The sequence below is a fragment of the Pseudomonas qingdaonensis genome, assembly GCF_018398475.1.
Classification (GTDB): domain Bacteria; phylum Pseudomonadota; class Gammaproteobacteria; order Pseudomonadales; family Pseudomonadaceae; genus Aquipseudomonas; species Aquipseudomonas palmensis.
The window spans coordinates 4,731,645-4,846,586 of record NZ_CP074676.1; the positions used below are offsets into that span (position 1 = coordinate 4,731,645).

Sequence of the window (114,942 nt, forward strand, 5' to 3'; positions counted from 1 at the left end):
AACTTCCTGCTGGTGATCGGCCTGGTGTCCGAAGACGGCAGCATGACCAAGGACGACCTGTCGAACTACATCGTCTCCAACATGCAGGACCCGATCTCGCGTACCGCCGGTGTGGGTGACTTCCAGGTGTTCGGTGCCCAGTACGCCATGCGTATCTGGCTCGATCCGGCCAAGCTGAACAAGTTCCAGCTGACCCCGGTGGACGTCAAGACCGCCGTGGCCGCGCAGAACGTGCAGGTGTCCTCCGGTCAGCTGGGCGGCCTGCCTGCCCTGCCCGGCACGCAGCTCAACGCCACCATCATCGGCAAGACCCGCCTGCAGACCGCCGAGCAGTTCGAGAAGATCCTGCTCAAGGTCAACCGTGACGGCTCCCAGGTCCGCCTGGGCGATGTCGCCGACGTCAGCCTGGGGGGCGAGAACTACAGCGTCAGCGCACAGTTCAATGGCAAGCCGGCCTCCGGCCTTGCGATCAAGCTGGCAACCGGGGCCAACGCCCTGGACACCGCCAAGGCACTGCGCAACACCATCGCCGAGCTGGAGCCGTTCTTCCCGCCTGGCATGAAGGCGGTGTTCCCGTATGACACCACGCCTGTGGTCACCGAATCGATCAGTGGGGTGATCCACACCCTGATCGAGGCGATCGTGCTGGTGTTCCTGGTGATGTACCTGTTCCTGCAGAACTTCCGCGCCACCGTGATCACCACCATGACCGTACCGGTGGTATTGCTCGGCACCTTCGGCATCCTTGCCGCGGCAGGCTTCAGCATCAACACCCTGACCATGTTCGCCATGGTCCTGGCCATCGGCCTGCTGGTGGACGACGCCATCGTGGTGGTGGAAAACGTCGAGCGGGTGATGTCCGAAGAGGGGTTGTCACCCAAGGAGGCGACCAAGAAGTCCATGGGCCAGATCCAGGGCGCCCTGGTCGGTATCGCCCTGGTACTGTCGGCGGTACTGCTGCCGATGGCGTTCTTCGGCGGCTCCACGGGCGTGATCTACCGGCAGTTCTCGATCACCATCGTGTCGGCCATGGGCCTGTCGGTGCTGGTCGCGCTGATCTTCACCCCGGCGCTGTGCGCCACCATGCTCAAGCCGGTCAAGAAAGGCGAGCACCATACCGCCAAGCGTGGCTTCTTCGGCTGGTTCAACCGCAACTTCGACCGCAGCGTGCAGAGCTACGAGCGCGGCGTGGGCAACATCCTGCGTCACAAGGCCCCGTACTTCCTGGCCTACATCCTGATCGTGGTGGGCATGGTGTGGCTGTTCATGCGCATCCCTACCGCGTTCCTGCCCGAGGAAGACCAGGGCGTACTGTTCGCCCAGGTGCAGACCCCGGCCGGTTCCAGTGCCGAGCGCACCCAGGCGGTGGTCGACGAAATGCGCGCCTACCTGCTGGACAAGGAGTCCGACACAGTGGCCTCGGTGTTCACCGTGAACGGCTTCAACTTCGCCGGCCGCGGCCAGAGCTCGGGCATGGCCTTCATCATGCTCAAGCCGTGGGGTGAACGTTCTGCCGAAAACAGCGTGTTCAACCTGGCAACCCGTGCCCAACAGCACTTCTTCAGCTTCCGCGACGCGATGGTGTTCGCCTTCGCCCCTCCGGCCGTACTGGAGCTGGGTAACGCCACCGGTTTCGACGTGTTCCTGCAGGACCGCGCCGGCGTCGGCCACGACAAGCTGATGGAAGCGCGCAACCAGTTCCTGGGCATGGCCGCGCAGAGCAAGATCCTCACCCAGGTACGTCCGAACGGCCTGAACGATGAGCCGCAATACCAGCTGACCATCGACGACGAACGCGCCAGCGCCCTGGGCGTGACCATCGCCGATATCAACAACACCCTGTCGATCGCCCTGGGTGCCAGCTATGTGAACGACTTCATCGACCGTGGTCGGGTCAAGAAGGTCTACCTGCAAGGCACTGCCGATTCGCGCATGAGCCCTGAAGACCTGCAGAAGTGGTACGTGCGCAACGCCGCCGGCGAGATGGTGCCGTTCTCTTCCTTCGCCAGCGGCGAGTGGAGCTACGGTGCACCCAAGCTGTCGCGTTACAACGGTGTCGAGGCAATGGAAGTACTCGGTGCGCCAGCCCCTGGCTACAGTACCGGTGAGGCCATGGCCGAGGTCGAGCGCCTGGCGGCGCAATTGCCAGCCGGTGTCGGCTTCGCCTGGACCGGCATGTCGTACGAAGAGAAGCTGTCGGGCTCGCAGATGCCGGCACTGTTCGCGCTGTCGCTGCTGATGGTGTTCCTGTGCCTGGCGGCACTGTACGAGAGCTGGTCGATCCCGATCGCGGTGGTGCTGGTGGTGCCGCTGGGTATCATCGGTGCGCTGATGGCGGCCAGCATGCGCGGGCTGTCCAACGACGTGTACTTCCTGGTGGGGCTGCTGACCACCATCGGCCTGGCGGCGAAGAACGCGATCCTGATCGTCGAGTTCGCCAAGGAACTGCACGAGCAGGGCCGCAGCCTGGTCGATGCGGCGATCGAGGCGTGCCGCATGCGTCTGCGTCCGATCATCATGACCTCGCTGGCGTTCATCCTGGGCGTGGTGCCGCTGACCATCGCCACCGGCGCAGGCTCCGGCAGCCAGCACGCCATCGGTACCGGTGTGATCGGCGGCATGATCACCGCAACGGTACTGGCGATCTTCTGGGTACCACTGTTCTTCGTAAGCGTGTCGTCGCTGTTCGGTAGCAAGAAGCCCGAAGAAGAGGACGCCAAACCTGAAACCCCACGCTATGAGGCCGGGCAATGAGTAAGTCCCTGTTGTCCCTGGCAGTCACCGCCTTCATTCTCGGTGGCTGCTCGCTGATCCCTGATTACCAGACCCCCGAGTCACCGGTGGCGGCCCAGTGGCCGCAAGGGCCGGCCTACTCGCCGACCCAGTCGGCCGACGTGGCTGCGGCCGAACAGGGCTGGCGCCAGTTCTTCCATGACCCGGCGCTGCAGCAACTGATCCAGACCTCGCTGGTCAACAACCGCGACCTGCGGGTCGCCGCGCTGAACATCGATGCCTACCGGGCGCAGTACCGCATCCAGCGGGCCGACCTGTTCCCGGCGGTCTCGGCCACCGGCAGCGGCAGCCGCCAGCGGGTGCCGGCCAACGTTTCGCAGACCGGCGAGTCGAGCATCAACAGCCAGTACTCGGCCACCCTGGGCGTGAGTGCCTACGAACTCGACCTGTTCGGTCGGGTGCGCAGCCTCAGCGAGCAGGCCCTGGAAACCTACCTGTCGAGTGAACAGGCGCGTCGTTCCACGCAGATCAGCCTGGTGGCCAGCGTGGCCAACGCCTACTTCACCTGGCAGGCCGACAAGGAGCTGCTGACGCTCACCGAAGACACGCTCAAGACCTACGAGCAGAGCTATGCCCTGACCCGTCGCAGCAGCGAAGTCGGCGTGGCCTCGGCCCTGGACCTGAGCCAGGCGCGTACCTCGGTCGAGGGCGCACGGGTCAAGCTGGCCCAGTACCAGCGCCTGGTGGCGCAGGACCTGAACAGCCTGGCCGTGCTGGTCGGCACCGGCGTGCCGGCGAACCTGCCCAACGGCATGAAACTCGACAGCGACCTGCTGGCCGACGTGCCGGCCGGCCTGCCGTCGGACGTGCTGCAGCGTCGTCCCGACATCCAGGAGGCCGAGCACCTGCTCAAGGCCGCCAACGCCAACATCGGCGCGGCGCGCGCAGCGTTCTTCCCGAGCATCAGCCTGACCGCCAACGCCGGGACCCTGAGCCCCGACATGGGCGGGCTGTTCAAGGGCGGCTCGGGCACCTGGCTGTTCCAGCCGCAGATCAACCTGCCGATCTTCAACGCCGGCAGCCTGCGTGCAAGCCTGGACTACTCGAAGATCCAGAAGGACATCAACGTCGCCAAGTACGAAAAGACCATCCAGACTGCCTTCCAGGAAGTCTCCGATGGGCTGGCGGCGCGTCAGACCTTCAACGAGCAGTTGCAGGCCCAGCGTGATCTGGTCGAAGCCAACCAGGACTACTACCGCCTGGCCGAGCGTCGCTACCGTATCGGTATCGACAGCAACCTGACGTTCCTGGATGCCCAGCGCAACCTGTTCAGTGCCCAACAGGCCCTGATCAGCGACCGGCTGTCGCAGCTGGTCAGCGAGGTCAACCTGTACAAGGCCCTGGGTGGCGGCTGGTACGAGCGCACCGGTGATGCCCGCCAGCAAGCGTCGATCGAGTCGCCCAAGGGTTGATTCGATAGCGTGGCGACACAACAGCCCACCCTTCGCGGTGGGCTTTTTTGTGCCTGCAAGCCTGCCCCTACCAAAAGTAACCAGACAGTTAGTGTTCGGTTACCGCCCAATTCCGCCTGTAACGAATTGATTCCCCCCTGCCCGCCACAGCACCATCCATCCGCCATCGCCCCAACATAAAAACAAGAGACGCCCTAACGATGAACACTTTCCAGCCCGCACGTCACCTGTTCCCCGGCCTGCTTGCCATGAGCTGCGCCCTGCCCGCCCTGGCCGACGAAGGGGGCTTTGTCGAAGACGCCAAGGTTGGCCTCAACCTGCGCAACTTCTACATCAACCGCAATTTCGTCGACCCGGCCAACCCCCAGGGCAAGGGCGAGGAATGGACCCAGAGTTTCATCCTCGACGCCAAGTCCGGCTTCACCCAGGGCACCGTGGGCTTCGGCGTCGACGTGCTGGGCCTGTACTCGGTCAAGCTCGACGGCGGCAAGGGTACCGCCGGCACGCACCTGTTGCCGGTGCACGATGACGGCCGCCCGGCCGATGACTTCGGACGCCTGGGCGTGGCGCTCAAGGCCAAGGTCTCGAAGACCGAGCTGAAGGTCGGCGAATGGATGCCGGTACTGCCGATCCTGCGTTCGGACGACGGCCGCTCGCTGCCGCAGACCTTTCGCGGCGGCCAGCTGACCTCCCAGGAAATCGACGGCCTGACCCTGTATGCCGGGCAATTTCGCGGCAACAGCCCGCGCAACGACGCGAGCATGGACGACATGTCCATGAACGGCCGCGCCGGTATCACCTCCGACCGCTTCAACTTTGCCGGTGGCGAGTACACCTTCAATAACAAGCGCACCCTGGTCGGGGTGTGGAACGCCCAGCTCAAGGACATCTACAACCAGCAATACATCAACCTGGTGCACAGCCAGCCGCTGGGCGACTGGACCCTGGGCGCCAACCTGGGCTACTTCATCGGCAAGGAAGACGGCGCCGAGCGTGCCGGCAAGCTCGACAACCGCACCGCCTCGGCGCTGCTTTCGGCACGCTATGGCAGCAACACCTTCTACGTGGGGCTGCAGAAGGTCAGCGGCGACGACCTGTGGATGCGGGTCAACGGCACCAGTGGCGGCACCCTGGCCAACGACAGCTACAACGCCAGCTTCGACAATGCCAAGGAGCGCTCCTGGCAGCTGCGTCACGACTTCAACTTCGCCGGGCTTGGCGTGCCGGGGCTGACCCTGATGAACCGCTACATCAAGGGCGACAACGTGCACACCGCCGTGGTCAGCGACGGCAAGGAATGGGCGCGGGAATCGGAGCTGGCGTACGTGATCCAGTCCGGCAGCCTGAAGAACCTGTCGTTCAAATGGCGCAACTCGACCATGCGCCGCGACTTCAGCACCAACGCATTCGACGAGAACCGCCTGATCGTCAGCTATCCGATCAGCTTTCTCTGAACCCCTTCGCCGGCAAGGCCGGCTCCTACAGGCCCGCGCTACCCTTGTAGGAGCCGGCCTTGCCGGCGAATAGGTATGTTCAGACACTACAAACTCATTACCCCTTCAGCGTGCGGCTACGCTGCCCCTGCACCCCCACCGGCACATCCCCCTGCAGCGTCACCCGGCGCACCACGCGCCCCTGGGTACCGTAGTCATCCACCGCATAATGCTGGGTCGCGCGGTTGTCCCAGATCGCCACGTCCCCGGCCTGCCAGCGCCAGCGCACGGTGTTCTCCAGGCGCGTCACATGGCTCTGCAGCAGGTTGAACAGGTGATCCGAATCGGACTTCGAATAGCCCTTGATGCGCTTCACGAAATGCCCCAGCAGCAGGTGCTTCTCACCGCTCACCGGGTGCACCCGCACCACCGGATGCTCGGTCTCGTACACCGTCGAGGTGAACACCTTGCGGTAGTTCTCCAACTGCTCGAGGCTCACGTTCGGCTTGGTCGCGGCATAGTCGTACTCGTTGCTGTGCACCGCCCACAACTGCTCGGCCAGCGCCTGCAAGGCCGGTGACAGGTCATCGTACGCGCTGGCGGTATTGGCCCACACCGTATCGCCCCCCGACGCCGGCGCCACCACCGAACGCAGGATCGACGCCTTGGGGTACGCCTCGACGAAGGTCACGTCGGTGTGCCAGGAGTTGGCCCGACGCCCTTGCCCGCCATCGAGTTCCAGCAGGTAGCGGGTGCCATCGCGCACCGGCACGGTCGGGTGCGCGATAGGCTCGCCCAGCAGGTGCGCAAAGGCCTCCTGGGTCTGGTCGTCCAGCTGCGTCTGGCCCCTGAAGAAGATCACCTTGTGCTGCACCAGCGCGGCCTGGATCGCCTCCACCACCGCCGGGGCCAGGTCGGCGCCCAGTGTCACCCCACGAATTTCGGCACCGATGCGCCCGGCCACCGGATGAATCTCCAGCGCATGGCTGACAGGTGCTGCGGCAAATGCGGCGTTGCTCATGGTTCGTCCCTCATCGGTTGCGTCACGGTAAGTGCCGATGAAACTCTGGCGCTATCTATATGCAAATAAGCTCTAACAGATATGCAAGTGCTTCATTGACGGAATAAGAGCTTGCATTTAAAACCCAGACTCCCGTGGCGGCAAATACCTTCGCCCTATTTTTGGAATGCCGGAAAAGCATATGGATCTTCGCCAACTGCGCTACTTCATCGCCCTCACCGAACACCGCAGTTTCGTGCGCGCCGCCGACGCCATGGGCATCACCCAGCCCGCCTTCAGCCGCAGTATCCAGGGCCTGGAGCAGGAGTTCGGCTGTGTGCTGGTGGACCGCGCCAACAAGGATCTGCGCCCCACGTCCGAAGGCCAGGTGGTGCTGCAGCACGCCCTGCGCCTGGTGCAGGGCGCGGCGCAGCTGAGCAGCGAGGTGCAGCAGATGACCAAGCTCGATGCCGGCGAGCTGCGCTTTGGCTGCGGCCCCGCACCAGCGGTGAACCTGGTGCCGCAGGCGGTGGCGCAGTTCATCAACGCCCACCCCAAGGTGCGCACGCATTTCGAGGTCTCAAACTGGGAAAAGCTCAGCAGGGCGCTGAGCCGCGAAGAGATCGAGTTCTTCGTCGCCGACATCCGCCACTTCGAAGCCGACCCCAACTTCCAGACCCTGGCCCTGACCCCGCGCCGCGGCCTGTTCTTCTGCCGCCCCGGGCACCCGCTGCTGGCCAAGGACAGCCTCTCGACCAACGACATGTTCGACTACCCGCTGGCCTGTTCGCTGATTCCGCCGGGGGTGCGCAAGCTGCTGGCCAACCTCAGCGGCAAGACCGACTTTTCGCCGCAGATCCAGAGCGAGCATCAACCCACCCTGCTCAAGATCGTGCTCGGCACCAATGCCATCGGCATCGGCAGCGAAGAGGCCTACGGCGCGGCGGTGCAGGCCGGCGAACTGGTGCGCCTGCACTGGCGCAACCTGCCGGCCAACCTCGACAGCTTCAATGCCCGCTGCGGCATCGTCAGCCGCAGCGGCTACCGCCTGTCCCCTGCGGCGCGGGCGATGATCGAGACCCTGATCAACCTTGACCGCCAGCCTGCGCCACAGGCGCTGGTCGGGTAGCCTGCGGCGCCAGCCACTGGTCGACCTTGAACGGTTTGCGAATCAGGCGCTGCTGCGCGGCGAGGTCCACCGAGGCTTGCAGGCGGGCGAGAAAGTCGGGGTCCAGGGTCGAGTCGAACACCGCGCTCAGGCGCTCCTGGCTGAGGTCACGCTGCAGGATCGCCGGCGGGTAGCTGGCACGCTCCGACACCAGCTGGATATAGGCGTCCTTGTTGGCATCGTCGGTCAGCCATTGCACCGCCGGCTGCTGCGCGGCGACGAACTTCTCGACCACTGCCGGGTACGCATCGACGAAGGCACCGGCGGCCACCAGCACCGCCTGCACATTGCCCGCCCCGCCCAGATCGCGGGTATTGAGCGGCAGTTCGGCCAGGCCGCGATCGGCCAGCGCACTGATGCCGGTGGAGCCCCAGGTGGCGTCGATCTGCCTGGCCGCCAGGGCGGCGATAGCCGCGCTGAAATCCAGGTTGATGACCTTGAGGTCCTTCTCGCTCAGGCCCTGGCTGGCCAGCGCGGCATCGAACGAAAGCTGCGTGGCGGTGCCACGGAACACCGCCACGCGCTTGCCCTTGAGGTCCTGCAGGGTCTTGATGCCGCTGCCCGGCACCACCCCAAGGTAGTGTTTGACCCCGCGCGCGGTGGCGGCCACCAGGCGGGTGTCGACGCCATTGGCCTTGCCGATGATCGCCGCCAGGTCGCCCAGGTAGGCGAAGTCCACCTGGCCATTGGCGAACGCCTCGTTGATGACCGGCCCCGCACCCTTGAAGTAGTTCCACTGGATGCTGATGCCGTCGGCGGCGAAGGCTTTCTCCAGCAGCTGTTGCTGTTGCAGCACGTCGGTGATGCCACCGCCCGAATGCTGGGTGCCGGCACTCAGGTCGGGCACCGCGATGCGGATCTGCTTGAGCTCGGCGCCCTGCGCCAGTGTCGGCATCCAGCCGATCACGGCGGCCAGTGCGGGGGTGGCGAACAGGCTGAAAACACGATTGATCGACAGGTTCATGGCACACAGCTCCTTGTAATGGTGCGGCCACGCTACCCATAGCGGATGCCAATCTTTAAATACTATTAAATTACATTTTAATAACCAGATTACATATAAGCCCTGTCAGGCCCGGCCCTGCGGGGTATGCATTGCACACAACCAAAATATGCTTCGAATGCATTGGCTGCGCGGCGAGTCAGCGGCTTTAAATGCAGTTCTTATCGCTCAATCGAATGTAATTTCTTCTGCATATACCCATAAGAAATATACAAATAGCGAGGCCTGCATGACCCGTACCGCCCTTTCCTCACTGGCCCCCGCCCCTGGCCTGCCGCGTCTGCGCAGCCTGCCCAGGCAGCGCCTGCAAGCCTGGTATCTGCCCGTGCTGCTGGCGGCGGTGTGGTGGCTGGCCAGCCGCAACCACTGGATGAGCGAGCAAATACTGCCACCGCCTGCGCTGGTATGGGACAGCGCCGTGGAACTGGGTCGCGGCGAGGTGTGGGCGCACCTGGCCATCAGCCTGCAACGCCTGCTGCTGGGGCTGGTGGCCGGGGTCGGGGCCGGCGCGGTGCTCGGCGCCTGGCTGGGCTTCAGCCAGCGCGCCGAACGCCTGGTACTGCCGACTTTCAACGCCCTGGCGCAGATCCCCACGCTGGCCTGGGTGCCGCTGTTCATGGTGCTGTTCGGCATCGGCGAAGTGCTCAAGCTGGTGGTGCTGGTCAAGGCGGTGATCGTGCCGGTGACCCTGCACACCCTGGTGGGCGTGCGCGATGCCCAACCGCGCCTGCGCGAAGCGGCGGCGGTACTGCGCCTGCCCACGCACCTGCTGGTTCGCCGGCTGATCCTGCCCGCTGCGCTGCCGGCGTTTCTGGCCGGTGTGCGCCTGGCCCTGGCGGCCGGCTGGACCTCGCTGCTGGCGGTCGAGCTGCTGGCCTCCAGCGAAGGCCTGGGCTACCTGATGGTGTGGGCACGGCAACTGTTCATGCTCGACATCGTGTTCGTGTGCATCGCCGTGATCGGCGTGCTCGGGCTGCTGATGGACCGCGGCCTGGGCTGGCTCGACCGGCGCCTGCTGCACTGGCCGCACCCGGCCACCGCACAACTGCGGGTGCGCCCGCTGCGTGGCTGGCAGCGCCTGCATGCCCTGGGCCTGCCGCTGGCGCTGCTGGTGCTGTGGCAACTGGCAAGCCAGTACGGTTGGGTCGATGCGAACATTCTGGTGGCGCCGCTGGAGGTGGTGCACAGCACCTGGGCCGGCGTGCTCGACGGCACCTTGAGCGGCGCGCTGGCCGTCAGCGTCGGGCGAGCGCTGGGCGGCCTGCTGCTGGGCGGCAGCCTGGGCTTTGCCTTCGGCCTGCTGCTGGGCCTGTCGCGCCGCGCCGAGCGCCTGCTGGGCCCGAGCCTGGCCGGGCTGCGCCAGATCGCGATCTTCGCCTGGGTGCCGCTGCTGACCGCCTGGTTCGGCCTGGGCGAACTGGCCAAATGGGTATTCGTCGGCCTGGCGGCATTCTTCCCGCTGTTCATCGCCACCCAGCGCGCGGTTGCCAGCCTGCCTGCACAGCTCGACGAAGCCGCCCGCGTGCTGCGCCTGAGCGGTGCCCAGCGCCTGCGCAGGCTGGTGCTACCGGGCGCCGCGCCGGGCATCTTCGCCGGGTTGCGGGTCGGCCTGATCTACGCCTGGCTGGGCACCATCGGCGCCGAGTACTTCATGCCCTCCGGCGGTGGCATCGGCAGCCTGATGATCGGCGCCCAGCAACTGCTGCGCATGGACCTGATCATGGCCGGCATGCTGCTGGTCGGCCTCACCGGCGCCCTGCTCGGCGCCGTCGGACAACACATCGAACTGCGCGCCACGCGCTGGAGACGGGCATGAACGCACTCGCTCACCCACGGGTCAGCTTCAACCAGGTCGGCAAGCGCTTCAGCGTGGCCGACGGCGAACTGGAAGCGATCCGCGATTTCAACCTGCAGATCGCCGACGGCGAATTCGTCGCCATCGTCGGCGCCAGCGGCTGCGGCAAGTCCACCCTGCTGCGCCTGCTGGTGGGCCTGGACGCCGAGTACCAGGGGCAGATCCTGATCGACGGCCAGCCGGTGCACGGCATCGGCAGCGAGCGCGGCATCGTGTTCCAGGAGCACCGCCTGTTCCCCTGGCTGACAGTGGCCGAGAACATCGACCTGGGCCTGGTCAACGAGGGCCTGGAGCGCACCCGGCGCGGCCGGCGGGTGGCCGACTTCATCAGCCTGGTGGGCCTCGAAGACTTTGCCCAGGCCTACCCGCACCAGCTCTCGGGCGGCATGGCCCAGCGCGTGGCGATTGCCCGCGGGCTGGTGGCCAGCCCGCGCATACTGCTGCTGGACGAACCCTTCGGCGCCCTCGACGCCCTTACCCGCCAGCAGATGCAGGACGAACTGCTGGCCATTCGAGAACGGGCGCGCATCACCACCCTGCTGGTGACCCACGATGTCGAGGAAGCGATATTCCTGGCCGACCGCGTGGTGGTGCTCGAACCGCGCCCGGGGCGGATCAAGCGCATCGTCGAGGTCGACCTGCCGCACCCACGCCAGCGCGCCAGCCTGGCGTTCCACCGCCTGCGCGAAACCCTGCTGCACGAACTGACCCACGACGAGCGCTACCTGCCGCCCGCCGTGGAGCAGATCCGCGACCTGCCCCTGACCTACCTTGCCTGCTGAGTGCCGACCATGAGCCAACGCCCCAACTTCCTGATCATCGTTGCCGACGACCTGGGCTTTTCCGACCTGGGTGCCTTCGGCGGCGAAATCGCCACGCCGCACCTGGACGCCCTGGCCACTGCCGGCCTGCGCCTGACCGACTTCCACACCGCGCCCACCTGCTCGCCGACCCGCTCGATGCTGCTGACCGGCACCGACCACCACATCGCCGGCATCGGCACCATGGCCGAGGCGCTGACCCCGGAGCTGATCGGCAAGCCGGGCTACGAGGGTTACCTCAATGACCGCGTGGTGGCGCTGCCCGAGCTGCTGCGCGAGGCCGGCTACCAGACACTGATGAGCGGCAAGTGGCACCTGGGCCTGAAGGCCGAGCTGGCGCCACATGCGCGAGGCTTCGAACGTTCGTTCGCGCTGCTGCCGGGCGCGGCCAACCACTATGGCTTCGAACCCACCTACGACGAACACACCCCCGGCCTGCTCAAATCGACCCCGGCGCTGTACATCGAGGACGACACCTTCGTCGAAGCGCTACCCGAAGGCTTCTATTCCTCCGACGCCTTCGGCGACAAGTTGCTGCAGTACCTCAAGGAGCGCGACCAGAGCCGGCCGTTCTTCGCCTACCTGCCGTTCTCCGCGCCGCACTGGCCGTTGCAGGCGCCGGCCGAGGTGGTGGCGCGCTACAAGGGGCGCTACGACGCCGGGCCCGAGGTGCTGCGCCAGGAGCGCCTGGAAAAACTGCGCGCCCTGGGCCTGATCGGCGCCGAGGTGCAGGCGCACCCGGTGGATGAACAATGGCAGGCGCTGAGCGACGAACAGCGCCAGCGCTCGGCACGCGCCATGGAGGTGTACGCGGCGATGGTCGAGCGCATGGACTGGAACATCGGCCGGGTGCTCGGCTACCTGCGCAACCAGGGCCTGCTGGACAACACCCTGGTGCTGTTCATGTCCGACAACGGTGCCGAGGGCGCGCTGCTCGAAGCCTTCCCCAAGTTCGGCCCGCACCTGGCCAGCTACCTGGACCAGCACTACGACAACAGCCTGGACAACATCGGCCGCGCCAACTCCTACGTGTGGTACGGCCCGCACTGGGCCCAGGCGGCCACCGCACCGTCGCGGCTGTTCAAGGCCTTCACCACCGAAGGCGGCATTCGCGTGCCGGCCCTGCTGCACTACCCGGCACTGGCGCGCCAGGGGCAGGTCAGCCATCAGTTCAGCACCGTGATGGACATCACCCCGACCCTGCTGGACCTGGCCGGCATCCGCCACCCGGGCAAACGCTGGCGCGGGCGCGACGTGGCGCCGCTGCGCGGCAAGTCGTGGCTGGGCTACCTGTCGGGCGAGACCGAGCAGGTACACGACGAGCACACCGTCACCGGCTGGGAGCTGTTCGGGCGCCGGGCTATTCGCCAGGGGCACTGGAAGGCGGTGTACATTCCAGGCCCGGTGGGGCCGGCCACCTGGCAGCTGTACGACCTGAGCATCGACCCCGGCGAGGTCCACGACCTGGCGCAGGCGCAGCCGGCAAAACTGCAGGCCCTGCTCGGCGAATGGCAGAAGTACGTCGAGGAAACCGGGGTGATCCTCAGCCAGTCGCCGTTCCAGCCGGATTAGCCATCAGTGCCAGGCGCGCGGGGTCGAGAATCTCGATCTCGCCGTAGCTCAGGCGCAGCACGCCATCCTGCTCCAGCGCCTTGAGAATCTGGTTGGTGGTCTGGCGCGACAGCGCGAGCATCAGCGCCAGTTGCTCCTGGGACAATTGCAACACCCTCCTGGCCCCCTCCACTTCGCCGTAACCGGCGGCGATCTGCAGCAGCCGGTAGGCCACCCGCGGCGCGGCACTCATCAGGCTCTGCTGCTCCAGCGCGACAAAGGCCAGGCGCAGCTTGTGGCTCATCAGCAAGGCGAATTCACGCCAGTAACGCGGTTGCGCATCCAGCAATTTCACCAGCGCGCCCTGGGGCACCCGCAGCAGGTGGGTGGCACCTTCGGCATAGGCGTCGTGGGTACGTGGCTGGTCGTCGAACAGGCAGATCTCGCCGAACCAGTGCGGGGCCTCGATCAGGGTCAGCACCGCCTCCTTGCCCTGGGCGCTGACCGCACCGATGCGGATGGCGCCATCGAGCACCGCGTACAGTCCGCAAGGCGGGTCGCCGCGCTGGAACAGGCAGGCGCCGGCCTCCAGGCTCACGGGCCGGGCCAGGTGCAGCAGGCTATCCTGCAGGGTAGCGGGCAACTGTTTGAACCAGTGACCCTGGCGCAAGGTTGAAGCGTTCATCGGGGGCCTCGTGGTGACACTGTCGGCTAGCCGACAGACGACGGTGCCTGCGCAGGGCAAGCTCGGGCAATCCTACAGGAGGAACAACAATGAAAAGCCTCGTCGAGCACCTGAGTCAATACGCGGCCTACCACCGCGACCCACGCAACATCGCCACGCACTTCGTGGGTATCCCGCTGATCGTGGTGGCGGTCACGGTGCTGCTGTCGCGTCCGGGCATGGCATTGGGCGGGGTGTGGCTGTCGCCTGCATTGCTGGTGGCGCTGTGGTCGGCGTGGTTCTACCTGCGCCTGGACACCCGCTTCGGGTTGCTGATGAGCGTGTTGCTGGGCTTGTGCCTGTGGGCCGGGCAGGTACTGGCGGTTCAGAGCACGCTGGTGTGGCTGGGTGCGGGGCTGGGGCTGTTCGTGGTGGGCTGGGTGATCCAGTTCGTCGGCCACTATTACGAGGGGCGCAAGCCGGCGTTTGTGGACGACATCAGCGGCCTGATCGTGGGGCCGTTGTTCGTGGTGGCGGAGATGGCGTTTGTGCTGGGGTTGCGCGGGGAGTTGAAGCGGTCGATCGAGGCGAATGCGGGGCCGGTGGGTAGTCGCTCGAAAAAGGCGGCGATCTGAAGGCCCGTTCGCCGGCAAGGCCGGCTCCTACAACGACACGCACACACTGTAGGAGCCAGCCTTGCTGGCGAAGAGGCCCTGAAGATCAGGCGCGGGATTCGACGCCCAGTTCATCCCACACCGACTCCGCCAGGTGGAACGTGGCATTGGCCGCCGGGATCCCGCAATAGATCGCGCTCTGCATCAGCACTTCCTTGATCTCTTCGCGGGTCACGCCGTTGTTCGCCGCCGCCCGCAAGTGCAGCTTCAGCTCTTCATTGCGGTTCATGCCGATCAGCATCGCGATGGTGATCAGGCTGCGGGTATGGCGTGGCAACCCCGGCCGCGTCCAGATATCGCCCCACGCGTGCCGGGTGATCATTTCCTGGAACTCGCCGTTGAACTCGGTGAGGTTGCTCAGGCTGCGGTCCACATGGGCATCGCCCAGTACCGCACGCCGCACCTGCATGCCGGCCTCGTAACGTTCTTTTTCGTCCACAACCTACTCCTCAGCGGGCCAGCAGAAAATCGATCACGCGGCGGCTGAACGGCGCGCCGACTTCAACGTTGGACAGGTGCGCCGCCTGGAACTCGGCATACTCGGCACCCACCACATGTTCCTGGATGAAGCGCCCGCCAGCCGGCGGCGTGACCGCATCGGCACTGCCGGAAATCACCAGCAGCGGCACCTTGATCTCACCCAGCTGGCCCCGGAAGTCCGCATCGCGCACCGCGCCGCAGTTGGCCGCATAGCCATCGGGCGAAGTACCCGCCAGCATGTCGGTGATGCGCTTGGCCTGGTCCGGGTTGGCCTGCGCATAGGCCTTGGTGAACCAGCGCTCGATGGAGGCGTCGCGCAGCCCCACCATCGCCGCCTCGCGGTCGCGCAGCACCATGTCGATGCGCGGGTTCCACACCTCGTCGTTGCCGATCTTGGCTGCGGTGTTGCACACGATCAGGCGGTTCAGGCGCTCGCCGGCATGGATGCCCAGCCACTGCCCGATCAGCCCGCCCATGGACAGGCCGCAGAAATGCGCCCGCTCGATCTTCAGCGCGTCCAGCAGTGCCAGCACGTCACGCCCCAGTTGCTCGATGCTGTACGGCCCCTCGGTCACCAGCGACTGGCCATGCCCGCGGGTGTCGTAGCGCAGTACCCGAAAATGCGCGGCAAATGCCGGCAGTTGCGGGTCCCACATGGTGTGGTCGGTGCCCAGCGAGTTGGACAGCACCAGCACCGGTGCGCCCTCGGGCCCGTCGAGCCGGTAGTTCAGTACGCCATCAGCGAGTTGTACGCTAGCCACAACGGCCTCCTTCAACGCTTGAATTGTTGGTGTTCAGCCACCGCCCGCGCCACCCACACGCGGGCCTGGCCCAGGTAATGAGCAGGGTCGAGCAGGCGGTCGAGTTCGTCCGCCGACAGCTCGGCAGTCACCTGCGGATCGTCGCCCAGCACGTCGCGCAGCTGACGCTGTTCGGCCACCGCACGCTTGCAGCAGGTTTCCAGCAGGTGGTGTGCGGTGTCCCGGCCCAGTCGCTGGGCCAGCACGATGCTGACCGCCTCGGCCAGCACCAGGCCCTGGGTCAGGTCGAGGTTGCGGCGCATGCGCGCAGCATCCACCTCCAGGCCCTCGGCAATCACCTGGGCCTGGCGCAGGGCGCCGGACACCAGGCAGCAGATCTCGGGCAGGGTTTCCCATTCGGCATGCCACAGGCCCAGGCTGCGCTCGTGCTCCTGGGGCATGGCCGCGAACAGCGTGGACACCAGCCCCGGTACACGGGTAGCGGCGCCGATCAGCACCGCCGCGCCCACCGGGTTGCGCTTGTGCGGCATGGTCGACGAGCCGCCCTTGCCCGGCGCAGCAGGCTCGAACACCTCCGCCGCCTCGGTCTGCATCAGCAGGCTCACATCGCGTCCCAGCTTGCCCAGGCTGCCGGCGATCATGCCCAGCACCGAGGCGAACTCCACCAGGCGGTCACGCTGGGTATGCCAGGGCTGCTCGGGCAGGCTCAGCCTGAGCTGCCCGGCCAGCGCCTCGGCCACCGGCAATGCCTTGTTGCCCAGCGCCGCCAGGGTGCCGGAGGCGCCGCCGAACTGCAGGCTCAGCAGGCGCGGCTTGAGCTCCTGCAGGCGCTGACGGTGACGGGTGAGTGCACCGAGCCAGCCGGCGATCTTCATGCCCAGGGTCACGGGCGTTGCATGTTGCAGCCAGGTGCGCCCGGCCAGCGGCGTGTCGGCATGCTGCAGCGCCTGGTGCGCCAGGCTGTCGGCCAGGCGCGCCAGGTCGGCTTCGATCAGGCCCAGGGCATCGCGCAATTGCAGCACCAGCCCGGTGTCCATCGCATCCTGGCTGGTAGCGCCCAGGTGCACGAAGCGCTCGGCTTCGGGCACGCCGCTGGCAATCACCTTGCCCAGCGCCTTGACCAGCGGGATGGCCGAGTTGCCGGCCACCGCGATGGCCTCGGCCAGGGCCGCGAAGTCATAGCGCTCGGCCTGGCAGGCCGCTTCGATCGGTGCCACCGCCACCTGCGGGATCAGCCCCACCGCCGCCTCGGCGCGGGCCAGCGCGGCTTCGAAATCGAGCATGCCCTGCACTCGGCCACGGTCGGAAAACACGGCGCGCATGGCCGGCGCGGTGAAGTAGGCATCGAACAGCTGATTGCCCGGACGTTGGTTCATCGGTGGTCCTTCTCAATGATCGTGGTGCAGGTACGCCGCCTGCTTGGGCAGGCGCAGGCTGAACAGGAAGGCAATCGCCATCATCACCGTAACGTACCAGTAAAAGGCGTTTTCCATGTTCAGCGACTTGAGCCCCAGTGCCACATATTCGGCCGAGCCGCCGAAGATCGCGTTGGCCACCGCGTAGGCCAGGCCCACGCCCAGCGCACGTACCTGCGGCGGGAACATCTCGGCTTTGACCAGCCCGCTGATCGAGGTGTAGAAGCTCACGATGGCCAGCGCCAGGGTGATCAGCACAAAGGCCAGGAACGGGCTGGTGACGGTTTTCAGGGTAAGCAGGATCGGCACCGTGCACAGGGTGCCCAGGGCGCCGAACCAGAGCATCGAGGTGCGCCGGCCGATGCGGTCCGAGAGCATGCCGAACAGCGGCTGCATGCACATGTACAGGAACAGTGCGCCGGTCATGATGAAGCTGGCGGTCTTGGCGCTCATGCCTGCAGTGTTCACCAGGTACTTCTGCATGTAGGTGGTGAAGGTGTAGAAGATCAGCGAGCCGCCGGCGGTGTAGCCAAGCACGGTGATGAACGCCGCCTTGTGGTTGCGGAACAGGCCGCCGAGGCTGCCGGCATCCTTGTCGTTGCGGGTTTCGGCGCTGCTGGTCTCTTCCAGCGAGCGACGCAGGAACAGCGAGATCACCGCCGCGATGGCACCCACCACGAACGGGATGCGCCAGCCCCAGGCGCGCAGCTCATCTTCGGTGAGCAGTTGCTGCAGGATCACCACCACCAGCACCGCCAGCAGTTGGCCGCCGATCAGGGTCACGTACTGGAACGAAGCAAAGAAACCGCGCTGACCGCGCAGGGCCACCTCGCTCATGTAGGTGGCGGTGGTGCCGTATTCGCCGCCCACCGACAGGCCCTGGAACAGCCGCGCCAGCAACAGCAGCGCCGGTGCCCAGGCACCGATGCTGGCGTAGGTCGGCAGGCAGGCGATCACCAGCGAGCCGGCGCACATCATCAGCACCGAGATCATCATCGAATTCTTGCGCCCGTGGCGGTCGGCCACACGGCCGAACAGCCAGCCGCCGATGGGCCGCATCAGGAACCCGGCGGCGAACACGCCGGCGGTGTTGAGCAGCTGCACCGTCGGGTCGTCGGAGGGGAAGAAAGCCGGGGCAAAGTAGATCGCGCAGAAGGCATAGACGTAGAAGTCGAACCATTCCACGAGGTTGCCCGAGGAGGCACCGACGATGGCGAAAATGCGTTTGCTGCGTTCTTCGCCGGTGTAATGGATTGAAGTCATGGCAATTCACTCTGGGAGGATGTCTGAAGTCTAGACACACTCGGTAACACTCACGTTCCACAGAACAATCACCCCGCTGCCCCGACCTTGCGTGGAGGTCGCAGCAGCGAGGTCATTGATTTACACGCGCTCGATGGCCAGGGCCAGGCCCTGCCCGACACCCACGCACATGGTCGCCAGGCCTTTGCGCCCGCCGGATTTCTCCAGCTGGTGCAGCGCTGTCAGCACCAGGCGTGCGCCGCTCATGCCCAACGGGTGACCCAGGGCAATGGCGCCGCCGTTGGGGTTGACCTGCGGCGCGTCGTCGGCAATGCCGAGTTCGCGCAGCACGGCCAGGCCTTGGCTGGCGAACGCTTCGTTGAGCTCGATCACGTCGAAATCGGTGACCGCCACGCCCAGGCGCTCGATCAGCTTGCGCACCGCCGGCACCGGGCCGATGCCCATTACCCGGGGGGCAACGCCGGCACTGGCCATGCCGAGCACGCGCGCGCGCGGGGTCAGGCCATGCTTTTGCACCGCCTCGGCCGACGCCAGTATCAGCGCCGCGGCGCCGTCGTTGACGCCCGAGGCGTTGCCGGCGGTGACCGTCTTGTCCGCGCCGTTGACCGGCTTGAGCCTGGCCAGGGCTTCGAGGGTGGTGTCGGCGCGCGGGTGTTCGTCGTGCTCGACCACGGTCTCGCCCTTCTTGTGCGCGATGCGCACCGGCACGATCTCTTCGGCGAAGTAGCCGGCGGCCTGGGCCTTGGCGGTGCGCTGCTGGCTGCGCAGGGCGAAGGCATCCTGGTCGGCGCGCGATACCTGATAGTCGTCGGCCACGTTGTCGGCGGTCTGCGGCATCGCGTCCACGCCGTACTGGGCCTTCATCAGCGGGTTGATGAAGCGCCAGCCGATGGTGGTGTCTTCCAGCTTCATGTTGCGCGAGTAGGCGCTTTCGGCCTTGCCCATCACGAACGGTGCACGGGACATCGACTCGACGCCGCCGGCAATCGCCAGCTCCATCTCGCCGCTGGCAATGGCGCGAAACGCCGTGCCGATGGCGTCCATGCCCGAGGCGCACAGGCGGTTGAGGGTCACACCCGGCACGCTGTCGGGCAGCCCGGCCAGCAGCAGGGCCATGCGCGCTACGTTGCGGTTGTCTTCACCGGCCTGGTTGGCGCAGCCGAAGAACACTTCGTCGAGCTGGTCCCATTGCACGGTGGGGTTGCGCTCGATCAGGGCCTTGAGCGGTACCGCCGCCAGGTCGTCGGCGCGCACGCCGGCCAGGGCGCCGCCGAAGCGGCCGATGGGGGTGCGAATCGCGTCGCAGATGAATACGTCACGCATCAGGCTTCTCCCGGCGCTTGGCCGTGGGCGGCCGCCGTGCGCGCTTCGAGGTCGCGCAGCGCAGTCAGCTCGACTTCGCTCGGCGCCACGGTGGTTTCGACGCTGTCGGCAAAGCGGATCGCCCAGCCGGTGGCGGCGACGATCTGCTCGCGGGTCACACCCGGGTGAATCGAGGTGACCACGAATTCGTTGCTGCCGGCTTCAGGTTCCATGATGCACAGGTCGGTGATGATGCCCACCGGGCCGGCACCGGGCAGGCCCAGGCGTTTGCGCGAGTCACCGCCTTCGCCGTGGCCGACCGAGGTGATGAAGTCGAGCTTGTCGACGAAGGCGCGCGAGGACTGCTTGAGGATGATCAGCACGGTCTTGGCGGAGCCGGCGATTTCCGGTGCGCCACCGGCACCCGGCAGGCGTACCTTGGGCTGGTGGTAGTCGCCGACCACGGTGGTGTTGATGTTGCCGAAACGGTCGACCTGGGCGGCGCCCAGAAAGCCCACGTCGATGCGCCCGCCCTGCAGCCAGTAGCGGAAGATCTCGCCGGTGGGCACCACGGTATCGGCGGTTTCGGCCAACTCGCCGTCACCGATGGACAGCGGTAGTACCGTTGGCTTGGCGCCGATAGGGCCCGATTCGTAGATCAGCACCACGTCGGGCGAAGAGGTCAGGCGTGCCAGGTTGGCGGCCTTGGACGGCAGGCCGATGCCGACGAAGCACACAGCGCCGTTGCGCAGGCGGCGGGCAGCGGCAACGGTCATCATTTCATTGGTGGAGTAGCTCATTGTGCAGCCTCCGAAGCGCTGGCCAGTTTTGCCTTGAAGGCAGGGAAGTCGGCGGTGCCGCGAATGTATTCGTCGATCCAGGCGGTGAAGGTCTCACGGCTGCGGGCAATCGGGTCCCAGGCCTGGTAGAAGCGGTTGTCACGCTCGGAGTAGCCGTGCGCGTAGGACGGGTGCGCCCCGCCCGGTACCAGGCACACTGCCGACAGTGCCCAGGTGGGCAGCACGCAGGCATTCATTGGCGCGTTGAGGTCGTCGACGATCTCTTCCACGGTGACGATGCAGCGCTTGGCGGCCAGGGCGGCCTCCTTCTGCACACCCAGGATGCCCCACAGCAGCACGTTGCCCTTGCGGTCGGCCTTATGCGCGTGGATCACGGTGACATCCGGGCGAACCGACGGCACGGCGGCCAGCACCTCACCGGTGAACGGGCAGGTCACGCTCTTGATCAGCGGGTTGACCTTGGGCAGGTCGGAGCCGGCGTAGGCGCGCAGCACCGCGAACGGCAGGCCCGAGGCACCGGCAACGTAGGCGTTGGCGAGGTCGGCGTGGCTGTGTTCTTCGATTTCCATGGCGTGCGGCCACTGCTTCTCGACCGCGTCACGCAGGCGGTGCAGCGACCCGACACCCGGGTTGCCGCCCCACGAGAAGATCAGCTTGCGGGCGCAGCCGGCGCCGATCAGCTGGTCGTAGATCAGGTCTGGGGTCATGCGCACCAGGGTCAGATCCTTCTTGCCCTGACGAATGATTTCGTGCCCGGCGGCGGTCGGGATCAAATGCGTGAAGCCTTCAAGGGCGACGCTGTCGCCGTCGTTGACGAACTGCTTCACGGCGTCGTGGAGCGAGAGGATTTCAGCCATTGCAGACTCCTGGAGAGCGGTTTCAGAGGTGCCTCTGGGCGGCACCGGCATGAGCTCAGATTAAGGCGGCGCATTGGGCCGTACAATCCGATAATCGCCATAGCGTTCGATTATCGAACGTATTGTTGTTGTGCTAAGGATCCACAAACCATCGCGGGTCAAGCCCGCTCCCACAGGTACGGTGGAGATCCATGTGGGAGCGGGCTTGACCCGCGATAGGGGCGCTACTGCCAGCCGGTCAGGTCGCGTCAGCGTGGCTCACCACACCCTTGATCACCACCGCCACCGTCGCGATCGCGGCCGGGATCACCAGGGCCGTCAGCACCTGTTCGAAGTTCCAGCCCAGGCCCAGCAACGTGGCGCCCATCCAGGCCCCGAGAATCGCGCCAAACCGGCCGATGCCCAGCATCCACGACACGCCGGTGGCACGGCCCTGGGTGGGGTAGAAGCGCGCCGCCAGCGACGGCATCGCCGACTGCGCCCCGTTCACGCACATGCCGGCAATCAGCACCAGGGTCGCCAGCAGCGTGATGTTGCCCAGGCTCTGGCCCACCGCGTAGGCGAACACCCCGGCCAGCAGGTAGAAGGTGCCGATAACCTTGTGCGGGTTGTAGCGGTCCATCGCCCAGCCTACCGCCACCGCGCTGAGCACGCCGCCGAACTGGAACAGCGCACCGATGAACGCCGCCTGCTCCATGCTCGCGCCGCTGTCACGCATCAGCGTGGGCAGCCAGCTGGTCAGCAGGTAGACGATCACCAGGCCCATGAAATAGGTCAGCCACAACAGCAGCGTGCCGACGCTGTAGGTGCCCGAGAAGATCACCGCGAACACGTTGCGCGCCTTGACCGTCTTCTGTTCCGGCACGCTGAAGCTCGCAGCCTGGTTGACGATGCCCGGCTCGATCGGCGCCAATGTGCGGCGTACCCGGTCGGTGCCCTTGTTGCGCACCACCAGGTAACGCGCCGACTCCGGCAACCACACCATCAGCACCACCACCAACAGCAGCGGCAGGATGCCGCCGATCAGCAGCAGGCTGTGCCAGCCGAACATCGGGATCAGCTTGGCGGAAATGAACCCGCCACCGGCCATGCCCAGGTTGAAGCCGCAGAACATGCTGGTGACCAGCAACGACTTGTGCCGCTCGGGGGTGTATTCGGACAGCAGCGTGGTGGCGTTCGGCATGCCGGCGCCCAGGCCCAGGCCGGTCAGAAAGCGCAGCACCAGCAACTGGTCGACGTTGGTGGCATAGGCCGAGGCCAGGCTGAACGCGCCGAACAGCAACACCGCGCCCACCAGCACCACCTTGCGCCCGAAACGGTCGGCCAGCGGCCCCGAGCCCAGCGCACCGAACACCATGCCGATCAGCGCGGCGCTCATCACCGGGCCCAGGCTGGCGCGGTCGATGCCCCAGTCCTGGGACAGTGCCGGGGCAATGAAGCCCATTGCGGCGGTGTCCAGGCCGTCGAGGAACACGATCAGAAAGCACAGGATGACCACCCGCCATTGGTAACGCGACAACGGCTGGGCATTGATGAACGACTGCACATCCAGGCAGTTTCCAACAGCAGCTTGGGGACTATTCATTGTTTTTATCCAGAAGATGCGCGCGAGTGTGCGGGTGCGCGCGTGAACGGCACAGACGGTCGGGTACGGGTCTTTTGGAAAGGGTCAGTTACCGTGCAGCCGGCAGGCGGGCAGGTACAGGCTGAAGCAGGACAGGGTGCAGGTCATGGGGTGTTCTCTCGCTCATTATTATTGGAGGCCGTCAGGGGCCACTTGATGCGAGGGACATTAATAAGGCGCGCGACGCGGCGCAATTCGATAAACGCAAGACTGTGCGTTTATCGAACAGGAACCGCTCGACGCATTCAACTGAACAGCTGGGTACTCAGGTCGCGGCTGGCCGCCACCATGATCGGCAGGAACTTCTGCTCCAGCTCGCTGCGACTCACCCGCCCGGCGTGGGTGCTGATGTTCAGCGCCGCCAGCACCTGGCCGGAGGCGTCGTACACCGGCACCGCGATCGAACGCAGGCCCTGCTCCAGCTCCTGGTCGACCACGCACCAGCCCTGCTCGCGCACCTGCTGGAGGATTTCCAGCAAGGCTGCCGGGTCGTGCACGGTACGGCTTGTCTTGGCCTGCAGGTCGGCGTGCTCCAGGTATTCGTGCAGGGTGGCGTCGTCCAGCGCCGCCAGCAGGATGCGCCCCATCGAGGTGCAATAGGCCGGCAGGCGCCCGCCCACCGACAGGTCCACCGAAATAAGGCGCTGCACCGTCGCCGAGCGGGCGATGTAGAGAATGTCGTCACCTTCGAGGGTGGCCATGTTGCAGGCCTCGTGCAACTGGTCGCTCATGCGGTCCAGGTACGGCTGCGCCGATACCGCCAATGGCGTCGAGGACAGGTAGGCATGACCCAGGGTCAGCACCTTGGGCAGCAATGAATAGGTGCGCCCGTCGGTGGTGGCATAGCCGAGCTTGATCAGCGTGTGCAGGCAACGGCGAACCGCCGCGCGCGGGATCTCGGTGCGGTGGCTGATCTGGGCGATGGTCAGGTGCCGCTTGCGCTCCTGGAACGCCTGCACCACCGCCAGGCCCCGCGCCAGCGACGTCATGAAATCCGGGTCGCCGGTGAACGCCTGGATGCGCTTGGCCGGCGAGGCCACGATGGGCGGCGCCAACGAAGCGAAAGAGCTGCGCACGTTGTCGTTCAGGCCTGGGCCCTTGCCCCCTGTTTCTTCACTCATGACTCACCTCGGCAAACTTCACTTGGGCGATTATCGAACCATCGGCCGATAATCGCAATTGACCGATGCCTACAATTGCTTATACCTTTCGCCTGCCACATGTGGCTTCTTGGAGAGACTGGTCAGGTACCCACCGTAGAAGTCCCAGGCACGGCCTTGCCCACCAGCAAGGCCGTTTTTGCTTCTGCCGGGCTGACAGGCCCCGACAGAAGGTGTAAAACAGCCATTCAACTGCAATCACCCTCGTCTTATATAGACGCTCGACACAATGGCCTGCGCCGCTGTCGTCGGGTTAAACGTGCTTGTGTTGAAATCGGCATCAACTCCAACTTCAGGAAACACTGTGACGAAAGATGAACTGCGCGCTGAACTCGAGCGCCAGGAACAACGTTACAAGGACGTTTATGGCGGAGAAGTCACCACATACGCCGCCCAACCAGACCCCGAACGCAAACCCTGGCGCAAACGTGCCAGCCTGCTGGACCAGGCATTTGCCGTGGAACTGCAAAAGATCGAAAAGGAGCTCAGCCCACAGGAGCCCTGACCCTCAGACAAAGCGCCCGCCCCTGGGCACGGCACCGGCACGAAGACGGTGCCTTGGGCGACCCTTGCGGCGTCGAAGATGAAACCGTTACGTAATCTCACAAATTTAATACGGTCGTTTGAATTATTCAGCCGTGGAAAACATCGGTTTTTTCTTGACCGTTCGCGTTATTTTTTCTGATTTTTGCCGATCTTTCTCGATTACCCTCCCCTCCTGCAGTGCCCTGCCCCCCCGCAAAAGCGCCCCGACCGGTCAGCACCTAGTGCATCGATTACCCAGGATTTCTGGCATAATCGCGCCCCCTTATGACCGGGTCAGAATTCCTTCATGATCGATTTATTCAGCGGACTTGATGCCTGGGTACTGGTGAGCCTGTTGCTCGCCTTGACCTTCGTGCTCGCCTTCGAGTTCATCAATGGCTTTCATGACACCGCCAATGCGGTAGCGACTGTCATCTATACCAAAGCCATGCCGCCGCACCTGGCCGTGTTCTTTTCCGGCGTGTTCAATTTCCTTGGCGTCCTGCTGGGCGGAGTCGGGGTGGCGTATGCCATCGTGCACCTGCTGCCGGTGGAGCTGCTGATCAATGTGAACACCGGGCATGGCCTGGCCATGGTCTTCTCGCTGCTGGCCGCGGCCATCGCGTGGAACCTGGGTACCTGGTACTTCGGCATCCCGGCGTCCAGCTCGCACACCCTGATCGGCTCGATCCTGGGCGTGGGCCTGGCCAACGCGCTGCTCAACGACATTCCACTGGGTGACGGGGTCAACTGGCAGAAGGCAATCGACATCGGCATGTCGCTGGTGCTCTCGCCCATGGCCGGCTTTGCCGTGGCCGCGCTGGTGCTGATCGGCCTGAAGTGGTGGCGCCCGCTGTCGAAGATGCACAAAACGCCTGAACAGCGCCGCAAGCTCGATGACAAGAAGCACCCGCCGTTCTGGAACCGCCTGGTACTGGTCATTTCGGCCATGGCCGTCAGCTTCGTACACGGTTCCAACGATGGTCAGAAAGGTATCGGCCTGATCATGCTGGTGCTGATCGGCATCGTACCGGCGCAGTTCGTGCTGGACCTGAACAGCACTACCTACCAGATCGAACGTACCCGTGACGCGACCCTGCACCTGAGCCAGTTCTACCAGCGCAACAGCGAAACCCTGGGCGAATTCCTGGCACTGGGCAAGGCCAAGGCCGGTGACCTGCCGGAGCAGTTCAGCTGCAATCCGCAACAGACCGAGCCGACCATCACCGCGCTGCAGCAGTCGCTCAACGGCGTGGCGGACTACCATTCGCTGACTGCCGAGAAGCGCGTGGAAGTGCGGCGTTACCTGCTGTGCCTGGATGACACGGCGAAAAAGGTCAGCAAGTTGCCAGGCCTGGAAGCACGTGAAAAGGCCGACCTGGACAAACTGCGTCGTGACCTGACCGCGACCACCGAGTACGCGCCGTTCTGGGTGATCCTGGCGGTGGCCCTGGCCCTGGGCCTGGGGACCATGGTGGGCTGGAAGCGTGTGGTACTGACCATTGGCGAAAAGATCGGCAAGCAGGGCATGACCTATGCCCAGGGCATGTCGGCGCAGATCACCGCAGCCTGCGCGATTGGCGCGGCCAACATCTTCAGCCTGCCGGTGTCGACCACCCACGTGCTGTCGTCGGGTGTGGCCGGGACCATGGTGGCGAACAAGAGCGGCCTGCAAGGCGGCACCGTGCGCACCATTCTGCTGGCCTGGGTGCTGACCCTGCCAGCGACCATCGCCTTGTCGGCGGGGTTGTTCTGGTTGGCGTCCAAAGCCATCGGTTGAAATAACGCAGTACCGCAGAAGGGTCAGCCATTCAGTTGGCTGGCCCTTTTTTCATGGCCCTGCGCAAACGCACTGTCATTTATGCCAGTAGACGATGGGCCACCTGCAGCGCACCCTCCTTTTCACGCCGACAAGGAGAATGCACATGTCGAAGGACGACCCTATCCACGCTTGCGCTGGCGCCATGCACATCGCCCGGGCCCTGCACAGCGCCATGCGTTTGCCCAATGGCGATGTGCTGGTTGCCGGCGGCATCACCAATGGCGGGCTTGCCACCGACAGCGTGGAGCGCTTCAGCCTTGACCAGCGCGAATGGAAGCAACAACCCCCCAAGCAGAAGGCGGCATTCTCGCAACTCACGGTCATTCTGGACGACGGGTCCTTTCTGCTGGTGGGCGGCTCGCAAACCGGAGAAGCCAGCGACCACGTCGAGCGTTTCGACACCATCCGCTCATGCTGGACAACGCTGTGCAGCCTCCAGGTTGCCCGCTTCAGCCACACCGCTACGTCACTGTGGGGCGGCACGAACAAGGTGCTTGTCATCGGCGGCAACCACCTCAAGGGCGACACCGGTAAAGTGCTCGACATCGTCGAGCTGTACGACGTCGCCAGCGACGAGTGGCATCAGCTCGGTGAGCGCAGTCAGGCACGCATGACCCACAGCGCCACGTTGCTCGACTCCGGCAAGGTGCTGATTATCGGCGGCTATGCCCCCGACCAGGCACTGGCCCACTGCGAACTCTTCGACCCGCAGACCGGGCGGTTCGAGCCGACCACGCCACTGCCTGCCCCCCGCATGCAGCATACGGCCACGCTGCTGAACAATGGCCAGGTGATGGTGGCGGGCGGCACCTGCATTCCGTTTGGTGAAAGTGCACTGGAATCGTTTCTGTACGATCCGCTAGCCGATACCTGGCGAAGTGGTCCGCCCATGCAGCGTGGACACCAGGGGCACACCGCCACGCTGCTGCCCGATGGTCGGCTGCTGCTGGCCGGCCATACCAGACTGCCCTACCGCCCCAGCACCGAGCTGTACGACCCACGCAAGGATGCATGGGTGCTGGGCAGCGAGCTGAACGAACCGCGTTTCTCCCACAGCGCCACGCTGCTGCCCGGCGATCAGGGCGTGCTGCTGTGCGCAGGCCAACTGCTCACACCCGACACGGCCTATACACGAAGCTGCGAGCACTGCTGCGGCCCCTTGGCACAACCTGCCGAGCCTGCGCAGGGCACCGGCTCGATGCCTTCGGGCCCGCTTGAGAACTTGCCGGCGAACCGGCAACTCCACTGCCTCGACGCCTTGTCAGCGGCGCTTGCTGCCCCCCAGCAGTGAGCCCATCAAGCCCCGCACCAGTTGCCGTCCGAACTGATTGGCCGCCTGGCGCACCGCCGATTTGATCGCCTGCCCCGCCGCGCTCTGCAAGAACTCCCCGGCCTTGTCGGCCAGGCTTTCCTCGGCCGGCGCCTGCTGCGCCGATGGCACCTGCCCCTTGCGCGCCATCAATATCTCGTACGCCGACTCCCGATCGATCGGCTTGTCATAGCGCCCCTGCAACGGCGACGCCGCAATCAGCGCCGCCCGCTCGGCCTCGCTCAACGGCCCGATGCGCGATTGCGGCGGCGCGATCAGTACCCGCTCGACCATGCCCGGCGTGCCCTTGTCCTGCAGGGTGCCCACCAACGCCTCGCCAATGCCAAGCTCGGTCAGCACCGCCAGGGTGTCGAACGCCGGGTTCGGCCGAAACCCATCGGCCACCGCCCGCAGCGACTTCTGCTCCTTGGCCGTGAACGCACGCAAGCCATGCTGGATGCGCAGGCCGAGCTGGGCGAGCACATCGTCCGGCAGGTCGCCCGGCGACTGAGTCACGAAATACACCCCCACCCCCTTGGAACGAATCAACCGCACCACCTGTTCCAGACGATCCTGCAAGGCCTTGGGCGTGCCGCTGAACAACAGGTGAGCCTCATCGAAAAACAGCGCCAGCAGAGGCTTGTCCGCATCGCCACGCTCGGGCAACTGCTCGAACAGCTCCGCCAGCAACCACAGCAGGAAGGTCGCATACACCTTCGGCGCCTCGTGCACCAGGCGGCTGGCATCGAGCAGGTGGATGCGCCCGCGCCCGTCGGCAGCAGGCTGCAGCAGGTCTGGCAACTGCAACGCCGGCTCACCGAACAGAGCCTCGGCCCCTTGCTGCTCCAGGGTCGCCAGGCGCCGCAACAGGGCCTGGCTGGAACCGCTGGTCATCAGCGCACTGTCTTCGCCGAGCACCTGCGGGTTGTCCTTGAGGTGGCCGAGCAGCGCCTTGAGGTCCTTGATGTCCAGCAGCAACAGGCCCTCGCGATCGGCCACCTTGAACGCCGCATACAGCGCCGCCTGCTGGCTGTCGTTGAGTTCGAGCAGGTTGCCCAGCAGCAACGGGCCCATTTCGCTCAAGGTCGTGCGCAACGGGTGCCCGGACTTGCCGTGCACATCCCACAGGGTCACCGGATACGCCTGCGGCCGATGCTCGAGCCAGGGCATGCCGGCAATCCGCTCGGCCACCTTGCCCTGCGGGCTGCCCACCGCACCCAGGCCGCACAGGTCGCCTTTGACGTCGGCAGCGAACACCGCCACGCCGGCATCGCTGAAGGCCTCGGCCAGGTGCTGCAAGGTCACGGTCTTGCCGGTGCCGGTGGCCCCGGCAACCAGTCCGTGACGGTTGGCCAGGCGCATGGCCTGGCACACCGGCTGCCCCGCCAGGTCCGCACCGAGAATGAACTGCGAAGAGTCAGGCATGTTTTTTCACCCTCTGTTCAAGCTTTAGTAGTACTCGGCCGATACCAAGTGTTGATGTTTCACCCAGAAAGTCAGGAAAAGCCCGACAAGGACATGGGAACTGCACTGCTTTCAAGATGCCTTTGTGCGAATGACCCGGATATAAAGACCTTAGCGGACCCAATACGCCATGAATAAAAGCTTCCGTTTCAGCCATAAGATCTTGCTGGCTGCTTCCCTGATCGTCCTTGTGGCCTTCACCCTCTTTACTCTCTACAACGATTACCTGCAGCGTAATGCGATTCACGAAGATCTGGAAAACTATGTCGGCGAAATGGGCGATGCCGCCTCGACCAACATCAAGAACCTCTTCGAAGGACGCCTGCTGCTGGTAGAGAACCTGGCACAGAACATCGCGGCAGCTCCCGGCAACCTCGATTCGCTGCTGGACCAGAAGGTGCTGGCGTCGAGCTTCATCACGGTGTACATGGGCAAGACCGACGGCGGCTTCACCGTACGCCCGGTGATCCAGATGCCTGACGGCTACGATCCGCGCATCCGCGACTGGTACAAGGACAGCATGGCGGCCAACGGCCCGACCCTGACCGAACCCTACCTGGACATCAGTACCGGCAAGATGGTGATCGGCATGAACGCCACAGTGTCGCGCGAACTGGGCGTGGTCGGTGGCGACATGGAGCTGGACGCCCTGGTCAAGATCATCAACTCCCTGAATTTCGGCGGCATGGGTTACGCGTTTCTGGTGAACGACCAAGGCAAGATCCTGGTGCACCCGGACAAGGACCTGGTGATGAAGTCGCTGTCGGACCTGTACCCGAACAACACCCCGCGCCTGACCAAGGAACTGACCGAGGTCGAGAACAACGGCCAGACCCGTATCCTCAGTTTCGCACCGGTCAAAGGCCTGCCATCGGCCAACTGGCACATCGGTCTCTCGATCGATAAAGAAAAAGCCTACGCGATGCTGAGCAAGTTCCGCACCTCGGCGGTGATCGTCACCGTGATTGCGGTGGCCATCATCATCGCCCTGCTCGGCATGCTCATCCGCGTGCTGCTGCAACCGCTGCACATCATGACCCGCGCCATGGAAGACATCGCCCAGGGCGAAGGCGACCTGACCAAGCGTCTGAGCATCCACAGCAACGACGAGTTCGGCACACTGGGCCGCGCCTTCAACCACTTCGTCGAGCGTATCCACAGCTCGATCCGCGAAGTGTCCTCGGCCACCCAGCAGGTCAACGAAGTGGCACTGCGCGTGGTCAGCGCCTCCAACTCCTCGATGGTCAACTCCGACGAGCAGGCCAACCGCACCAACAGCGTGGCCGCCGCCATCAACGAGCTGGGCGCCGCTGCCCAGGAAATCGCCCATAACGCCGCGCAAGCCTCGCAGCAGGCCAGCTCTGCACGCCACCTGGCCGAAGAGGGCCAGCAGGTGGTAGACCGCAGCATCCAGGCGATGAACCGTCTGTCGGACCTTATCTCCACCTCCAGCTCGCACATCGAGACGCTCAACAGCAAGACCGTGAACATCGGTCAGATTCTCGAAGTGATCACCAGCATCTCGCAACAGACCAACCTGCTGGCCCTCAACGCGGCCATCGAGGCGGCCCGTGCCGGTGAAGCCGGGCGCGGGTTTGCCGTGGTGGCCGATGAAGTGCGCAACCTGGCCCACCGTACCCAGGAGTCGGCACAACAGGTGCAGAGCATGATCGAAGAGCTGCAGGTCGGCGCCCGCGAGTCGGTCGACACCATGAGCCAGAGCCAGCGCCACAGCCAGGACAGCGTCTCGATCGCCAACCAGGCCGGCGAACGCCTGGGCAGCGTCACCCTGCGTATCGGCGAGATCGACGGCATGAACCAGTCGGTGGCCACCGCCACCGAAGAGCAGACCTCGGTGGTCGAGTCGATCAACATGGACATCAACGAAATCAACATGCTCAACCAGGAAGGCGTGGAGAACCTGCAGGCCACCCTGCGTGCCTGTTCCGACCTGGAACAGCAGGCCGGCCGTCTCAAGCACCTGGTCGGTACCTTCCGCATCTGACCGCGCGCGCCCGGCGGCTTGCTCGCCGGGCGCGCAACATGATCGAACAAACTATCCTTCACTGAGGTCCACCCTAGGGCGCGTCATCCACCGCATATCCATGCGCGATGACAACCTGAAGACGGTCTCGGAGGGATGCTGATCGTGCACATCGCTGACATCACCATGTTCTACGCCCCCGCCAGTGGCGGTGTGCGTACCTATCTTGATGCCAAACACCGCCGCCTGGGCCTGAACCCCGGCGTTCGCCACAGCCTGCTGATCCCCGGCGCCAGCGCCAGCCATGCCAATGGCATCTATCAGGTGCCTGCCCCCGCCCTGCCCTTCGGCAACGGCTACCGCTTCCCGCTGCGTCTGGCGCCCTGGCGCAACGTGCTGCATGACCTGCAACCGGACCTGATCGAAGTGGGCGACCCCTACCTCACCGCCTGGGCCGCGCTCGATGCACGGCGCCAGCTCGATGTGCCGGTGATCGGGTTCTATCATTCCGACCTGCCGCTGCTGGTCGGCAACCGCATGGGCCACTGGTTCACGCCCAATGTCGAAGCCTATGTCAGCAAGCTGTACGGCAACTTCGACCGGGTGCTGGCGCCCAGCCAGGTGATGGCTGACAAGCTGCGCGGGCTGGGCATCGGCAATGTGCATGTACAGCGCCTCGGGGTGGACCTGCAGACCTTCCACCCCGATCATCGCGACCCCGGCCTGCGCGCCGAACTGGGGCTGGCCGACACCACGCGCCTGCTGGTGTTCGCCGGGCGCGGCTCCCGGGAGAAGAACCTGCCCGTGCTGCTGGACTGCATGAAACGCCTGGGCAAGCACTATCACCTGCTGCTGGTGGGTTCGCACATGCCCAGCAACGTGCCGGCCAACGTCACCATCATCAACCACTTCTGCCCGGCCACCCAGGTCGCCCGCCTGTTGGCCAGTGCCGATGCGCTGCTGCACGCCGGCGACCAGGAGACCTTCGGGCTGGTGATACTCGAGGCCATGGCCAGCGGCATCCCGGTGGTGGCGGTAGCGGCCGGGGCCTTTACCGAAATCGTCGAACCGGGCTACGGCCGGCTGTGCACGCCCAACGACGGCCAGGCGATGGCCGCCGCCGTGCGCGAGCTGTTCGAGGCCGGTGCACCGCAACTGGGGCAGCAGGCACGCCGGCATGCCGAACAGCACTACGCCTGGGACACGGTGGTCGGCGGCCTGCTCGAACACTATCGGGCCGTGCTGGGCCATCACGAGCAACCGGTGCGCGCCCATGCCTGAACAGAACCAGCACCCCAGCGTGCTGCTGGTGCTGCACGACGTGGCCCCGGAAACCTGGCCCGACTACCAGCCCTTCGTCGAAGCCGTCGACGCCCTGGGCGACATCCCCATGACCCTGCTGGTGGTACCCGACTTCCACCGGCGCAACCCTGTGCAGCAGGCCCCGGCCTTTCGCCAGGTGCTGGAGCGGCGACTGAGCCGGGGCGACGAACTGGCCCTGCATGGCTACTACCATGCCGACGACGGCCCGCCGCCACGTTCGCCGCGCGAGTACTTCATGCGCCGCATCTATACCTGGGAGGGTGAGTTCTACGCCCTGGGCCAGGCCCAGGCGCTGCATCGCCTGAATGCCGGGATCGAGCTGTTCCAGGCCTGCGATTGGCCGCTGACCGGCTTCGTTGCCCCGGCCTGGCTGATGAGCGAAGGCACTCGCCAGGCCCTGCGCGAAACCCCGCTGCACTACACCAGCGACCCGCAGCACCTGTTCCGCCTGCCCGACTTCAGCCGCATCGACGCCCCGGGGCTGGTGTGGAGCGCCCGCAGTGCCTGGCGCCGCGGGCTGTCGAAAGTGCTCAGCGAGGCGCGCCGGGCACGCCTGCAGCAGGCGGCCACGATCCGCCTCGGGCTGCACCCGGTGGACATGCGCCATGCCTATTCGCGCCGCTACTGGCTCGACACCCTGCAGCAACTGCTGCAGCAGGGCCGAACCCCCATGACCAAGATGGCCTGGCTGGCCAGCAGGCCCGGCCCATGACTCGCCTGGGCTGGCTCACGCTGGCCCTGCTGCTGGCGCTGCTGGTACCGACGCTGCTGGGCGGCAGCGACCTGCTGCCGCGCCTGCAGCGGTTCCCGCTGGCGCTGCTGATGGGGTTGTTCGGCATGATCGTGCTGTGCTGGTGTATCAACGCCCTGCGCCTGCGTCTGCTGCTCGGCACCCAGGGGGCGGCGCTGGGGCGGGTGCGCAGCCTGGGGGTGATCATGGCCACCGAGTTCGCCATCTGCTCCACCCCCGGCGGCAGCGGCGGGCCACTGGCGCTGGTGGCCCTGCTGGCCAGGCACCGGGTGCGCCCGGCCCAGAGCAGCGCGGTGTTCGCCATGGACCAGCTCAATGACCTGGTGTTCTTCCTGTGCGCGATGTTTGGGATTGTCATCTACATGCTGTTCCACCGCTTCAGCGCAAGCATGCAGGGCATGCTGCTGGCCAGTGCGCTGATGATGTTCGCCGGCCTGCTGGCGGGGCTAGCGATACTGCGCTGGCGCCGCGGGTTGATGCGTGCGATGGGCCGGCTGCTGCGGCGGTTGAAGGTACGTGACGCCACGTGCCGACGCTGGGCGCGCAAGGTGCTGCACTTCTTTCGCGCGTTTGCCGCCACCTGGCGCCTGCCCAAGCGGGTACTGGCGCTGGTGTTCGGGCTCACCTGCCTGCACTGGGCGCTGCGCTACAGCGTGCTGTACCTGGTGTTGCGCGGGCTGGGGACAGACCTGCAGTGGGTGTCGAGCTTTCTGGTGCAGATGCTCGCCCTGAGTGCCGGCCAGTTCAGCCTGTTGCCCGGCGGGGCTGGCGCGGCGGAGTTGACCTCGGCGACGCTGCTGACGCCCATGGTGGGCAAGTCGACCGCGGCAGCGGCGATTCTGATATGGCGGGTGGTGACGTACTACTTCTATCTGGTGGTGGGCGGCCCGGTGTTCGTCTGCCTGCTGGGCAAGCCGCTGCTGGAGCGGTTGCGCCTGGCACGGCGGTAGACACGCGTTGTGCCCTTCGCCAGCAACGCTGGCGAAAGGCCGGTGCGGTCCTAGAACACCACCGTCTTGTTGCCGTGCACCAGCACGCGGTCTTCCAGGTGATAGCGCAGGCCGCGGGCCAGCACCATCTTCTCGACGTCGCGACCGAAACGCACCATGTCCTCGATGCTGTCGCTGTGGCTCACACGCACCACGTCCTGCTCGATGATCGGGCCGGCATCCAGCTCTTCGGTCACGTAGTGGCAGGTGGCGCCGATCAGCTTCACGCCACGCATCGACGCCTGGTGATACGGCTTGGCCCCCACGAACGACGGCAGGAAGCTGTGGTGAATGTTGATCACCTGCTGGGCGTATTCCTGGCACAGCTGTGGCGGCAGGATCTGCATGTAGCGCGCCAGCACCACCACGTCGGCGGCATGCTCCTTGACCAGGCGCGACACCTCGGCAAATGCCGGCTGCTTGTTCTGCGGGTCGACCGGTACGTGGTAGAACGGAATGCCGTGCCACTCGACCATGCTACGCAGGTCGTTGTGGTTGGAGATCACGCACGGGATATCGCAGTCCAGCTCGTTGCTGTGCCAGCGGTGCAGCAGGTCGGCCAGGCAATGGGACTCGCGGCTGGCCATCAGCACCACGCGTTTCTTCTGGTCGGTGTCGGTAATGCGCCACACCATCGAAAACTCTTCGGCAATCGGCGCGAACGCTTCGCGCAGCGCCTCGATGCCGAAAGGCAGGGTATCGGCACGGATTTCGTGACGCATGAAGAACCAGCCGCTCAGGTCATCGGAATGATGGCTCGCTTCGGTGATCCAGCCGTTATGGGACGCCAGAAAATTACTGACTTTGGCGACGATGCCGACACGGTCGGGGCAAGCGATCACCAGCCGATAGGTGCGCATGAGAGGGGCTCCAGAGTTCGCAAAGGCGCGTATTCTAACGACTGCCCGGAAAAACTGCAGTAGTGATTGCATACCGTGTATCACAACCTCACACCGCAGCCAGCCTGGGCTTGCACCTCGTCAAGGGCACATTAAAGTTATTTAACAATTGAAGCGGATAATTGGGAGTATCTCGTCACAATACCCTTTCAATTATGAAGGTATTCCGCAATGACGGCGGTTTAATGTTTACTTGTATTAAGTGTCTGACTATTATTGCTGCACCGCTGTCCTGCGTCCCTTCCCTCCAAGGAATACCTCATGTCCCTGATCAACGAATACCGCGCTACCGAAGAAGCCATCAAAGAACTGCAAGCCCGCCTGAAGAACCTGTCCGAAGACAACAAGCTGAAAACCGAGCTGGAGTTTGAAGCCAAACTGCGCGAGCTGATGGGCGAGTACTCCAAGTCGCTGCGCGACATTATTGCTCTGCTGGACCCTGAGGCCAAACTGAACAAGGCCCCTCGCGGCCCGGTTAAAACCACCGGCACCAAGCGTGCACGCAAGGTCAAGCAATACAAGAACCCGCACAATGGCGAAGTCATCGAAACCAAAGGTGGCAACCACAAGACACTCAAAGAGTGGAAAGCCAAGTGGGGTGGTGACGTAGTAGAAGGCTGGGCGACCCTGCTCGGTTAATCGCTGGACACTGTAACCCGGTTACAGGTCAGCCCAAAACGCCAGCATGCTGGCGTTTTTTATTGCCTGCAATTACTGCAGGGCAAACCGTTCGCGCAAGTTCATGGCATGGGCTCGCCATTGCGCCAGCAACTCGCGCTGCGTGGCATCGGCATCCAGCCAGGCGCTCTGCAATGCCTGCTCGAAGCCTTCAAGGGTATTCGGAGCGCCCATTGCCGGGTCGCTCAGGCGCTGCTGGCAGAACCCGAGCCAACGCTGGCGCTCCTGCGCATCCAAGGTCTGCGGAAAATTGCGCGCACGGTAGCGAAACAGCAACTCCGGCAATCGTGCATCGTCGAACATCCACTGACCCGTGGCTAATTGCTCTGGCTCCACGGTTCTTACTTGTTCACACAGGCGTCGGTCGCGATCACCGATAAATCCGTCATACAGCTGTTGCTCGGGGTCTTCGCTCGGGGCGAATTCCTGACTGTCATAAATAGCGCTCAACTTGTTCTGCCACACGGCCTGGGCGGCACTCAACTGCTCGGCACGCTGTTGATACAACGTCATATCCAGGCCAAGGCGTTGCTGATCTTCACCGCGCAATACACTCAAGGGCGCGACCACCGGGCAGCGATTGATCTGAATTAATTTCAACGGTACCGGCAATTGTCCCTCGGACATTTCCTCGCGTCGGGTGTACAGACGCTGACGCAACACTTCGGCATCTTCCGTCAGCAATGGGGCGATATCCTGATGCAAGTCGCACACAATCAGCGCATTGCGATTGCGTGGATGCCAGGCCAGGGGCAGCACCACGCCAAGATAATTACGTGCCGCAGAAAAGCGTCCGGAAATATGCACAAGCGGTTGCAACAAACGCACTTGATCGAGGACTTTCTGCTTGCTGCGCAACTGGAACAACCATGCATAAAGCCTGGGTTGCTTCTCGCGAATCAAGCGCGCCATTGCCAACGTGGCACGCACATCCGCAAGCGCCTCGTGCGCCTGCCCGTGATCGATGCCATTGGCCGCCGTCAGCAGCTCCAGCTTCAGGCTCACCTGGCCGTCGCGCTGCGGCCACTGGATGCCATCGGGGCGCAAGGCGTAGGCAGTGCGCACCACATCGATAAGGTCCCAGCGGCTGTTGCCGCCCTGCCACTCGCGGGCATAGGGGTCGAAAAAGTTGCGATACAGGCTGTAACGCGTCACTTCGTCGTCGAAACGCAGCGAGTTGTAGCCAGCCCCGCAAGTACCCGGGCGCGCCAGCTCGGCGTGCACCCGGGTCATGAACTCGGCTTCGCACAGGCCCTGGGTGGCCAGCTGCGCCGGGGTAATGCCGGTTATCAGGCACGCCGCAGGGTGCGGCAGAATATCGTCGGCGGGTTGGCAGAAGAGGTTGACCGGCGGCTCGATCTCGTTGAGGTCCAGATCGGTGCGCACCCCTGCCACCTGCAGGGGCCGGTCGCTGCGCGGGTTGATACCGGTGGTTTCATAGTCGTGCCAGAAAATGCTGGAGCTCACGGCGTCGTCCTGAACAGAAAATCTGCCGGGAGTCTACCTCAGGCCGACGCACTCAACGGGTGGAAGCTGAAATAGTTGCGCAGCGACGACACCAGCTCGTCGTATTCGCGAGGAGCCTGCAGCAGCATGAAGCCGGAATCGTAGTGCCCCGGGTTCTCGTCTTCGTGGCACCACAGGCAGCTGGCGGTGAGGTTGATCACGTGCAGCGCACCGGCGCGCCCGGGCACCTTGAGCTGCAGTTCGAAATCGGGGCCCACCAGCAGTGGCAGGTCGCTGATCAGCATCAGGCCGTCTTCGGACACATTGCCCAGATAACCGATGGGCAACCCGGTAAACCGGTTGAAGACCTTGAGGTAATACGGGAGCAGGTGACGCTCGATTCGACGTTCGGTAAACATGATAGGAGTCGCTGTCGAAGACCCTTGAGCAGGGTCGCGCTGGATCGTTCTGGTGTACCGCATGTACCTCACAAGCCTAGCGCAACCTGACTGCCCCGTCACATTCGGACCCGCGCACTTTAGTATTAACGTCAGTATCGACGTCGTTGCGCGGCCATCAACGCCAGGGGGTGCTGCTGGCCGGACGGGCGATGGCCGGCTCGCCATTGGGGCGATAGTGGCCAAGCTGCTCGAGGGTCTGCAGGCGGGCGCGGGCACGGTAGGCGTACTCGTTGCGCGGGTACTGGGTGATGATGTACTGGTAGGTCTGCGCCGCATCCACATAGAGCTTCTGGCGCTCCAGGCACTGACCGCGCAGCATCGACGCCTCGGGGTGGATGAACGGGCGCGCACGGCTGGTGCGGTCGACCTGCGACAGCTCGAGCATGACCTGCTCGCAGTTGCCGCGATCATAGGCGCGGTAGGCATTGTTCAGGTGATGGTCCATCGACCAGCGGGTGCAACCGACGACACTGGTCGCCAGGGCTAAAACGATCAAGGCTCGCATGGGGGGTCTCCTCTACTGAGCAGTGTATCGGCGCTTTCCTTGAAAGCTATAGGAGGAACAGCGGCAAGCGGACTGCATTGCGCTTGCCGCTTGCCACTCGTTCAACCGCCCCTCCTCCTCCCACCAAGGTAGTGCAAAGGAACAATGACTACAGCGATTTTCCGGAGTAGCCTTTCGCTGCGCTTCACTACAGGAGTCTGTGCATGACCATCCGCCGCACCAAAATTGTCGCCACCCTTGGCCCCGCCAGCAACTCGCCGGAAGTTATCGAGCAACTGATCCTTGCGGGTCTGGACGTCGCTCGCTTGAACTTCTCGCACGGCACCCCGGACGAGCACAAGGCTCGCGCCCGCATGATCCGTGACATCGCTGCCAAGCATGGCCGCCACGTCGCGCTGCTGGGCGACCTGCAAGGGCCGAAGATCCGCATTGCCAAGTTTGCCAACAAGCGAATCGAACTCAAGGTCGGCGACCGCTTCACCTTCTCCACGGCTCACCCGCTCACCGAAGGCACCCAGGATATCGTCGGCATCGACTACCCGGACCTGGTCAAGGACTGCGGCGTGGGTGACGAACTGCTGCTCGACGACGGCCGCGTGGTCATGCGCGTCGAAACCGCCAGCGCCGACGCCCTGCACTGCGTGGTGCTGATCGGCGGCCCGCTGTCGGACCACAAGGGCATCAACCGTCGCGGCGGCGGCCTGACCGCCCCGGCCCTGACCGAGAAAGACAAGGCCGACATCAAGCTGGCGGCCGAGATGGACCTGGACTACCTGGCCGTGTCGTTCCCGCGTGATGCCAGCGACATGGAATACGCCCGCCGCCTGCGTGACGAGTCCGGTGGTACGGCCTGGCTGGTGGCCAAGATCGAACGTGCCGAAGCCGTGGCCGACGACGAGACCCTCGACGGCCTGATTCGCGCCAGTGATGCAGTGATGGTGGCCCGTGGTGACCTGGGTGTGGAAATCGGCGACGCCGAGCTGGTGGGCATCCAGAAGAAGATCATTCTGCATGCACGCCGCCACAACAAGGCGGTGATCACCGCGACCCAGATGATGGAGTCGATGATCCAGAACCCGATGCCGACCCGTGCCGAAGTGTCCGACGTGGCCAACGCCGTGCTCGACTACACCGACGCGGTAATGCTGTCGGCCGAGAGTGCTGCCGGTGCCTACCCGCTCGAGGCGGTACAGGCCATGGCGCGGATCTGCCTGGGCGCCGAGAAGCACCCTACCAGCAAGACCTCCAGCCACCGCATGGGCACGCAGTTCAGCCGTTGCGACGAGAGCATCGCGCTGGCGGCCATGTACACCGCCAACCACTTCCCGGGTGTGAAGGCGATCATTGCCTTGACCGAGAGTGGCTACACCCCGCTGATCATGTCGCGTATTCGTTCGTCGATCCCGATCTTCGCCTTCTCGCCGCACCGCGAAACCCAGGCGCGGGTTGCGATGTTCCGTGGCGTGTACACCGTACCGTTCGACCCTGCGGCGCTGGCGCCGGAGCAAGTCAGCCAGGCGGCGGTGGACGAGCTGCTCAAGCGTGGCGTGGTCGAGCAAGGTGACTGGGTCATCCTGACCAAGGGTGACAGCTACCACACCATCGGTGGCACCAATGGCATGAAGATTCTGCATGTCGGTGATCCGTTGGTCTGAAGCTGACCGGTTGTCACTAGAGCCCCGCCTTGATGGCGGGGCTTTTTTATGGGTGCGATACGCCAGTGCCGGTGATCTTGAGCTGGCTTTGATCTGCCGGCCCTTCAGAAGGCCGAGTGGAGTCGCCATCCAGGCTGGATAATCTCTCAACTCTGGATCAGTGGTTCCAATGACAGCGAGCATATCCAACATGAATACAGACGCCGAGGGCCCCTTCCGCTCTTACAGCGGCTTACTTTTTTCTTGGAAAAAGTAAGCAAAACCGCTCCGTCCATCATCAGGCCCTACGCTTCGCTACGGGTCCCCTCCCTCCGGCGCCGCTCCGGGGGCACGCGACCCGAGTTGCAAGCAACTCTAACAGTCGCTCGCTTCGGCTAACGCCGAAGGGGCTTCGCCCCGCCCCCCTGCACGACACCTCCACTCGGCCTTCTGGGGGACGGAAGATCAAAATCAAAAGCAGATCAAGATCAAGAGCCAGAGCCAGAGCCAGAGCCAAGGCCAGCGCAAACGCCGCAGGAGCCTGCAGTACCTCCTTATGGGAACAGGAGCTCAGGCATGCCCCACGAATACATCCGCAAACAGCTGATTACGCGGCAACCCCGCCAGAAACATCCCACGCGCAAACCGCTCCACACTCGACGCAGAGCCACAAGCCAGCGCAATCGTCTGACGCGATGCCAGACGCATCGGCCCCAACGCCCCCGGCGTCAGCAACTGCACCTCCACCTGCGGGTACCGCCGCGCCAGTTCATCCAGCTCCCGCTGCAGGTAATGCCCACCCGCCTCGCTCGCCACATGCACCACCCTGATCGCCCCCTGATGCTCCTGACGCAGCGCCTCGCGCACAATCCCCCACAGTGGCGCCAGCCCGGAACCCGCCGCCAGCAGCCACAACGGCCGGGCCTGCCAGTCCGGATCGTAATGCAGCGCGCCACCGCGCAACTCCCCCAGGCGCACCAGGTCGCCCACCTGCAACCCCCGCGCCGCGCTGCAGAACGCCCCGGCATGCCGGCAATCCAGGTGAAATTCGAGCCATTCATCCTCGCCCGGCACGCTGGCCAGCGAATACGGTCGCGCAACACCTTGCACGCTCCACAGCACCAGATGCTGCCCCGCCTGATACCGCAACGGCCTGTCCGGTTGCAGGCGCAGCCGCAGCACCTGCGCGCCCAGCCAGTCCAGCGCGACGACCCGCGCCGGCGCCCCATCGCGCACCGGGTCGAACACCGCTACCTGCAGGTCACTCTCGACCCGACACTGGCAGGCCAGCCGCCAGCCCTCCAGGCGCTTGCCTTCACTCAGCGCATCGGGCCTGGCATCACCCGGCACACCCGCCAGACAACGCACCAGGCAAGCATGGCAGCTCCCCGCCCGGCAGCTGTAGGGCACGCCCACGCCAGCCTCGTTCAGCGCATCCAGCAGGTTGCTGCCCTCGGCCACCTGCCAACTGCGCTCACCTACGCACAACTCAGGCATCCACCACCTCCCAGGCCGGCACACAGCGATTTCGGCCGCTGCGCTTGGCGCGGTACAGCGCCTGGTCGGCACGGTGCAATGCATTGTCCAGGTCATCCTCGGCTGTCAGCAGGGTCATGCCGACCGACAGGCTCAAGGGCCCCACCTGCCCCTGCATCGCCGCCGAGGGCAACGCACCAAAGGCCTGACGCAGACGCTCGCAGCAATGTTCCAGGGCCTGGGCCGTGCAATCGGGCAACAACAGCACGAACTCCTCGCCGCCATAGCGGGCCAGCACCGCAGCGTCGCACAGGTGCTCGCTGGCAACCTGGGCAAAAGCCTGCAGTACCCGGTCGCCGACCGCATGCCCGTGGGCGTCGTTGATGCGCTTGAAATGGTCCAGGTCGATCAGCGCCAGGCCATGCCGGCTCCCCATGGGCATGCTGGCCAGGGCATCGCTGGCCAGGCGCAGAAAATGCCGGCGGTTGAACAGGCCGGTCAACTCGTCGGTGGCCACCAGTTCCTCCAGTTGCCCCATCATGCCGCGCAGGGTGTCCTGGTGCGCCTGCAGGGCGATGCGGCGCTGGCGCATGCGCTGGCGCGAGGCCTGCACGTAGCGGGCATACAGGCACAACCAGCACAGCACCACGAACAGCGTGCATACCTGCAACGCCGCCAGCGCCGGGTCCGACAGGCGCCCGTTGCCCCACTCCCACAGGTTCAGGCCGAGAAAGCTGCACAGCACCACCAGCGCGCAGCGGGTGAACGAACGGCCGTTGAGGTGGAACAGGCCGAACATCAGGATCAACGGGTACAGCACCAGGAAGGTGCCACGGGCCTGGTCCAGGTTGGCCAGCAGCCAGGTTTGCCAGGCCGCTGCCAGCAGCACCTGGAACTCCGTGAGACTGGGGTCGCGCCAGCGCAGGTTGACGCCACTGGCAAACACCCAGCCCAGCCACGCCAGGTTGAGCACCAGCAGCACACTGCTCGCGCCGATGACCGGCACCGGCGCCTGCACATGCCCGCCCAGCACGGCGACCCAGGCCAGCAGCAGCACCAGCAGGTAACTGCCGGCAGCCAGCAGGAAACGCTTGAGAAGAAGCTTTTGCAGAGCGGTTTCGGTCACGGGTGACTCACCAGGCAGCCGAGCGGCAGCGGTTGTGACGGGGGGCAGTCGGTACTGTAGGACGTGTTCGAAATAATTGCCACGCAAAAACAGTGCCTGGCAGCAGGCGACCATGGTTGGCCGCACTGGCGCGTGTACCGGCAGGCGATGCGCGCTATACTGCCGCGCCTTTTTGCGTCGGCCACTGCGTGTCGGCGCGCCTTGAAAGGTCATTGCGACGCCTCGGCCCGTGAACGTCGCGATACCTTAATGAATGTTCCCGTCTTTAAGAGGAGCGCGCTGCATGACCGTGATCAAGCAAGACGACCTGATTCAGAGCGTTGCCGACGCCCTGCAGTTCATTTCGTACTACCACCCCGTCGATTTCATCCAGGCCATGCACGAGGCCTACCTGCGTGAAGAGTCGCCGGCTGCGCGCGACTCCATCGCGCAGATCCTGATCAACTCGCGCATGTGCGCCACCGGCCACCGGCCGATCTGCCAGGACACCGGTATCGTCACCGTGTTCGTGCGCGTCGGCATGGACGTGCGCTGGGATGGCGCGACCATGAGCCTGGACGACATGATCAACGAAGGCGTGCGTCGCGCCTACAACCTGCCCGAGAACGTGCTGCGCGCCTCGATCCTGGCCGACCCGGCAGGTGCCCGCAAGAACACCAAGGACAACACCCCGGCCGTGATCCACTACTCGATCGTCCCTGGCGACAAGGTCGAGGTGGATGTCGCGGCCAAGGGCGGCGGTTCGGAAAACAAGTCGAAGATGGCCATGCTCAACCCGTCCGACTCGATCGTCGACTGGGTGCTCAAGACCGTTCCGACCATGGGCGCCGGCTGGTGCCCGCCGGGCATGCTCGGCATCGGTATCGGCGGTACTGCCGAGAAGGCCGCGGTGATGGCCAAGGAAGTGTTGATGGAGTCCATCGACATCCACGAGCTCAAGGCCCGTGGCCCGCAGAACCGCATCGAAGAGATCCGCCTGGAACTGTTCGAGAAGGTCAACCAGCTGGGCATCGGCGCCCAGGGCCTGGGCGGCCTGACCACCGTGCTCGACGTCAAGATCATGGACTACCCGACCCACGCGGCCTCGTTGCCGGTGTGCATGATCCCCAACTGCGCAGCCACCCGTCACGCGCACTTCGTGCTCGATGGTTCCGGCCCTGCAGAGCTGGAAGCACCGTCGCTGGACGCCTACCCGGAAATCGTCTGGGAAGCCGGCCCGTCGGCCCGTCGCGTCAACCTCGACACCCTGACCCCGGAAGACGTGCAGAGCTGGAAGCCGGGCGAGACCATCCTGCTCAACGGCAAGATGCTGACCGGCCGCGACGCCGCGCACAAGCGCATGGTCGAGATGCTCAACCGTGGCGAAGAGCTGCCAGTGGACCTCAAGGGCCGCTTCATCTACTACGTCGGCCCGGTTGATCCGGTGCGCGAAGAAGTGGTTGGCCCGGCAGGCCCGACCACCGCAACGCGGATGGACAAGTTCACCCGTCAGATCCTGGAGCAGACCGGCCTGCTGGGCATGATCGGCAAGTCCGAGCGCGGCCCGACCGCCATCGACGCGATCAAGGACAACAAGGCCGTGTACCTGATGGCCGTGGGTGGCGCTGCCTACCTGGTGGCTCAGGCGATCAAGAAATCCAAGGTGCTGGCATTTGCCGAACTGGGGATGGAAGCGATCTACGAGTTCGACGTGAAAGACATGCCGGTGACCGTTGCGGTCGACAGCAATGGCGAGTCGGTGCACATCACCGGGCCTGCGCTGTGGCAGAGCAAGATCGCGCAAAGCCTGGCAGTGGAAGTGAAGTAAGCGCCAGCGCTACAAGCTGAAAGCGGCAAGGGAGTGATCCCTTGCCGCTTTTTTGTTGCCTGTACCGGCCTCTTCGCCGGCACGCCAGCGAAGGCTTTCAGAGGGTAATGCGCGTCCCCAGCAACCCCAGGAACCCCGCCAGCCACGCCGGGTGCGCAGGCCAGGCCGGCGCACTGGCCAGGTTGCCCTGCACATGCGCCGCCGTCACCTCGATCTCGACGTAACGCCCACCCGCCAGGCGCACCTCCGGCGCACACGCCGGGTACGCACTGCACTCGCGCCCCTCCAGCACCCCGGCCGCCGCCAGCAGTTGCGCCCCATGGCACACCGCCGCAATCGGCTTGCCCGCCTGGTCGATGGCGCGCACCAGTTGCAGCACCTCTTCATTCAGGCGCAGGTACTCCGGCGCACGCCCGCCCGGGATCACCAGCGCGTCGTAGTCTTCGGCACGCACCTGGGCGAAATCGAAGTTCAGGCCAAAGTTGTGCCCCGGCTTCTCGCTGTAGGTCTGGTCGCCCTCGAAGTCATGGATGGCGGTACGTACCGACTGCCCGGCCGACTTGCCCGGGCACACCGCATGCACCGTGTGGCCAACCATCTGCAGCGCCTGGAACGGCACCATCACTTCATAGTCTTCGACGTAATCGCCGACCAGCATGAGAATCTTTTTCGCTGCCATTTCGTCAACTCCTTCTGATGCGGGGGAAAATCGAAAGAACCTCAGTCGCGCCGGTCCAGCAGGTTGACCACCACCCGGTCCAGCCAGCCCCAGATACGCTGTTTCACACGCCGCCACAGCGGCCGCGCCTGCCAGTCGTCCAGGTCGACCTGGCGGCTCAGGGCAAAGTCGCGCTCGAAGCTCGCCACCACGTCGGCGGTCAGTTGCGGGTCGATGGCCTCGACGTTGGCCTCAAGGTTGAAACGCAGGTTCCAGTGGTCGAAATTGCATGAGCCAATGCTCACCCAGTCGTCCACCAGCACCATCTTCAGGTGCAGGAAGCATGGCTGGTATTCGAATATCTTCACCCCTGCCCGCAGCAGGCGCGGGTAATAGCGATGACCGGCATAGCGTACCGAAGGATGGTCGGTACGCGGGCCGGTCAGCAGCAGGCGCACATCGATGCCCAGCGCGGCCGCGCGGCGCAAAGCCCGGCGCACCTTCCAGGTGGGCAGAAAATACGGCGTGGCCAGCCAGATACGACGCTTGCCGCTGATCAGCGCACGCACCAGCGACTGCAGGATGTCGCGGTGCTGGCGGGCGTCGGCATAGGCCACCCGGCCCAGGCCCGGGCCTGCAACCGGCACCCGCGGCAGGTGCGCCAGGCCGAAATGGGTGGGTGGGCGCCACGCGGTGCGGCGCAGGTTGGAACGCCACTGGCGATCGAACAGCATCTGCCAGTCGGCCACCAGCGGCCCCTGCATCTGCACCATCACCTCGTGCCATTCGCTGACCGGCTCGCCCGGTGTCCAGAACTGGTCAGTGACCCCGGTACCGCCGACCACCGCCCAGGCCTGGTCCACCAGCAGCAGCTTGCGGTGGTCGCGGTACAGGTTGCGCAGCCCCCGGCGCCAACGCAGGCGGTTGTACCAGCGCAACTCAACGCCGGCGCCCAGCAGGCGCTGACGCAGGCTCAAGGTAAAGGCCAGCGAGCCGTAGTCATCGAACAGGCAGCGTACCCGCACGCCGCGCTCGGCGGCCTGCACCAGCGCCTGCACCATGGCCTCGGCACACGCCCCGGCCTCGACCAGGTACAGCTCCAGGTCGACCTGGTGCTCGGCACCCATGATCGTCTGCAGCATGCGCGGGAAGAACTGCGGGCCGTCGATCAGCAGTTCGAACTGGTTGCCGGCACGCCATGGAAACACCGGCCCGGCCATTTCAGCGCGCCGTGAAGATCAGTACCGCACCCACCGGCACCGACAGGTTGATCGACTGCAGCCCGGCGAGCTTCTGCAACGTCTTGAGGCCGGGCAGCAGGTCGAAGTGATCGGCGCTCAGTACCAGCGGCTCCAGGGTCACCACCTGGAAACGCCGCTCATCGAGCCGGGTGGCGAGCAGCTGCGCGTTGTAGCTGTGGGTCTTGCCGTGCAGGTTGACGGTCACCGGCAGGCGCAGTTCGACCTGGGCACCATTGGCCAGGTCGTTGATCGGACGCAGGTCGATCTGCGCCTGGATGGTCGCGTCGGGGTATTTGGCCACCTCGAACAGGTCGTTGCGCATGCGCTCGTCACGCAGCGGGATGCCGCTGCTGACCGAGTCCATCTCGATCTGCAGCTCGGCCGCACCCTTGCGATCGACCTTGCCATGCAGCACCAGAAAGCGATGCACCTCGGACACGTTGCCGTTCTTGCTGGTGATGAACGACAGGCGCGACGATTCGCCGTCCAGGTGCCAGTTGGCCTGGGCAGGCAGGCTCGCCAGGGCCAGCAGGGCGAGAGCGATTCGGGGCAGGCTGAACATGCAGGTTCCTGAAAGCGTAAAGCCGCCAACATTACCCGCCTGCCCGCACGGCAGCAAGCGACAGCCTGTGGCCATGCGGGCAGCCCGGCAACCTCAGGCCAGCCCGCTGCCGGCCCATGCCTTGGCCAGGCGCCTGGCCCGCGCCGCGCTGGCGATCTGCAGGATGCCCTGGTCGCGCTGCCACAGCTCGGCCCAGGGCCCCGGCGTGCTCGTCAGCGCCTGGTCGAGCTCGCCGCTCAGTTGCGAGAACTGCGCGAACAGGCCGCCCCGCAACAGGTGGAACGCCGCCGAATCGGCGCATTGCCGGCTGCCTTCGGCACACCCGGCCAGCAGCCCGATCAGGCGCAGCAAAAGCCCCTGCGGCCAGGCATTGGCGCGGCCTACCCCGTACAGCCAGGCGCTCAGGGCGCTCAGCACGTACAGGTCTTCCAGCGAGCGGAACGGCTTGACGTAGGCATCCCAGCCGTCACCGGCCAGGCGTTCGCACAGGGCCTGTTCAAGGTGCAGGCGGGCATGCCCGACCTCAGGCATCAACGGCAGGCTCGGCAAGGGCTCCACGCGCACACCGGGCTCCCCCGGGTACACCACCGCCAGGCTCAGCCGAGGCGCCTGGCCCGGTGCTTCGCAGCGCGCCGCCACCAGCAGCCAGTCGGCGTCCGGCCCGGCGGTGACGAAGTCCTTGCTGCCGCTCAGGCGCAGCGTGTCGAGCGCCAGGCGCATGCCCATGTCGGCGGCGCGCACGCTGCGCCGCTCACTCGCACACAGGGCGCCGAGGCCCGCCGGAGCGCTGGGCCACAGCACGCGCAAGGCGGCCTGGTAGCCCACCAGAAACGCCAGCCCCGGGGTCGGCATGGCTTGCCCGCCCAGCACTGCCAGCTCGAACGGGCTGACCGTGCCCAGCTGCTCCAGCAGGCTGGCGTAGGTGTCACCCAGGTTACCGGTTGCCAAGGGCGGAATGGGGTCGTTGAGTCGCTGCAGCCAGGCCATCGGCGTGCTCCTTGAGGGCTGTCATACAAGCATCACCAAAGCTTCATGGGGGTGACACCGCGTCTACCTAGGCTGAGCTTGCACAACATAGTCGACCGGCCGCAACCCCATGGCTGGCTTATGGAGACTCGCAATGACCCTGACTGCATGCCCTGGCGACACCCGTAACGAACGCCGTCTGCAGGCCGAGCGCCTGGTCGGCCCCGCCGCGCTGCACGAAGCCCAGGCATTGCGCTTTCGCGTGTTCAGCAGCGAATTCAAGGCCAGGCTCAAAGGCGCCGAACACGGGCTGGACATGGACGACTACGACATCCACTGCCAGCACATCGGCGTACGCGACCTCAACAGCGGGCACCTGGTGGCCACCACCCGCCTGCTCGACCACCAGGCCGCCAGCAGCCTGGGGCGCTTCTACAGCGAAGAGGAGTTCAGCCTGCATGGCCTGGGCCATCTGCAGGGCCCCATCCTTGAACTGGGGCGCACCTGCGTCGACCCGGCCTACCGCAACGGCGGCACCATCGCGGTGCTGTGGGGCGAGCTTGCCGAGGTACTCAACGAGGGCCGCTACAGCTACCTGATGGGTTGCGCCAGCATCCCCATGCAGGACGGCGGCGTGCAGGCCCACGCGATCATGCAACGCCTGCGCGAGCGCTACCTGTGCACCGAGCACCTGCGCGCCGAACCGAAGAACCCGCTGCCCAGCCTGGCACTGCCCGGCAACGTCATCGCCGAGATGCCGCCGCTGCTCAAGGCCTACATGCGCCTGGGTGCCAAGATCTGCGGCGAGCCGTGCTGGGACGAAGACTTCCAGGTGGCCGACGTGTTCATCCTGCTCAAGCGCGACGAGCTGTGCCCACGCTACGCCCGCCACTTCAAGGCGGCGGTGTGATGCAACGCCTGCGCGTGTATGCGCGAATCGTCCGGGTGCTGCTGGTGGTGCTGTTCGGGCTGGGCATGGCCAGCCTGTTCAGCCTGTACGAGCGCCTGCACCTGAGTACTCCCGACGACCGCCGCCAGCGCTGGTCGCAACTGTTCATGGCCCGGCTTGCCCGGGCCTTGCCGTTCAAGGTCACGGTGATCGGCAACCGCCCGCAGCAACCGATGCTGTGGGTCAGCAACCACGTGTCGTGGACCGACATCCCGCTGCTGGGCATGCTCGCGCCGATGTCGTTCCTGTCCAAGGCCGAGGTGCGCCAGTGGCCGGTGGCCGGCTGGCTCGCGCTCAAGGCCGGCACCCTGTTCATCCGCCGCGGCGGCGGCGACAGCCAGCTGCTGCGCCAGCAGATCGCGCGCCACCTGCAACGGGCCTGCCCGGTGCTGATCTTCCCCGAAGGCACCACCACCGACGGGCGCAGCCTGCGCACCTTCCACGGGCGCCTGCTGGCCAGCGCGATCGACACCGCCACGCCCGTGCAACCGGTGGCCGTGCGCTACCTGCGGGGCGGCAAGCCCGACCCCATTGCGCCGTTCGTGGGCGATGACGACCTGCTCTCGCACCTGCTGCGCCTGTTTGCCCACGACTGTGGCGAGGTGCAGATCCACCTGCTGGCCCCCATCCAGAGCGCCGGCCAGGAACGTGCGGCACTGGCGTTCAATGCCCAGCTGGCGATCCACACGGCGCTGTTCGGCGCCCAGCCGGTGGCCCAGCCTCAGCGCCGCGCCAAGGCGGCCTGAGCGTCGGCCGCAAAGCCCTGCAGTTCGGGGTAGAAGTGGCGAAAGTCTTCCATCAGCGGGCCGTACAGCGCCTGTACCTCCTGCATCGCGCCTGCCATACCCTCGGGGCGTGACAGGCGCCGGGCGATACCGTTGAACACCTGTTCGAGCACCGCGAACTCGCGGTACGAGCCCAACCAGTCGTCCGCCGCCATGTACGGCGCAATCTGCGCCAGGCGCCCGGGCAGCTCGGGCTCGGCCGCCAGCACCTGGTACACGCGCCCGGTGAACTGGCTCAGTGGCTGCCGGGCATAGTCGTGCCAGTGCAGCGCCAGGCAGTGGTCGAAAAACACATCGAGAATGATCCCGGCATAACGGCGCCGCTCACGCGGAAAACGCGCCAGCGCCGCCAATACCCGCGGGTGGCTGTCGGTGTACACGTCGATCTGGCGGTGCAGGCGGATGGCGGCTTCCAGCGGCTGGGCAAAGCGCCCCTGCAACGGCCCCTTGACGAAGTCGCCGTACAGGCTGCCGAGCAGTTGTTCGGGCTGCTGGCCGCCCAGGTGAAGGTGTGCGAGGTAGTTCATAGGCCGCAGTCTAGCACCGCTTGCCCGCTTGAATATCGTTATAACCCGATATAGCGATTCATGCGCACGCCAGAACCAAATCATATTTGTATATCGCGAAATACCGATTTATATTTCGCCCCATCGCGATATAACGCTATACCCACCACGAGCCCACCCATGCCTCTTGATCTCGACGAAATAATAAAAGCCCTGGCCCACCCAGTACGGCGAGAAATCCTGAACTGGTTGAAAGACCCGCAAGCCTGCTTCCCTGACCAGCACCACAGCACCGAACACGGTGTGTGCGCCGGGCAGATCGACCAACGCTGCGGCCTGTCGCAGTCCACGGTCTCGGCCCACCTGGCCACCTTGCAGCGCGCGGGGCTGATCAGCAGCCAGAAGATTGGCCAGTGGCACTTCTTCAAACGCAACGAGGAAACCATCCAGGCCTTCCTCCAGCAGATGAGCCAAGAGCTCTGACAAGGACCTTGCAATGCCCCTTTCGCTGTTGATCCTGGCGCTGAGCGCCTTCGCCATCGGTACCACCGAGTTCGTCATCATGGGCCTGCTGCCGGATGTGGCAAGCGACCTGAGTGTGTCGATCCCCGGTGCCGGCTGGCTGGTGACCGGCTACGCGCTGGGCGTGGCCATCGGCGCGCCGTTCATGGCCCTGGCCACCGCCCGGCTGCCGCGCAAGGCCGCACTGGTGGCGCTGATGGGGGTATTCATCATCGGCAACCTGCTGTGCGCCCTGGCCACCGACTACAACGTGCTGATGTTTGCCCGCGTGGTCACCGCGCTGTGCCACGGCGCCTTCTTCGGCATCGGTTCGGTGGTGGCGGCCAACCTGGTTCCGGCCAACCGCCGCGCCTCGGCCGTGGCGCTGATGTTCACCGGCCTGACCCTGGCCAACGTGCTGGGCGTGCCACTGGGTACCGCGCTGGGCCAGGTGTACGGCTGGCGCTCGACGTTCTGGGCAGTGACCGTGATCGGCGTGATCGCGCTGATCGGCCTGATCCGCTTCCTGCCGATCAAGCGCGACGAAGAGAAACTCGACATGCGTGCCGAGCTGGCTGCGCTCAAGGGCGCCGGCATCTGGCTGTCGCTGTCGATGACCGTGCTGTTCTCGGCCTCGATGTTCGCCCTGTTCACCTATGTGGCGCCGTTGCTGGGTGATGTCACCGGCGTGTCGCCGCGCGGCGTGACCTGGACCCTGCTGCTGATCGGCCTGGGCCTGACCCTGGGCAACATCCTGGGCGGCAAGCTGGCCGATCGTCGCCTGGCCGCCACCCTGATGGGCGTGTTCGCCGCCATGGCGGTCATCTCCACCGCGCTGAGCTGGACCAGTACCGCGCTGATTCCGGCCGAGATCACCCTGTTCCTCTGGGCCACCGCCGCGTTCGCCGCCGTGCCGGCCCTGCAGGTCAACGTGGTGAGCTTCGGCAAGGCGGCACCGAACCTGGTGTCGACCCTGAACATCGGTGCCTTCAACCTGGGCAATGCGCTGGGCGCCTGGGTCGGCGGCACCGTGATCGACCAGGGCCTGGGCCTGACCCGCGTGCCCCTGGCGGCAGCGGCGCTGGCCGTGCTGGCCCTGATCGTCACCCTTATCACATTCAGCCAGGGCGGCAACAACGCCGACCTGGCACCTGCCACTCACTGATTGCCACGAGGTTCACGCACATGACAACGCTATTCGACCCGATCACCCTTGGCGACCTCGAGTTGCCCAACCGCATCATCATGGCCCCGCTGACCCGCTGCCGGGCCGACGAAGGCCGCGTACCCAACGCGCTGATGGCCGAGTACTACGTACAGCGCGCCAGCGCCGGGCTGATTCTCAGCGAGGCCACCTCGGTGACCCCGCTGGGCGTGGGCTACCCCGACACACCGGGCATCTGGAGCAACGACCAGGTGCGTGGCTGGACCAACGTGACCAAGGCGCTGCACGGTGCTGGCGGGCGCATCTTCCTGCAACTGTGGCACGTGGGACGCATCTCGCACCCGCTGTACCTGAACGGCGAAACGCCGGTTGCGCCGAGCGCGGTGCAGCCCAAGGGGCATGTGAGCCTGGTGCGCCCGATCACCGAATTCGTCACCCCGCGCGCGCTGGAAACCGAGGAAATCGCCGACATCATCGAGGCCTACCGCGTCGGTGCCGAGAACGCCAAGGCGGCCGGCTTCGACGGTGTGGAGCTGCATGCGGCCAACGGCTACCTGATCGACCAGTTCCTGCAGAGCAGCACCAACCAGCGCACCGACGAATACGGCGGCTCGCTGGAGAACCGTGCACGGCTGCTGCTGGAAGCGACCGATGCGCTCATCGACGTGTGGGGCGCGCAGCGCGTGGGCGTGCACCTGTCGCCACGGGCCGACCTGCACGACATGGGCGATGCCAACCTGACCGAGACGTTCACCTACGTGGCGCGGGAGCTCGGCAAACGTGGCATCGCCTTCATCTGTGCGCGTGAGCGAGTGGCCGAAGACAGCATCGGGCCGTTGCTCAAAGAGGCGTTTGGCGGGCCGTACATCGCCAACGAACGCTTCGACAAGGCCAGTGCGAATGCTGCCATTGCCAACGGCACGGCCGATGCGGTGGCCTTCGGCGTGCCGTTCATTGCCAACCCCGACCTGCCGGCACGGCTGCAAGCGGATGCACCGCTGAACGAGCCACGGCCTGACACGTTCTACTCCAAGGGCCCGGTCGGGTACATCGATTACCCGGTGATGTAAGCGTCGGCTCTGTCGCGGGTCAAGCCCGCTCCCACAAGGGTATCGGTGGTGTGCAGACAGCCACTGTACCGGTGGGAGCGGGCTTGACCCGCGATAGCTTCACAGCGGATCAGGGCTTGGCGTTGATCTGCCGTTGCAGGTTCTGCACCTGGCTCTGCAAGGTGGTGATGTTGCGGGTCACCTGCCCGCGAAACGCATCGAACTCCGCCGTCGAGGCACCCGCCCCGGCAGCCGCCGCCGGGCGATTCTCCTGCTCGCTCTTGAGCACGATCAGGTCCTGTTCCAGGCGCTGGATCGCCGCCCCCGGATCCCCCTGCTTCTTCAATGCGGCAATCTCCGTCGACAGGCTCTTGAGCTGCGCATCGACCTTGCCGGTATCAGCCTGCGCCGCCTTCACCGCCGCCAGCTCCGTGGCCACGGCCTTGAGTTGCGCCTGCAACTGGGCATTGGTCGCCTGCTGCTCGCCAACCTGCGCCAGGGCCTGCTCCAGCCGCTTGCCCAGGTCACCCTGCTGCCCGGCTACGCCCTGCTGCTGCTTGCTCTGCTCGGCGAGGCTGGCCTGCAACTGCTTTATCTGCAGCTTCAGTGCCTCGCTGCCGGTGCTGACGCTCGACTCGCTGGCCGCCACCTTGCCGCTGATGTCCTGCAGGCGCCCGGCAGCTTCTTCACTGATGCGCGCAAAGCTTTCCTGGGTGGCCACCAGTTGCTGCTCCATCAGCGAAATCTGCTGGAAGCTCCACCAGCCAAGCCCGGCCAGGGCGATGAACGAAGCGCCCACCAGCGCCCACAACGGCCCGGTGGCCGCCGGCTTGCGCGGTTTGCCGCGCACGGCGGCCACCCGTGCACCTGGCGCCGGGGCAAAGTCGTCATCATCGCGACCGCCGGCCTTGAGGCTGGGTACATTATCGAAATCGTCGTGAGCATCGTTGCGCATGGATCAACCGCCGTGAGTGCAAATGAGCGCCAGTATAAGTCAGTGGCCGCCGTGCTGGGCCTTCCACCAGCCGCAGAATTCATCCAGCGCCGCCCACAGGCTGACCTGCGGGCGGTAGTCCAGCTGCTGGCGGGCGCGGCTGATGTCCAGGGTGAAATCCTTGTTCATCACCTGCACCGCCAGGCGCGACAGGGTCGGTTGCGGACGGCCCGGCCACAGCAGGCAGGCCCCCTCGTTCAGCGCGCCCAGGCTGTAGGCCAGGCCACTGGAGCGGTAGCGCGTGACCTGGGGCAGATCCATGCGCCGCATCACGTAATTGATCACGTCCCACAGCGGCAGCGGGTGGCCGTTGCTGATGTTGTAGGCCTGCCCGAGCGCGTCGTTGCCAGCCAGCACCGCGTTGATCAGCGCCTCGTTGAGGTTCTGCACGCTGGTGAAGTCGACCTTGTTCAAGCCGTTGCCGATGATCGCCAGACGGCGTTTCTGCTGCATCTTGAGCAGGCGCGGGAAGATGCTCACATCCCCTGCCCCGGTGACGAAGCGCGGGCGCAGGGCCAGCACTTCCAGGCCGAACTCCTGGGCACCGAAAACCTTCTGCTCGGCCAGGTACTTGGTGGTCGCGTAGGCATCGTGCAGGCGCCGCGGCACCTGCTCTTCGGTCACCCCCAGGCGCGAGCGCCCGTTCCAGTAGATCGACGGCGAGGACAGGTGCACCAGGCGACGAACGTGTTCCTTCAGGCACGCCTCCACCACGTTCTCGGTGACCACCACGTTGCCCTGGTGAAAGTCCTGGTAGCGTCCCCAGTTGCCCACCGCACCGGCGCAGTGCACCACGGTTTCGACGCCCTGGCAGACCCGCCGGGCCAACTCCGGGTCGCCCAGGTCCCCCGGAATGAACTGGGCGCCGCGGCGCACCAGGTGCTCGACGCCTTCGGCCCGCCGGCCATTGACCCGTACCTCCATGCCCTGCTCCAGGGCAAAGCGTGCAAAGCGCCCGCCAATGAAGCCGCTTGCGCCGGTGACCAGAATTCGCATGAAGCACTCCGCCTACTTGTTTGCAGATGATGCAGACGCCGGCAAACCCGACCACGGCACCAACCAACTGCTGGCGCTGCGCCGCAGGTGGTCGGTGAGTTGGCCGAGCAATTGCCCGCCATTGCGCCAATGATGCCAGTACAGCGGCACATCGATCGGCTTATCCGCCAGAATTTCCACCAGTTGCCCGCTGGCCAGTTGCGCCTGGGCCTGCAATTCGGGCACCAGGCCCCAACCCACGCCGGCCTCGGTCATGCGCAGAAAGCCCTCCGAAGACGGGCACAGGTGATGCAGGAATGCACCATCGATACCCAGCGACACCAGGTAGCGATGCTGCAGAAAATCGTCCGGGCCGAACACCACGGCCGGGGTGCGGGCCAGACGCGCCACCTCTACCCCCTGGGGAAAGTGGCGCGCCATGAAGTCGGGGCTGGCCAGCGCACGGTAGCGCATGGCGCCGAGCAGCTCGCTGCGCGCCCCGGCAACCGGTCGCTCGCTGGCGCACAGGCAGGCCGCCACTTCGCCGGCGCGCATGCGCTTGAGGCCCACCTCCTGGTCTTCCACCACCAGCTCCAGCAGCACCCGCTCCTGTGCACAGAACGCCCCGACCGCCGCCGCCCACCAGGTGGCCAGGCTGTCGGCGTTGAGCGCTACCCGCAGACGCTCGGGCTGGCCGCCATCGTCCAGCGCCGGCACCTGATGCTGCAGGTCGCGCTCGAGCAGGCGCACCTGCTGTACATGGTTGAGCAGGCGCTTGCCGATCTCGGTGGGCGCTGGCGGCGCGGCACGTACCAGCACCGGCTGGCCGACGCGCGCCTCCAGCAGCTTGATGCGTTGCGAAATGGCCGATTGCGACAGCCCGAGCAACTGTGCGCCCCGCTCGAAACCGCCCTGCTCGATCACCGCCGCCAGGGCGGAAAGCAACTTGTAGTCGAACATCAGTTCCCCTAATGCCGGATGAGGTTTATTGGTTTTTCTTATACGCCCACTGCCCGCACAATAGCCAGCGATCCCCCCTGTATTTTCGGCAGCCCGTGTGGCTGCTTCGCGGAGCACCTCCCATGTGGCAAAGCTACCTCAACGGCCTGCTGGTCGCCTTCGGGCTGATCATGGCCATCGGCACCCAGAACGCCTTCGTGCTGGCGCAGAGCCTGCGCCGTGAGCACCACCTGCCGGTGGCGGCACTGTGCGTGTTCTGTGATGCGGTGCTGGTGGCGCTTGGCGTGTTCGGTCTGGCCACGGTGCTGGCGCAGAACCCGACTCTGCTGGCGGTCGCGCGCTGGGGTGGGGTGGTGTTTCTGCTGTGGTATGGCAGCAAGGCGCTGATCCGCGCCTGCTCCAGCCAGAGCCTGGAGCAGGGCGAGGGCCTGGGTCAGCGTTCGCGTCGCGCGGTGTTGCTCAGTGCCCTGGCGGTGACCCTGCTCAACCCCCACGTGTACCTGGATACCGTGTTGCTGATCGGCTCGCTGGGTGCGCAGCAAAGCGTGCCAGGTGCCTACGTGGCGGGTGCGGCCAGTGCCTCGCTGCTGTGGTTCTTCACCCTGGCGCTGGGTGCGGCCTGGTTGGCGCCGTGGCTGGCCCGGCCTGGCACCTGGCGCCTGCTGGACCTGATGGTGGCGGTGATGATGTTTGCGGTGGCGTTGCAACTGGCGCTGGGCTGACCCGTTCGTCAGGTGTCGGCAAAGGCTCTGGAACCTCTATTCCATACACTTGTTGCGTGGTTTAGGTCAGGGCCCGGTGCTATGATCCCGAATCTGCGTCGCAAAGAGTAAAAACTCGCCGATGCATTCCGGCCGCCCGTGATCGGCCTTGCGCTCACCGCAACAGACCTGATTAGGAGAATCACCATGGCTTTTGAATTGCCGCCGCTGCCTTACGCACACGATGCCCTGCAGCCGCACATTTCCAAGGAAACCCTGGAATACCACCACGACAAGCACCACAACACCTACGTCGTGAACCTGAACAACCTGGTGCCAGGCACCGAGTTCGAAGGCAAGACCCTGGAAGAGATCGTCAAGACTTCTTCGGGCGGTATCTTCAACAACGCCGCTCAGGTCTGGAACCACACCTTCTACTGGAACTGCCTGGCGCCAAACGCTGGTGGCCAGCCTACCGGTTCGCTGGCTGAAGCCATCAACGCCGCGTTCGGTTCGTTCGACAAGTTCAAGGAAGAGTTCACCAAGACGTCGGTTGGCACCTTCGGTTCCGGTTGGGGCTGGCTGGTCAAGAAAGCTGACGGCTCCCTGGCGCTGGCCAGCACCATCGGTGCCGGCAACCCGCTGACCAGCGGTGACACCCCGCTGCTGACCTGCGACGTGTGGGAGCATGCCTACTACATCGACTACCGTAACGTGCGTCCGAAGTATGTCGAGGCGTTCTGGAACCTGGTCAACTGGAAGTTCGTGGCTGAGCAGTTCGAAGGCAAGACCTTCACTGCATAAGTGCTGCTTCTGAAAAAACCCGGCTCAGGCCGGGTTTTTTTATGCCGAAAAAGCGGCAAAGAGCAAAACCCCACCCACCAACCTTTTTTAACCAATTTCACCAACACCCTCTCTTGCTGCCCCCCCATACCGCGCTAACATCAATCGTTGGGAAACTTGTCGTACATCGCTCAAGTCGCAAGGCCGGGCAACCGATACAGTGACCGCTGGATCATGAATCCTGCCAACGGCCGATAGTGGATTGCCACAGATGATGGCAAAATGATGCCATGCGCATGGATTAAGGAAACCCCATTGAAGCTGGAACTCAAAAACAGCTTGTCGGTCAAGTTGCTCAGAGTGGTCCTGCTCTCGGCACTGGCCGTGGGCGTGGTACTCAGCTGTGCGCAGATCGTCTTCGATGCCTACAAGACCCGCCAGGCTGTCGCCAACGACGCCCAGCGAATCCTCGACATGTTCCGCGACCCTTCCACCCAGGCCGTATACAGCCTGGACCGCGAAATGGGCATGCAGGTCATCGAGGGGCTGTTCCAGGATGAGTCCGTGCGCATGGCCTCCATCGGTCACCCCAACGAAACCATGCTGGCAGAAAAGTCGCGCCCTCTGCAGGAACTGCCGACCCGCTGGCTCACCGACCTGATCCTCGGCCAGGAACGCACCTACACCACCCAGCTCGTCGGCCGCGCGCCCTACAGCGAATACTACGGCGACCTGAGCATCACCCTCGATACCGGCGCCTACGGCCAGGGCTTCGTGGTCAATTCGGTGATCATCTTCATTGCCGGCGTGCTCCGCGCCCTGGCCATGGGGCTGGTGCTGTACCTGGTCTATCACTGGCTGCTGACCAAGCCACTGTCCAAGCTCATCGAGAACCTCACTCAGATCAACCCCGACCGCCCCAGCCAGCATCAGCTGCCGCTGCTCAAGGGCCACGAGAAGAACGAACTCGGTCTGTGGGTGAACACCGCCAACCAACTGCTGGCGTCCATCGAACGCAATACCCACCTGCGCCACGAGGCCGAGAACAGCCTGCTGCGCATGGCCCAGTACGACTTTCTCACCGGCCTGCCCAACCGCCAGCAACTGCAACAGCAACTGGACAAGATCCTGGTCGATGCCGGGCGCCTGCAGCGCCGGGTTGCGGTGCTGTGCGTAGGCCTGGACGACTTCAAGGGCATCAACGAACAATTCAGCTACCAGGCCGGCGACCAGTTGCTGCTGGCCCTGGCCGACCGCCTGCGTGCCCACAGCGGTCGCCTGGGTGCCCTCGCCCGCCTGGGCGGCGACCAGTTCGCGCTGGTGCAGGCCGACATCGAACAACCCTACGAGGCTGCCGAGCTGGCCCAGAGCATTCTCGATGACCTGGAAGCGCCATTCGCCCTGGACCATCAGGAGATCCGACTGCGCGCCACCATCGGCATCACCCTGTTCCCCGAAGACGGCGACAGCACCGAGAAGCTGCTGCAAAAGGCCGAACAGACCATGACCCTGGCCAAGAGCCGTTCGCGCAACCGCTATCAGTTCTACATCGCCAGCGTCGACAGCGAGATGCGCCGGCGCCGCGAGCTGGAAAAGGACCTGCGCGAAGCCCTGCCGCGCAATCAGCTGTACCTGGTTTACCAACCGCAGATCAGCTACCGCGACCACCGCGTGGTGGGCGTCGAGGCGCTGCTGCGCTGGCAGCACCCGGAGCTGGGCATGGTTCCGCCCGATCAGTTCATACCGCTGGCCGAACAGAACGGCAACATCATCGTGATCGGCGAATGGGTGCTCGACCAGGCCTGCCGGCAACTGCGCGAATGGCACGACCAGGGCTTCAGCGACCTGCGCATGGCAGTCAACCTGTCGACCGTGCAACTGCACCACAGCGAGCTGCCCCGGGTGGTCAACAACCTGCTGCAGATCTACCGCCTGCCGCCGCGCAGCCTGGAACTGGAAGTGACCGAGACCGGCCTGATGGAAGACATCAGCACTGCCGCCCAGCACCTGCTGAGCCTGCGCCGCTCCGGCGCGCTGATCGCGATCGACGACTTCGGCACCGGCTACTCCTCGCTCAGCTACCTCAAGTCGCTGCCGCTGGACAAGATCAAGATCGACAAGAGCTTCGTGCAGGACCTGCTCGACGATGACGACGACGCCACCATCGTTCGCGCGATCATCCAGCTGGGCAAGAGCCTGGGCATGCAGGTGATCGCCGAGGGCGTGGAAACCGCCGAGCAGGAAGCCTACATCATTGCCCAGGGCTGTCATGAAGGTCAGGGCTACCACTACAGCAAGCCGCTGCCAGCACGCGAGCTGACCGCCTTCCTCAAAGCAGCGCAACGCAACCAGGTATCGATTCTGTGAGTGACGCTGCCGCCAAGGGCAGCGTGAACAGCATTTGAATTTTTACGTGGCAACCTCTTTACAGAAAATGCATATCTTTCGCATTATGTTGCACCTTTGCGTGCGGCTGCACGCCTGTTCAACCTCTCGACGCAGGAATAGCCCATGATTCGTATGCCTCTGGCCACCGCCAGTCTGCTGGCCATTGCCATCTCCCTCGCCGGCTGCGGCGATGACAAGGACAAGGCCGCCGCACCACAGGCCGCCGCACCTGCTGCCGCCAGCACCACCCAGGCGTCCGGGGCCGTCGACGAAGCCGCCGCCCAGGCGGTGGTCAAGCACTACGCCGAGATGGTGTATGCCGTGTACAGCGACTCGCTGAGCACCGCCAAGACCCTGCAGACCGCAGTCGATGCCTTCCTTGCCAAGCCCGACGCCGACACCCTGGCCGCCGCCAGGACTGCCTGGGTAGCCGCCCGTGTACCGTACCTGCAGAGCGAAGTGTTCCGCTTCGGCAACACCATCATCGACGACTGGGAAGGTCAGGTGAACGCCTGGCCGCTGGACGAAGGCCTGATCGACTACGTCGACAAGAGCTATGAACACGCCCTGGGCAACCCGGCCGCCACCGCCAACATCATCGCCAACACCGAGATCCAGGTGGGCGAAGACAAGGTCGACGTCAAGGACCTGACCCCCGAGAAGCTGGCCAGCCTGAACGAGCTGGGCGGTTCGGAAGCCAACGTCGCCACCGGCTACCACGCCATCGAATTCCTGCTGTGGGGCCAGGACCTCAACGGCACCGGCCCGGGCGCCGGCAACCGCCCTGCCTCGGACTACCTGCAAGGCGAAGGCGCCACCGGCGGTCACAACGAGCGTCGTCGTGCCTACCTCAAGGCCGTGACCCAGCTGCTGGTCAACGACCTGGAAGAAATGGTCGGCAACTGGAAGCCGGCAGTGGCCGACAACTATCGCGCCACCCTGGAGGCAGAACCTGTCGCCAACGGCCTGCGCAAGATGCTGTTCGGCATGGGCAGCCTGTCGCTGGGCGAACTGGCGGGCGAGCGCATGAAGGTCTCGCTGGAAGCCAACTCGCCTGAGGACGAGCAGGACTGCTTCAGCGACAACACCCACTACTCGCACTTCTACGACGCCAAGGGTATCCGCAACGTCTACCTGGGCGAGTACACCCGCACCGACGGCACCAAGCTGAGCGGCCCGAGCCTGTCGTCGCTGGTGGCCAAGGTCGATCCGGCCACCGACAACACCCTGAAGGCCGATCTGGAAGCCACCGAGGCGAAGATCCAGGTGATGGTCGACCACGCCCTCAAGGGTGAGCACTACGACCAGTTGATCGCTGCCGACAACGCTGCGGGCAACCAGATCGTGCGTGACGCCATCGCCGCGCTGGTCAAGCAGACCGGTGCCATCGAACAGGCTGCGGGCAAACTGGGCATCACCGACCTGAACCCGGACACCGCTGACCACGAGTTCTGAGTGGTAGCGTGCTGAAACAGAGGCGGCCTTCGGGTCGCCTTTTTTTGTGGGACCTCTTCGCTGGAAGCTGAAGCAGATTTCATCCAGCAAACGCAAATCCCTCTTATTCATATCCCCCGCGCCTGCTAAGCTTGCACGCCGGTTTTACGCTAGCCATTCAGGATTCTCGATGCCCGCTCCGCTTCACCGCGCCCTTTCCCTGCTGCTGGCCCTGGCCCTGAGCGCCTGTGACGACGCCCCGCGTTTCACCAAGGCCGAACCTGGCGAGGCGCGTGCCGGTGGCAGCACCACCGTGAACAAGCGCGACCGCAACGCCTACTCCATGCCCTCGGCCAACCTCACCCCGAGCCAGCGCCTGGACTTCAGCGTGGGCAACAGCTTCTTCCGCAGCCCGTGGGTGATCGCCCCGTCCACCACCACCGCACGCGATGGCCTGGGCCCGCTGTTCAACACCAACGCCTGCCAGAACTGTCATATTCGCGACGGGCGCGGGCACCCGCCCGCAGAGGGCGCCAAAAACGCGGTATCGATGCTGGTGCGCCTGTCGATCCCCGACCAGCCCGAATACGCCAAGGTGATCGAGCAACTGGGCATCGTGCCCGAGCCGGTCTATGGCGGGCAGTTGCAGGACATGGCCGTGCCCGGCGTGGCCCCCGAGGGCAAGGTGCGGGTCAGCTACACCCCGGTGAACGTCACCTTCAAGGACGGCACCCAGGTCGAACTGCGCAAGCCGCAGCTGCAGATCACCCAGCTTGGCTACGGCCCGATGCACCCCGACACACGCTTCTCGGCACGCGTCGCGCCGCCGATGATCGGCCTGGGCCTGCTCGAGGCCATCCCTGATGAGGCCATCCTGGCCAACGCCGACCCCGAGGGGCGCAACGGCACCGGCATTCGTGGCCGGCCCAACCTGGTATGGGACGACGCCCAGGGCAAGCAGGTACTTGGCCGCTTCGGCTGGAAGGCCGGGCAACCCAACCTCAACCAGCAGAACGCCCATGCGTTCTCCAGCGACATGGGCCTGACCAGCAGCCTGGTGCCGCGCGACGACTGCACCCCGGCGCAGCTCGATTGCCTGGCCCAGCCCAATCGCAACGGCGCCGATGGCGAGCAGGAGGTCAGCGACAACATCCTGCGCCTGGTGCTGTTCTACACCCGCAACCTGGCGGTGCCGGTACGCAAGGACGTCGATTCGCCCCAGGTGCTGGCTGGCAAGAACCTGTTCTTCCAGGCCGGCTGCCAGGGCTGCCACACCCCCACATTCACCACCTCGGCCAATGCCGCCGAACCGGAGCTGGCCAACCAGACCATCCGCCCCTACAGCGACCTGTTGCTGCACGACATGGGCCCGGGGCTGGCCGACAACCGCAGCGAATTCGCCGCCGGTGGCCAGGACTGGCGCACCGCGCCGCTGTGGGGCATCGGCCTGAACCAGACCGTCAGTGGCCATACCCAGTTTCTGCATGACGGGCGCGCCCGCAACCTGCTCGAGGCCGTGCTCTGGCACGGCGGCGAAGCCGAGCCTGCGCGCCAGCACGTCTTGACCTTCAATGCCGAGCAACGCGACGCGTTGCTGGCGTTCCTGAACTCACTCTAGAGAAGGAGCCGGACATGTTCCGTCCCAAGCTGTTGTTCACCAGCCTCGCCGCCATCGCCCTGGGCGCCTGCTCGCCGCAGGACCCGCAGGCCGTGACCTCTGCCGCGATCGCCAAGCAGGTGATCCTGCCGACCTACAGCCGCTGGGTCGAAGCCGACCGCCAGCTGGCCGTCAGCGCCCTGGCCTTCTGCGAAGGCAAGGCCGACCTGGCCACCGCACGCGCCGACTTCCTGCACGCACAAAAAGCCTGGGCCGAGTTGCAACCGCTGCTGATCGGCCCGCTGGCCGAGGGCAACCGCGCCTGGCAGGTGCAGTTCTGGCCCGACAAGAAGAACCTGGTGGGCCGTCAGGTCGAGCAACTGGTCAACGGCGACAAGCCGGTGGATGCCGAGACCGTGGCCAAGTCCAGCGTCGTGGTGCGCGGCCTGTCGGCCTACGAGTACATCCTGTTCGACAGCAAGCCGGACGTCGCCACCGCCGAACAGAAGGCCCGTTATTGCCCGCTGCTGGTGGCCATCGGCGAACACCAGAAGAACCTCGCCGAAGAGATCCTCAAAGGCTGGAACAGCACCGACGGCATGCTGGCGCAGATGACCAAGTTCCCCAACCAGCGCTACGCCGACTCCCATGAGGCGATCGCCGACCTGCTGCGCGCCCAGGTCACCGCGCTGGACACCCTGAAGAAGAAGCTCGGCACGCCGATGGGTCGCCTGAGCAAGGGCATCCCGCAGCCGCTGCAGGCTGAAGCCTGGCGCAGCCACTCCTCGCTCAAGAGCCTGGAAGCCAGCCTGATCGCCGCCCAGACCGTGTGGGTCGGGGTCGACAACCAGGGCCTGCGCGGCCTGCTGGGCAAGGACCAGAAGGCCCTGGCCGACAAGATCGACGCGGCCTATGCTGATGCCCTCAAGCAACTGAAGGCGATCGACCGGCCCCTGGGCGAAATGCTCCAGGACGATGCCGGCCGCGAGCAACTGAACGCCTTCTACGACAGCCTGAACGTGGTTCACCGCCTGCATGAAGGTGAACTGGCCAAGGCGCTGAACATCCAGCTGGGCTTCAATGCCAACGACGGTGACTGATCATGTTGCGACGCCAGGCCCTCAAACTCGGTAGCGTGCTGCTCAGCGCCCTGACCCTGGGTGGCTGGACCCTGTGGCGCAGCAAGGGCCAGCAGCCGCTGCTGCTGTCGGCCCGTGACGATGCCGACGGCAAGCACTATGCCGTGGGCTATCGCCTGGACGGCACCCAGGTGTTCGCCACCCAGGTCGGCCTGCGCTGCCACGACATCATCAACCACCCCGAGCGGCCGATCGCGCTGTTCGTGGCGCGCCGCCCCGGCACCGAGAGCTACCTGATCGACCTGCGCGACGGGCGTCTGCTGCAGACCCTGGCCTCGCAGCCGAACCGGCACTTCTATGGCCACGCGGTGATCCACAAGGGCGGCGAATGGCTGTACGCCACCGAGAACGACACCACCGATCCGGGCCGTGGCGTGCTGGGTGTGTACCGCTTCGAAGGCGAACGCCTGGCCCATCATTCGGAAATCCCGACCCACGGCATCGGCCCGCACCAGGTGTCGTGGCTGCCTGACGGCGAGACCCTGGTGGTGGCCAATGGCGGTATCCGCACCGAAGCCGAGAGCCGGGTGGAGATGAACCTGGATGCGATGCAGCCCAGCCTGGTGCTGATGCAGCGCGACGGCACCCTGCTGAGCAAGGAAACCCTGAGCCAGCAGATGAACAGCGTGCGCCACCTGGCGATTGCCGACGACGGCACCGTGCTGGCGTGCCAGCAGTTCATGGGCGGCTCGGAAGAAACCGCCGAATTGCTGGCGATCAAGCGTCCGGGGCAGCCGTTCGTGGCCTTCCCGGTGCCGGAGCGCCAGTTGCAGTCCATGGCCCAGTACACCGCCAGCGTGGCGGTGCACAGCGAGCTGCGACTGGTGGCGATGACCGCGCCACGGGCCAACCGCCTGTTCATCTGGGACCTGGACAGTGCCGAGGTGAAGCTGGATGCGCCGATGCCGGACTGCGCGGGCGTGGGCGCAGTGGCCGATGGCTTTGTGGTGACCTCCGGGCAAGGGCGATGCCGGCTGTACGACTGCCGCAAGGCAGCGCTGGTGGGGCAACCGCTGCAACTGCCTTCGGGGTTGTGGGACAACCATCTGCACCTGATCTGATATAGCAATCGCGGGTCAAGCCCGCTCCCACAGGGAACACCTGGAACCTTGTGGGAGCGGGCTTGACCCGCGATGACGTCGGTACAGACAACATAAAATATACCGAACCAGCACACCGCCCCCTGCGCCGCGACCGACTAGACTTGCGCAACAACGCTTCCAGGGAGCTGGTCCATGCTGCGCCGTCGCATGCTCATCATGCTGGGTATCGTCCTGCTGCTGGTGCTGGCCCTGGGCGGCTACAAGGGTTTGTCCATCTACCGCCAGATCCAGCAGTTCTCCGCGCCCAAGCCGCCGGTCAGCGTTGCCGCCGCCGAGGCGCGCGAGCAGCCCTGGCAAAGCCGCCTGCCCGCCGTGGGCAGCCTCAAGGCCCTGCAAGGGGTGGACCTGAGCCTGGAGATCGCCGGCACGGTCAAGGCCCTGCACTTCGAATCCGGCCAGCAGGTCAAGACCGGGCAACTGCTGCTGCAGCTGGACAGCGACGTCGAGACTGCCCTGCTCGGCACCGCCCAGGCCGACCTCGGGCTGGCCCAGGTGGATTATCAGCGAGGCAGCCAGCTGGTCGGCAGCCAGGCCATCTCCAAGGGCGAATTCGACCGCCTGCGCGCCAACTGCTGCGCAACCAGGCGGTAGTGGCGCAACTCAAGGCATCCCTGGCGAAAAAGAGCATCAACGCGCCGTTCACCGCCACCATCGGTATCCGCCAGGTCGACCTGGGCAGCTACCTGGCCAGCGGCACGGTGATCGCCACCCTGCAGGACCTGAGCAGCCTGTATGTCGACTTCTTCGTGCCGGAACAGGCGCTGCCCAACCTCAGCCTCGGCCAGCAGGCGCTGGTCTCGGTGGCCGCCTACCCGCATCGCAGCTTCACCGCCACCCTCAGCGCGATCAACCCCAAGGTCGACGACACCACCCGCAACCTGCAGGTGCGCGCCACCCTGGCCAACCCCGACGGCACGTTGCTGCCGGGCATGTTCGCCAGCCTGCAGGTGTTGCTGCCCAACCCGCGCAACGCGGTGGTGGTGCCGCAGAGCGCCGTCACCTACACCCTCTATGGCAACTCGGTGTATGTCGCCGTGCCGCAAAAGTCCGAAGACGGCAAGGTGCAGACCACGGCCGATGGCCAGCCGCAACTGATCGCCGAGCGGCGCTTCGTCGAGACCGGCGAGCGCCGCGACGGCCTGGTGGTGATCGCCAAGGGCCTCACGCCCGGCGAAACGGTGGTCACCGCCGGCCAGTTGAAGCTGACCCAGGGCGCTGCCGTCACCCTGAGCGCCGACAAGACCCTGCAAGCCGAACCGACCAGCCAGCCCGGCGCCGACTGACCAAGGAACCGCCATGGCCTTTACCGACCCGTTCATCCGTCGCCCGGTGCTGGCCAGCGTGGTCAGCCTGCTGATCGTGCTGCTGGGGTTCCAGGCCTGGAGCAAACTGCCGATCCGCCAGTACCCGCAGATGGAAAACGCCCTGATCACGGTGACCACCGCTTACCCAGGGGCCAACGCCGAAACCATCCAGGGCTACATCACCCAGCCCCTGCAGCAGAGCCTGGCCAGTGCCGAAGGCATTGACTACATGACCTCGGTGAGCCGGCAGAATTTTTCGGTGATCTCGATCTACGCGCGCATCGGCTCCGACAGCGACCGGCTGTTCACCGAGCTGCTGGCCAAGGCCAACGAGGTCAAGAACAAGCTGCCCCAGGACGCCGAGGACCCGGTGCTGAGCAAGGAGGCCGCCGATGCCTCGGCGCTGATGTACATCAGCTTCTACAGCAAGGAGCTGAGCAACCCGCAGATCACCGACTACCTGTCGCGGGTGATCCAGCCCAAGCTCGCCACCCTGCCCGGCATGGCCGAAGCCGAGATTCTCGGCAACCAGGTGTTCGCCATGCGCCTGTGGATCGACCCGGTGAAGCTGGCCGGCTACGGCCTGAGCGCCGGCGATGTGACTGCCGCGGTGCGCCGCTACAACTTCCTGTCCGCCGCCGGCGAGGTCAAGGGCCAGTACGTGGTCACCAGCATCAACGCCACCACCGAACTCAAGTCGGCCGAAGCCTTCGCCGCCATCCCGCTCAAGACCAAGGGCGACAGCCGCGTGCTGCTGGGCGATGTGGCACGGGTGGAGATGGGCGCGGAGAACTACGACACGGTCAGCTCGTTCGACGGCACGCCGTCGGTGTACATCGGCATCAAGGCCACCCCGGCCGCCAACCCGCTGGACGTGATCAAGGAGGTGCGCAAGCTGATGCCGGAGCTGGAAGCGCAGTTGCCGCCCAACCTCAAGGCCTCCATCGCCTATGACGCCACGCTGTTCATCCAGGCCTCCATCGACGAGGTGGTCAAGACCCTGGTCGAGGCGGTGCTGATCGTGATCGTGGTGGTGTTCCTGTTTCTCGGCGCGCTGCGCTCGGTGCTGATCCCGGTGATCACCATCCCGCTGTCGATGATCGGCGTGCTGTTCTTCATGCAATTGATGGGCTACTCGCTGAACCTGTTGACGCTGCTGGCGATGGTGTTGGCCATCGGCCTGGTGGTGGACGATGCGATCGTGGTGGTGGAGAACATCCACCGCCATATCGAGGAGGGCAAGACGCCGTTCGACGCCGCGCTGGAAGGCGCCCGGGAGATCGCCATGCCGGTGGTCTCGATGACCATCACCCTGGCGGCGGTGTACGCCCCCATCGGTTTCCTGGAGGGCCTCACCGGGGCCCTGTTCAAGGAGTTCGCCCTGACCCTGGCCGGGGCCGTGGTGATTTCCGGCATCGTCGCGCTGACCCTGTCGCCGATGATGTGTGCCCTGCTGCTGCGCCCGGAGCAGAACCCCAGCGGCCTGGCCCATCGTCTCGACCAACTGTTCGAGCGGCTCAAGCGCCGCTACCAGACGCTTTTGCACGGCACCCTCGAGACCCGGCCGGTGGTGATTGTGTTCGCCCTGATCGTGCTGTGCCTGATCCCGGTGTTTCTGATGTTCAGCAAGAACGAGCTGGCCCCGGACGAAGACCAGGGCATCATCTTCATGATGGCCACCGCCCCGCAACCGGCCAACCTCGATTACCTGAACGCCTACACCGACGAGTTCATCACGATCTTCAAGTCATTCCCCGAGTACTACTCCTCGTTCCAGATCAACGGCTTCAACGGCGTGCAATCGGGCATCGGCGGCTTTCTGCTCAAGCCGTGGAACCAGCGCAGCCGCACCCAGATGGAGTTGCTGCCCGAGGTGCAGGCCAAGCTGGCGACCATCAGCGGCCTGCAGATCTTCGGCTTCAACCTGCCCTCCCTGCCGGGCACCGGCGAAGGCCTGCCATTCGCCTTCGTGATCAACACGCCGAATGACTACGTGTCGTTGCTGGAAGTGGCGCAGCGGGTCAAGGACCGCGCCCAGGCCTCGGGCAAGTTCGCCTTCCTGGACATCGACCTGGCATTCGACAAGCCGGAGGTGGTGGTGGATATCGACCGGGCCAAGGCGGCGCAGATGGGGGTGTCGATGGATGCCCTGGGCGGCACCCTGGCCACGCTGCTGGGCGAGGCCGAGATCAACCGCTTCACCATCGAGGGGCGCAGCTACAAGGTGATCGCCCAGGTCGAGCAGGCCTACCGCGACAACCCCGGCTGGCTGAACAACTACTACGTGAAGAACGAGCAGGGCCGGATGCTGCCCCTGTCGACCCTGATCAGCGTCAGCGACCGCGCGCGGCCGCGCCAGCTCAACCAGTTCCAGCAGCTGAACTCGGCGATCATCCAGGGCTTCCCGCTGGTGAGCATGGGCGAGGCCCTGGAGACGGTGCGCAGCATCGCCCAACAGGAGGCACCGGCAGGCTTCGCCTTCGACTACAGCGGGCAGGCACGTCAGTTCGTGCAGGAAGGCAGTGCGCTGTGGGTGACCTTCGGCCTGGCGCTGGCGATCATCTTTTTGGTGCTGGCGGCGCAGTTCGAGAGTTTCCGCGACCCGCTGGTGATCCTGGTGACGGTGCCCCTGTCGATCTGTGGAGCATTGATCCCGCTGTTTCTGGGGTGGTCGAGCATGAACATCTACACCCAGGTGGGGCTGGTGACACTGATCGGGCTGATCAGCAAGCACGGCATCCTGATCGTCGAGTTCGCCAACCAGTTGCGCCTGCACAAGGGGCTGAGTGCGCGGGATGCCGTAGAGGAAGCGGCAGCGATACGCCTGCGGCCGGTGCTGATGACCACGGCGGCGATGGTATTCGGCATGGTGCCGCTGATACTGGCGACGGGCGCCGGGGCGGTGAGTCGGTTCGACATCGGCATGGTGATCGCCACCGGGATGTCGGTGGGCACGCTGTTCACGTTGTTCGTGTTGCCGTGCGTGTATACGTTGCTGGCCAGGAAGGAAATGCCAAGTACGGCGCTGGAATCGAGTTGAACGCATCGCGGGTCAAGCCCGCCCACGCAAGGATCACTGCAACCCTGTGGGAGCGGGCTTGACCCGCGATGGGTCGATACACTTCATCACCCGTTGGAGCGCAGCCCCCGGCTCATGCCGAACAGGAACAACAGCAGGTCATGGTCCGGTTGCGCCGTGACGACCGGCTTGGCCGTCCGTGGCAGCGGACACTGCGCGCCCAGGTCGATGGAACTGAGCACCTGCGGCCGCGGCTCCTCCCACGCGGCGAAAGCCACCGAAGCCACCGCCAACGCCACAAGCAGAAACAAACCTCGTGCTATTTCTAGTTTCATTGCTCTAAACCTTTGACAGCGCTGCCAAACGCCACTTCGTAAAAGTAGAGCAACTTCTTCCAGTCCGCATCGTTCCACGACGAATGGCGGCGCAGTTGCTTCAGGTCATTGGCGGCCGCACGCTGGCAGCTGATGCGCCGACGGCACTTCTCCAGGTCCAGCAAGGCGACCTCGGCACGCGCATCCGCGCCCTCGCCGGTCACCTTCACGAAAATATGCTTGCTGTACAGGCAGCCATGCTGCCAGTGCCCGCGGTGCATGCGCGCCAGGTTGCCGGCCAGGTCCTCGAGCACCCGGTCGTGCAGCGCCTCGCCGTGCTGCTCGCGCCCGCCGCCGGCGTACCACAGGTCGATCTCCTCGAAACCGTCCAGCGCCTCGCTGACCAGCAGCGCCCGCCACTGGTGCTGGGCATCGCGCTCCACGCCGCAATAGACGATATGCGGCACCCGCACGCCCAACTGCTCGAAACTGCTCAGGGCAGCGAACTCACGCAATACCGTGGGGCGACCGAAGGGGTGCAGCAGGCTGCGGTAGATATGCCCGACCTGGCGCTTGGCATACAGCAGATGGCCCGTCTCATCGCTCAGGCGCTGCACGCCGCTTTCGCCGCCACGCCGCTGGTTGGGTGCCTCCACCCATTCGCCCTGGCGCTGCCAGAAGTAATCGAATTGATCCGAGACCGCCGTACCGCCCGTTCCTTCCACAGCCATTCCTTCACCCCTTGCGCAATACGTAAACTCGCCACATCGCATAGAACGGCAAAAAGTCCATTCGTTCCTGAATACGGAAACCTGCGGCCTCGAACTCCTGTTCAACCGTAGCAGCTGGTAACACAAAACGGTTCTGGTAACTGCCATCGGCCTGCCCGTTGTTACGGCGTGCTTCCAGGCGTTTACGCCGCCAGGCCTTGATGTTGCCGTCCACCCACAACGAGATGATCACGCTGTCGCGGCTAACCCGTTGAAACTCCGAAAGAATCGCCTTGCGATGGGCCGCTTCGCCAATGTGGTGGAACAGCCGCATGCAGAAAATGCTGTCTACCGCGTTGTCTGGCAGATCGATGGCGAAGGCTGATGTCTGCAAGGGCCGTACCCGTTTGACCACTTCTGCCGGTTGCGACCCGCAGGCGATCTGCAGCATGGCGGCGGAATTGTCGGCGCCGATGATCACGCGGTTGGCCTTTTCGGCCAGCAGCGGCCAGAAACGGCCGGCACCGCTGGGCAGGTCCAGCACCAGGCCAGGCTCGCCGGCCAGCGCCAGGGCACGCCGGGCCAATTGCTCGTCACGCTGGTGGGACAAGCGGCGGGCAATGCCGTCCTGGTGCTTGTGCAGGTACTGTTGAGCGTGCTGCTCGTCGTACTTTTCGGAAAACTTGAGCTTGATGGGACTGCGCATGGTGCATCTCCTGACTCCAATGCCGCCTACCTTAAGCAGGGCGACGTTGGCGTCAGGTCATGCGAACGTGAAAAAAATGTCAGGTTGCGTCGGTAAGTTACAAGGTGTTTCCGGAGGCCTGCGACCCGGCCGTGCCCAATTTCACATTGAACCGGCAACCATGGGGCTCGGCGGCGCTCAGGCTGACGCTCCAGCCCTGGTCCTCGCAGATCCGCTGCACCAGCGACAGGCCCAGCCCGAGCCCTTCCCCGCGTTTTTCGCCGCCGCGCACGAACGGCTGGAACATGGCCTCGCGATGCTCCTCGGGAATTCCCACGCCGCTGTCCTCGACGGTGAAGCCATCGGGCTCCAGGGTGAGGCGGATGTACCCCTGGTCGGTGTAGTGCGCCGCATTGCGCAGCAGGTTGCCCATCACCGATTGCAGGAACGTGGCGTTGTACAGGGTGGGCAGCGCGCCGGTGTCGTGGTAGGTGAGGGTCAGCCCCTTCTGCTCGATGGTGTCGCGCCAGACGCCGATCAGTTCGTTGCCCACCTCGCGCAGGCTTGCCCGCGAAGCGACGGCACCCTCGTCGCGCTGGGCGCGGGCGAGCATGAGGAAGGTCTGCACCAGCTCGCGCATTTCTTCGGTGGCCCGCGAAATGCGTTCGACCTGGGCGCGGGCGCGATTGTCGATGGCCGGGTTCTCCAGCAGCAGCTCGCACGAGCTGGCCAGCACCATCAGGGGCGTGCGCAGTTCATGGCTGACATCGCTGGTGAACAGCCGCTCGCGGGTCAGTGCATCACGCAGGCGCCCCAGGGTGGCGTCGAAGGCCACCGCCAGTTGCCCCACTTCGTCGGCCGCGTAGTCCGGCGCCAGGGGCGGCGCCAGGCCCAGCAACTGGTCGCGGTGGCGCACCTGGCGCGCCAGCCGGATCACCGGGGCCATCACCCGCCGTGCCAGCACCCAGCCGAGGAACACCGCCAGTGCCAGGCTGAGCACGAAGCCCACCACCACCACGGCGAACAGCACGCGCTCGCGTTCTTCGAAATCGCTCTGGTCCTGCAGCAGCACGTAGTGCCGCCCGTCCACCACCTCGACCATGGCGTGGTACGACAAGTGCTCGCGAAACACTTCGTGAAACCCCGGGGTGAGGTGACGCAGGTCCTTGGGCAGGTCGAAGTCGTCGCGCCCGCCACTGTAGTAGAACAACTGGTCGGGCCGCGGGCGGTGGCTCCACTCCGATACGCTGTCCATCAGCAGCATGCGCTTGAGGTCGCCCCCCAGTACCGAGGAGATCAGGCGCTCTTCCACCAGGTGCACGGTGGCCACGATGCCGAAGGCGAAGGCCCCGGCCACCAGCGCGCTCATCAGCGCGAAGGCGATGATGATGCGCTGGGCAAGGCTTTGCTTAAACTCCATCACGACCCTCGGCCAGTCGATAGCCAACACCGTGCACGGTATGCAGCAGGGGCTTGTCGAATGGCTTGTCGATCACCTGGCGCAACTGGTGGACGTGGCTGCGCAGGCTGTCGCTGTCGGGGCAGTCGTCGCCCCACAGGGCTTCTTCCAGTACCTCGCGGCGCAGCACGTGGGGGCTCTTCTGCATCAGCACTGCAAGCAGCTTGAGGCCGACCGGGTTGAGCTTGAGGAACTTGCCCTGGCGGGTGACCTCCAGGGTGTCGAGGTCGTAGCTGAGGTCGCCGACGTTCAGGCTGCGCCGGCCACCGCCCTGGGCCCGGCGCAGCACCGCTTCGATGCGCGCGGCCAGCTCCGACAGGGCGAACGGCTTGAGCAGGTAGTCGTCGGCGCCGGAGCGAAAGCCCTGCAGGCGGTCGTCGAGCTGGTCGCGGGCGGTCAGCATGATCACCGGGGTATCGCGCCGGGCATCCTCGCGCAGGCGCTTGCACAAGGTGTAGCCGTCGATGCCGGGCAGCATGATGTCGAGTACGATCAGGTCGTAGTGCTCGGTGGCAGCCAGGTGCAGGCCCGACAGGCCGTCCTGGGCGCAGTCGACGGTGTAGCCCTTGAGGCCCAGGTAATCGGCCAGGTTGGCCAGGATATCGCGGTTGTCTTCAACCAGTAGAATTCGCATCGGTACCTCTCCCCCGTCCTCGTTTGCCTGCTTGGCAGGCGCAGCTTAAGGCCATCGTCCAGGCCCCGCCAGCGCCGCATGGATTTAATCGCAACTGACATTTTTTTCACCCCAGCTTCACACATAGCGTAGGCGCGCCGGCACACAATCGGCAGTTTCCATTGCCTGCCTGGACCCTGCCATGCCTGCCATTCCCCCTTTGCCCGCGTCCCGCCCGCTGAACCTGTGGATTGCCCTGGGCATTCCGCTGCTGACCGCCGTGTGCCTGATCCTGCTGGAGCTGACCGACCTGGACATGGCCCTGGCCAACCTCGCGTTCGACCCGCAGGCGGGCCAGTTCATCGGTCGTCACAGCTATTTTCTCGAAGACATCCTGCATGACCGCGCCAAGGAGCTGGTCATCCTGTTCGCGGTGCTGGCCATCGTCGGCTTTGCCGCCAGCTTTGTGCTGCAGCGCCTCAAGAGCTGGCGCCGGGAACTGGGTTGCCTGGTGCTGGCGATGGGCCTGTCGACCGGCTTCGTGACGCCGCTCAAGGCCGCGACGGCGGTGCAGTGCCCCTGGAGCCTGAGCGAATTCGGCGGCCAGGAAACCTACAGCAAGCTGTTAGAGGCCCGCCCCGCCACCGACAAGCCAGGGCGCTGCTGGCCGGGCGGGCATGCGGCCACGGGGTTTACCCTGTTTGCGCTGTTTTTTGTCCTGCGTGATCGCAAGCCACGCCTGGCCAAGGCCGCGCTGGTGTTCGCCTTTGGCCTGGGGGTGGTGTTTTCGGTGGGCAGGATGCTGCAGGGCGCCCACTTCTTTTCGCACAATGTGTGGACCGCAGTGTTCTGCTGGCTGATCGGGTTGGGGTGCTACTGGCTGGTGTTGTATCGCAAGCCGTCACTGGCCGCTTCGCCAGCCAGGCTGGCACCTACAGGATTCGCTGAACGTCTGTAGGAGCCAGCCTGGCTGGCGAAGGGTTTCTGCCAGACATAAAAAAGCCCCGCACAAGGCGGGGCTCTTCTTCAAGCGGGTGAGGCTGGCTTACATCATGCCGCCCATGCCGCCCATGCCACCCATGCCGCCCATGTCAGGCATGCCACCGGCAGCCTTGTCTTCAGGCGCATCGGCAACCATGGCTTCGGTAGTGATCATCAGACCACCGATCGAGGCCGCGGCCTGCAGAGCCGAACGGGTCACCTTGGCAGGGTCCAGGATGCCCATTTCGATCATGTCGCCGTACTCGCCGGTAGCAGCGTTGTAACCGAAGTTGCCCGAACCTTGCTTGACCTTGTCGACTACCACGCTTGGCTCGTCGCCGGCGTTGGCAACGATCTGGCGCAGTGGGGACTCGACGGCGCGACGCAGCAACTGGATACCCACGTTCTGGTCTTCGTTGTCGCCCTTGAGCTCGGCAATGGCCTGCAGCGAGCGAACCAGCGCCACGCCACCGCCAGGTACCACGCCTTCTTCGACGGCTGCGCGGGTAGCGTGCAGGGCGTCTTCAACGCGGGCTTTCTTCTCTTTCATTTCAACTTCGGTGCCGGCACCGACCTTGATCACGGCAACACCGCCAGCCAGCTTGGCCAGACGCTCTTGCAGTTTTTCACGGTCGTAGTCCGAGGAAGTCTCTTCGATCTGGGCACGGATCTGCTTGACGCGTGCTTCGATGTCGGCTTCAACGCCAGCACCGTCGATGATGGTGGTGTTTTCCTTGGACAGGGTCACGCGCTTGGCGTTGCCCAGGTGCTCCAGGGTGGTCGACTCCAGGCTCAGGCCGATTTCTTCGGAGATCACGGTACCGCCGGTCAGAACGGCGATGTCCTGCAGCATGGCCTTGCGGCGGTCGCCGAAGCCAGGTGCCTTGACCGCAGCCACTTTCACGATACCGCGCATGTTGTTGACCACCAGGGTAGCCAGCGCTTCGCCTTCGACGTCTTCAGCCACGATCAGCAGCGGACGACCGGCCTTGGCAACGGCTTCCAGTACTGGCAGCAGTTCGCGGATGTTGGAGATCTTCTTGTCGACCAGCAGCAGCAGCGGGCCGTCGAGCTCGGCAACCATGGTGTCCGGCTTGTTGACGAAGTAAGGGGACAGGTAGCCACGGTCGAACTGCATGCCTTCTACAACCGACAGTTCGTTTTCCAGGCCCGAGCCTTCTTCGACGGTGATCACGCCTTCTTTACCGACTTTTTCCATGGCTTCGGCAATGATTTCACCGATGGAGGTGTCGGAGTTGGCCGAGATGGTACCGACCTGAGCGATGGCCTTGGAATCGGCGCATGGCTTGGACAGGTTCTTCAGCTCTTTGACGATGGCGATGGTGGCCTTGTCGATACCGCGCTTGAGGTCCATCGGGTTCATGCCGGCAGCAACGGCCTTGAGGCCTTCGCTGACGATGGCCTGAGCCAGAACGGTAGCGGTGGTGGTGCCGTCGCCCGCTTCGTCGTTAGCCTTGGAGGCCACGTCTTTCAGCAGTTGGGCGCCCATGTTCTCGAAGGCGTCCTTGAGTTCGATTTCCTTGGCAACCGAAACACCGTCTTTGGTGATGGTTGGCGCGCCGAAGCTCTTGGCCAGAACCACGTTGCGGCCTTTCGGGCCCAGGGTCGCTTTTACCGCGTCAGCCAGAACGTTGACGCCAACCAGCATTTTCTTACGGGCGGAATCGCCGAATTTTACGTCTTTAGCAGCCATGATCGTTTAATCCTTGAATACTTTGGAGTAACGGGAAACCAGCGGATCAGCCTTCGATAACGGCGAGAATCTCGTTCTCAGCCATTACCAGCAGGTCTTCGCCGTCAACTTTCACAGTGTTGCTGCCCGAGTACGGGCCGAAAACCACCTTGTCACCCACTTTCACGGCCAGCGCGCGCACTTCGCCGTTGTCCAGGATGCGGCCGGTACCCACGGCGACGATTTCGCCACGGTTGGGTTTTTCAGCGGCCGAGCCTGGCAGAACGATACCGCCAGCGGTTTTCGATTCTTCTTCGCTGCGACGGATGACGACGCGGTCATGCAGAGGACGAAGCTTCATTGTCGATCTCTCCTGATAGTGGTTTTCATCGGCCGGTATCGTTACCGGCGTGTTGATGCTTTCGGCGTAGCCGATCGTGGACCGCGGGGCGGGCCACGCATGTATTGTCTGGGGCAAATGCCCAGAAACCTTGCGGTGACCCATACATGAGGTCGGCCAAGGCGATTACAAGGCTTGCCGATGAAAATTTTTGCAGGCCGGCGCGCCAAATGAAAAACGGCCCCGAAGGGCCGTTTCATGCTACGCGGGCGAGCGCTCGCGTCACGGGTCACGCTTTTCGTATTCGCCTTCGATCACATTGGGCTGACGCGGTGCGCCGGGCGGCGCATTGAACGGGTCGTCGCCGAAGGCGCGCTGACGCATGGCCTGGGCTTCGGCGCGCTGGCGCAGCTTGTTGGCCAGCAACCGGCGGCTGAACGGCAACAGCACGATCAGGCCGATCACGTCGCTGATGAAGCCGGGGAGCAACAGCAGACCGCCACCCAGGGCCAGCATCAGGCCGTGGAACATGTCTTCGGCCGGCAATTCGCCGCGCTGCAGGCTCGCCCGCGCACGCAGCGCGGTGGCAAGGCCCGCGACCCGCACCACCAGCACACCGAGGGCCGAGCCCGCGATGATCAGCAGCAGCGCCGGGAAAAATCCGATCGCGGTGCTGACCTTGAAAAACACATACAGCTCGAGCACCGGGAAAAGCAGAAACAGCAGTAGAAAAGCACGCATCAAGGGTTCCTCTACGCAAGATGTCCTTGCAGGTACGACCTTAAATGGTTGCTGGCCGTTGCAATTTCAACCCTCGACCGCCTCGCGATCAGGCCACTGTTCGGCGCGGGCCAGCAAAACCAGGGCTTCGCGTACTTGTATCGGTGTATTGCAAGACCTTGGAAACGCCAGCCAGTGCAGCCCCTGGCCGATGCGCAGGTGCATGCCCTCGGTATCGATCCCTACCAGCGAGGCCGGTGCGCTGGCAGGCAGGCCGCTGAGCTCGACGTAGTGCGCGATGGCGTTGGCATGGTCGTCGTTCATGTGCTCGACCATGCTCACCTCGGCCTTGCCGGCGAACGGGTTGGCCAGGGTCACGTCGTCCAGCCAGTGAATCGCGCCGAAGCCGCCGATATAGCGATGGCGCACCGGCCTGAGCACCCAGAAGTCGAAGTCGTGGGCGCTGTGGTACTGGCTCGATTCGGGGAAGTAGCGGTAATAGCGCCCGGCGGCGGCCTCGATGGCCTCGGGGTCGGCCAGCTTGTGGGCCTCGGCCATCACGGTAAGACGACCCACCGCCTGCACGTCCTCGGCATCGCGCTCGCCTACCAGCAGCGAACACTTGGGGTCTTTTTGCAGGTTGTGGGTGTGCTGGGCAATGCGACTGATCAGGATCAGCGGGTTACCGTCGGCGTCCAGGCAGTACGGCACCACGGAACCGAAGGGGAAGCCGGGCATCGATTTGGAATGGGTCGAGAGTACGCCACGGTACTCCTTGAGCAGCAGCTCTCTTGCCTGCCTTGCAGCCTTCGCGCTCACGGGGGTGCTCCTGGGAAAGGTGTGATCGCGACAAGCTAATCATTATCAGTGGCGATTGCCAAGGGGCCTGCAGGCGCCGGCCCCTGAATGCGAAAGCGGTTTACCAGGCAACGCCGAAGCCGACGGTGTAGCGCGTCTTGTCCAGGTCGCTGTCGCTGGTGCCGCTGATGATGTCCTTCTCGGCCTTCAGGTTCAGCGATGCCCATTCGGTGACCTTGTAGCGCAGGCCCACCTCGGCATCCAGGCTGTAGTCCGCCACGCCGCCCAGCGGCTTGCCAACCTCGCCGTTGGTGAACAGCTCGACCGACTTGCCGATCAGGTAGCGGTTGTAGTCCCACTTCACGCCCAGCGAATAGAAGTTGTCCTTGCCGCCGTCGCTGTACTCGTAGTCGGTGCGGTTGAGCAGCGAACCCAGCGAGAACGCACCCAGCTCGTCGTCCCAGAACTGGTAGCCCGGGCCCGTACCGACCGTGCGCTGGCGGGTCAGGTCTTCGATGTGGTCACGCTTGTAGTTCAGACGCCCCTGCCAGAACCACTGCTCGGTAATGAAGCGGTCCAGCGCGTATTCGGCGCTCCAGTTGTTGGTGGTGGTCGTGTCGTTCTTGGTCTCGCGGTTGTACTCGCCCTCGGCGTTATGCCGCCAGCGACCGTGACGGGCGGTGGTCTTGAAGTCGACGTCGTAGTCGTCACTGTCGGTTTCGGCGCGCTTGTAGTCCAGTGCCAGGTCGATGTTGCCCTTCCACAGCATGTCTTCGACCAGCGGCTTGGGCTTCATGATCTGCTGGATGCTGGCCAGTTCAACCGCCTTGGGCGCCTCGCCATTGGCCAGGATCACCTGGCCGTCTTCACCGGCCTGCAGCGACTTGGCCTTCTCGCCGGTGTAGGCGTCCTGCTTGACCAGCAGTTCCTGGTCGCTCTCCAGGGTCTTGACCTTCTTCCAGTCCAGCGCGATGGAGCCACCGTACTCGGTCTGCAGCACCAGCTTGCCACCGTCGAAGACCTTGATCTTGCCGCTGAGCCGGTCGCCGTTCTTCATCCATACGGTATCGGCCACCGCAGGGGCGCAGACACCGGTCATCACAAGGCACAACAAGGCTCTAGAATACATAGGCAGTACAGAAACTCGGGTTCGCAGAAAAATCGGGCATTATCCAGATACCCGCCAGCAGAACAAGGACTGACCCAGCCAATGCCGATGAGTTCAATTCGTATTTGTGCGCCCTACCCCCTTCACTGCCCCGCAACGCCCCGATGAGCGCGGCCTTGACCGACGCGCAGCAGCGCGCAGAAGACCGACGGACGGCGCTCTACCTGGTGCTGGGCCAACTGCCGCCAGGCAAGGTGGTCAGCTATGGTGAACTGGCGGCCATCGCCGGCCTGGGCCGCGCGGCGCGCTGGGTGGGCCGCACCCTCAGCCAGTTGCCGAGCGACACTCGCCTGCCCTGGCACCGCGTGCTGGGCGCCGGCGGACGCCTGAGCCTGGCCCTTGGCACGCCCTCCGGGGATGAGCAGCGGGCCCGCCTGCGAGCCGAAGGGGTGACCGTCCGGAACAATCGTGTGGATATGTTGCGCCATGGCTGGCGCCCGATGGAGCACAGCGGTTAGAGTGCGCGCTTTGTTTTCGCAAACTTGAGGCAGATGTTGGCCCATGCCCCGTAAAACCTGGCGCGCTGCGCTCGCTGCCTATGCCAGCCCGTCGACCCTGGTGCTGTTGCTGCTCGGCTTTGCCGCCGGCCTGCCCTATATGTTGGTGTTCTCGACCCTGTCGGTATGGCTGCGCGAAGCCGGGGTTGCCCGTGAAACCATCGGTTATGCCAGCCTGATCGGCCTGGCCTACGCCTTCAAGTGGGTATGGTCGCCACTGCTGGACCAATGGCGCCTGCCATTGCTGGGCAAGCTTGGCCGACGCCGTTCCTGGCTGGTGCTGTCACAGATCCTGGTGGTCATCGGCCTGGTCGGCATGGGCTTTTGCGACCCGCAGAAGCACCTGTCGTGGCTGATCGCGCTGGCGGTGCTGGTGGCCTTTGCCTCGGCCACCCAGGACATCGCCGTGGATGCCTACCGCCTCGAGATCGCCGGCGACCAGCGCCAGGCCGCCCTGGCCGCCAGCTACATGGCCGGCTACCGGGTCGCCGCCCTGCTGGCCACCGCGGGCGCGCTGTTCTTTGCCGAAGGGTTCGGCTCCACCGGCTTCAGCTACAAGCACAGCGCCTGGACCGGCACCTATGTGCTGTTCGGCGTGCTGATGGTGCCCGCCCTGATCACCAGCCTGCTGATGCGCGAGCCGCCCGTACCCCTGCGTACCCAGCTGTCGGCGGCGCGCTACGGCTTCGGCCACCAGCTGGCCTCGGTCTTCGTGCTGATCATTCTGCTGGTGTCGGTACCGGCGATGTTCACCCAGCTGTACAACACCGATTTCGCCAGCGTGCTGTTCGAAGGCGCCAGCCTGCTCGACCTGCTGCTTGAAGACCGCGCCTTCCTGCGCGCGATCCTCTACATCACCCTCACCACGCTGTGCCTGTCGTCCATGGGACGACGCGGGCTGGCCCCGGTGCTGACTCCGGTCAACGACTTCATCGTGCGCTACCGCTGGCAGGCGCTGCTGCTGCTGGGGCTGATCGCCACCTACCGCATGTCGGACACGGTGATGGGCGTGATGGCCAACGTGTTCTACATCGACCAGGGCTTCACCAAGGACCAGATCGCCAGCGTCAGCAAGATCTTCGGCCTGTTCATGACCCTGTTCGGGGCCGGCATGGGCGGCCTGCTGATCGTGCGCTTCGGCATCCTGCCGATCCTGTTCATCGGCGGTGTGACCTCGGCGGCGACCAACCTGCTGTTCCTGATGCTCGCCGACATGGGGCCGAACCTGCAGATGCTGGTGGTGACCATCTCGCTCGACAACTTCAGCTCGGGTCTGGCGACCTCGGCCTTCGTGGCCTACCTGTCGAGCCTGACCAACCTGAAGTTCTCGGCCACCCAGTACGCCCTGCTCAGCTCGATCATGCTGCTGTTGCCGCGCCTGATCGGTGGCTACTCAGGCGTGATGGTCGAGAAGTACGGCTATCACGACTTCTTCCTGATCACCGCGATGCTCGGGGTGCCAACGCTGATCCTGATCGCCTTGCACTGGCACCAGGAACTGCGGCGCGGCAAGCTGGCCCCCGTGGAGCCCGAGACCACCGAGCGCCCCGGAGCCTAGGCCAGCGAAGCCAGTTCGGCGTCGTCCTGCAGCACCGTGCGCAACGGCCACAGCGCCAGCAACCCGGCGCAACCTGCCGCCAGGGCGAAGCTCAACAGGCTCGCCCCTGCCCCCAGCATCGCCAGCAAGGCGCCGCCCAGGCCCAGCAAGGCGATGGTGATCATGCCCAGCATCGCCGACACCAGGCCCTTGCTCTGCTCGCTGGAGAACAGCGTCATGCGGTACAGCACCGCGTTGGCGATGCCCAGGCCCAGTGCGTACAGCGACATGCCCGCCACCAGGCTGAACACCGAGGGGTACAGCCAGGTGCCCAGCATGGCCGCGCCCAGGCCGATCAGATACGGCCACAGGGCCTTGCGGATCAGCGCGCGCAGGCTGTAGCGCTCGGCAATGCGGTTGATGATCAGGTTGCCCGCAATCAGGCCGCCGAACACCGGCAATTGCCACAGTGCATAGTCCAGGGTGCTCAAGCCCTCGTCATGAATCAGCAGCACCGGCGACAGACCGATCCAGCCGATCAGCGGCAGGCCCACCAGGCCCAGGGCAGCGCTGCCGGCAACGAAGCGGCGGTTGCCCAGCAGTTGCCCGTAACCGGCCAGCAAGGGCAGCAGGTGGATGGGCTGGAAGGCCAGGCGCGTACCGTCGCGCCGCTCCACCCCCAGGGTTTCAGGCATGAAGCGGTACAGCGCGCACCAGGTCAGCACGGCGAACCCTGCGAACAGTACGAACAGCCAGCGCCACGAGACCCATTCCAGCAGCACGGTGCCTACCAGTGGGCCGAGCAGCGGCGAAAGCAGCGCGATGTTGGCCAGCAGGGCCATCATGCGCACCGCATCCGCCTCGCTGAAGGCTTCGTTCAGGGCCGGGTAGCTGACCGTGACCACAAAGCCCAGGCCGATACCCTGCAACAGGCGCAGCAGGTTGAACAGCTCGATGCCCTCGACCCAGTAGGTGGCAAGGCAGGCCAGGCAGAAGATGGCGCACCCCCACAGCAGCAGCGGACGCCGCCCGTAGCGGTCGGCCAGCGGGCCGATCAGCCACTGCAGCAGCACACCGCCAAGCAGGTAGAGGTTCAGCGCATGGGGGATGAATTCGGGGCTGGCATTCAGGTCGCCCACCACCGTGGGCATGGCAGGCATCACCACGTCGCTGGCCAGGTAGGTCAGCAATTCGAACAACGCCAGGGTCATGGCGAAACAGAATGCCCGGAACGGGGTGATGTTTATCAGCGGGGTAAGCATGGCAAGGCCTGGCAGGGAAAATCAGCCAGCCTGTATGCCAGAAAAGGCAAAGGTCGGACAGTAACAAGAAGTGAACAAGTGTAATCGGTGCACCCGAATCGCGGGGCAAGCCGCGCTCCCACGCAGTAATCACTGTCTCCAGACACATGATGTACCTGTGGGAGCGGGCTTGACCCGCGATGAGCTCGAGGCGTTATTACTGCACGGCCGCTTCCTGCACCACACGGATTACCCGCTGCGGAAACGGGATGTCGATGCCCTCGGCCTTCAACCGGTCGCGCGCATGCTCGTTGAGCATGAACATTACGTCCCAGTAGTCAGCCGTCTTCACCCAGGCTCGCAGCGACACGGTGATCGAGCTGTCGCCCAGTGCCGAAATCACCGCCTGGGGCGCGCCCGGTTCCTGCAGCACCCGCGGGTCATTGGCCAGGTCCAGCAGCACCTTGCGCGCTACCTGCAGGTCGGCCTCGTAGTCCACGCCCACATCGAACACCACCTTGCGGGTCGGCTGGCGGTTGGTGTTGGTGATGATGCCGTTGGACAGGCTGCCGTTGGGCAGGATCACCGTCTTGTTGTCACCGGTACGCAGCACCGTGTGGAAGATCTGGATGCTGTCCACGGTACCGCTGACCCCCTGGGCCTCGATCCAGTCGCCCAGGCGGAACGGACGGAACAGCAGGATCAGCACCCCACCGGCGAAGTTCGCCAGGCTGCCCTGCAAGGCCAGGCCGATGGCCAGGCCGGCGGCACCGATAGCGGCCACGAACGAGGTGGTCTCGATGCCGATCATCGAGGCCACGCTGACCACCAGCAGGATCTTCAGAATGATGTTCGCCAGGCTGCTGATGAAGCCTTGCAGCGCCAGGTCGGCGTTGCGCAGGGCCAGCAGCTTGCCCAGGCGGTAGGTGACCTTGTTGATCACCCACCAGCCGATGGCCAGGGTCAGCAGCGCCAGCAACAGGCGACTGCCATATTCCATGATCATCGGGATCCAGGTCTGCGAAGTCCTGACCAGCTGATCCACTTCAGCGTTCAAATCCATAGGTTGTCTCCTGATGCCGGGCGGCAAAAAACGGGGAAAGCGTGGCGCCGCAATCGTTTCAGCGGCCGCAGAAACCTCGGACGCCGAAACGGCGCCAAGGTTCCGGGTACACGGGGATCAGTCGCGGAAGTTGTTGAACTGCAGCGGCATGCCGAACTCCTTGGCACGCAGGGCCGCGATGGCCTCCTGCAGGTCGTCGCGTTTCTTGCCGGTGACACGTACCTGCTCGCCCTGGATGGCGGCCTGGACCTTGAGCTTGGCGTCCTTGATGTGGGCGACGATCTTCTTGGCCAGTTCCTTGTCGATGCCTTCCTTCAGCGTCGCTTCCTGCTTCATCACCTTGCCCGATGCGAAGGCATCCTTGACCTCCAGGCACTGCACGTCGATCTTGCGCTTGACCAGCGCCAGCTTGAGGATGTCGATCATCGCCTCGAGCTGGAACTCTGCCTCGGCGGTGAGGTTGACGGTCAGTTCCTTTTCCTTGAACTCGAAGCTGCCCTTGCCCTTGAGGTCGTAGCGGCGGTCGAGCTCCTTGACCGCGTTTTCCACGGCGTTGGTGACTTCGTGCTTGTCCAGTTCCGATACCACGTCGAACGACGGCATATCCATTCTCCAAAAAAATAAACGCACGCTCATGGGCCCCTGGTCGCAGAGCATGATGGAGCGTGCCGGGTTTGACGGTTAAAATGCGGGTTCATTATAACGGTTGCGAAACGCAGATGAGCAGCACCTGGCATATTCTCGGCGCCGGCAGCCTGGGCAGCCTCTGGGCCTGCCGCCTGGCACAGGCCGGCAAGGCGGTCCGCCTGATCCTGCGAGACCCTGCGCGCCTGCACGCCTACGAGGCGGCGGGCGGTCTGAGCCTGGTACACAACGGCCAGGCGCAGCGCCACGCGATCCCCGCCGAAACCGCCGATGCAGGCACGCCTATCCACCGGCTGCTGGTGGCCTGCAAGGCCTACGACGCGCCCGCGGCAGTGGCGCAGCTGGCGCCGCGACTGGCGCGCAATGCCGAGCTGGTGCTGCTGCAGAACGGCCTGGGCAGCCAGGACGAAGTCGCCAGCCAGGTCCCCCACGCACGCTGCATCTTCGCCTCCAGCACCGAGGGCGCGTTTCGCGAAGCCGACTGGCAGGTGAACTTTGCCGGGCATGGCTTCAACTGGCTGGGCGACCCGGCCAACCCGCTGCCGCCCGATTGGCTCGACGACCTGACCGACGCCGGCATCCCGCACCAGTGGACCCCGGACATCCTCACCCGGCTATGGCGCAAGCTGGCGCTCAACTGCGCCATCAACCCACTGACCGTGCTGCATGCGTGCCGCAACGGCGGCCTGGCCGAGCATCACTGCGAGGTGGCCACGCTGTGCGCGGAGCTGGCCGAGCTGCTGCAGCACTGCGGCCAGCCCGAAGCCGCCACCGATCTGCAGGTCGAGGTCGAACGGGTCATCCAGGCCACGGCGGCGAACTACTCTTCCATGTACCAGGACGTGCGCCAGGGCCGACGCACCGAGATCCACTACCTGCTCGGCCACGCCTGCCGCGTTGCCGCCCGCCACGGCCGCCATCTGGCGCACCTTGAACGGCTGCACCGGCGCCTGGTCGAACACCTGAACGCACGCGGGTTGCCCAGCGACTGAGGGCAACGCTACCCTGCCCCTCCACCCACAGGATCACGCCTTCACCATGCCCTTGCGCGAACGCCTGGAAAACCTGCCGGTCGGCCAGAAGCTGCTGGCCGCCCTGCTGGTGCTGCTGATCACCATTCTGCTGGTGGCCAACCTGACCTTCATCAGCGCCGCCTACTGGATCTCCCAGGAGGCCATGGCGCCTCAGGCCCTGCAGACCATCGGCCGCCTGGTATCGCACCCGGAGCTGGCACAGCGCGCCGCCGACTCGCCAGAGGCGGCCAACGACCTGCTCAAGGAACTGGACAGCTACACCCCGCTGCGCGCCGCCGCGCTGTATGGCAGCGACGGCAAGCTGCTGGCGCAGTTGCAGCACGGCGAACCCCTGGCAGTACCCAAGCGCTACCGCAACATCGAAAGCTGGCGCCTGACCGAGTTTCGCAGCACCCAGCTGGTAACCCTGCCGCGCCCCGGCAACCCGCCCGGGCATCTGCTGCTGGTGGCCAGCAGCGAGCTGCCGATGGCCTTCTATACCGGCACACTGACCGCCAGCCTGGGCATCCTGGTGTTCAGCATCCTGCTATGGATGCTGATTGCGCGGCAGATCAAGCGCCTGATCACCCAGCCGATCTACCAGCTCGAACAGCTCTCGCGCCAGGTGACCCGCGAAGAGAACTATGCCCTGCGCGCGCGCCCCGGCAACCGCGACGAAATCGGAAGCCTGGCCGAGGCGTTCAACACCATGCTGTCGCGCATCGAAGCCCGCGAACAGCAACTCAAGCGCGCCCGCGACGAATTCCAGACCGCCTATGACCAGGCCCAGGGCCTGGCCGAGGAAACCCGTCACACCAACCGCAAGCTGGAACTCGAAGTACAGGTGCGCAGCAAAATCGAGCGCAAGCTCACCGGCTTTCAGAACTACCTCAACAGCATCATCGACTCCATGCCCTCGGCACTGATCGCCCTGGACGAACAGCTCTACGTGACCCAGTGGAACCAGGAGGCCAGCGCGCTTTCCGGCACGCCGCTGGACGAGGCGCTGAACCAGCCGATCTTCCTCGCGTTCGAGCCGCTCAAGCCGTTCCTGCCGCAGCTCAAGGAAAGCGTCGAGAAGCACCGCGTGGCCAAGATCGAGCGGGTCACCTGGACCAGGGGCGACGATGCGCGCCACTACGCCCTGACCTTCTACCCGCTGATGGGCGGTGGCGGGCGCGGCGTGGTGATTCGCATCGACGACATCACCCAGCGCCTGTCGCTCGAAGAGATGATGGTGCAGTCGGAGAAGATGCTCTCGGTCGGTGGCCTGGCTGCTGGCATGGCGCACGAGATCAACAACCCGCTGGGGGCGATCCTGCACAACGTGCAGAACATCCGTCGACGCCTGTCCCCCGACCTGCCGAAGAACCTGGAGCAGGCCAGCGAAACCGGCATCGACCTGGGTACGGTCAACCAGTACCTGGAAAACCGCCAGGTACCCCAGTTGCTCGATGGCATCCAGCAGGCCGGCGCACGGGCGGCCAAGATCGTCACCCACATGCTCAGCTTCAGCCGCCGCAGCAACCGCCAGATGGCACCGTGCGACCTGCCGGCATTGATCGACCAGGCGGTGGAGATCGCCGGCAACGACTTCGACCTGACCGAAGGCTTCGACTTCAAGGGCCAGGCCATCGTGCGCCAGTTCGACCCGGCCCTGGGCCCGGTGCCCGGCACCGCCAACGAGCTGGAACAGGTGCTGCTCAACCTGCTCAAGAACGCCGCCCAGGCGATTCACCAGCGCGAAGACGACAGCGAACCGGGGCGTATCATCCTGCGTACCCGGCTCAACCCGCCGTGGGCCGAGATCCAGGTCGAAGACAATGGCGTGGGCATGCCCGAGGCGGTGCGCAAGCGCACCTTCGAGCCGTTCTTCACCACCAAGGAAATCGGCCAGGGCACTGGCCTGGGCCTGTCGGTGTCGTATTTCATCATCACCAACAACCACAAGGGCCAGATGGAGGTGCAGTCGGCGCCGGGTCAGGGCACGTGCTTCACCTTGCGCCTGCCGCTGAGCAACCTGCCGATGCCACCCCCCGGCCCGCCAACGATGGAGTCATGAGCATGGGTTTTCGCTTGTCGAAGATTTACACCCGCACCGGCGACAAGGGCGAAACCGGCCTGGGCGACGGCCGTCGCGTCGCCAAGGACCATCCGCGCATCGAGGCCATCGGCGAGGTGGACACGCTCAACAGCCAGCTGGGCGTGTTGCTGGCAGGCCTGGCCGAGCAACACCTGGACGAGGTGGTCGAAGTGCTGGCGCCGTGTCAGCATCGGCTGTTCGACCTGGGTGGTGAGCTGGCGATGCCCAGTTACCAGGCCTTGAACGAGGCCGAGGTACAGCGCCTGGAAGCGGCGATCGACCACTGGAACGAAGAGCTGGGGCCTCTGGAGAACTTCATTCTGCCGGGCGGTTCGGCGCTGATTGCCCAGGCGCATGTATGCCGCAGCCTGGCCCGCAGTGCGGAGCGGCGGTGTCAGCAGTTGAATGCGGCAGAGCCGCTGGCGGGGGTGGGGCTGGCGTACATCAATCGGCTGTCGGACTTGCTGTTCGTGGCGGCGCGGGTGATTGCGCGGCGCCAGGGGGTGGCGGAGGTGTTGTGGCAGGCTGCGGCCAGGCCATGACGCCGCTTCGCCGGCAAGGCCGGCTCCTACAAAGGTCAGCGCCGTCTGTAGGAGCCGGCCTTGCCGGCGAGGCTTCACTCAGGCCTCAGGCCAGAACGCCCGAATTCCGGCCACGCCTTGGGCGCCGAACTGCCAGGCCCGCTCGCAATCAGCCGGCCCCACGCCACCCAGCACATACACCGGCCGATTGAAGCCTTCGATCAGCTCGCTGACCTGCTCCCAGCCCAACGGTACCGCCTCGGGATGCGTCTGGGTCGCCTGCACCGGCGACAGGGTGACGAAATCCACCCCCATCTGCTCGGCCAGCGCCAGTTCTTCGGCGTTGTGACAAGACGCGGCCAGCCAGCGCTCCCTGGGGAACGGTCGGCCCTTGGGCGCATATTTGCGCAACTGCTCGGCCGTAAGGTGCCACCCTGCCGCCGGGAAATCGCCCAGCCACTCCAGCGGCCCCTTGAGCATCAACTGCGCCTTGCCGGCACACAGCCCCACCGCATCCACCGCCACATCGCGGTACTTGGGGTCGTAGCCGTTGGGCGCACGCAACTGCACCAGCTTGATCCCGCCGGCAATCGCCTTCTGGATGCCGCGCAGCAACTGCGGGGCTTCCAGTTCGCCCGGGGTGATCAGGTAGTGGCCAGGCAACCGCGCGGCCGCCACGATGGGCTGGTTGGCTTCAGGGAAGTCGTATTGCGGCAGTTCGCGTGGCGACACCCAGGCCAGTGGCTGGCCTTCGGCGCCATGGGGCTCGCCGGTAAAGCCGTCGACCTCCCACACGTCCAGCAGCACCTGCTTGTCGGGGTAGTCGTGACGCACCTTGATCAAGGGCCGTGCACGGGTCACGACGATGCCCAGTTCCTCGTGCAGCTCGCGGGCCAGGGCGATCTCGACCGCCTCCCCCGCCTCCACCTTGCCGCCGGGAAACTCCCACAGGCCGCCCTGATGCTGGCTGTCGGCACGGCGCGCAATCAGGATGCGCCCGTCGGTGCCACGGATCACCGCAGCGGCAACATGCACCCGCTTCACGACGCACGCTCCGCCAGCGCAGCCTGCTGCCAGGCCTGGAAGGCCGGCCACTGGTAGATGGCCTCGACGTAGGCGGCGGCTGCCGCTGGCAGTTCGACACGGTAGCTGCGCAGGCGCACCGCCACCGGGGCGAAGAAGGCGTCGGCCAGGCTCAGTTCGCCGAACAGGTACGGGCCCGGGGTCTTGGCCACCAGGCGGCACTCGGACCACAGCGCGACGATGCGGTCGATGTCGATCTGCACCTCGAGTGGAATGCTCTCAAGGGCCTGATCGTGGTCCAGGTTCATCGGCATGGTGCTGCGCAGGGCGAAGAAGCCACTGTGCATCTGCGCGCAGGCCGAACGCGCCTGGGCCCGGGCAGCGATGTCGCTGGGCCACAGGTTGGCTTCAGGGTGGCGCTCGGCCAGGTATTCGGCGATTGCCAGAGAATCGGCGATGGTGCCGTGTTCGGACTTGAGCAGGGGCACCTTGCCGGTGGCGGAGTGCGCCAGGATGCGCTGGCGGGTATCGGGCTGGTTGAGGGTGATCAGCAGTTCGGTGTAGGGCACCCTGGCCAGCTCGAGGGCCAGGGCGGCGCGCAGCGACCAGGAGGAATACAGCTTGTCGCCGATGATCAGTTGGTAGCTCATGGGTGGGCTCCATCGGGATGTGCGGGGGCCTATTGCGGGTCAAGCCCGCTCCCACAGGGTTACTGCAATCCTTGAGGGAGCGGGCTTGACCCGCAATACGGTCAGGTACGGTATTCGGCGTTGATCTTCACATACTCATGGGACAGGTCGGTGGTCCAGATCGTCTCGCTGCAGTCGCCACGCCCCAGGTCGATGCGGATGGTGATCTCTTCCTGGGCCATCACGGCCGAGCCCTGGGCCTCGGTGTAGGTGGCGTTGCGGCCGCCTTTGCTGGCGATGCACACATCGTCCAGGTACACGTCGATCAGGCTCACGTCCAGGTTCGGCACGCCAGCACGGCCCACAGCTGCCAGGATCCGGCCCCAGTTCGGGTCGGAGGCGAACAGCGCGGTCTTGATCAGCGGCGAATGCGCCACGGCATAGCCGACGTCCAGGCATTCCTGATGATTGCCACCACCGTTGACCTGAACGGTCACGAACTTGGTCGCGCCTTCACCGTCACGCACGATGGCCTGGGCCACTTCCATGCACACCTCGAACACCGCCTTTTTCAACGCGTCGAACAGCGGGCCGCGGGCTTCGGTCACTTCAGCCACGTCGGCCTTGCCGGTGGCGATCAGCATGCAGCAATCGTTGGTCGAGGTATCGCCGTCGATGGTGATGCGGTTGAACGACTTGTTGGCGCCGTCCAGCAGCAGGTCCTTGAGCACGGCCGGCGCCACCTTGGCGTCGGTGGCGATGTAGCCGAGCATGGTCGCCATGTTCGGGCGGATCATCCCGGCGCCCTTGCTGATGCCGGTCACGGTGATGGTCACGCCGTCATGCTGGAACTGGCGGCTGGCACCCTTGGGCAGGGTGTCGGTGGTCATGATGCCGGTGGCGGCCTCGGCCCAGTTGTTTTCCGACAGGTCGTCCAGGGCGGCCTGCAGCGCGCCTTCGATCTTCTCGACCGGCAGTGGCTCACCGATCACACCGGTGGAGAACGGCAGCACCGCATCGGCGTCGACACCCGCCAGCTCGGCCAGCCTGGCGCAGGTGCGCTCGGCAGCGGCCAGGCCGGGGGCGCCGGTACCGGCGTTGGCGTTGCCGGTGTTGGTCAGCAGGTAACGCACACTGCCCTGCACGCGCTGCTTGGCCAGGATCACCGGGGCAGCGCAGAACGCATTGAGGGTGAACACGCCGGCAACGCTGGAGCCTTCGGCGCAGCGCATTACCACAACGTCCTTGCGCCCGGGGCGCTTGATGCCCGCAGAGGCAATACCGAGTTCAAAACCTGGAACCGGGTGCAACGTTGGCAAAGGACCAAGACCGACAGCCATGAAAGCGCTCCTAGAAAAAAGGCGCCGGCTCGAGATACCGGCGCTTGAGATGGAACAACGCCGCGACGGTTGGGCCCGTCGCGGCGCGGTGTTCAGATATCAGCAGGGGGCAACGGCGGTGCGATCAGTCGATCTTGCCGTGGCACTGCTTGAACTTCTTGCCCGAACCGCACCAGCAGGGTTCGTTGCGGCCCAGCTTCTGCTCGTTGCGCACCGGCGCTGCGGCCACGGCGACGTCGGCACCCTCCTCAAGCAGCTCGCCCGCCTCCAGGCCAGGGGCCTCGGCGTGCTGGAACTGCATGCGCTGGGCCAGCTCTTCGGCTTCGCGGCGCAGGCGTGCTTCCTCTTCGATCGGGTCTTCGCGGCGAACCTGAACGTGCGAGAGCACGCGGATGGTGTCGCGCTTGATCGAGTCCAGCAGTTCCTGGAACAGGGCAAACGACTCGCGCTTGTATTCCTGCTTCGGGTTCTTCTGGGCGTAGCCACGCAGGTGGATACCGTGGCGCAGGTGATCCATGGTCGACAGGTGGTCTTTCCACAGGTCGTCGATCACACGCAGCAGGATCTGCTTCTCGAAGGTACGCAGGGCATCGGCGCTGGCCTGCTCTTCCTTCTCGTTGTAGGCCGCCATCAGCTCGGCCATCAACTTCTCGCGCAGGGTCTCTTCGTACAGGTGGTCGTCTTCGTCCAGCCACTGCTGGATCGGCAGCTTGACCCCGAAATCGCTGGCCAGTGCCGCTTCCAGGCCCGGCACGTCCCACTGCTCGGGCAGCGACTGTGGCGGGATGTGCTGGGCCACGGTGGCATCGAGCACTTCCTGGCGGAACTCGGCGATGGTGTCGCCGATGTTGGTCGCCGCCAGCAGGCTGTTGCGCATGTGGTAGATGACCTTACGCTGCTCGTTGGCCACGTCGTCGAATTCGAGCAGTTGCTTGCGGATGTCGAAGTTGCGACCTTCGACCTTGCGCTGGGCCTTCTCGATGGCGTTGGTGACCATGCGGTGCTCGATGGCCTCGCCGGACTGCATGCCCAGGGCCTTCATGAAGTTCTTGACCCGGTCGGAGGCGAAGATGCGCATCAGGCTGTCTTCCAGCGACAGGTAGAAGCGGCTCGAGCCCGGGTCGCCCTGACGGCCGGAACGGCCACGCAGCTGGTTGTCGATACGGCGCGATTCGTGGCGCTCGGAGGCGATCACGTGCAGACCACCGGACTCGATCACCTGCTGGTGACGCTTCTGCCAGTCGGCCTTGACCTGGGCAACCTGCTCGGGCGTCGGGTTGTCCATGGCAGCCACTTCGACTTCCCAGTTGCCGCCCAGCAGGATGTCGGTACCACGACCGGCCATGTTGGTGGCGATGGTCAGTGCACCCGGGCGACCGGCCTGGGCGATGATCTCGGCTTCCTTCTCGTGGAACTTGGCGTTCAGGACCTTGTGATCGATGCCTTCCTTGATCAGCAGGTTGGACATGTGCTCGGAGGTTTCGATGGTGGCGGTACCCACCAGCACCGGACGCCCGGAAGCCATGCTCTCCTTGATGTCGGCGATGATCGCGGTGTACTTCTCTTCGGCGGTCAGGTAGACCAGGTCGTTGAAGTCCTTGCGCGCCAGCGGCTTGTTCGGCGGGATCACCATCACGTTGAGCTGGTAGATCTGGGCGAATTCGAACGCTTCGGTGTCAGCGGTACCGGTCATGCCGGACAGCTTGTTGTACAGGCGGAAGTAGTTCTGGAACGTGGTCGAGGCCAGGGTCTGGCTCTCGGGCTGGATGTTCAGGTTTTCCTTGGCCTCGATGGCCTGGTGCAGGCCCTCGGACAGGCGACGGCCCGGCATGGTGCGGCCGGTGTGCTCGTCGATCAGCAGGATCTGGCCGTCCTGCACGATGTACTCGACGTTGCGGTGGAACAGCTTGTGGGCACGCAGGCCGGCATACACGTGGGTCAGCAGGCCCAGGTTGTGCGCCGAGTAGAGGCTCTCGCCCTCGGCCAGCATGCCGACCTGGGTGAGCATCTCTTCGATGTACTGGTGGCCGGCTTCGTTGAGTTCGACCTGGCGGGTCTTCTCGTCGATGCTGTAGTGGCCTTCCTGGGTGACCTGGCCTTCGACCTCTTCGATGTGCTGCTTGAGCTGCGGGATCAGCTTGTTGATCTCGATGTACAGCTTGGAGCTGTCTTCGGCCTGGCCGGAGATGATCAGCGGGGTACGGGCTTCGTCGATCAGGATGGAGTCGACTTCGTCGATCACGGCGAAATTCAGCTCGCGCTGGAATTTCTCTTCCATGCTGAACGCCATGTTGTCACGCAGGTAGTCGAAACCGAATTCGTTGTTGGTGCCGTAGGTGATGTCGGCGGCATAGGCGATGCGCTTTTCTTCCGGCGGCTGGAACGGGGTGACCACACCCACGGTGAGCCCCAGGTATTCATACAGAGGGCGCATCCAGTTGGCGTCGCGGCGGGCCAGGTAGTCGTTGACCGTGACCACGTGCACGCCCTTGCCGGACAGCGCGTTGAGGTACACGCCCAGGGTCGCCACCAGGGTCTTGCCTTCACCGGTACGCATCTCTGCGATCATGCCCTCGTGCAAGGTCATGCCACCGATCAGCTGTACATCGAAGTGACGCATGCCCATGACCCGCTTGCCGGCCTCGCGCGCAACGGCGAAGGCTTCGGGCAACAGTTGGTCAAGGGTCTCGCCTTTGGCCAGGCGCTCTTTGAACGCTGCGGTCTTGGCCCGCAACTGCTCGTCCGTCAGGGCGACCATCTGCTCTTCGAAGGCATTGACGATCTGTACCGTCTTGAGCATGCGTTTGACTTCACGCTCGTTCTTGCTTCCAAAAAGTTTTTTTAACAAAGGCGCAAACATATTGGCAGGATCTTCCACACGTAGGGATGGAGGGCGGCCCCGTGAGTCGCCCGTGCAGCCCTTATGGCCGCATGCGAACGAGCATTCTACCCGGAAACGATGGTGAGGAAAGTGGCGGATTTCCACGATGCTGGCACAGCGCTTTTGACGGGGCTTTTTTACAATAAGGCCTTTTTCGCCAACTTCAACCCATCGTCACATGAAGAATTACCGGCGGGGCGATCTGTTAAGATGGCGCCACTGTATTTTTCGGACCCTGCCCATGGCTTTTCGCCCCCTGCCCGCCCGTGCACCCGCCGTGCTTTTGCGTGAAGCGCGACCGCTCAAGGCCCTGTTCAGCCAGGCCCAGCGCCTGGCCCAGCTGCAGCGCCTGGTAGAGAGCCAGTTGCAGCCGGCAGCGCGCGAGCATTGCCATGTGGCCTCCTGGCGCGAGGGTACGCTGCTGCTGATCGTCACCGACGGGCACTGGGCCACGCGCCTGCGCTACCAGCAGAAACGCCTGCTGCGCCAGTTGCAGATGATGGAGGCCTTCAGCAGCCTGACCCGCATCAATTTCAGGGTGCAGCCGGTGGCCGGTGTGGCACCCGCGGCGGGGCACCCGATGGACATCTCGACACGTTCGGCGCAGAACATCCACGCTACGGCCGAAGGGATCACCGACCCCAAGCTCAAGGCGGCGCTGGAGCGCCTGGCCAGGCACGGCAAGGGATAGACGAGCGCACAGCGCTCGCAAACCTGCGACTGCGCGGCAATAAAAAAGGGCCACCCGAAGGCAGCCCCAAAAAATAACTAAAGAAGAGAGAGTTCGTACTTACACTGCCGCAACCGGACGCATGTAAGAGATCGGTGCCGTGCTGGCATCTTCGAACGTCACCACTTCCCACGCATCGGTTTCCTCGATCAGCTTGCGCAGCAGCTGATTGTTCAGCGCGTGTCCGGACTTGTAGCCCTTGAACTCGCCGATCAGGCTGTTGCCCAGCAGGTAGAGGTCGCCAATCGCATCGAGGATCTTGTGCTTGACGAATTCGTCTTCGTAGCGAAGGCCGTCTTCGTTGAGCACGCCATCCTTGTCCACGACGATGGCGTTTTCCACGCTGCCGCCGAGGGCGAGGTTGTGCTTGCGCAGGTACTCGATGTCACTCATGAACCCGAAGGTACGGGCGCGGCTGACTTCCTTCACGAACGAGGTGCTGGAAAAGTCCACGCTGGCACTCTGGGTCCGGTTGTGGAACACCGGGTGGTCGAAATCGATCTCGAAACTCACCTTGAACCCTTCGAAAGGCAGGAAAGTGGCGCGCTTGTCGCCGTCTTCCACTGTCACTTCACGCAGGATGCGGATGAACTTCTTGGCTGCGTCCTGTTCTTCCAGGCCGGCAGATTGAATCAGGAATACAAAGGGCCCGGCGCTGCCGTCCATAATTGGCACTTCGGACGCGGAGAGCTCGACGTAGGCGTTATCGATGCCCAGGCCAGCCATGGCCGAGAGCAGGTGCTCTACCGTGTCTACCTTGGTATCGCCATTGACCAGTGTCGTGGACATGGTCGTCTCGCCGACGTTTTCCGCACGGGCAGGGATCTGCACCACAGGGTCGAGGTCGGCACGGCAAAATACGATGCCGGTATCCACAGGGGCGGGCTTGAGGGTCAGGTAAACCTTTTCCCCGGAGTGCAGGCCGACACCTGTGGCACGGATGATATTTTTCAGGGTGCGTTGTTTAATCATGGCATTGGCCGCTTCAGCGCAAATTGCGAACTGGTATCAACAAAGGCTGAGGATAATAGCAGACCCGGCCTTTGCTGAACACCAATCACCTTCATAGCCCTGATAAATTCCATTAATCGGCCTGACGACGCAGGAAAGCCGGGATATCCAGATAATCCAGGTCGTCCTGCGGGTTCAGCTTCTGTGCCGCAGCGGCCCCGGCGTGAGCCTGGTTGCGCATGACGGTCGGACGCTCCAGATCGCGGTAGTTGACCGAAGGTTGCTCCGGACGGGCCGGTGCAGGGGCTGGGGTCTGTACAGCGGACGCTTGCAGGGTGTTGTCGATGACCTTGACCGGTTTCTCGATCTTGGCACCCAGGCCGGTGGCTACCACGGTGACGTGCAGCTCGTCGCGCATGTCCGGGTCGATGACGGTACCGACCTTGACCATGGCGTGGTCGGAGGCGAATGCCTCGATGATGCTGCCCACATCGGAGTATTCACCCAGCGACAGGTCAGGACCTGCGGTGATGTTCACCAGGATGCCGCGGGCGCCCTGCAGGTTGACGTCTTCGAGCAGCGGGTTGCGGATGGCCGCCTCGGTCGCTTCACGCGCACGGTTCGGACCGCTGGCGCAGCCGGTACCCATCATGGCCATGCCCATCTCGCTCATCACGGTACGCACGTCGGCGAAGTCGACGTTGATCATGCCCGGACGCTTGATGATGTCGGAGATACCGCGAACGGCACCGGCGAGCACGTCGTCAGCCTTGGCGAAGGCCGACAGCAGGCTGGCATCCTTGCCCAGGATGGTCAGCAGCTTCTCGTTCGGAATGGTGATCAGCGAATCGACGCTGTCGGCCAGGGCACGGATGCCCTCGTCGGCGATCTGCATGCGCTTGCGACCTTCGAACGGGAACGGACGGGTCACCACCGCAACGGTGAGGATGCCCATTTCCTTGGCCACTTCGGCGATGATCGGAGCAGCACCGGTACCGGTACCGCCGCCCATGCCGGTGGTGATGAACACCATGTTGGTGCCTTGCAGCACTTCGGCGATGCGCTCACGGTCTTCCAGCGCGGCCTGACGACCGACTTCCGGATTGGCACCTGCACCCAGGCCCTTGGTCACGCCGGTACCCAGTTGCAGGATGGTGCGCGCGCCGATGTTTTTCAGCGCTTGAGCATCGGTGTTGGCGCAGATGAATTCGACGCCTTCGATGTTGCTCTTGACCATGTGATTGACGGCGTTGCCACCGCCGCCACCGACGCCGATCACTTTGATGACCGGGCTTTGCGGGACGTTGTCTACGAGCTCGAACATTTTCCCTCTCCTTTCAGTTCTCTAGTTTTTTGCGCCTACTACTACTGCTTTGAAACTTAAAAGTTGCCCTGGACCCAGCGCTTGAGTCGCTCAAGCACCGGGGCCTTCGGTTCATCGCCATAGCTGTTGCTGCTGATACCGGTCAGGGTCACGCCTTCGGACTGCTTCTGCAGGCCATAGGTCAGAAGGCCCACGCCGGTGGAATAGATGGGGTTGCGCACCACGTCGCTCAGACCCCGCACGGTGTAAGGCACGCCCAGGCGTACCGGCATGTGGAAAATCTCTTCGGCCAGTTCCACCGCGCCTTCCATCTTGGCGGTACCGCCGGTGAGCACGATGCCGGCCGGCACCAGGTCTTCGTAGCCACTGCGACGCAGTTCGGCCTGGATCAGGGTGAACAGTTCGTCGTAGCGTGGCTCGACCACTTCGGCCAGGGCCTGGCGCGACAGTTCGCGCGGCGGACGATCGCCCACGCTCGGCACCTTGATGGTTTCGCCGGCACCGGCCAGCTTGGCCAGGGCACAGGCGTAGCGGATCTTGATCTCTTCGGCGTACTGGGTGGGGGTACGCAGCGCCATGGCGATGTCGTTGGTCACCTGGTCGCCGGCAATCGGAATCACCGCCGTGTGGCGGATGGCGCCCTCGGTGAAGATCGCGATGTCGGTGGTACCGCCACCGATGTCCACCAGGCACACACCCAGCTCTTTTTCGTCATCGGTCAGCACCGAGTAGGCCGAGGCCAGTTGCTCGAGGATGATGTCGTCGATTTCAAGGCCGCAGCGGCGCACGCATTTTTCGATGTTCTGTGCTGCATTGACCGCACAGGTGACCACGTGCACCTTGGCTTCCAGGCGCACGCCGGACATGCCCAGCGGCTCGCGCACGCCTTCCTGGTTGTCGATCACGTAGTCCTGCGGCAGGGTGTGCAGCACCCGCTGGTCGGCCGGGATGGCCACGGCCTGGGCCGCGTCCAGCACCCGCTCCAGGTCCGCCGCGCTGACTTCGCGATCGCGGATGGCGACGATGCCGTGGGAGTTCAGGCTGCGGATGTGATTGCCCGCCACGCCGACGAACGCCGAGTGAATCCGGCAGCCAGCCATCAGCTGGGCCTCTTCGACGGCGCGCTGGATCGACTGCACGGTGGATTCGATATTGACCACCACGCCCTTCTTCAGCCCGCGCGATGGATGGGTGCCGATACCGACGATTTCCAGGGTGCCATCGGCGGCCACTTCGCCCACCAGTGCAACCACCTTGGACGTACCGATATCCAGCCCGACGATCATTTTGCCGCTATGCGCATTTGCCATGGGTCCTGCCTCTCTCTAATTCTTCGCAACAGCGGGTTGGGCTGTCGTCGGTGCATTCGGTTCCCGCCAGCCAACGGCCAGGCCATTGGCGTAACGCAGATCGATGCGGGCGATGTTCGTGATCTGTTCTTTGAGCGTCTTGTCGTAAATGGCAATGAAGCGGCGCATCTTTTCCACCAGATGGTCGCGCCCCAGCAGCAACTCGATACCCGGCCCGGCGCTGCCGGCACCGGTGGTCAGGAACCAGCTGCCCCGCTCGCGCAGTTCCAGCCGGGCGATCGAGAAGCCCATGGGCCGCAACATCTGGCTCAGTACCTGATATTGCTGCATCACTTGCTGCTGCGCCCGCTGCGGCCCGAACAGCTGCGGCAGGTGCTCGTAGTTGGCCAGCTCGCGCGGGGTGAAGGCCTGGCCCTGGTTGTTGAGCAGGGCCTCGTCGCCCCAGCGCGCCACCGGCAGCTGTTCCTCGAGGCGGATCACCACTTCGTCCGGCCACACGCGGCGCACTTCGGCATGCGCGATCCACGGCATCTGCTCGAGCTCGGTGCGCATGCTGGCCAGGTCGACGGTGAAGAAGCTGGCGGCCACATAGGGCGCGATACGCTGCTGCACGGCCTGCTGGCTGATGTAGCTCAGGTCGCCCTGCACGGCGATCTTGGTGATCGGCCGGTCGGCATACGGCATCAGGCGCTGTGCGCCCTCGTAGGCACCGAACCCGGCCACTACCAGCAGAACCGGCCACAGCAGACGCTTGAACACGCTGAAGTTGGCCTTGGGCAGGCGCGCCGACAGTGGCTCCTTGGCCACCATCCGGCTGGCACCGCGCGGCACCGGCTTGCGGCCGGTGGCGGGTTGCTGATGACGTACCATCGCGCCTTGCATGGGCTTAACCTCGCGCCTCGACGCTGGCCGCCAGGATCGCCAGCACCAACTGCTGGAAGTCCAGGCCGGCCGCGCGTGCCGCCATTGGGACCAGGCTGTGATCGGTCATGCCTGGTGCGGTGTTGACTTCCAGAGGCCAGAAGTTGCCCTGCTCGTCCTGCATCACGTCCAGACGACCCCAGCCGGCAATGCCGATGGCGTCGCACGCACGTGCGGTCAGTTCGATCAGTTCCTGTTCCTTGGCAGCGTCCAGGCCGCACGGAATGCGGTACTGGGTATCGTTGGCGACGTACTTGGCGTCGTAGTCGTAGAACGTGTGCGGGGTGCCCAGCGCAATCGGCGGCAGCACCTGGCCGCGCAGCACGGCAATGGTGAACTCCGGACCGTGAATCCATTGTTCAACCAATACTTGCGAGTCGTAGGTGGCGGCGTCCTTCCAGGCAACGATCAATTCTTCGACGCTGCTCACTTTCGCCATACCGATACTGGAGCCTTCATGGGCCGGTTTGACGATCAAAGGGAAGCCCAGTTCCGCGCCCGCAGAAATACAGTCTTGCTCGCTGGCCAGCACCGCGTGGTGCGGGGTTGGAATACCCAGGCTTTTCCACACCTGTTTGGTGCGCAACTTGTCCATCGCCAGGGCCGACGCCAGGATGCCGCTGCCGGTGTAGGGGATACCCAGGCACTCGAGCAGGCCCTGCATGCTGCCGTCTTCACCGCCACGGCCGTGGAGAATGATGAAGGCGCGGTCGAGCTTCTCGCGCTGCAGACGGTCGAGCAGATCGTCACCCACGTCGATGGCGATCACCTCGACGCCGGCGCTGGTGAGCGCCTCGATCACTGCGGCGCCGGACTTGAGCGACACCTCGCGCTCGGCGCTCTTGCCGCCGTACAGCACGCCGACACGGCCGAAGGCCTTCGGGTCGATGGTCGAGTGCAGCTTGGAGTATTGAGCAGTCATTTGGCCTTCCCTGCGGTGGCAACCGCGCCCGCGAACAATGGGCTTTTCAACAATTGCGGGGCCAGGCCACCGATGTCGCCGGCACCCTGGCACAGCAGGATGTCACCGGCACGCAGCAGCGGCTTGACCAATGGCGCCAGCTCGATGCCGCGCTCGATGTAGATCGGGTCCAGCTGGCCACGCTGACGGATGCTGTGGCACAGCTGGCGGCTGTCGGCCCCCGGGATCGGCTCTTCGCCGGCCGGGTAGACTTCCATCAGCAGCAGCACGTTGGCATCGGCCAGCACCTGCACGAAGTCGTCGTACAGGTCGCGGGTACGGCTGTAGCGGTGCGGCTGGTAAACCATCACCAGGCGGCGCTCCGGCCAGCCACCGCGCACGGCCTTGATCACGGCCGCCACTTCGGTGGGGTGGTGACCGTAGTCGTCCACCAGCATCACGCTGCCACCGTCGACCGGCAGTTCGCCGTACACCTGGAAACGTCGGCCCACGCCCTGGAAGCCCGAAAGCCCCTGCACGATGGCCTCGTCGCTGATGCCCTCGTCGGTGGCGATGGCAATGGTGGCCAGTGCATTGAGCACATTGTGGTTGCCCGGCATGTTCACCGACACGTCCAGCGGCTCGCGGTCACGGCGCAGCACGGTGAAGTGGGTCTGCATGCCCGACTGGCGCACATTGATCGCGCGCACGTCGGCTTCCTCGGCAAAGCCGTAGGTCACTGCCGGGCGCTTGACCAGCGGCAGGATCTCGCGCACCACCGGATCATCCAGGCATACCACGGCCAGGCCGTAGAACGGCAGGTTGTGGAGGAACTCGACGAAGGTCTTCTTCAGCTTGTTGAAGTCGCCCTCATAGGTCGCCATGTGGTCGGCGTCGATGTTGGTGACCACGGCCACCAGCGGCTGCAGGTGCAGGAAGCTGGCGTCGCTTTCGTCGGCTTCGGCAATCAGGTAGCGGCTGGTACCCAGTTGTGCATTGGTACCTGCTGCATTCAGCCGGCCACCGATCACGAAGGTCGGGTCCAGGCCGCCGGCGGCGAACACCGAGGCCAGCAGGCTGGTGGTGGTGGTCTTGCCGTGGGTACCGGCTACCGCGATGCCGTGGCGATAGCGCATCAGTTCGGCGAGCATTTCGGCACGCGGTACCACGGGGATACGCCGCTCAAGGGCCGTCGCCACTTCCGGGTTGGCCGTATTGATGGCGCTGGACACCACCAGTACATCGGCACTGGCGGCGTTCTCGGCGCGGTGGCCAAGGAAGATTTCGGCACCAAAGGACTCCAGGCGCTCGGTGACCGGCGAGGCCTTGAGGTCCGAGCCGGAAACCTGGTAACCCAGGTTGAGCAATACCTCGGCAATACCGCACATGCCCACGCCGCCGATACCGACGAAGTGGATGCGGCGGATACGGCGCATTTCAGGTTGCGGGATGGCTTTCTGGCTTTCAACCATGGGCCACCTCCAGGCAGATATCGACCACGGTGCTGGTAGCCGCGGGTTTGGCCAGGCGTCGTGCGGTGCTGGCCATGGTGTCGAGTTTTTGCGGTTGCATCAGTACCTCGTTCAGGCGTTCAGCGAGCTGCGCTGCGCCAGTTGTCGCTTGCGGCATCAGGAAGGCGGCGCCTTCACGTGCCAGATAGTGGGCGTTGTGGGTCTGGTGATCGTCGATGGCATGGGGCAGCGGCACCAGCATCGAGGGCAGACCGGCCGCAGCCAGTTCGCTGACGGTCAGCGCACCGGCCCGGCAGATCACCAGGTCGGCCCAGCCATAGGCGTGGGCCATGTCTTTGATGAACGGCTCTACCTGAGCCTCGATCCCGGCCTCGCGATAGCGCTCGGCGGTAATCTGGTCATGCTGCTTGCCGGCCTGGTGGAACACCTCGGGGCGCAGGGCCTCGGGTACCAGGGCCAGGGCCTGTGGCAACAGTTTGTTCAACGGCTCCGCGCCCAGGCTGCCGCCCAGCACCAGCAGGCGCGCGCGGCGCCCGGCCAGTGGCGCGCGCACAGGCTCCAGGAACAGCTCGCCGCGCACCGGGTTGCCGGTGGTGCGCAGTTTGTCGCTGGCCTCGAAGGTGTTCGGGAAAGCTTCGCAGACTCGGCCTGCCAGCGGCACCAGCAGCCGATTGGCGGTACCGGCCTTGGCGTTCTGCTCGTGGATCACCACGGGCACGCCAGCCAGCTTCGCCGCCACACCGCCCGGGCCGGTCACATAGCCGCCAAAGCCGACCACACACACCGGCTTGAGCCGACGGATGATGCGCCGCGCCTGGAGCACCGCCTTGAACAGGGTGAACGGCGCCTTGAGCAGCGACAGCTTGCCCTTGCCACGCAAGCCGGTGACCTGGATCAGGTGCAGTTGCAACCCGGCCTGGGGCACCAGCTCGTTTTCGATACCGCGTGGGGTGCCCAACCAGTGCACGGTGTAACCGCGTGCCTGGAACTCACGGGCGCAGGCCAGGGCCGGGAACACGTGGCCCCCGGTGCCGCCTGCCATGATCAATACGTTTTTGCCTTCAACGGCCATGTCTTGGCTCCTCGGCAAAATCGCTCTCATCGAATTCATGTTCTTCGCTGCCCAGGTGCGTGCGGCTCTCCCACTCGATGCGCAGCAGCAGGCCCATGCACACGCAGCAGATCACCAGCGAGCTGCCGCCGTAGCTGAGGAACGGCAGGGTCAGGCCCTTGGTCGGCAGCAGGCCGACGTTCACTCCGATGTTGATCAGGAACTGGCCGATCCACAGGAAGGCCAGGCCGTAGGCCATGTAGGCGGCAAAGAACTGCTTGGCTTTCTCGGCCCACAGACCGATGTACATCGCGCGCAGGCTGACGAACACGAACAGCGCAACGGTCAGCAGCGAACCGACCACGCCCAGCTCTTCGGCCAGTACCGAGAACACGAAGTCGGTGTGTGCTTCGGGCAGGTAGAACTGCTTCTGCACGCTGTTGCCCAGGCCCACGCCCAGCCACTCGCCGCGGCCGAAGGCAATCAGGGCCTGGGTCAGCTGATAGCCGGAACCGAATTGATCCGACCAGGGGTCGGTGAAGGTGATCAGGCGCGCCATCCGGTAGGGTTGCGCCTGTACCAGAATGAACACCGCCGCCACCGCCAGCACCACCATCAGGCTGAAGCGGAACAGCCCCACCCCGCCCAGGAACAGCATCGCCGCGGCGGCGCCCATCATCACCACCGTGGCGCCGAAGTCCGGCTCCATCAGCAGCAGGCCGGCCATCGGCAGCAGCACGATGAACGGCTTGAAGAAGCCCATCCAGCTCTCGCGCACCTCGGTCTGGCGGCGCACCAGGTAGCCCGCCAGGTAGATCACCACGAACACCTTGGCGATCTCGGAAGGCTGCACGTTGAAGAAGCTGAAGCCGATCCAGCGCATCGAGCCGTTCACTTCGCGGCCGATGCCCGGCACCAGTACCAGCACCAGCAACCCGAAGGCACCGACCAGCATCATGAAGCCCATGCGCTGCCAGGTGGCGATCGGCACCATCATGGTGACGACGCAGGCGACCAGGCCGATGGCCACGTACACCAGGTGACGGATCATGTGGTAAAGCGGGTTGCCCGACTGCAACGCGGCCACTTCCGAGGAGGCCGAGGTGATCATCACCAGGCCAAGGCCCAGCAGCGCCAGGCAGCCAGCGAGCATGGCGAAATCGAGATCGATGCCGCGACCGGTGACCAGGGGGGACGGATAAGGCTTGATGATGCCGAAGATCATGCCAGCCCCTCCACGGCCTGGGCGAACAGCCGCCCACGCTCTTCGAAGTTCTTGAACATGTCCAGGCTTGCGCAGGCAGGCGACAGCAGCACAGCGTCGCCCGGCTGGGCCAGCGCGGCGCCCTGCTGCACGGCTTCGTCGAGGCTGCTGACGCGAATCAGCGGCACGCTGTCGCCCAACGCCTGGGCCAGGCGCTCGGCATCACGGCCCAGCAGCACCACGGCGCGGCAGTGCGCCGCCACCGGGGCACGCAGCGCCGAGAAGTCCGCGCCCTTGCCGTCGCCGCCGGCCACCAGCACCAGCTTGCCGTCGATATCCGCACCCAGGCCCTCGATGGCCGCCAGCGCGGCACCGACGTTGGTGGCCTTGGAGTCGTCGTACCAGCTCACGCCGTCACGCTCGCGCAGCCACTGGCAACGGTGGGCCAGGCCGGCAAAGGTGCGCAGGCTGGCCAGCATGGCGTCGAACGGCAGGCCTGCAGCATGCCCCAGGGCCAGCGCCGCGAGGGCGTTGGACTGGTTGTGCGCACCACGGATCTTCAGCTCGCGCACCGGCATCAGGGTCTGGAACTCGAACGCCAGGTACTTCTCGCCGTTCTCTTCGCGCAGCCCGAAGCCCTTGAAGTCGGGCACATTCAGGCCGAACGTCCAGCACGGCACGTTTTCCATCGGCAGCGGACGGCTCAGGGCATCCTGGCGGTTGACCACCACCTGCCGTGCTCGCCGGAAGATCCGGTGCTTGGCCAGGTGATAGGCCGGCAGGCCGCTGTAGCGGTCCATGTGGTCTTCGCTGACGTTGAGCACGGTGGCCACTTCGGCATTCAGCTGATCGGTGGTCTCCAGCTGGAAGCTCGACAGCTCCATCACGTACAGCTCGATGGCGTCGTCCAGCAGGTCCAGTGCCGGGGTACCGAGGTTGCCGCCCACTGCCACACGTTTGCCTGCCGCAACGGCCATCTCCCCGACCAGGGTGGTGACGGTGCTCTTGGCATTGGAACCGCTGATGGCAATGATCGGCGCCTTGGCATTGCGCGCGAACAACTCGATGTCGCCCGACAGCTTCACGCCGCGCGCGGCCGCCTGCTGCAGGGCCGGGGTCGCAAGGGCCAGGCCGGGGCTGACGTACAGCTCGTCGGCACGGCACAGGAACTCCACATCCAGTTCGCCACAACGCACTTCCACCTGCGGGTAGTCGCGACGCAAGGTCGCCAGCTCCGGCGGGTTCTCGCGGGTATCGGCCACCGCAAACGCAATGCCCCGGTTCGCCAGGAAGCGAACCAGGGACATGCCGCTCTTGCCGAGGCCGACAACGATGCGGAAGTGGTCAGACGCGATCAGGGACACTCGTTTCTACCTCAGTTTCAGGGTGGCAAGGCCGAACAGCACGAGAATCACGGTGATGATCCAGAAGCGGACGATCACCCGAGGCTCGGGCCAACCCTTGAGTTCAAAGTGGTGGTGGATCGGTGCCATGCGAAACACGCGCTTGCCGGTCAGCTTGAAGGAAGCCACCTGGATCACCACCGACAGGGTCTCCATCACGAACACGCCGCCCATGATGAACAGCACGATCTCCTGACGCACGATCACGGCAATGGTGCCCAACGCGGCACCCAGTGCCAGGGCACCGACGTCACCCATGAACACCTGCGCCGGGTAGGTGTTGAACCACAGAAAGCCCAGGCCCGCGCCGATCAGCGCGCCGCAGAACACGATAAGCTCGCCGGCGCCCGGCACGTAGGGGATCAGCAGGTATTCGGCGAACTTCACGTTGCCCGACAGGTAGCAGAAGATACCCAGCGCACCACCGACCATCACCGTCGGCATGATCGCCAGGCCGTCCAGGCCGTCGGTCAGGTTGACCGCGTTGCTCGAGCCCACGATGACGAAATAGGTCAGCACCACGAAGCCGATGCCCAGCGGGATGGTGACATCCTTGAGCATCGGCACGATCAGGGTGGTTTCCACGCTGGTGGGCGCGGTCATGTACAGGAAGATCGCCGCGCCCAGGCCGAACACCGATTGCCAGAAGTACTTCCAGCGGCTTGGCAGGCCACGCGAGTTCTTCTCGATCACCTTGCGGTAGTCGTCGACCCAGCCGATGGCGCCGAACAGCAGGGTGACGATCAGCACCACCCACACATAACGGTTGGTCAGGTCGGCCCACAGCAGCGTGCTCACGCCAATGGCAGACAGAATCAGCGCACCGCCCATGGTCGGGGTGCCGGACTTGGAGAGGTGCGATTGCGGGCCGTCATTGCGCACGGCTTGACCGATCTGGCGAATCTGCAGGGTACGAATCATCCAGGGGCCCAACCACAGGGCCAGCGACAACGCGGTCAGTACACCCAGAATCCCGCGCAGGGTCAGGTACTGAAAGACCGCGAAGCCTTTGTAGAACTGTTGCAGATACTCAGCCAGCAGCAGCAGCATTAATGTTTCTCCCCGCTGGAACCGCACAAGGCCGCCACGACGTTTTCCATCGCAGCGCTGCGCGAACCCTTGATCAAAATGGTGGTGTTGTTGGCCTGCTCGACGCGAACGGCGTCGATCAAGTCAGCTTGAGTGGCGAAATGATGGGCCCCGGTGCCAAATGCCTTGACCGCTTCGGCCATCATCGGGCCCACGGCATAAAGTGCTGCAACCTTGCCCCTGGCGTATGCGCCGACCTGCCGATGCCCTTCCTCGGCCCACTGGCCCAATTCGCCGATATCCCCGAGCACCAGGACGGTACGCCCGGAAAAGCCGGCGAGTATATCAACGGCAGCGCACATGGAGGTGGGGTTTGCGTTGTAACTGTCGTCGATCACGCGCACACCGGTGGGCGCCATGTGCACCACGGTGCGGCCCTTGACCGGCTGCACCGCGTCAAGACCCTCGACGATGCCTTCCAGTGTCACGCCGAAAGCCTGTGCGGCAGCCGCGGCGGCCAGGGCGTTGCTGACATTGTGAGTGCCCAGCAGGTTGAGCTGGACGCGGGCGTTGCCCAGCGGGCTGCGCAATTCGAAACCGGGGCAGCCGCGTTCGTCGTGGCGAATGTCGGTGGCATGAAAATCTGCGTCGGCATTGGCCAGGGCAAAAGTGATCACAGGGTGATGGCCGGCGCGCTGCTTCCAGATGCCGAACGCCTTGTCATCCAGGTTCAATACCGCCACGCCATCCTGGCCCAGGCCTTCGAGGATCTCGCCCTTGGCTTCGACGATTTTCTCCGGCCCGCCGAACTCACCCACATGAGCGGTACCGGCGTTGTTGATGATCACCACCTGCGGCCGGGTCAGGCCGACGGTGTAGGCGATTTCGCCGATGCGCGAGGCGCCCAGCTCGATGACCGCCGCCGTATGGTGCGGGGCCAGCTCCAGCAGGGTAAGCGGTGCGCCGAAGTCGTTGTTGAGGTTGCCACGGGTGGCCAGTACCGGCCCGCGGGTGCGCAGGATGCTGGCCAGCATCTCCTTGACCGTGGTCTTGCCACTGGAGCCGGTGATTGCGGCAACCGGCTTGTCGAAGGCGGCGCGATTGAGCGCCCCCAACTGGCCCAGGCCCAGGCGGGTATCGGCAACCACCAGTTGCGGCAGGCTGCTGCCCGGCACTTCGTGCTGCACCAGCGCCGCAACGGCGCCCTTGGCTGCCACTTCGTCCAGGTAATCGTGACCGTCGAAACGCGGCCCGGCCAGGGCGACGAACAACTGGCCAGGGGTGATCGCGCGGCTGTCGATGCTGACGCCATCGAAGGTTGCATCCTGGCCATGCAGGCGGCCCTGCAGCGGCGCTACCAACTGGCTGAGGGACATTGACTCAAGCATTCGGGGCCTCCCAGGCTGCCAGGGCTCTCTCGGCCTCGACCAGGTCGGAGAAGTCATGGCGCTCGCCGTTGATCTCCTGGTAATCCTCGTGCCCCTTGCCCGCCAGCACGATGACGTCGTCGGCAGCGGCGGTGGCAATCAGGTGCGCAATCGCCGGGCCACGGCCGGCGATGAACTCGACGCTTTCACCCCGGGCGAAGCCTGGGCGGATATCGTCGAAAATCTGCTGGGGCGCCTCGCTGCGCGGGTTGTCGTCGGTGACCAGCACGCGGTCGGCCAGGCGCTCGGCCACTTCGGCCATCAGCGGGCGCTTGCCGCGATCGCGGTCGCCGCCGCAGCCGAACAGGCACAGCAGCTTGCCTTGCGCATGGGGACGCAGGGCTTCGAGGACCTTTTCCAGGGCATCGGGGGTGTGAGCGTAATCGACCACCACCAACGGCTTGCTGCCACCGCCCAGGCGCTGCATGCGCCCTACAGGGCCTTCGAGCTGCGGCGTGACCTTGAGAATTTCGTCCAGCGGATGATCCATCGCCATCAGCGTGCCGACCGCGGCCAGCATGTTGCTGAGGTTGAAGCGCCCGAGCAGGCGGCTGCGCAGCATATGCTCGCCCTGTGCCGTTACCAGCACCGCACGCACGCCATCGTCGTCGAACTTCGCTTCGCGGCAGTACAGCGAGGCGGCAGCGTCGACGAGGCTATAGCTGATCAGGCGCGAATCACCCTTCTGCGCCGCCAGCTCACGCCCGAAGGCATCGTCCAGATTGACCACCCGCGAGCGCAGGTCGGGCCAGGCGAACAGGCGCGCCTTGGCGGCCTGGTAGGCCTCCATGCTGCCGTGGTAGTCCAGGTGATCGCGTGACAGGTTGGTCATTACCACGGTGTCGAAGGCCAGTGCCGCTACCCGGCCCTGTTCCAGCGCATGGGAGGACACTTCCATGGCCACGGCCTTGGCGCCAGCCTTCTTCAGGTCGCCCAGAGTCGACTGCACGGCAATCGGATCTGGCGTGGTCAGCCGGCCACTTTGCAGCTGGCCGTAGAAACCGGTACCCAGGGTGCCGATCAGGCCGCAGTGCTGGCCCAGCAGGTCGAGCGCCTGGGCCACCAGCTGGGTGACGCTGGTCTTGCCGTTGGTGCCGGTCACGCCGATCAGCTCGAGCTGGCGGCTCGGCTCGCCATAGAAGCGCCCCGCGATATCCGACAGCTGGGCAATCAGGCCCTTGACCGGAATCATCGGCACATCGGTGATCGGCAGCACGGTGGTGTTCTGCACTTCATAGGCCACGGCTGCCGCGCCGCGCTTGAGCGCATCGGCAATATGCTCACGGCCGTCGACACGCGCACCCGGCACCGCCAGGAACAAGTCCCCGGCGCGGACCTTGCGGCTGTCCAGGGTCAGTTCGCGGATCAACGGGTCGTTGTTGCCGCTCAGGGCAAACAGCTTACTCAATGGCATCGACATCAACCGCGCCCTCCCTTGGCGGGCGCAGCACCGGCCTGCTGCTGTGGAGTAGGAGCCGGCAGGTTGTCTGGCGGCACGTTCATCAGTCGCAGGGTGCCGGACATGACCTTGCTGAATACCGGCGCCGATACCAGGCCGCCGAAGTAGCCACCCTTGCTCGGCTCGTCGATCACCACCACGATGGCATAGCGCGGATCGCTCATCGGGCCGAAGCCGGTGAACAGCGAGCGGTAGGCGTTCTCGGTGTAGCCCTTGGAACCGACGGTGGCCTTACGGGCCGTACCCGACTTGCCGCCCACGTGATAGGAAGGCACCTGCGCACGGAACACGCCACGTGGCGCTTCGATGACCTGCTGCAGCATGCCCTGGATGGTCTTGGCGGTATCCTCGGGCACCACCTGGGTGGCTTCCGGGGTCTTGTCCACCTTGAGAATGCTCAGCGGTACCATCTTGCCGTTGTTGGCCAGCGCGGCGTAGGCATGCACCAGCTGCAACGCGGTCACCGACAGGCCGTAGCCGTAGGACAGGGTCGCGGTCTCGGCCTTGCGCCACTCGCGGTGGTTGGGCAGGTTGCCGACACGCTCGCCCGGGAAGCCCAGGCCGGTGTACTGGCCCAGGCCCAGTTGCGACATCACGCGGTAGATGGACTCGCCACCGATATCGAAGGCGATCTTGCTCATGCCCACGTTACTGGAGTTGATCAGGATGCCGGTCAGGTCGAGGATCGGGCCTTCGCTCCTGGACACGTCACGAATGGTGTAGCGGCCCAGCTGCAGGGTGCCCGGATAGACCTCGACCTTGTCGGTCGGCTTCCAGCGTCCGCTCTGCAGGGCGGCGCTCATGGAGAAAGGCTTGACCGTGGAACCCGGCTCGAACACGTCGATGATGGCACGGTTGCGCATCGCCGCCGGGAACATGCTGCGGCGGTTGTTGGGGTTGTAGGTGGGCTGGTTGACCATGGCCAGCACTTCGCCGGTCTTCACATCCATGATCACCAGGCTACCGGCCTTGGCTTCCTGTTCGGCAATCGCGTTACGCAGTTCGCGGGTGGCCAGGTACTGCAGACGCAGGTCGATGGACAACGCCAAGGTCTTGCCGGCCTTGGCGTTCTTGGTGACCTGTACGTCCTTGATCAGCCGGCCGCGCCGGTCCTTGATCACCTGCCGCTTGCCGGGCACCCCGGCCAGCCACTCGTCGTAGGCGAGCTCCACCCCCTCGCGACCGTGATCGTCGAGGTCGGTGAACCCGACCATGTGCGCAGCGACATCGCCGGCTGGATAGAAGCGGCGGAACTCTTCGATGCCATACACGCCGGGCACCTTGAGGTCGAGCACCACCTGGCCCTGCTCCGGGGTAAGGCCGCGGACCAGGTAGATGAATTCCTTGTTGGCCTGCTGTTCGAGGCGCTCGGCCAGTTGCTGCGGGTTCTGCTTGAGCGCGGCGGCAAGCGCCGGCCAGCGGTCCTTGGCAGCCTGCATCTCCTTGGGGTTGGCCCACAGGGTGGTAACCGGCGTACTCACGGCCAGCGGCTCGCCGTTGCGGTCGGTGATCAGCCCGCGGTGCGCAGGAATCGGAATGTGACGCAGGCTGCGGGCATCGCCCTGCCCCTTGAGGAAGTCGCGGTCGACCACCTGCAGGTCGACGATGCGCCAGGCAATGGCCCCCACCATGATCACCAGCAGGCCGACCACAACGCGGAACCGCCACGGGTAGAGTGCGCCTTCAAGTTTCATCATGGCGCCACCATCCGTACTTCGTCAGCGGCGGGAATGCGCATGTGCAGCTGTTCGCTGGCCAGATTCTCGATGCGGCTGTGGGCGGTCCAGGTGCTCTGTTCCAGAATCAACCGGCCCCACTCGGCCTGCGCCTTGTCGCGTTCGTTGAGCTCGCCGTACAGGGTATTGAGCAACTGGCGGTTCCAGTGCGCACTGTAGGACACCGCCACCGACGAAACGAGCACGCCAATGAACAGCAGCAGCATCAGGAAGCTGCCGCCTGGCAAGGGCTTGGCGAAAAGCCTGCTCAACGCAGCTTCTCCGCCACACGCATGACCGCGCTACGCGAGCGCGGGTTGGCCTTGAGCTCGGCCTCGGAGGCGAACTGCGCCTTGCCATGGACCTTGATCTTGGGCTCGAAGGGCTTGTGTTGTACCGGCAGGTTGCGTGGCAGGTTGTCGGCCTCTCCCTTGGCCAGCTTGCGCATGAACAGCTTGACGATGCGGTCTTCCAGCGAATGGAAGCTGATGACCACCAGACGGCCACCGATCTCGAGCGTGTCGAGGGCAGCCTCGAGCCCGGCTTCGAGGTCGCCCAGCTCGTTGTTGACGTGAATGCGCAGCCCCTGGAAAGCACGGGTGGCGGGGTTCTTGCCCTTTTCCCACGCGGGGTTGGCGACCTTGAGCACTTCGGCGAGGTCGGCGGTACGGGTAAAGGGTTGCTGCTCGCGACGGGCGACCACGGCGTTGGCCATGCGCTTGGCGAAACGCTCTTCGCCGTACTCCTTGAACACGCGGGCGATTTCTTCGGCCGGCGCGGTGGCGATGAATTCGGCGGCGCTGACGCCACGGCTCGGGTCCATGCGCATGTCCAGCGGGCCGTCGTTCATGAAACTGAAGCCGCGCTCGGGGTCATCGAGCTGCGGCGAGGACACGCCCAGGTCGAGCAGGATGCCATTGACCTTGCCGGACAGGCCCCGCTCGGCGACTTCGGCGCCCAGCTCGGCGAAACTGCGCTGCACAATGACAAAGCGGCCGTCTTCGGCCGCCAGCGCTTGCCCGGTGGCAATCGCTTGTGGGTCCTTGTCGAACCCCAGCAGCCGACCCTGCGGCCCCAGGTGCTGGAGAATCAGCCGGCTGTGCCCGCCACGCCCGAAGGTGCCATCCAGATAGCAGCCATCGGCGCGTACGGCGAGAGCCTCGACGGCTTCGTCAAGCAGTACGGTGATGTGTTTGAAGCCACTATCTATAGTCACAGGATCAGATCACGCAGTTCATCAGGCATCGCGCCCGGTTGTTGAATGGCCACCAGGTCAGCTGCAGCAACAGCGTTCCAGGCGTCCTCGTCCCACAGTTGGAATTTGTTCAGTTGCCCCACCAGCATCGCCCGCTTGTCCAGCTTGGCGTACTCGCGCAGACGCGGTGGCACCAGGAAACGCCCACTGCCGTCGAGTTCCAGATCCACCGCATTGCCGATCAGCAGACGCTGCAGGCGACGGTTCTCTTCGCGTAACGACGGCAAGGCACGCAGCTTGGCTTCGATCAGTTCCCACTCATCCAGCGGATACACGCACAAGCAGGGATCAACCGCGTCGATCGTCACGATCAACTGCCCGGAACTGCGCGAATCGAGCTCGTCACGGTACCGGCTCGGCATTGCGAGACGGCCTTTTGCGTCGAGGTTGATTGCGTTGGCTCCGCGAAACACGGCTGCACTTCCCTAAATGTTAGCTTTTTTGTGTCTGAAAACCCACTTCATGCCACTTTCCGCCACTTGCGCACACTATAGGAATCCGCCCACCACACCGTCAAGGCGCGCTTATAAGGAAAACCCTTACAGATCGGCGATTTAGAGCAACAAGGCGATACAAAGAGGAGAATCGAGAGGGGTTTTGACGGGGAAAGGCAAATTCACTCAAACGGATAGAGTGCAAAGTTAAAGTGATTTATGAAGAGTAAGATTTTTTTGGTATTACCAGAACACATCTGCTATCGAATCAAGCAGGAAGGGAAAAGGTGGAGAGTCGATCTGTAAGCCGGGTTCTGTCGAGGACAGTCATTCCTCTACGACGGCCATCACTGGACGCCTTTAGCAACCTACCCGGTTCCAACGCGGGCCGCGCCATATGGAACCCTATTTGGTCTTGCTCCGAGTGGGGTTTACCTAGCCACGGACTGTTGCCAGCCGTGCGGTGCGCTCTTACCGCACCTTTTCACCCTTACCGGCACCGAAGTGCTTAGGCGGTTATTTTCTGTGGCACTTTCCGTAGGCTCACGCCCCCCAGGCATTACCTGGCACTCCGCCCTATGGAGCCCGGACTTTCCTCCCCCCTCTTTTGCGGAACAAAAGAAGGCAGCGACTGTCCAATCGACTCTCCGCCGCAAAGGTTAACGGCAGCGGGCCCCGAGAACAAGCGATAAAACGAATAATATCACTATGACATTAGTGGTCTTTCTGTTTTTCCAACGCTATTTGATACAAAACATTCTTCCGCACCCCGGTAATTTCCGCCGCCAGGGCTGCTGCACGCTTGAGCGGCATCTCTGCCAGCAGAAGATCAAGCACGCGCATCACTTCGCTGCTCACGGCCTCTTCGTTCTCCGGGGCGGTCCAGCCCGCCACCAGCACCACGCACTCCCCACGCTGCTGATTGCTGTCGTTTTCGACAAACGCGCGCAGCTCGGCCAGGGGCAGCCCCTTCAGGGTCTCGAAGGTCTTGGTCAGCTCACGAGCCAGCAACGCCGGCCGTTCGCCGCCAAACACCGCCTCCATGTCCTGCAGACACTCCAGAATGCGGTGCGGCGCCTCATAGAAAATCAGCGTACGGGGTTCTTCCTTGACCTGGCTCAGGCGCGCGCGGCGACCTACCGCCTTGGCCGGCAGAAAACCCTCGAAGATGAACCGGTCGGACGGCAGGCCCGCCGCCGACAACGCCGCGATCAGTGCGCAGGCGCCCGGTACCGGCACCACATCGATGCCCGCCGCTCGCGCCTGGCGCACCAGGTGGTAGCCCGGGTCAGAGATCAGCGGCGTACCGGCATCGGAGATCAACGCCACATCGTCGCCGGCCAGCAGGCGCGTGATGAAGCGGCTGCCCTCGTCGCGCTCGTTGTGCTCGTGACAGGCGGCCAGCGGCGTGTTGATGCCGAAGTGCTGCAGCAGGCGGACCGAGTGGCGCGTGTCCTCGGCCGCGATCAGCGCCGCCTCGCGCAGTACCTTCAAGGCCCGGGCGCTCATGTCATCCAGGTTGCCAATGGGCGTAGCCACCACGAAAAGCTTGCCGGCAGTGGAATTGGAAGCACCTGGAGCATCGGTCACAGCACACACCTGTAAATAGAGAACAAAGCGCCATTGTAGCCCGTAAGGCGGCAACAATGCGTTACCCACAGCGGCGGCACGCCTGCGCAGGGCGACCTATATTGAAGGATTAACGCCAGCAAGATCGCGCCCCGGCCAGCGCTTGGGTACAATTGCAGGTTAATTTGATCGAGTAACAGGATTTTTACATGATCGCTTGCCTGCGGCTGCTCTCAGCCCTCTGCCTCGCTGCCCTGCTGGCAGCCTGCGCCAGTTCGCCCTCGTCCAGCCTGGGTGAGCTGCCGCGCACTCCGGATGCCAGCATCGAGCAACTGCTCGACCAGGCCGCCACCAGCAAGACACCTGAAAAGGCTGCACTGCTGCGCCTGAGCGCCGCTGACCTGGCCTACCACCAGAAAGACTTCGCACGGGCCTCGCGGATCCTCGAGCAGGTGCCACTGGACACCCTCAAGCCGGCCCAGCAAGTGTTCGCCAGCACCCTTGGCGCCGAGCTGGCGATGAGCCGCAACCAGCCCAAGGCCGCCCTCACCGCCCTGAGCCACCCGAGCCTGGCCCGGTTGGACGAACTGCCGCCCGAGCTTCAGGTGCGCACCCGCAGCGTGCACGCCGCCGCCCTGGAAGCCGATGGCCAGACCCTGGCTGCCGCGCAACAGCGCGTCGCCATGGCTCCCCTGCTCAGCGGCGCCGCCGCCAGTGCCAACCACGAGGCCATCTGGAACCTGGTTGCCGCCCTGCCCACCGAACAACTGCAAGGCACCGGCACCGACGTGATGGCCGGCTGGACCAGCCTGGCCCTGGCCGTCAAGAGCGCCGGCACCCTCGAACAGCAGCAGGCCGCCATCGAAGCCTGGCGCAACCAGCACGCCGGCCACCCTGCCGCCGTGCAACTGCCACAGCCCCTGCTCAAACTCAAGGAACTGGCCAGCCAGCCGCTGACCAGGATCGCCCTGCTGCTGCCCCAGGAAGGCCCGCTGGCAGGTGTCGCCCGCGCCCTGCGCGACGGCTTCATGGCGGCGCACTTCCAGGCCCAGCAGGCCGGCCAGAAGCCGCCTTCGGTCGAAGTCTTCGACAGCTCGCGCCTGACCTCCCTCGATGACTTCTACCGCAAGGCCCAGGCCAGCGGCGTCCAGCTGGTGGTAGGCCCGCTCGAGAAGAACCTGGTCAAGCAGTTGAGCGCCTACCCGCAACTGCCGATCACCACCCTGGCACTGAACTACAGCGACGCCGGCCAGACCGGCCCGGCGCAACTGTTCCAGTTCGGCCTGGCCGCCGAAGACGAAGCCCGCGAAGTCTCGCGCCGCGCCCAGGCCGACGGCATGCGTCGTGCCGTGGCCCTGGTGCCGAGCGGCGAATGGGGCGATCGCGTACTCAAGGCCTTCCGCCAGGACTGGGAAGCCAAGGGCGGCACCCTGATTGCCGCTGCCCACGTGTCGCAGCCGGTAGCCCTGGCCCAGCAGATCGCCGACCTGTTCCAGCTGCGCCAGAGCGAAGGCCGCGCCAAGAGCCTGCAGAGCACCGTGGGCGGCAGTGTCTCGGCACAGCCATCGCGTCGCCAGGACATCGATTTCATCTTCCTGGCCGCAACCCCGACCCAGGCCCAGCAGATCAAGCCGACACTGAACTTCCAGTACGCCGGTGACGTACCGGTGTACGCCACCTCCAACGTGTACAGCGCCAGCGGCAACGTCAACGAGTACAACGACATGAACGGCATTCGCTTCTGCGAAACGCCGTGGCTGCTCGACACCGGCAACAGCCTGCGCCAGCAGGTGGTACGTCAGTGGCCGCAAGCGGCCGG

General features: G+C 64.8%; 100 protein-coding genes, 1 other RNA gene and 2 pseudogenes (2 of these 103 running past the window's edge). 41 read left to right on the forward strand and 62 right to left on the reverse strand.

Annotated features, from left to right (window positions below; all coding sequences use genetic code 11):
* The 3 genes from ttgB to KH389_RS21570 all read left to right on the forward strand — a co-directional run.
* Nucleotides 1–2,754, forward strand: the 3' portion of a protein-coding gene (gene ttgB / locus KH389_RS21560; protein ID WP_043860766.1) for a multidrug efflux RND transporter permease subunit TtgB. The gene continues 402 nt to the left of window position 1, outside the view; 2,754 of the gene's 3,156 nt are visible here — the last part of the coding sequence; its start codon lies off the left edge, out of view; the stop codon is at nt 2,752–2,754.
* A complete protein-coding gene (locus tag KH389_RS21565) occupies nt 2,751–4,205 on the forward strand; it encodes an AdeC/AdeK/OprM family multidrug efflux complex outer membrane factor (protein ID WP_043860765.1) in 1,455 nt (484 codons plus the stop codon). Before ttgB ends, KH389_RS21565 begins: the two co-directional genes overlap by 4 nt.
* Before the next feature lie 200 nt (nt 4,206–4,405).
* Nucleotides 4,406–5,659 carry an OprD family porin gene (locus KH389_RS21570; RefSeq protein ID WP_058540912.1) on the forward strand — a complete coding sequence of 418 codons (1,254 nt, stop codon included), beginning with the start codon at nt 4,406–4,408 and terminating at the stop codon, nt 5,657–5,659.
* A gap of 97 nt (nt 5,660–5,756) precedes the next feature.
* On the opposite strand, the gene KH389_RS21575 is transcribed toward KH389_RS21570, so the two are convergent.
* Nucleotides 5,757–6,659 carry a TauD/TfdA dioxygenase family protein gene (locus KH389_RS21575; protein WP_213606225.1) on the reverse strand — a complete coding sequence of 301 codons (903 nt, stop codon included), beginning with the start codon at nt 6,657–6,659 and terminating at the stop codon, nt 5,757–5,759.
* Nucleotides 6,660–6,840: 181 nt separating this feature from the next.
* Between KH389_RS21575 and KH389_RS21580 the strand changes: the two genes are divergently transcribed.
* Nucleotides 6,841–7,767, forward strand: a complete 927-nt coding sequence (locus KH389_RS21580) for a LysR family transcriptional regulator (RefSeq protein WP_213606226.1) — start codon at nt 6,841–6,843, stop codon at nt 7,765–7,767.
* On the opposite strand, the gene KH389_RS21585 is transcribed toward KH389_RS21580, so the two are convergent.
* Nucleotides 7,724–8,770, reverse strand: coding sequence for an ABC transporter substrate-binding protein (locus KH389_RS21585; RefSeq protein ID WP_043860761.1), 1,047 nt, complete (start codon nt 8,768–8,770; stop codon nt 7,724–7,726). The two genes, KH389_RS21580 and KH389_RS21585, sit on opposite strands and share 44 nt — an antisense overlap.
* A 268-nt stretch (nt 8,771–9,038) precedes the next feature.
* Here KH389_RS21585 and KH389_RS21590 point away from each other — a divergent pair, with 268 nt between their 5' ends.
* From KH389_RS21590 to KH389_RS21600, 3 genes are read left to right on the forward strand one after another with little or no spacing between them, the layout of a single operon-like run.
* Nucleotides 9,039–10,625 carry an ABC transporter permease gene (locus tag KH389_RS21590; RefSeq protein ID WP_213606227.1) on the forward strand — a complete coding sequence of 529 codons (1,587 nt, stop codon included), beginning with the start codon at nt 9,039–9,041 and terminating at the stop codon, nt 10,623–10,625.
* Nucleotides 10,622–11,446: an ABC transporter ATP-binding protein gene (locus KH389_RS21595; RefSeq protein ID WP_213606228.1), complete on the forward strand. Its 825-nt coding sequence runs from the start codon at nt 10,622–10,624 to the stop codon at nt 11,444–11,446. Before KH389_RS21590 ends, KH389_RS21595 begins: the two co-directional genes overlap by 4 nt.
* A gap of 9 nt (nt 11,447–11,455) precedes the next feature.
* Nucleotides 11,456–13,057 (forward strand): arylsulfatase, encoded by a 1,602-nt coding sequence (locus KH389_RS21600; RefSeq protein WP_104571991.1) that lies wholly within the window; start codon nt 11,456–11,458, stop codon nt 13,055–13,057.
* On the opposite strand, the gene KH389_RS21605 is transcribed toward KH389_RS21600, so the two are convergent.
* On the reverse strand, nt 13,029–13,721 hold the full coding sequence (locus tag KH389_RS21605; RefSeq protein WP_058540908.1) for a Crp/Fnr family transcriptional regulator: 693 nt from the start codon (nt 13,719–13,721) through the stop codon (nt 13,029–13,031). The two genes, KH389_RS21600 and KH389_RS21605, sit on opposite strands and share 29 nt — an antisense overlap.
* 89 nt (nt 13,722–13,810) lie before the next feature.
* Between KH389_RS21605 and KH389_RS21610 the strand changes: the two genes are divergently transcribed.
* Nucleotides 13,811–14,335, forward strand: coding sequence for an Mpo1 family 2-hydroxy fatty acid dioxygenase (locus KH389_RS21610; protein ID WP_196932600.1), 525 nt, complete (start codon nt 13,811–13,813; stop codon nt 14,333–14,335).
* Between the two features lie 85 nt (nt 14,336–14,420).
* Here the strand turns inward: KH389_RS21610 and pcaC are convergent, their stop codons facing one another.
* The 9 genes from pcaC to pcaR all read right to left on the reverse strand — a co-directional run bounded on the left by pcaC (nt 14,421) and on the right by pcaR (nt 23,997).
* The gene (gene pcaC, locus KH389_RS21615; protein ID WP_043860755.1) at nt 14,421–14,813 is read right to left on the reverse strand and encodes a 4-carboxymuconolactone decarboxylase; all 393 of its coding nucleotides are present in this window, start codon (nt 14,811–14,813) and stop codon (nt 14,421–14,423) included.
* 10 nt (nt 14,814–14,823) lie between these two features.
* The gene (gene pcaD / locus KH389_RS21620; RefSeq protein ID WP_078479548.1) at nt 14,824–15,615 is read right to left on the reverse strand and encodes a 3-oxoadipate enol-lactonase; all 792 of its coding nucleotides are present in this window, start codon (nt 15,613–15,615) and stop codon (nt 14,824–14,826) included.
* 11 nt (nt 15,616–15,626) lie between these two features.
* Complete coding sequence (locus tag KH389_RS21625) at nt 15,627–16,991, reverse strand: 3-carboxy-cis,cis-muconate cycloisomerase (protein WP_043860753.1); 1,365 nt, start codon at nt 16,989–16,991, stop codon at nt 15,627–15,629.
* Nucleotides 16,992–17,003: 12 nt separating this feature from the next.
* Nucleotides 17,004–18,293 carry an MFS family transporter gene (locus KH389_RS21630; RefSeq protein WP_054914806.1) on the reverse strand — a complete coding sequence of 430 codons (1,290 nt, stop codon included), beginning with the start codon at nt 18,291–18,293 and terminating at the stop codon, nt 17,004–17,006.
* A gap of 120 nt (nt 18,294–18,413) precedes the next feature.
* The gene (gene pcaF, locus KH389_RS21635) at nt 18,414–19,619 is read right to left on the reverse strand and encodes a 3-oxoadipyl-CoA thiolase (protein WP_173925075.1); all 1,206 of its coding nucleotides are present in this window, start codon (nt 19,617–19,619) and stop codon (nt 18,414–18,416) included.
* A complete protein-coding gene (locus KH389_RS21640; protein WP_043860750.1) occupies nt 19,616–20,395 on the reverse strand; it encodes a CoA-transferase subunit beta in 780 nt (259 codons plus the stop codon). Before KH389_RS21640 ends, pcaF begins: the two co-directional genes overlap by 4 nt.
* Nucleotides 20,392–21,252 (reverse strand): CoA transferase subunit A, encoded by an 861-nt coding sequence (locus KH389_RS21645; protein ID WP_213606229.1) that lies wholly within the window; start codon nt 21,250–21,252, stop codon nt 20,392–20,394. Before KH389_RS21645 ends, KH389_RS21640 begins: the two co-directional genes overlap by 4 nt.
* A gap of 238 nt (nt 21,253–21,490) precedes the next feature.
* A complete protein-coding gene (pcaK, locus tag KH389_RS21650) occupies nt 21,491–22,837 on the reverse strand; it encodes a 4-hydroxybenzoate transporter PcaK (protein ID WP_043860748.1) in 1,347 nt (448 codons plus the stop codon).
* 284 nt (nt 22,838–23,121) lie between these two features.
* Entirely contained in the window at nt 23,122–23,997 is an 876-nt protein-coding gene (pcaR, locus tag KH389_RS21655) for a pca regulon transcriptional regulator PcaR (RefSeq protein WP_173925037.1), read from the reverse strand.
* A gap of 343 nt (nt 23,998–24,340) precedes the next feature.
* Here pcaR and KH389_RS21660 point away from each other — a divergent pair, with 343 nt between their 5' ends.
* From KH389_RS21660 to KH389_RS21670, 3 genes are all read left to right on the forward strand, one after another.
* Nucleotides 24,341–24,541 (forward strand): hypothetical protein, encoded by a 201-nt coding sequence (locus KH389_RS21660; RefSeq protein WP_043860747.1) that lies wholly within the window; start codon nt 24,341–24,343, stop codon nt 24,539–24,541.
* A 327-nt stretch (nt 24,542–24,868) separates the two neighbouring features.
* Nucleotides 24,869–26,341, forward strand: coding sequence for an inorganic phosphate transporter (locus KH389_RS21665; RefSeq protein ID WP_043862134.1), 1,473 nt, complete (start codon nt 24,869–24,871; stop codon nt 26,339–26,341).
* Between the two features lie 145 nt (nt 26,342–26,486).
* Entirely contained in the window at nt 26,487–27,674 is a 1,188-nt protein-coding gene (locus KH389_RS21670; protein WP_213606230.1) for a Kelch repeat-containing protein, read from the forward strand.
* Here KH389_RS21670 and KH389_RS21675 read toward each other — a convergent pair.
* On the reverse strand, nt 27,645–29,117 hold the full coding sequence (locus KH389_RS21675) for a helicase HerA-like domain-containing protein (RefSeq protein WP_058540901.1): 1,473 nt from the start codon (nt 29,115–29,117) through the stop codon (nt 27,645–27,647). The two genes, KH389_RS21670 and KH389_RS21675, sit on opposite strands and share 30 nt — an antisense overlap.
* A 313-nt stretch (nt 29,118–29,430) precedes the next feature.
* Between KH389_RS21675 and KH389_RS27875 the strand changes: the two are divergent.
* The 5 genes and pseudogenes from KH389_RS27875 to KH389_RS21695 form a co-directional block, all read left to right on the forward strand.
* A pseudogene (locus KH389_RS27875) lies at nt 29,431–30,255 on the forward strand (PDC sensor domain-containing protein); the annotation flags it as partial.
* 141 nt (nt 30,256–30,396) lie between these two features.
* Entirely contained in the window at nt 30,397–31,161 is a 765-nt protein-coding gene (locus KH389_RS27880) for a methyl-accepting chemotaxis protein (RefSeq protein WP_370409115.1), read from the forward strand.
* Nucleotides 31,162–31,296: 135 nt separating this feature from the next.
* On the forward strand, nt 31,297–32,421 hold the full coding sequence (locus KH389_RS21685) for an N-acetylglucosaminyl phosphatidylglycerol synthase (RefSeq protein WP_054914809.1): 1,125 nt from the start codon (nt 31,297–31,299) through the stop codon (nt 32,419–32,421).
* Nucleotides 32,414–33,175 carry an N-acetylglucosaminyl phosphatidylglycerol deacetylase gene (locus KH389_RS21690; protein WP_213606232.1) on the forward strand — a complete coding sequence of 254 codons (762 nt, stop codon included), beginning with the start codon at nt 32,414–32,416 and terminating at the stop codon, nt 33,173–33,175. Before KH389_RS21685 ends, KH389_RS21690 begins: the two co-directional genes overlap by 8 nt.
* Nucleotides 33,172–34,164, forward strand: coding sequence for a glucosaminyl phosphatidylglycerol flippase (locus tag KH389_RS21695; RefSeq protein WP_123752836.1), 993 nt, complete (start codon nt 33,172–33,174; stop codon nt 34,162–34,164). Before KH389_RS21690 ends, KH389_RS21695 begins: the two co-directional genes overlap by 4 nt.
* A gap of 50 nt (nt 34,165–34,214) precedes the next feature.
* Here KH389_RS21695 and purU read toward each other — a convergent pair whose 3' ends face one another.
* Nucleotides 34,215–35,063, reverse strand: coding sequence for a formyltetrahydrofolate deformylase (gene purU / locus KH389_RS21700; RefSeq protein WP_043862127.1), 849 nt, complete (start codon nt 35,061–35,063; stop codon nt 34,215–34,217).
* Nucleotides 35,064–35,363: 300 nt separating this feature from the next.
* On the opposite strand from purU, the gene mvaT reads away from it, so the two are divergent.
* A complete protein-coding gene (gene mvaT, locus KH389_RS21705) occupies nt 35,364–35,741 on the forward strand; it encodes a histone-like nucleoid-structuring protein MvaT (RefSeq protein WP_043862126.1) in 378 nt (125 codons plus the stop codon).
* 72 nt (nt 35,742–35,813) lie between these two features.
* Here mvaT and sbcB read toward each other — a convergent pair whose 3' ends face one another.
* From sbcB to KH389_RS21720, 3 genes are all read right to left on the reverse strand, one after another.
* Entirely contained in the window at nt 35,814–37,247 is a 1,434-nt protein-coding gene (gene sbcB, locus KH389_RS21710) for an exodeoxyribonuclease I (protein ID WP_043862125.1), read from the reverse strand.
* Between the two features lie 38 nt (nt 37,248–37,285).
* A complete protein-coding gene (locus KH389_RS21715) occupies nt 37,286–37,645 on the reverse strand; it encodes a PilZ domain-containing protein (RefSeq protein ID WP_043862124.1) in 360 nt (119 codons plus the stop codon).
* A 157-nt stretch (nt 37,646–37,802) separates the two neighbouring features.
* The gene (locus KH389_RS21720) at nt 37,803–38,192 is read right to left on the reverse strand and encodes a tetratricopeptide repeat protein (RefSeq protein ID WP_043862123.1); all 390 of its coding nucleotides are present in this window, start codon (nt 38,190–38,192) and stop codon (nt 37,803–37,805) included.
* Between the two features lie 203 nt (nt 38,193–38,395).
* On the opposite strand from KH389_RS21720, the gene pyk reads away from it, so the two are divergent.
* Nucleotides 38,396–39,847 (forward strand): pyruvate kinase, encoded by a 1,452-nt coding sequence (gene pyk, locus KH389_RS21725; RefSeq protein ID WP_043862122.1) that lies wholly within the window; start codon nt 38,396–38,398, stop codon nt 39,845–39,847.
* Between the two features lie 549 nt (nt 39,848–40,396).
* Here pyk and KH389_RS21730 read toward each other — a convergent pair.
* Entirely contained in the window at nt 40,397–41,323 is a 927-nt protein-coding gene (locus KH389_RS21730) for an iron-sulfur-binding ferredoxin reductase (RefSeq protein WP_213606234.1), read from the reverse strand.
* Nucleotides 41,316–42,428, reverse strand: a complete 1,113-nt coding sequence (locus tag KH389_RS21735; RefSeq protein ID WP_054914813.1) for a GGDEF domain-containing protein — start codon at nt 42,426–42,428, stop codon at nt 41,316–41,318. The genes KH389_RS21730 and KH389_RS21735 overlap by 8 nt, the downstream gene beginning before the upstream one ends.
* A gap of 283 nt (nt 42,429–42,711) precedes the next feature.
* On the opposite strand from KH389_RS21735, the gene KH389_RS21740 reads away from it, so the two are divergent.
* Nucleotides 42,712–44,235, forward strand: coding sequence for a fumarate hydratase (locus tag KH389_RS21740; protein ID WP_043862119.1), 1,524 nt, complete (start codon nt 42,712–42,714; stop codon nt 44,233–44,235).
* A 97-nt stretch (nt 44,236–44,332) separates the two neighbouring features.
* On the opposite strand, the gene KH389_RS21745 is transcribed toward KH389_RS21740, so the two are convergent.
* The 4 genes from KH389_RS21745 to KH389_RS21760 all read right to left on the reverse strand — a co-directional run bounded on the left by KH389_RS21745 (nt 44,333) and on the right by KH389_RS21760 (nt 47,683).
* Nucleotides 44,333–44,914: a DJ-1/PfpI family protein gene (locus tag KH389_RS21745; RefSeq protein ID WP_043862118.1), complete on the reverse strand. Its 582-nt coding sequence runs from the start codon at nt 44,912–44,914 to the stop codon at nt 44,333–44,335.
* A 41-nt stretch (nt 44,915–44,955) separates the two neighbouring features.
* Nucleotides 44,956–46,113 (reverse strand): phospholipase D-like domain-containing protein, encoded by a 1,158-nt coding sequence (locus tag KH389_RS21750; RefSeq protein ID WP_054914815.1) that lies wholly within the window; start codon nt 46,111–46,113, stop codon nt 44,956–44,958.
* Nucleotide 46,114: 1 nt separating this feature from the next.
* A complete protein-coding gene (locus KH389_RS21755) occupies nt 46,115–46,696 on the reverse strand; it encodes a YceI family protein (RefSeq protein WP_043862116.1) in 582 nt (193 codons plus the stop codon).
* A gap of 93 nt (nt 46,697–46,789) precedes the next feature.
* Nucleotides 46,790–47,683, reverse strand: a complete 894-nt coding sequence (locus KH389_RS21760) for an acyl-CoA dehydrogenase middle domain-containing protein (RefSeq protein ID WP_213606236.1) — start codon at nt 47,681–47,683, stop codon at nt 46,790–46,792.
* Between the two features lie 133 nt (nt 47,684–47,816).
* Between KH389_RS21760 and olsB the strand changes: the two genes are divergently transcribed.
* Nucleotides 47,817–48,572 (forward strand): L-ornithine N(alpha)-acyltransferase, encoded by a 756-nt coding sequence (gene olsB / locus KH389_RS21765; protein ID WP_043862114.1) that lies wholly within the window; start codon nt 47,817–47,819, stop codon nt 48,570–48,572.
* A complete protein-coding gene (locus KH389_RS21770; RefSeq protein WP_043862113.1) occupies nt 48,572–49,357 on the forward strand; it encodes a lysophospholipid acyltransferase family protein in 786 nt (261 codons plus the stop codon). The genes olsB and KH389_RS21770 overlap by 1 nt, the downstream gene beginning before the upstream one ends.
* On the opposite strand, the gene KH389_RS21775 is transcribed toward KH389_RS21770, so the two are convergent.
* Nucleotides 49,333–49,923 carry an acyl carrier protein phosphodiesterase gene (locus tag KH389_RS21775; protein ID WP_043862112.1) on the reverse strand — a complete coding sequence of 197 codons (591 nt, stop codon included), beginning with the start codon at nt 49,921–49,923 and terminating at the stop codon, nt 49,333–49,335. The genes KH389_RS21770 and KH389_RS21775 overlap by 25 nt on opposite strands.
* A 159-nt stretch (nt 49,924–50,082) precedes the next feature.
* Here KH389_RS21775 and KH389_RS21780 point away from each other — a divergent pair, with 159 nt between their 5' ends.
* The 3 genes from KH389_RS21780 to KH389_RS21790 are packed head-to-tail and all read left to right on the forward strand — an operon-like array spanning nt 50,083 to nt 52,638.
* The gene (locus tag KH389_RS21780) at nt 50,083–50,385 is read left to right on the forward strand and encodes an ArsR/SmtB family transcription factor (protein WP_043862111.1); all 303 of its coding nucleotides are present in this window, start codon (nt 50,083–50,085) and stop codon (nt 50,383–50,385) included.
* Between the two features lie 13 nt (nt 50,386–50,398).
* A complete protein-coding gene (locus KH389_RS21785; RefSeq protein ID WP_213606237.1) occupies nt 50,399–51,568 on the forward strand; it encodes an MFS transporter in 1,170 nt (389 codons plus the stop codon).
* 20 nt (nt 51,569–51,588) lie between these two features.
* Nucleotides 51,589–52,638 (forward strand): alkene reductase, encoded by a 1,050-nt coding sequence (locus KH389_RS21790; RefSeq protein ID WP_043862109.1) that lies wholly within the window; start codon nt 51,589–51,591, stop codon nt 52,636–52,638.
* 109 nt (nt 52,639–52,747) lie between these two features.
* Here the strand turns inward: KH389_RS21790 and KH389_RS21795 are convergent, their stop codons facing one another.
* Genes KH389_RS21795 through KH389_RS21805 form a run of 3 tightly spaced genes read right to left on the reverse strand, consistent with a single transcriptional unit; the run spans nt 52,748 to nt 55,546 of the window.
* The gene (locus KH389_RS21795; RefSeq protein WP_213606238.1) at nt 52,748–53,572 is read right to left on the reverse strand and encodes a coiled-coil domain-containing protein; all 825 of its coding nucleotides are present in this window, start codon (nt 53,570–53,572) and stop codon (nt 52,748–52,750) included.
* Between the two features lie 39 nt (nt 53,573–53,611).
* Nucleotides 53,612–54,607, reverse strand: coding sequence for an NAD-dependent epimerase/dehydratase family protein (locus KH389_RS21800; RefSeq protein WP_058540892.1), 996 nt, complete (start codon nt 54,605–54,607; stop codon nt 53,612–53,614).
* 12 nt (nt 54,608–54,619) lie between these two features.
* Entirely contained in the window at nt 54,620–55,546 is a 927-nt protein-coding gene (locus tag KH389_RS21805; RefSeq protein WP_043862106.1) for a LysR family transcriptional regulator ArgP, read from the reverse strand.
* Nucleotides 55,547–55,668: 122 nt separating this feature from the next.
* On the opposite strand from KH389_RS21805, the gene KH389_RS21810 reads away from it, so the two are divergent.
* The 9 genes and pseudogenes from KH389_RS21810 (at nt 55,669) to KH389_RS21850 (ending at nt 69,035) form a co-directional block, all read left to right on the forward strand.
* On the forward strand, nt 55,669–56,268 hold the full coding sequence (locus KH389_RS21810; RefSeq protein WP_043862105.1) for a LysE/ArgO family amino acid transporter: 600 nt from the start codon (nt 55,669–55,671) through the stop codon (nt 56,266–56,268).
* A gap of 186 nt (nt 56,269–56,454) precedes the next feature.
* The gene (locus tag KH389_RS21815; RefSeq protein WP_054914821.1) at nt 56,455–57,051 is read left to right on the forward strand and encodes a superoxide dismutase; all 597 of its coding nucleotides are present in this window, start codon (nt 56,455–56,457) and stop codon (nt 57,049–57,051) included.
* A gap of 264 nt (nt 57,052–57,315) precedes the next feature.
* Nucleotides 57,316–59,397, forward strand: a complete 2,082-nt coding sequence (locus KH389_RS21820; protein ID WP_370409116.1) for a putative bifunctional diguanylate cyclase/phosphodiesterase — start codon at nt 57,316–57,318, stop codon at nt 59,395–59,397.
* Between the two features lie 144 nt (nt 59,398–59,541).
* Complete coding sequence (locus KH389_RS21825) at nt 59,542–60,873, forward strand: imelysin family protein (RefSeq protein WP_043862102.1); 1,332 nt, start codon at nt 59,542–59,544, stop codon at nt 60,871–60,873.
* A gap of 169 nt (nt 60,874–61,042) precedes the next feature.
* Nucleotides 61,043–62,470 carry a di-heme oxidoreductase family protein gene (locus tag KH389_RS21830; RefSeq protein WP_213606239.1) on the forward strand — a complete coding sequence of 476 codons (1,428 nt, stop codon included), beginning with the start codon at nt 61,043–61,045 and terminating at the stop codon, nt 62,468–62,470.
* A 14-nt stretch (nt 62,471–62,484) separates the two neighbouring features.
* A complete protein-coding gene (locus tag KH389_RS21835; protein WP_043862100.1) occupies nt 62,485–63,549 on the forward strand; it encodes an imelysin family protein in 1,065 nt (354 codons plus the stop codon).
* 2 nt (nt 63,550–63,551) lie between these two features.
* Nucleotides 63,552–64,649, forward strand: a complete 1,098-nt coding sequence (locus KH389_RS21840; RefSeq protein WP_078479534.1) for a DUF1513 domain-containing protein — start codon at nt 63,552–63,554, stop codon at nt 64,647–64,649.
* 174 nt (nt 64,650–64,823) lie between these two features.
* Nucleotides 64,824–65,974, forward strand: a pseudogene (locus KH389_RS21845) (efflux RND transporter periplasmic adaptor subunit).
* 13 nt (nt 65,975–65,987) lie between these two features.
* Entirely contained in the window at nt 65,988–69,035 is a 3,048-nt protein-coding gene (locus tag KH389_RS21850) for a multidrug efflux RND transporter permease subunit (RefSeq protein WP_043862097.1), read from the forward strand.
* An 86-nt stretch (nt 69,036–69,121) separates the two neighbouring features.
* On the opposite strand, the gene KH389_RS21855 is transcribed toward KH389_RS21850, so the two are convergent.
* The 5 genes from KH389_RS21855 to colR form a co-directional block, all read right to left on the reverse strand.
* Nucleotides 69,122–69,349: a hypothetical protein gene (locus tag KH389_RS21855; RefSeq protein ID WP_043862096.1), complete on the reverse strand. Its 228-nt coding sequence runs from the start codon at nt 69,347–69,349 to the stop codon at nt 69,122–69,124.
* Nucleotides 69,346–70,059, reverse strand: coding sequence for a lipopolysaccharide kinase InaA family protein (locus tag KH389_RS21860; protein WP_043862095.1), 714 nt, complete (start codon nt 70,057–70,059; stop codon nt 69,346–69,348). Before KH389_RS21860 ends, KH389_RS21855 begins: the two co-directional genes overlap by 4 nt.
* Before the next feature lie 4 nt (nt 70,060–70,063).
* Nucleotides 70,064–70,744: a class I SAM-dependent methyltransferase gene (locus KH389_RS21865; RefSeq protein WP_043862094.1), complete on the reverse strand. Its 681-nt coding sequence runs from the start codon at nt 70,742–70,744 to the stop codon at nt 70,064–70,066.
* A 97-nt stretch (nt 70,745–70,841) separates the two neighbouring features.
* Complete coding sequence (locus KH389_RS21870) at nt 70,842–72,143, reverse strand: sensor histidine kinase (RefSeq protein WP_213606240.1); 1,302 nt, start codon at nt 72,141–72,143, stop codon at nt 70,842–70,844.
* On the reverse strand, nt 72,133–72,816 hold the full coding sequence (colR, locus tag KH389_RS21875) for a two-component system response regulator ColR (RefSeq protein ID WP_043862092.1): 684 nt from the start codon (nt 72,814–72,816) through the stop codon (nt 72,133–72,135). Before colR ends, KH389_RS21870 begins: the two co-directional genes overlap by 11 nt.
* Nucleotides 72,817–72,997: 181 nt before the next feature.
* Between colR and KH389_RS21880 the strand changes: the two genes are divergently transcribed.
* The gene (locus tag KH389_RS21880; protein WP_043862091.1) at nt 72,998–73,753 is read left to right on the forward strand and encodes a phosphatase PAP2 family protein; all 756 of its coding nucleotides are present in this window, start codon (nt 72,998–73,000) and stop codon (nt 73,751–73,753) included.
* An 87-nt stretch (nt 73,754–73,840) separates the two neighbouring features.
* On the opposite strand, the gene groL is transcribed toward KH389_RS21880, so the two are convergent.
* The 5 genes from groL to KH389_RS21905 all read right to left on the reverse strand — a co-directional run bounded on the left by groL (nt 73,841) and on the right by KH389_RS21905 (nt 78,456).
* Nucleotides 73,841–75,490: a chaperonin GroEL gene (groL, locus tag KH389_RS21885; protein ID WP_043862090.1), complete on the reverse strand. Its 1,650-nt coding sequence runs from the start codon at nt 75,488–75,490 to the stop codon at nt 73,841–73,843.
* Between the two features lie 46 nt (nt 75,491–75,536).
* Nucleotides 75,537–75,830, reverse strand: a complete 294-nt coding sequence (locus tag KH389_RS21890; protein ID WP_009050540.1) for a co-chaperone GroES — start codon at nt 75,828–75,830, stop codon at nt 75,537–75,539.
* 261 nt (nt 75,831–76,091) lie between these two features.
* Nucleotides 76,092–76,550, reverse strand: coding sequence for an FxsA family protein (locus tag KH389_RS21895; protein ID WP_054914827.1), 459 nt, complete (start codon nt 76,548–76,550; stop codon nt 76,092–76,094).
* Nucleotides 76,551–76,616: 66 nt separating this feature from the next.
* Nucleotides 76,617–77,348, reverse strand: a complete 732-nt coding sequence (locus KH389_RS21900) for a HugZ family pyridoxamine 5'-phosphate oxidase (RefSeq protein WP_088515535.1) — start codon at nt 77,346–77,348, stop codon at nt 76,617–76,619.
* A gap of 100 nt (nt 77,349–77,448) precedes the next feature.
* A complete protein-coding gene (locus KH389_RS21905; protein ID WP_043862087.1) occupies nt 77,449–78,456 on the reverse strand; it encodes a DUF481 domain-containing protein in 1,008 nt (335 codons plus the stop codon).
* Between the two features lie 143 nt (nt 78,457–78,599).
* Here KH389_RS21905 and KH389_RS21910 point away from each other — a divergent pair, with 143 nt between their 5' ends.
* Complete coding sequence (locus tag KH389_RS21910; RefSeq protein WP_043862086.1) at nt 78,600–78,953, forward strand: MGMT family protein; 354 nt, start codon at nt 78,600–78,602, stop codon at nt 78,951–78,953.
* 43 nt (nt 78,954–78,996) lie between these two features.
* Nucleotides 78,997–80,550 (forward strand): AmpG family muropeptide MFS transporter, encoded by a 1,554-nt coding sequence (locus tag KH389_RS21915; protein WP_043862085.1) that lies wholly within the window; start codon nt 78,997–78,999, stop codon nt 80,548–80,550.
* Here the strand turns inward: KH389_RS21915 and KH389_RS21920 are convergent.
* The 3 genes from KH389_RS21920 to KH389_RS21930 form a co-directional block, all read right to left on the reverse strand.
* Nucleotides 80,547–81,791 (reverse strand): MFS transporter, encoded by a 1,245-nt coding sequence (locus KH389_RS21920; RefSeq protein WP_043862084.1) that lies wholly within the window; start codon nt 81,789–81,791, stop codon nt 80,547–80,549. The two genes, KH389_RS21915 and KH389_RS21920, sit on opposite strands and share 4 nt — an antisense overlap.
* 196 nt (nt 81,792–81,987) lie before the next feature.
* Nucleotides 81,988–82,833, reverse strand: coding sequence for a mechanosensitive ion channel family protein (locus tag KH389_RS21925; RefSeq protein ID WP_043862083.1), 846 nt, complete (start codon nt 82,831–82,833; stop codon nt 81,988–81,990).
* Nucleotides 82,834–82,950: 117 nt separating this feature from the next.
* On the reverse strand, nt 82,951–83,436 hold the full coding sequence (locus tag KH389_RS21930) for a YajQ family cyclic di-GMP-binding protein (protein WP_043862082.1): 486 nt from the start codon (nt 83,434–83,436) through the stop codon (nt 82,951–82,953).
* A gap of 116 nt (nt 83,437–83,552) precedes the next feature.
* Between KH389_RS21930 and KH389_RS21935 the strand changes: the two genes are divergently transcribed.
* From KH389_RS21935 to KH389_RS21945, 3 genes are read left to right on the forward strand one after another with little or no spacing between them, the layout of a single operon-like run.
* Nucleotides 83,553–84,470, forward strand: coding sequence for a putative 2-dehydropantoate 2-reductase (locus KH389_RS21935; RefSeq protein WP_043862081.1), 918 nt, complete (start codon nt 83,553–83,555; stop codon nt 84,468–84,470).
* Between the two features lie 46 nt (nt 84,471–84,516).
* Entirely contained in the window at nt 84,517–86,553 is a 2,037-nt protein-coding gene (locus KH389_RS21940) for an ATP-binding protein (protein WP_054914831.1), read from the forward strand.
* Between the two features lie 2 nt (nt 86,554–86,555).
* The gene (locus KH389_RS21945; RefSeq protein ID WP_043862079.1) at nt 86,556–87,116 is read left to right on the forward strand and encodes a cob(I)yrinic acid a,c-diamide adenosyltransferase; all 561 of its coding nucleotides are present in this window, start codon (nt 86,556–86,558) and stop codon (nt 87,114–87,116) included.
* Nucleotides 87,117–87,194: 78 nt separating this feature from the next.
* Here KH389_RS21945 and KH389_RS21950 read toward each other — a convergent pair whose 3' ends face one another.
* From KH389_RS21950 to secA, 4 genes are all read right to left on the reverse strand, one after another.
* Nucleotides 87,195–88,139, reverse strand: a complete 945-nt coding sequence (locus KH389_RS21950) for a Nudix family hydrolase (protein WP_078479528.1) — start codon at nt 88,137–88,139, stop codon at nt 87,195–87,197.
* A complete protein-coding gene (locus KH389_RS21955; RefSeq protein WP_088515537.1) occupies nt 88,136–88,768 on the reverse strand; it encodes a glutathione S-transferase in 633 nt (210 codons plus the stop codon). Before KH389_RS21955 ends, KH389_RS21950 begins: the two co-directional genes overlap by 4 nt.
* A 101-nt stretch (nt 88,769–88,869) precedes the next feature.
* On the reverse strand, nt 88,870–90,087 hold the full coding sequence (gene argJ, locus KH389_RS21960) for a bifunctional glutamate N-acetyltransferase/amino-acid acetyltransferase ArgJ (protein WP_078479527.1): 1,218 nt from the start codon (nt 90,085–90,087) through the stop codon (nt 88,870–88,872).
* A gap of 124 nt (nt 90,088–90,211) precedes the next feature.
* Nucleotides 90,212–92,947: a preprotein translocase subunit SecA gene (gene secA, locus KH389_RS21965; RefSeq protein WP_054914834.1), complete on the reverse strand. Its 2,736-nt coding sequence runs from the start codon at nt 92,945–92,947 to the stop codon at nt 90,212–90,214.
* Nucleotides 92,948–93,209: 262 nt separating this feature from the next.
* Here secA and KH389_RS21970 point away from each other — a divergent pair, with 262 nt between their 5' ends.
* Complete coding sequence (locus KH389_RS21970) at nt 93,210–93,659, forward strand: DUF721 domain-containing protein (protein WP_054914835.1); 450 nt, start codon at nt 93,210–93,212, stop codon at nt 93,657–93,659.
* A 99-nt stretch (nt 93,660–93,758) separates the two neighbouring features.
* Here the strand turns inward: KH389_RS21970 and lpxC are convergent, their stop codons facing one another.
* The 18 genes from lpxC to rsmI form a co-directional block, all read right to left on the reverse strand.
* Nucleotides 93,759–94,670, reverse strand: a complete 912-nt coding sequence (lpxC, locus tag KH389_RS21975) for a UDP-3-O-acyl-N-acetylglucosamine deacetylase (protein ID WP_043862073.1) — start codon at nt 94,668–94,670, stop codon at nt 93,759–93,761.
* Between the two features lie 112 nt (nt 94,671–94,782).
* A complete protein-coding gene (gene ftsZ / locus KH389_RS21980) occupies nt 94,783–95,973 on the reverse strand; it encodes a cell division protein FtsZ (protein WP_043862072.1) in 1,191 nt (396 codons plus the stop codon).
* Between the two features lie 56 nt (nt 95,974–96,029).
* Complete coding sequence (gene ftsA / locus KH389_RS21985; RefSeq protein ID WP_043862071.1) at nt 96,030–97,283, reverse strand: cell division protein FtsA; 1,254 nt, start codon at nt 97,281–97,283, stop codon at nt 96,030–96,032.
* Between the two features lie 15 nt (nt 97,284–97,298).
* Nucleotides 97,299–98,165 carry a cell division protein FtsQ/DivIB gene (locus tag KH389_RS21990; RefSeq protein ID WP_043862070.1) on the reverse strand — a complete coding sequence of 289 codons (867 nt, stop codon included), beginning with the start codon at nt 98,163–98,165 and terminating at the stop codon, nt 97,299–97,301.
* Nucleotides 98,166–98,169: 4 nt separating this feature from the next.
* Nucleotides 98,170–99,126 (reverse strand): D-alanine--D-alanine ligase, encoded by a 957-nt coding sequence (locus tag KH389_RS21995; protein ID WP_043862069.1) that lies wholly within the window; start codon nt 99,124–99,126, stop codon nt 98,170–98,172.
* Nucleotides 99,123–100,577, reverse strand: a complete 1,455-nt coding sequence (gene murC, locus KH389_RS22000; RefSeq protein ID WP_043862068.1) for a UDP-N-acetylmuramate--L-alanine ligase — start codon at nt 100,575–100,577, stop codon at nt 99,123–99,125. Before murC ends, KH389_RS21995 begins: the two co-directional genes overlap by 4 nt.
* Nucleotides 100,570–101,649: an undecaprenyldiphospho-muramoylpentapeptide beta-N-acetylglucosaminyltransferase gene (gene murG / locus KH389_RS22005; protein WP_043862067.1), complete on the reverse strand. Its 1,080-nt coding sequence runs from the start codon at nt 101,647–101,649 to the stop codon at nt 100,570–100,572. The genes murC and murG overlap by 8 nt, the downstream gene beginning before the upstream one ends.
* Nucleotides 101,639–102,853, reverse strand: a complete 1,215-nt coding sequence (ftsW, locus tag KH389_RS22010) for a putative lipid II flippase FtsW (RefSeq protein ID WP_054914837.1) — start codon at nt 102,851–102,853, stop codon at nt 101,639–101,641. Before ftsW ends, murG begins: the two co-directional genes overlap by 11 nt.
* Entirely contained in the window at nt 102,850–104,196 is a 1,347-nt protein-coding gene (gene murD, locus KH389_RS22015; protein WP_213606241.1) for a UDP-N-acetylmuramoyl-L-alanine--D-glutamate ligase, read from the reverse strand. The genes ftsW and murD overlap by 4 nt, the downstream gene beginning before the upstream one ends.
* A 6-nt stretch (nt 104,197–104,202) precedes the next feature.
* Complete coding sequence (gene mraY / locus KH389_RS22020) at nt 104,203–105,285, reverse strand: phospho-N-acetylmuramoyl-pentapeptide-transferase (RefSeq protein ID WP_043862064.1); 1,083 nt, start codon at nt 105,283–105,285, stop codon at nt 104,203–104,205.
* A complete protein-coding gene (locus tag KH389_RS22025; protein WP_058540877.1) occupies nt 105,285–106,652 on the reverse strand; it encodes a UDP-N-acetylmuramoyl-tripeptide--D-alanyl-D-alanine ligase in 1,368 nt (455 codons plus the stop codon). The genes mraY and KH389_RS22025 overlap by 1 nt, the downstream gene beginning before the upstream one ends.
* Nucleotides 106,645–108,111 carry a UDP-N-acetylmuramoyl-L-alanyl-D-glutamate--2,6-diaminopimelate ligase gene (locus KH389_RS22030; RefSeq protein WP_213606242.1) on the reverse strand — a complete coding sequence of 489 codons (1,467 nt, stop codon included), beginning with the start codon at nt 108,109–108,111 and terminating at the stop codon, nt 106,645–106,647. Before KH389_RS22030 ends, KH389_RS22025 begins: the two co-directional genes overlap by 8 nt.
* Nucleotides 108,111–109,844, reverse strand: a complete 1,734-nt coding sequence (locus KH389_RS22035) for a peptidoglycan D,D-transpeptidase FtsI family protein (protein ID WP_162484872.1) — start codon at nt 109,842–109,844, stop codon at nt 108,111–108,113. Before KH389_RS22035 ends, KH389_RS22030 begins: the two co-directional genes overlap by 1 nt.
* Entirely contained in the window at nt 109,844–110,137 is a 294-nt protein-coding gene (gene ftsL, locus KH389_RS22040; RefSeq protein WP_043862060.1) for a cell division protein FtsL, read from the reverse strand. Before ftsL ends, KH389_RS22035 begins: the two co-directional genes overlap by 1 nt.
* Nucleotides 110,134–111,081 carry a 16S rRNA (cytosine(1402)-N(4))-methyltransferase RsmH gene (gene rsmH, locus KH389_RS22045; protein ID WP_043862059.1) on the reverse strand — a complete coding sequence of 316 codons (948 nt, stop codon included), beginning with the start codon at nt 111,079–111,081 and terminating at the stop codon, nt 110,134–110,136. The genes ftsL and rsmH overlap by 4 nt, the downstream gene beginning before the upstream one ends.
* The gene (gene mraZ / locus KH389_RS22050; protein ID WP_043862058.1) at nt 111,078–111,533 is read right to left on the reverse strand and encodes a division/cell wall cluster transcriptional repressor MraZ; all 456 of its coding nucleotides are present in this window, start codon (nt 111,531–111,533) and stop codon (nt 111,078–111,080) included. Before mraZ ends, rsmH begins: the two co-directional genes overlap by 4 nt.
* A gap of 308 nt (nt 111,534–111,841) precedes the next feature.
* Nucleotides 111,842–112,201: RNase P RNA component class A (rnpB, locus tag KH389_RS22055), an RNA gene on the reverse strand.
* Between the two features lie 67 nt (nt 112,202–112,268).
* Nucleotides 112,269–113,063 carry a 16S rRNA (cytidine(1402)-2'-O)-methyltransferase gene (gene rsmI / locus KH389_RS22060; RefSeq protein WP_229590060.1) on the reverse strand — a complete coding sequence of 265 codons (795 nt, stop codon included), beginning with the start codon at nt 113,061–113,063 and terminating at the stop codon, nt 112,269–112,271.
* A gap of 269 nt (nt 113,064–113,332) precedes the next feature.
* On the opposite strand from rsmI, the gene KH389_RS22065 reads away from it, so the two are divergent.
* Nucleotides 113,333–114,942: the 5' portion of a penicillin-binding protein activator gene (locus tag KH389_RS22065; protein WP_213606244.1), read on the forward strand. The gene runs 205 nt beyond the window's last position; only the first 1,610 of its 1,815 coding nucleotides appear in the window; it begins with the start codon at nt 113,333–113,335; its stop codon lies beyond the right edge, outside the window.

Bases quoted from the DNA above. Each gene is read 5' to 3' on its own strand.
- KH389_RS21665 (WP_043862134.1), top strand. From the start codon at position 24,869: ATGATCGATTTATTCAGCGGACTTGATGCCTGGGTACTGGTGAGCCTG.
- KH389_RS21940 (WP_054914831.1), top strand. From the start codon at position 84,517: ATGCCCTTGCGCGAACGCCTGGAAAACCTGCCGGTCGGCCAGAAGCTG.
- KH389_RS21825 (WP_043862102.1), top strand. From the start codon at position 59,542: ATGATTCGTATGCCTCTGGCCACCGCCAGTCTGCTGGCCATTGCCATC.
- KH389_RS21670 (WP_213606230.1), top strand. From the start codon at position 26,487: ATGTCGAAGGACGACCCTATCCACGCTTGCGCTGGCGCCATGCACATC.
- KH389_RS21720 (WP_043862123.1), bottom strand. From the start codon at position 38,192: ATGCGAGCCTTGATCGTTTTAGCCCTGGCGACCAGTGTCGTCGGTTGC.
- rsmI (WP_229590060.1), bottom strand. From the start codon at position 113,063: ATGAGCGCCCGGGCCTTGAAGGTACTGCGCGAGGCGGCGCTGATCGCG.
- KH389_RS21920 (WP_043862084.1), bottom strand. From the start codon at position 81,791: ATGCTTACCCCGCTGATAAACATCACCCCGTTCCGGGCATTCTGTTTC.
- KH389_RS21800 (WP_058540892.1), bottom strand. From the start codon at position 54,607: ATGCGAATTCTGGTCACCGGCGCAAGCGGCTTCATTGGCGGGCGCTTT.
- mraY (WP_043862064.1), bottom strand. From the start codon at position 105,285: ATGCTGCTGCTGCTGGCTGAGTATCTGCAACAGTTCTACAAAGGCTTC.
- KH389_RS21770 (WP_043862113.1), top strand. From the start codon at position 48,572: ATGCAACGCCTGCGCGTGTATGCGCGAATCGTCCGGGTGCTGCTGGTG.
- KH389_RS21910 (WP_043862086.1), top strand. From the start codon at position 78,600: ATGAGCGCGGCCTTGACCGACGCGCAGCAGCGCGCAGAAGACCGACGG.
- KH389_RS21695 (WP_123752836.1), top strand. From the start codon at position 33,172: ATGACTCGCCTGGGCTGGCTCACGCTGGCCCTGCTGCTGGCGCTGCTG.
- KH389_RS21925 (WP_043862083.1), bottom strand. From the start codon at position 82,833: ATGGATTTGAACGCTGAAGTGGATCAGCTGGTCAGGACTTCGCAGACC.
- KH389_RS21570 (WP_058540912.1), top strand. From the start codon at position 4,406: ATGAACACTTTCCAGCCCGCACGTCACCTGTTCCCCGGCCTGCTTGCC.
- pcaK (WP_043860748.1), bottom strand. From the start codon at position 22,837: ATGAATAGTCCCCAAGCTGCTGTTGGAAACTGCCTGGATGTGCAGTCG.
- KH389_RS21890 (WP_009050540.1), bottom strand. From the start codon at position 75,830: ATGAAGCTTCGTCCTCTGCATGACCGCGTCGTCATCCGTCGCAGCGAA.
- KH389_RS21870 (WP_213606240.1), bottom strand. From the start codon at position 72,143: ATGGAGTTTAAGCAAAGCCTTGCCCAGCGCATCATCATCGCCTTCGCG.
- pyk (WP_043862122.1), top strand. From the start codon at position 38,396: ATGACCATCCGCCGCACCAAAATTGTCGCCACCCTTGGCCCCGCCAGC.
- murG (WP_043862067.1), bottom strand. From the start codon at position 101,649: ATGGCCGTTGAAGGCAAAAACGTATTGATCATGGCAGGCGGCACCGGG.
- KH389_RS21750 (WP_054914815.1), bottom strand. From the start codon at position 46,113: ATGGCCGGGCCGGTGTTTCCATGGCGTGCCGGCAACCAGTTCGAACTG.
- KH389_RS21805 (WP_043862106.1), bottom strand. From the start codon at position 55,546: ATGTTCGACTACAAGTTGCTTTCCGCCCTGGCGGCGGTGATCGAGCAG.
- KH389_RS21730 (WP_213606234.1), bottom strand. From the start codon at position 41,323: ATGCCTGAGTTGTGCGTAGGTGAGCGCAGTTGGCAGGTGGCCGAGGGC.
- ftsW (WP_054914837.1), bottom strand. From the start codon at position 102,853: ATGATCTTCGGCATCATCAAGCCTTATCCGTCCCCCCTGGTCACCGGT.
- KH389_RS21640 (WP_043860750.1), bottom strand. From the start codon at position 20,395: ATGAGCTACTCCACCAATGAAATGATGACCGTTGCCGCTGCCCGCCGC.
- KH389_RS21915 (WP_043862085.1), top strand. From the start codon at position 78,997: ATGCCCCGTAAAACCTGGCGCGCTGCGCTCGCTGCCTATGCCAGCCCG.
- KH389_RS21645 (WP_213606229.1), bottom strand. From the start codon at position 21,252: ATGGCTGAAATCCTCTCGCTCCACGACGCCGTGAAGCAGTTCGTCAAC.
- KH389_RS21810 (WP_043862105.1), top strand. From the start codon at position 55,669: ATGTGGCAAAGCTACCTCAACGGCCTGCTGGTCGCCTTCGGGCTGATC.
- purU (WP_043862127.1), bottom strand. From the start codon at position 35,063: ATGCGCACCTATCGGCTGGTGATCGCTTGCCCCGACCGTGTCGGCATC.
- KH389_RS21760 (WP_213606236.1), bottom strand. From the start codon at position 47,683: ATGGCCTGGCTGCAGCGACTCAACGACCCCATTCCGCCCTTGGCAACC.
- mvaT (WP_043862126.1), top strand. From the start codon at position 35,364: ATGTCCCTGATCAACGAATACCGCGCTACCGAAGAAGCCATCAAAGAA.
- KH389_RS21605 (WP_058540908.1), bottom strand. From the start codon at position 13,721: ATGAACGCTTCAACCTTGCGCCAGGGTCACTGGTTCAAACAGTTGCCC.
- KH389_RS21935 (WP_043862081.1), top strand. From the start codon at position 83,553: ATGAGCAGCACCTGGCATATTCTCGGCGCCGGCAGCCTGGGCAGCCTC.
- KH389_RS21785 (WP_213606237.1), top strand. From the start codon at position 50,399: ATGCCCCTTTCGCTGTTGATCCTGGCGCTGAGCGCCTTCGCCATCGGT.
- KH389_RS21600 (WP_104571991.1), top strand. From the start codon at position 11,456: ATGAGCCAACGCCCCAACTTCCTGATCATCGTTGCCGACGACCTGGGC.
- secA (WP_054914834.1), bottom strand. From the start codon at position 92,947: ATGTTTGCGCCTTTGTTAAAAAAACTTTTTGGAAGCAAGAACGAGCGT.
- KH389_RS21895 (WP_054914827.1), bottom strand. From the start codon at position 76,550: ATGCGTGCTTTTCTACTGCTGTTTCTGCTTTTCCCGGTGCTCGAGCTG.
- KH389_RS21690 (WP_213606232.1), top strand. From the start codon at position 32,414: ATGCCTGAACAGAACCAGCACCCCAGCGTGCTGCTGGTGCTGCACGAC.
- KH389_RS21830 (WP_213606239.1), top strand. From the start codon at position 61,043: ATGCCCGCTCCGCTTCACCGCGCCCTTTCCCTGCTGCTGGCCCTGGCC.
- KH389_RS21840 (WP_078479534.1), top strand. From the start codon at position 63,552: ATGTTGCGACGCCAGGCCCTCAAACTCGGTAGCGTGCTGCTCAGCGCC.
- KH389_RS21675 (WP_058540901.1), bottom strand. From the start codon at position 29,117: ATGCCTGACTCTTCGCAGTTCATTCTCGGTGCGGACCTGGCGGGGCAG.
- argJ (WP_078479527.1), bottom strand. From the start codon at position 90,087: ATGGCTGTCGGTCTTGGTCCTTTGCCAACGTTGCACCCGGTTCCAGGT.
- KH389_RS21595 (WP_213606228.1), top strand. From the start codon at position 10,622: ATGAACGCACTCGCTCACCCACGGGTCAGCTTCAACCAGGTCGGCAAG.
- KH389_RS21780 (WP_043862111.1), top strand. From the start codon at position 50,083: ATGCCTCTTGATCTCGACGAAATAATAAAAGCCCTGGCCCACCCAGTA.
- KH389_RS21585 (WP_043860761.1), bottom strand. From the start codon at position 8,770: ATGAACCTGTCGATCAATCGTGTTTTCAGCCTGTTCGCCACCCCCGCA.
- KH389_RS21755 (WP_043862116.1), bottom strand. From the start codon at position 46,696: ATGTTCAGCCTGCCCCGAATCGCTCTCGCCCTGCTGGCCCTGGCGAGC.
- KH389_RS22030 (WP_213606242.1), bottom strand. From the start codon at position 108,111: ATGTCGATGCCATTGAGTAAGCTGTTTGCCCTGAGCGGCAACAACGAC.
- KH389_RS21995 (WP_043862069.1), bottom strand. From the start codon at position 99,126: ATGACTGCTCAATACTCCAAGCTGCACTCGACCATCGACCCGAAGGCC.
- KH389_RS21880 (WP_043862091.1), top strand. From the start codon at position 72,998: ATGCCTGCCATTCCCCCTTTGCCCGCGTCCCGCCCGCTGAACCTGTGG.
- KH389_RS21860 (WP_043862095.1), bottom strand. From the start codon at position 70,059: ATGGCTGTGGAAGGAACGGGCGGTACGGCGGTCTCGGATCAATTCGAT.
- groL (WP_043862090.1), bottom strand. From the start codon at position 75,490: ATGGCTGCTAAAGACGTAAAATTCGGCGATTCCGCCCGTAAGAAAATG.
- olsB (WP_043862114.1), top strand. From the start codon at position 47,817: ATGACCCTGACTGCATGCCCTGGCGACACCCGTAACGAACGCCGTCTG.
- ftsZ (WP_043862072.1), bottom strand. From the start codon at position 95,973: ATGTTCGAGCTCGTAGACAACGTCCCGCAAAGCCCGGTCATCAAAGTG.
- KH389_RS21790 (WP_043862109.1), top strand. From the start codon at position 51,589: ATGACAACGCTATTCGACCCGATCACCCTTGGCGACCTCGAGTTGCCC.
- KH389_RS21820 (WP_370409116.1), top strand. From the start codon at position 57,316: ATGCCATGCGCATGGATTAAGGAAACCCCATTGAAGCTGGAACTCAAA.
- KH389_RS22035 (WP_162484872.1), bottom strand. From the start codon at position 109,844: ATGAAACTTGAAGGCGCACTCTACCCGTGGCGGTTCCGCGTTGTGGTC.
- KH389_RS21630 (WP_054914806.1), bottom strand. From the start codon at position 18,293: ATGACTTCAATCCATTACACCGGCGAAGAACGCAGCAAACGCATTTTC.
- KH389_RS21610 (WP_196932600.1), top strand. From the start codon at position 13,811: ATGAAAAGCCTCGTCGAGCACCTGAGTCAATACGCGGCCTACCACCGC.
- KH389_RS21945 (WP_043862079.1), top strand. From the start codon at position 86,556: ATGGGTTTTCGCTTGTCGAAGATTTACACCCGCACCGGCGACAAGGGC.
- colR (WP_043862092.1), bottom strand. From the start codon at position 72,816: ATGCGAATTCTACTGGTTGAAGACAACCGCGATATCCTGGCCAACCTG.
- KH389_RS27880 (WP_370409115.1), top strand. From the start codon at position 30,397: ATGGTCAACTCCGACGAGCAGGCCAACCGCACCAACAGCGTGGCCGCC.
- KH389_RS21850 (WP_043862097.1), top strand. From the start codon at position 65,988: ATGGCCTTTACCGACCCGTTCATCCGTCGCCCGGTGCTGGCCAGCGTG.
- KH389_RS21905 (WP_043862087.1), bottom strand. From the start codon at position 78,456: ATGTATTCTAGAGCCTTGTTGTGCCTTGTGATGACCGGTGTCTGCGCC.
- KH389_RS21775 (WP_043862112.1), bottom strand. From the start codon at position 49,923: ATGAACTACCTCGCACACCTTCACCTGGGCGGCCAGCAGCCCGAACAA.
- KH389_RS21970 (WP_054914835.1), top strand. From the start codon at position 93,210: ATGGCTTTTCGCCCCCTGCCCGCCCGTGCACCCGCCGTGCTTTTGCGT.
- KH389_RS21740 (WP_043862119.1), top strand. From the start codon at position 42,712: ATGACCGTGATCAAGCAAGACGACCTGATTCAGAGCGTTGCCGACGCC.
- lpxC (WP_043862073.1), bottom strand. From the start codon at position 94,670: ATGATTAAACAACGCACCCTGAAAAATATCATCCGTGCCACAGGTGTC.
- KH389_RS21865 (WP_043862094.1), bottom strand. From the start codon at position 70,744: ATGCGCAGTCCCATCAAGCTCAAGTTTTCCGAAAAGTACGACGAGCAG.
- KH389_RS21580 (WP_213606226.1), top strand. From the start codon at position 6,841: ATGGATCTTCGCCAACTGCGCTACTTCATCGCCCTCACCGAACACCGC.
- murC (WP_043862068.1), bottom strand. From the start codon at position 100,577: ATGGTTGAAAGCCAGAAAGCCATCCCGCAACCTGAAATGCGCCGTATC.
- KH389_RS21745 (WP_043862118.1), bottom strand. From the start codon at position 44,914: ATGGCAGCGAAAAAGATTCTCATGCTGGTCGGCGATTACGTCGAAGAC.
- KH389_RS21565 (WP_043860765.1), top strand. From the start codon at position 2,751: ATGAGTAAGTCCCTGTTGTCCCTGGCAGTCACCGCCTTCATTCTCGGT.
- KH389_RS21930 (WP_043862082.1), bottom strand. From the start codon at position 83,436: ATGCCGTCGTTCGACGTGGTATCGGAACTGGACAAGCACGAAGTCACC.
- KH389_RS21955 (WP_088515537.1), bottom strand. From the start codon at position 88,768: ATGAGCTACCAACTGATCATCGGCGACAAGCTGTATTCCTCCTGGTCG.
- KH389_RS21990 (WP_043862070.1), bottom strand. From the start codon at position 98,165: ATGCAAGGCGCGATGGTACGTCATCAGCAACCCGCCACCGGCCGCAAG.
- KH389_RS21715 (WP_043862124.1), bottom strand. From the start codon at position 37,645: ATGTTTACCGAACGTCGAATCGAGCGTCACCTGCTCCCGTATTACCTC.
- ftsA (WP_043862071.1), bottom strand. From the start codon at position 97,283: ATGGCAAATGCGCATAGCGGCAAAATGATCGTCGGGCTGGATATCGGT.
- KH389_RS21855 (WP_043862096.1), bottom strand. From the start codon at position 69,349: ATGAAACTAGAAATAGCACGAGGTTTGTTTCTGCTTGTGGCGTTGGCG.
- KH389_RS21625 (WP_043860753.1), bottom strand. From the start codon at position 16,991: ATGAACCAACGTCCGGGCAATCAGCTGTTCGATGCCTACTTCACCGCG.
- KH389_RS21685 (WP_054914809.1), top strand. From the start codon at position 31,297: ATGCTGATCGTGCACATCGCTGACATCACCATGTTCTACGCCCCCGCC.
- KH389_RS21795 (WP_213606238.1), bottom strand. From the start codon at position 53,572: ATGCGCAACGATGCTCACGACGATTTCGATAATGTACCCAGCCTCAAG.
- pcaR (WP_173925037.1), bottom strand. From the start codon at position 23,997: ATGAGTGAAGAAACAGGGGGCAAGGGCCCAGGCCTGAACGACAACGTG.
- KH389_RS21590 (WP_213606227.1), top strand. From the start codon at position 9,039: ATGACCCGTACCGCCCTTTCCTCACTGGCCCCCGCCCCTGGCCTGCCG.
- KH389_RS21815 (WP_054914821.1), top strand. From the start codon at position 56,455: ATGGCTTTTGAATTGCCGCCGCTGCCTTACGCACACGATGCCCTGCAG.
- KH389_RS21835 (WP_043862100.1), top strand. From the start codon at position 62,485: ATGTTCCGTCCCAAGCTGTTGTTCACCAGCCTCGCCGCCATCGCCCTG.
- KH389_RS22025 (WP_058540877.1), bottom strand. From the start codon at position 106,652: ATGCTTGAGTCAATGTCCCTCAGCCAGTTGGTAGCGCCGCTGCAGGGC.
- KH389_RS21575 (WP_213606225.1), bottom strand. From the start codon at position 6,659: ATGAGCAACGCCGCATTTGCCGCAGCACCTGTCAGCCATGCGCTGGAG.